The organism is Vibrio sp. 9-16B-A1, from assembly GCF_056726165.1.
This window is the reverse complement of record NZ_JBSDZD010000007.1, coordinates 173,014-276,683: the sequence shown is the minus strand read 5'-3', so window position 1 is coordinate 276,683 and position 103,670 is coordinate 173,014. Positions and strand designations below refer to the sequence as shown.

At 52.0% G+C, this 103,670-nt stretch carries 86 protein-coding genes (1 of these 86 running past the window's edge); 46 read left to right on the top strand and 40 right to left on the bottom strand.

The annotated features are described in order from the left end of the window. Window positions 1-730: 730 nt before the first annotated feature. Entirely contained in the window at window positions 731-1,624 is an 894-nt protein-coding gene (locus tag ACVB80_RS13750) for a hypothetical protein (protein WP_481081852.1), read from the bottom strand. 234 nt (window positions 1,625-1,858) lie between these two features. Here ACVB80_RS13750 and ACVB80_RS13745 point away from each other — a divergent pair, with 234 nt between their 5' ends. Beyond that, window positions 1,859-2,827, top strand: coding sequence for an integron integrase (locus ACVB80_RS13745; RefSeq protein WP_481081851.1), 969 nt, complete (start codon window positions 1,859-1,861; stop codon window positions 2,825-2,827). 194 nt (window positions 2,828-3,021) lie between these two features. On the opposite strand, the gene rplT is transcribed toward ACVB80_RS13745, so the two are convergent. The 6 genes from rplT to ACVB80_RS13715 all read right to left on the bottom strand — a co-directional run bounded on the left by rplT (window position 3,022) and on the right by ACVB80_RS13715 (window position 8,001). Next, the gene (gene rplT, locus ACVB80_RS13740) at window positions 3,022-3,375 is read right to left on the bottom strand and encodes a 50S ribosomal protein L20 (RefSeq protein WP_004401084.1); all 354 of its coding nucleotides are present in this window, start codon (window positions 3,373-3,375) and stop codon (window positions 3,022-3,024) included. A gap of 40 nt (window positions 3,376-3,415) precedes the next feature. Beyond that, window positions 3,416-3,610, bottom strand: a complete 195-nt coding sequence (gene rpmI / locus ACVB80_RS13735; protein ID WP_075650814.1) for a 50S ribosomal protein L35 — start codon at window positions 3,608-3,610, stop codon at window positions 3,416-3,418. A gap of 103 nt (window positions 3,611-3,713) precedes the next feature. Next, the gene (infC, locus tag ACVB80_RS13730) at window positions 3,714-4,265 is read right to left on the bottom strand and encodes a translation initiation factor IF-3 (RefSeq protein ID WP_481081861.1); all 552 of its coding nucleotides are present in this window, start codon (window positions 4,263-4,265) and stop codon (window positions 3,714-3,716) included. 3 nt (window positions 4,266-4,268) lie between these two features. After that, a complete protein-coding gene (thrS, locus tag ACVB80_RS13725) occupies window positions 4,269-6,197 on the bottom strand; it encodes a threonine--tRNA ligase (RefSeq protein ID WP_481081850.1) in 1,929 nt (642 codons plus the stop codon). A gap of 153 nt (window positions 6,198-6,350) precedes the next feature. After that, entirely contained in the window at window positions 6,351-6,647 is a 297-nt protein-coding gene (gene yqfB / locus ACVB80_RS13720) for a N(4)-acetylcytidine aminohydrolase (protein ID WP_481081860.1), read from the bottom strand. A 115-nt stretch (window positions 6,648-6,762) separates the two neighbouring features. Further along, window positions 6,763-8,001: an aromatic amino acid transport family protein gene (locus tag ACVB80_RS13715; protein WP_481081849.1), complete on the bottom strand. Its 1,239-nt coding sequence runs from the start codon at window positions 7,999-8,001 to the stop codon at window positions 6,763-6,765. A gap of 219 nt (window positions 8,002-8,220) precedes the next feature. On the opposite strand from ACVB80_RS13715, the gene hutC reads away from it, so the two are divergent. The 7 genes from hutC to ACVB80_RS13680 all read left to right on the top strand — a co-directional run bounded on the left by hutC (window position 8,221) and on the right by ACVB80_RS13680 (window position 16,633). Beyond that, window positions 8,221-8,928 (top strand): histidine utilization repressor, encoded by a 708-nt coding sequence (gene hutC, locus ACVB80_RS13710; RefSeq protein ID WP_481081848.1) that lies wholly within the window; start codon window positions 8,221-8,223, stop codon window positions 8,926-8,928. Window positions 8,929-9,035: 107 nt separating this feature from the next. Beyond that, window positions 9,036-10,256, top strand: coding sequence for an imidazolonepropionase (gene hutI, locus ACVB80_RS13705; protein WP_481081847.1), 1,221 nt, complete (start codon window positions 9,036-9,038; stop codon window positions 10,254-10,256). Then, on the top strand, window positions 10,249-11,190 hold the full coding sequence (gene hutG, locus ACVB80_RS13700) for a formimidoylglutamase (protein WP_481081846.1): 942 nt from the start codon (window positions 10,249-10,251) through the stop codon (window positions 11,188-11,190). The genes hutI and hutG overlap by 8 nt, the downstream gene beginning before the upstream one ends. A gap of 135 nt (window positions 11,191-11,325) precedes the next feature. Beyond that, window positions 11,326-13,014 carry a urocanate hydratase gene (hutU, locus tag ACVB80_RS13695; RefSeq protein ID WP_481081845.1) on the top strand — a complete coding sequence of 563 codons (1,689 nt, stop codon included), beginning with the start codon at window positions 11,326-11,328 and terminating at the stop codon, window positions 13,012-13,014. A gap of 13 nt (window positions 13,015-13,027) precedes the next feature. Beyond that, the gene (gene hutH / locus ACVB80_RS13690; protein ID WP_481081844.1) at window positions 13,028-14,563 is read left to right on the top strand and encodes a histidine ammonia-lyase; all 1,536 of its coding nucleotides are present in this window, start codon (window positions 13,028-13,030) and stop codon (window positions 14,561-14,563) included. A 142-nt stretch (window positions 14,564-14,705) separates the two neighbouring features. Further along, window positions 14,706-15,434, top strand: coding sequence for a DUF3581 domain-containing protein (locus ACVB80_RS13685; RefSeq protein WP_481081843.1), 729 nt, complete (start codon window positions 14,706-14,708; stop codon window positions 15,432-15,434). Between the two features lie 179 nt (window positions 15,435-15,613). Further along, window positions 15,614-16,633: a GGDEF domain-containing protein gene (locus tag ACVB80_RS13680; RefSeq protein WP_481081842.1), complete on the top strand. Its 1,020-nt coding sequence runs from the start codon at window positions 15,614-15,616 to the stop codon at window positions 16,631-16,633. Window positions 16,634-16,650: 17 nt separating this feature from the next. On the opposite strand, the gene ACVB80_RS13675 is transcribed toward ACVB80_RS13680, so the two are convergent. From ACVB80_RS13675 to ydiJ, 3 genes are all read right to left on the bottom strand, one after another. Beyond that, window positions 16,651-17,112, bottom strand: coding sequence for a methyltransferase family protein (locus ACVB80_RS13675; RefSeq protein ID WP_481081841.1), 462 nt, complete (start codon window positions 17,110-17,112; stop codon window positions 16,651-16,653). After that, window positions 17,094-17,648 carry a GNAT family N-acetyltransferase gene (locus ACVB80_RS13670; protein ID WP_481081840.1) on the bottom strand — a complete coding sequence of 185 codons (555 nt, stop codon included), beginning with the start codon at window positions 17,646-17,648 and terminating at the stop codon, window positions 17,094-17,096. The genes ACVB80_RS13675 and ACVB80_RS13670 overlap by 19 nt, the downstream gene beginning before the upstream one ends. A gap of 258 nt (window positions 17,649-17,906) precedes the next feature. Further along, window positions 17,907-20,945: a D-2-hydroxyglutarate dehydrogenase YdiJ gene (gene ydiJ, locus ACVB80_RS13665; protein WP_481081839.1), complete on the bottom strand. Its 3,039-nt coding sequence runs from the start codon at window positions 20,943-20,945 to the stop codon at window positions 17,907-17,909. 207 nt (window positions 20,946-21,152) lie between these two features. Here ydiJ and ACVB80_RS13660 point away from each other — a divergent pair, with 207 nt between their 5' ends. The 7 genes from ACVB80_RS13660 to ACVB80_RS13630 all read left to right on the top strand — a co-directional run bounded on the left by ACVB80_RS13660 (window position 21,153) and on the right by ACVB80_RS13630 (window position 26,543). Further along, window positions 21,153-21,830, top strand: a complete 678-nt coding sequence (locus tag ACVB80_RS13660) for a DUF3334 family protein (RefSeq protein ID WP_481081838.1) — start codon at window positions 21,153-21,155, stop codon at window positions 21,828-21,830. 130 nt (window positions 21,831-21,960) lie between these two features. Next, window positions 21,961-22,644 carry a DUF2786 domain-containing protein gene (locus ACVB80_RS13655; RefSeq protein WP_481081859.1) on the top strand — a complete coding sequence of 228 codons (684 nt, stop codon included), beginning with the start codon at window positions 21,961-21,963 and terminating at the stop codon, window positions 22,642-22,644. Window positions 22,645-22,728: 84 nt separating this feature from the next. Continuing rightward, window positions 22,729-23,058 carry a DUF2799 domain-containing protein gene (locus ACVB80_RS13650; protein ID WP_481081837.1) on the top strand — a complete coding sequence of 110 codons (330 nt, stop codon included), beginning with the start codon at window positions 22,729-22,731 and terminating at the stop codon, window positions 23,056-23,058. A gap of 23 nt (window positions 23,059-23,081) precedes the next feature. Next, window positions 23,082-24,107, top strand: a complete 1,026-nt coding sequence (locus ACVB80_RS13645; protein ID WP_481081836.1) for a tetratricopeptide repeat protein — start codon at window positions 23,082-23,084, stop codon at window positions 24,105-24,107. Window positions 24,108-24,231: 124 nt separating this feature from the next. Next, on the top strand, window positions 24,232-24,414 hold the full coding sequence (locus ACVB80_RS13640) for a hypothetical protein (protein ID WP_481081835.1): 183 nt from the start codon (window positions 24,232-24,234) through the stop codon (window positions 24,412-24,414). Window positions 24,415-24,691: 277 nt separating this feature from the next. Continuing rightward, window positions 24,692-25,123 carry a SulA-like leucine-rich domain-containing protein gene (locus tag ACVB80_RS13635; RefSeq protein WP_481081834.1) on the top strand — a complete coding sequence of 144 codons (432 nt, stop codon included), beginning with the start codon at window positions 24,692-24,694 and terminating at the stop codon, window positions 25,121-25,123. A 316-nt stretch (window positions 25,124-25,439) separates the two neighbouring features. Beyond that, a complete protein-coding gene (locus ACVB80_RS13630; protein ID WP_481081833.1) occupies window positions 25,440-26,543 on the top strand; it encodes a phosphoribosylaminoimidazolesuccinocarboxamide synthase in 1,104 nt (367 codons plus the stop codon). A 57-nt stretch (window positions 26,544-26,600) separates the two neighbouring features. On the opposite strand, the gene ACVB80_RS13625 is transcribed toward ACVB80_RS13630, so the two are convergent. The 3 genes from ACVB80_RS13625 to ACVB80_RS13615 form a co-directional block, all read right to left on the bottom strand. After that, window positions 26,601-27,008, bottom strand: coding sequence for a transporter (locus tag ACVB80_RS13625; protein WP_481081832.1), 408 nt, complete (start codon window positions 27,006-27,008; stop codon window positions 26,601-26,603). 304 nt (window positions 27,009-27,312) lie between these two features. After that, window positions 27,313-28,047 carry a phospholipase A gene (locus tag ACVB80_RS13620; RefSeq protein WP_481081858.1) on the bottom strand — a complete coding sequence of 245 codons (735 nt, stop codon included), beginning with the start codon at window positions 28,045-28,047 and terminating at the stop codon, window positions 27,313-27,315. A 165-nt stretch (window positions 28,048-28,212) separates the two neighbouring features. Beyond that, the gene (locus ACVB80_RS13615) at window positions 28,213-30,549 is read right to left on the bottom strand and encodes a helicase-related protein (RefSeq protein ID WP_481081831.1); all 2,337 of its coding nucleotides are present in this window, start codon (window positions 30,547-30,549) and stop codon (window positions 28,213-28,215) included. A gap of 142 nt (window positions 30,550-30,691) precedes the next feature. Here ACVB80_RS13615 and ACVB80_RS13610 point away from each other — a divergent pair, with 142 nt between their 5' ends. The 3 genes from ACVB80_RS13610 to ACVB80_RS13600 all read left to right on the top strand — a co-directional run bounded on the left by ACVB80_RS13610 (window position 30,692) and on the right by ACVB80_RS13600 (window position 33,579). After that, complete coding sequence (locus tag ACVB80_RS13610) at window positions 30,692-32,386, top strand: NAD-dependent malic enzyme (RefSeq protein ID WP_481081830.1); 1,695 nt, start codon at window positions 30,692-30,694, stop codon at window positions 32,384-32,386. 150 nt (window positions 32,387-32,536) lie between these two features. Then, window positions 32,537-32,860, top strand: a complete 324-nt coding sequence (locus tag ACVB80_RS13605; protein WP_481081829.1) for a DUF3392 domain-containing protein — start codon at window positions 32,537-32,539, stop codon at window positions 32,858-32,860. Further along, the gene (locus ACVB80_RS13600; RefSeq protein ID WP_481081857.1) at window positions 32,833-33,579 is read left to right on the top strand and encodes a SanA/YdcF family protein; all 747 of its coding nucleotides are present in this window, start codon (window positions 32,833-32,835) and stop codon (window positions 33,577-33,579) included. The genes ACVB80_RS13605 and ACVB80_RS13600 overlap by 28 nt, the downstream gene beginning before the upstream one ends. On the opposite strand, the gene ACVB80_RS13595 is transcribed toward ACVB80_RS13600, so the two are convergent. Further along, on the bottom strand, window positions 33,557-34,879 hold the full coding sequence (locus tag ACVB80_RS13595) for a GGDEF domain-containing protein (RefSeq protein ID WP_481081828.1): 1,323 nt from the start codon (window positions 34,877-34,879) through the stop codon (window positions 33,557-33,559). The two genes, ACVB80_RS13600 and ACVB80_RS13595, sit on opposite strands and share 23 nt — an antisense overlap. Before the next feature lie 223 nt (window positions 34,880-35,102). Here ACVB80_RS13595 and ACVB80_RS13590 point away from each other — a divergent pair, with 223 nt between their 5' ends. The 5 genes from ACVB80_RS13590 to cydC all read left to right on the top strand — a co-directional run bounded on the left by ACVB80_RS13590 (window position 35,103) and on the right by cydC (window position 42,614). Beyond that, complete coding sequence (locus ACVB80_RS13590) at window positions 35,103-35,927, top strand: DUF2797 domain-containing protein (protein ID WP_481081827.1); 825 nt, start codon at window positions 35,103-35,105, stop codon at window positions 35,925-35,927. A gap of 251 nt (window positions 35,928-36,178) precedes the next feature. Next, complete coding sequence (locus ACVB80_RS13585; protein ID WP_481081826.1) at window positions 36,179-37,873, top strand: hypothetical protein; 1,695 nt, start codon at window positions 36,179-36,181, stop codon at window positions 37,871-37,873. 151 nt (window positions 37,874-38,024) lie between these two features. Next, window positions 38,025-38,975 carry a thioredoxin-disulfide reductase gene (trxB, locus tag ACVB80_RS13580; protein WP_481081825.1) on the top strand — a complete coding sequence of 317 codons (951 nt, stop codon included), beginning with the start codon at window positions 38,025-38,027 and terminating at the stop codon, window positions 38,973-38,975. A 146-nt stretch (window positions 38,976-39,121) separates the two neighbouring features. Further along, window positions 39,122-40,900 carry a heme ABC transporter permease/ATP-binding protein CydD gene (cydD, locus tag ACVB80_RS13575; RefSeq protein ID WP_481081824.1) on the top strand — a complete coding sequence of 593 codons (1,779 nt, stop codon included), beginning with the start codon at window positions 39,122-39,124 and terminating at the stop codon, window positions 40,898-40,900. Beyond that, window positions 40,893-42,614 (top strand): heme ABC transporter ATP-binding protein/permease CydC, encoded by a 1,722-nt coding sequence (gene cydC, locus ACVB80_RS13570; RefSeq protein WP_481081823.1) that lies wholly within the window; start codon window positions 40,893-40,895, stop codon window positions 42,612-42,614. Before cydD ends, cydC begins: the two co-directional genes overlap by 8 nt. 115 nt (window positions 42,615-42,729) lie before the next feature. On the opposite strand, the gene serC is transcribed toward cydC, so the two are convergent. After that, a complete protein-coding gene (serC, locus tag ACVB80_RS13565; RefSeq protein WP_481081822.1) occupies window positions 42,730-43,812 on the bottom strand; it encodes a 3-phosphoserine/phosphohydroxythreonine transaminase in 1,083 nt (360 codons plus the stop codon). Window positions 43,813-43,932: 120 nt separating this feature from the next. Continuing rightward, on the bottom strand, window positions 43,933-45,192 hold the full coding sequence (locus tag ACVB80_RS13560) for a DUF945 family protein (protein ID WP_481081821.1): 1,260 nt from the start codon (window positions 45,190-45,192) through the stop codon (window positions 43,933-43,935). A 190-nt stretch (window positions 45,193-45,382) separates the two neighbouring features. On the opposite strand from ACVB80_RS13560, the gene ACVB80_RS13555 reads away from it, so the two are divergent. The 3 genes from ACVB80_RS13555 to ACVB80_RS13545 all read left to right on the top strand — a co-directional run bounded on the left by ACVB80_RS13555 (window position 45,383) and on the right by ACVB80_RS13545 (window position 48,632). Then, window positions 45,383-47,347 carry an ATP-binding protein gene (locus ACVB80_RS13555; protein WP_481081856.1) on the top strand — a complete coding sequence of 655 codons (1,965 nt, stop codon included), beginning with the start codon at window positions 45,383-45,385 and terminating at the stop codon, window positions 47,345-47,347. Window positions 47,348-47,351: 4 nt separating this feature from the next. Continuing rightward, window positions 47,352-47,849 (top strand): response regulator, encoded by a 498-nt coding sequence (locus tag ACVB80_RS13550; RefSeq protein WP_481081820.1) that lies wholly within the window; start codon window positions 47,352-47,354, stop codon window positions 47,847-47,849. Window positions 47,850-48,092: 243 nt separating this feature from the next. Continuing rightward, complete coding sequence (locus ACVB80_RS13545; RefSeq protein WP_481081819.1) at window positions 48,093-48,632, top strand: hypothetical protein; 540 nt, start codon at window positions 48,093-48,095, stop codon at window positions 48,630-48,632. Window positions 48,633-48,689: 57 nt separating this feature from the next. Here ACVB80_RS13545 and ACVB80_RS13540 read toward each other — a convergent pair whose 3' ends face one another. Continuing rightward, window positions 48,690-49,268, bottom strand: a complete 579-nt coding sequence (locus ACVB80_RS13540) for a TfoX/Sxy family DNA transformation protein (protein ID WP_481081818.1) — start codon at window positions 49,266-49,268, stop codon at window positions 48,690-48,692. A gap of 454 nt (window positions 49,269-49,722) precedes the next feature. Between ACVB80_RS13540 and ACVB80_RS13535 the strand changes: the two genes are divergently transcribed. The 5 genes from ACVB80_RS13535 (at window position 49,723) to ACVB80_RS13515 (ending at window position 55,158) form a co-directional block, all read left to right on the top strand. After that, complete coding sequence (locus tag ACVB80_RS13535; protein ID WP_481081817.1) at window positions 49,723-50,646, top strand: HDOD domain-containing protein; 924 nt, start codon at window positions 49,723-49,725, stop codon at window positions 50,644-50,646. Between the two features lie 133 nt (window positions 50,647-50,779). Continuing rightward, entirely contained in the window at window positions 50,780-51,682 is a 903-nt protein-coding gene (locus ACVB80_RS13530; RefSeq protein WP_481081816.1) for a LysO family transporter, read from the top strand. 74 nt (window positions 51,683-51,756) lie between these two features. After that, window positions 51,757-52,269: a hypothetical protein gene (locus ACVB80_RS13525; RefSeq protein ID WP_481081815.1), complete on the top strand. Its 513-nt coding sequence runs from the start codon at window positions 51,757-51,759 to the stop codon at window positions 52,267-52,269. Between the two features lie 95 nt (window positions 52,270-52,364). Then, the gene (panP, locus tag ACVB80_RS13520; RefSeq protein ID WP_481081814.1) at window positions 52,365-54,011 is read left to right on the top strand and encodes a pyridoxal-dependent aspartate 1-decarboxylase PanP; all 1,647 of its coding nucleotides are present in this window, start codon (window positions 52,365-52,367) and stop codon (window positions 54,009-54,011) included. A gap of 292 nt (window positions 54,012-54,303) precedes the next feature. Further along, window positions 54,304-55,158 carry a MurR/RpiR family transcriptional regulator gene (locus ACVB80_RS13515; RefSeq protein ID WP_481081813.1) on the top strand — a complete coding sequence of 285 codons (855 nt, stop codon included), beginning with the start codon at window positions 54,304-54,306 and terminating at the stop codon, window positions 55,156-55,158. Window positions 55,159-55,196: 38 nt separating this feature from the next. Here ACVB80_RS13515 and ACVB80_RS13510 read toward each other — a convergent pair whose 3' ends face one another. Then, window positions 55,197-56,447, bottom strand: coding sequence for an iron-containing alcohol dehydrogenase (locus tag ACVB80_RS13510; RefSeq protein ID WP_481081812.1), 1,251 nt, complete (start codon window positions 56,445-56,447; stop codon window positions 55,197-55,199). Between the two features lie 642 nt (window positions 56,448-57,089). Between ACVB80_RS13510 and ACVB80_RS13505 the strand changes: the two genes are divergently transcribed. From ACVB80_RS13505 to ACVB80_RS13485, 5 genes are all read left to right on the top strand, one after another. Continuing rightward, window positions 57,090-57,725, top strand: coding sequence for a hypothetical protein (locus ACVB80_RS13505; RefSeq protein WP_481081811.1), 636 nt, complete (start codon window positions 57,090-57,092; stop codon window positions 57,723-57,725). Window positions 57,726-57,828: 103 nt separating this feature from the next. Next, window positions 57,829-58,575 (top strand): hypothetical protein, encoded by a 747-nt coding sequence (locus ACVB80_RS13500; RefSeq protein ID WP_481081810.1) that lies wholly within the window; start codon window positions 57,829-57,831, stop codon window positions 58,573-58,575. A gap of 626 nt (window positions 58,576-59,201) precedes the next feature. Continuing rightward, the gene (locus ACVB80_RS13495; protein ID WP_481081809.1) at window positions 59,202-59,567 is read left to right on the top strand and encodes a hypothetical protein; all 366 of its coding nucleotides are present in this window, start codon (window positions 59,202-59,204) and stop codon (window positions 59,565-59,567) included. Between the two features lie 154 nt (window positions 59,568-59,721). After that, window positions 59,722-59,982 carry a GrxA family glutaredoxin gene (locus tag ACVB80_RS13490; protein WP_481081808.1) on the top strand — a complete coding sequence of 87 codons (261 nt, stop codon included), beginning with the start codon at window positions 59,722-59,724 and terminating at the stop codon, window positions 59,980-59,982. A gap of 269 nt (window positions 59,983-60,251) precedes the next feature. Next, window positions 60,252-61,934 carry an aspartate:alanine antiporter gene (locus ACVB80_RS13485; protein WP_481081807.1) on the top strand — a complete coding sequence of 561 codons (1,683 nt, stop codon included), beginning with the start codon at window positions 60,252-60,254 and terminating at the stop codon, window positions 61,932-61,934. Window positions 61,935-62,188: 254 nt separating this feature from the next. Here ACVB80_RS13485 and fabV read toward each other — a convergent pair whose 3' ends face one another. The 8 genes from fabV to ACVB80_RS13445 all read right to left on the bottom strand — a co-directional run bounded on the left by fabV (window position 62,189) and on the right by ACVB80_RS13445 (window position 74,345). Further along, window positions 62,189-63,391 carry an enoyl-ACP reductase FabV gene (gene fabV, locus ACVB80_RS13480; RefSeq protein WP_481081806.1) on the bottom strand — a complete coding sequence of 401 codons (1,203 nt, stop codon included), beginning with the start codon at window positions 63,389-63,391 and terminating at the stop codon, window positions 62,189-62,191. A 149-nt stretch (window positions 63,392-63,540) separates the two neighbouring features. Beyond that, a complete protein-coding gene (locus ACVB80_RS13475) occupies window positions 63,541-65,832 on the bottom strand; it encodes an acyl-CoA dehydrogenase (protein WP_481081805.1) in 2,292 nt (763 codons plus the stop codon). Between the two features lie 46 nt (window positions 65,833-65,878). Next, the gene (psrA, locus tag ACVB80_RS13470; RefSeq protein ID WP_481081804.1) at window positions 65,879-66,505 is read right to left on the bottom strand and encodes a TetR family transcriptional repressor PsrA; all 627 of its coding nucleotides are present in this window, start codon (window positions 66,503-66,505) and stop codon (window positions 65,879-65,881) included. Between the two features lie 578 nt (window positions 66,506-67,083). Next, window positions 67,084-68,247: a Na+/H+ antiporter NhaA gene (gene nhaA / locus ACVB80_RS13465; protein ID WP_481081803.1), complete on the bottom strand. Its 1,164-nt coding sequence runs from the start codon at window positions 68,245-68,247 to the stop codon at window positions 67,084-67,086. Between the two features lie 365 nt (window positions 68,248-68,612). Further along, window positions 68,613-69,731: a lipocalin-like domain-containing protein gene (locus ACVB80_RS13460; RefSeq protein ID WP_481081802.1), complete on the bottom strand. Its 1,119-nt coding sequence runs from the start codon at window positions 69,729-69,731 to the stop codon at window positions 68,613-68,615. Next, window positions 69,732-72,185 (bottom strand): ABC transporter permease, encoded by a 2,454-nt coding sequence (locus ACVB80_RS13455; RefSeq protein ID WP_481081801.1) that lies wholly within the window; start codon window positions 72,183-72,185, stop codon window positions 69,732-69,734. Continuing rightward, complete coding sequence (locus ACVB80_RS13450; RefSeq protein ID WP_481081800.1) at window positions 72,166-72,837, bottom strand: ABC transporter ATP-binding protein; 672 nt, start codon at window positions 72,835-72,837, stop codon at window positions 72,166-72,168. The genes ACVB80_RS13455 and ACVB80_RS13450 overlap by 20 nt, the downstream gene beginning before the upstream one ends. A 128-nt stretch (window positions 72,838-72,965) precedes the next feature. Next, window positions 72,966-74,345 carry an MATE family efflux transporter gene (locus ACVB80_RS13445; RefSeq protein ID WP_481081799.1) on the bottom strand — a complete coding sequence of 460 codons (1,380 nt, stop codon included), beginning with the start codon at window positions 74,343-74,345 and terminating at the stop codon, window positions 72,966-72,968. Window positions 74,346-74,519: 174 nt separating this feature from the next. On the opposite strand from ACVB80_RS13445, the gene ACVB80_RS13440 reads away from it, so the two are divergent. Further along, window positions 74,520-75,977, top strand: coding sequence for a DUF2867 domain-containing protein (locus ACVB80_RS13440; protein WP_481081798.1), 1,458 nt, complete (start codon window positions 74,520-74,522; stop codon window positions 75,975-75,977). Here the strand turns inward: ACVB80_RS13440 and ACVB80_RS13435 are convergent. From ACVB80_RS13435 to rsuA, 3 genes are all read right to left on the bottom strand, one after another. Beyond that, entirely contained in the window at window positions 75,958-76,614 is a 657-nt protein-coding gene (locus ACVB80_RS13435) for a DUF2913 family protein (RefSeq protein WP_481081797.1), read from the bottom strand. The genes ACVB80_RS13440 and ACVB80_RS13435 overlap by 20 nt on opposite strands. Beyond that, complete coding sequence (locus ACVB80_RS13430) at window positions 76,614-77,804, bottom strand: Bcr/CflA family multidrug efflux MFS transporter (protein WP_481081796.1); 1,191 nt, start codon at window positions 77,802-77,804, stop codon at window positions 76,614-76,616. The genes ACVB80_RS13435 and ACVB80_RS13430 overlap by 1 nt, the downstream gene beginning before the upstream one ends. Window positions 77,805-77,977: 173 nt before the next feature. Next, window positions 77,978-78,670 (bottom strand): 16S rRNA pseudouridine(516) synthase RsuA, encoded by a 693-nt coding sequence (gene rsuA, locus ACVB80_RS13425; RefSeq protein ID WP_481081795.1) that lies wholly within the window; start codon window positions 78,668-78,670, stop codon window positions 77,978-77,980. 88 nt (window positions 78,671-78,758) lie between these two features. Here rsuA and radD point away from each other — a divergent pair, with 88 nt between their 5' ends. The 5 genes from radD to rplY all read left to right on the top strand — a co-directional run bounded on the left by radD (window position 78,759) and on the right by rplY (window position 83,608). Next, window positions 78,759-80,492 (top strand): DNA repair helicase RadD, encoded by a 1,734-nt coding sequence (radD, locus tag ACVB80_RS13420; protein WP_481081794.1) that lies wholly within the window; start codon window positions 78,759-78,761, stop codon window positions 80,490-80,492. Between the two features lie 105 nt (window positions 80,493-80,597). Next, window positions 80,598-80,978: a PepSY domain-containing protein gene (locus tag ACVB80_RS13415; protein WP_481081793.1), complete on the top strand. Its 381-nt coding sequence runs from the start codon at window positions 80,598-80,600 to the stop codon at window positions 80,976-80,978. A 1-nt stretch (window position 80,979) separates the two neighbouring features. Beyond that, window positions 80,980-81,639 carry a response regulator transcription factor gene (locus ACVB80_RS13410; RefSeq protein ID WP_481081792.1) on the top strand — a complete coding sequence of 220 codons (660 nt, stop codon included), beginning with the start codon at window positions 80,980-80,982 and terminating at the stop codon, window positions 81,637-81,639. After that, the gene (locus ACVB80_RS13405) at window positions 81,629-82,978 is read left to right on the top strand and encodes an ATP-binding protein (RefSeq protein WP_481081791.1); all 1,350 of its coding nucleotides are present in this window, start codon (window positions 81,629-81,631) and stop codon (window positions 82,976-82,978) included. The genes ACVB80_RS13410 and ACVB80_RS13405 overlap by 11 nt, the downstream gene beginning before the upstream one ends. Before the next feature lie 351 nt (window positions 82,979-83,329). Continuing rightward, a complete protein-coding gene (rplY, locus tag ACVB80_RS13400; RefSeq protein ID WP_481081790.1) occupies window positions 83,330-83,608 on the top strand; it encodes a 50S ribosomal protein L25 in 279 nt (92 codons plus the stop codon). Between the two features lie 168 nt (window positions 83,609-83,776). On the opposite strand, the gene ACVB80_RS13395 is transcribed toward rplY, so the two are convergent. Then, window positions 83,777-85,507 carry a chitinase gene (locus ACVB80_RS13395; RefSeq protein ID WP_481081789.1) on the bottom strand — a complete coding sequence of 577 codons (1,731 nt, stop codon included), beginning with the start codon at window positions 85,505-85,507 and terminating at the stop codon, window positions 83,777-83,779. A gap of 355 nt (window positions 85,508-85,862) precedes the next feature. Continuing rightward, a complete protein-coding gene (locus tag ACVB80_RS13390) occupies window positions 85,863-86,129 on the bottom strand; it encodes a DUF1289 domain-containing protein (RefSeq protein WP_481081788.1) in 267 nt (88 codons plus the stop codon). Window positions 86,130-86,352: 223 nt separating this feature from the next. Here ACVB80_RS13390 and ACVB80_RS13385 point away from each other — a divergent pair, with 223 nt between their 5' ends. Next, complete coding sequence (locus ACVB80_RS13385) at window positions 86,353-86,784, top strand: META domain-containing protein (protein ID WP_481081787.1); 432 nt, start codon at window positions 86,353-86,355, stop codon at window positions 86,782-86,784. Between the two features lie 63 nt (window positions 86,785-86,847). On the opposite strand, the gene metE is transcribed toward ACVB80_RS13385, so the two are convergent. Further along, entirely contained in the window at window positions 86,848-89,133 is a 2,286-nt protein-coding gene (gene metE, locus ACVB80_RS13380) for a 5-methyltetrahydropteroyltriglutamate--homocysteine S-methyltransferase (protein ID WP_481081786.1), read from the bottom strand. Window positions 89,134-89,341: 208 nt separating this feature from the next. Between metE and ACVB80_RS13375 the strand changes: the two genes are divergently transcribed. Continuing rightward, complete coding sequence (locus ACVB80_RS13375; protein WP_481081785.1) at window positions 89,342-90,253, top strand: LysR substrate-binding domain-containing protein; 912 nt, start codon at window positions 89,342-89,344, stop codon at window positions 90,251-90,253. Between the two features lie 11 nt (window positions 90,254-90,264). Here the strand turns inward: ACVB80_RS13375 and ACVB80_RS13370 are convergent, their stop codons facing one another. Further along, the gene (locus tag ACVB80_RS13370) at window positions 90,265-90,465 is read right to left on the bottom strand and encodes a DUF4250 domain-containing protein (protein WP_481081784.1); all 201 of its coding nucleotides are present in this window, start codon (window positions 90,463-90,465) and stop codon (window positions 90,265-90,267) included. 83 nt (window positions 90,466-90,548) lie between these two features. After that, window positions 90,549-91,313, bottom strand: a complete 765-nt coding sequence (locus tag ACVB80_RS13365) for a hypothetical protein (protein WP_481081783.1) — start codon at window positions 91,311-91,313, stop codon at window positions 90,549-90,551. A gap of 302 nt (window positions 91,314-91,615) precedes the next feature. Here ACVB80_RS13365 and dcuC point away from each other — a divergent pair, with 302 nt between their 5' ends. After that, window positions 91,616-92,983, top strand: coding sequence for an anaerobic C4-dicarboxylate transporter DcuC (gene dcuC, locus ACVB80_RS13360; RefSeq protein WP_481081782.1), 1,368 nt, complete (start codon window positions 91,616-91,618; stop codon window positions 92,981-92,983). Between the two features lie 96 nt (window positions 92,984-93,079). On the opposite strand, the gene ACVB80_RS13355 is transcribed toward dcuC, so the two are convergent. Beyond that, complete coding sequence (locus ACVB80_RS13355; protein WP_481081781.1) at window positions 93,080-95,551, bottom strand: EAL domain-containing protein; 2,472 nt, start codon at window positions 95,549-95,551, stop codon at window positions 93,080-93,082. A gap of 244 nt (window positions 95,552-95,795) precedes the next feature. On the opposite strand from ACVB80_RS13355, the gene ACVB80_RS13350 reads away from it, so the two are divergent. Beyond that, on the top strand, window positions 95,796-98,114 hold the full coding sequence (locus tag ACVB80_RS13350; protein WP_481081780.1) for a YgiQ family radical SAM protein: 2,319 nt from the start codon (window positions 95,796-95,798) through the stop codon (window positions 98,112-98,114). Window positions 98,115-98,255: 141 nt separating this feature from the next. On the opposite strand, the gene ACVB80_RS13345 is transcribed toward ACVB80_RS13350, so the two are convergent. The 5 genes from ACVB80_RS13345 to ACVB80_RS13325 form a co-directional block, all read right to left on the bottom strand. Beyond that, window positions 98,256-98,696: a GtrA family protein gene (locus ACVB80_RS13345; protein WP_481081779.1), complete on the bottom strand. Its 441-nt coding sequence runs from the start codon at window positions 98,694-98,696 to the stop codon at window positions 98,256-98,258. 5 nt (window positions 98,697-98,701) lie between these two features. After that, window positions 98,702-100,093, bottom strand: a complete 1,392-nt coding sequence (locus ACVB80_RS13340; RefSeq protein ID WP_481081778.1) for an ArnT family glycosyltransferase — start codon at window positions 100,091-100,093, stop codon at window positions 98,702-98,704. 220 nt (window positions 100,094-100,313) lie between these two features. After that, a complete protein-coding gene (locus ACVB80_RS13335; protein WP_481081777.1) occupies window positions 100,314-101,120 on the bottom strand; it encodes a CheR family methyltransferase in 807 nt (268 codons plus the stop codon). 94 nt (window positions 101,121-101,214) lie between these two features. Then, window positions 101,215-101,814: a hypothetical protein gene (locus ACVB80_RS13330; RefSeq protein WP_481081776.1), complete on the bottom strand. Its 600-nt coding sequence runs from the start codon at window positions 101,812-101,814 to the stop codon at window positions 101,215-101,217. Window positions 101,815-101,915: 101 nt separating this feature from the next. Then, window positions 101,916-103,670: the 3' portion of a bifunctional diguanylate cyclase/phosphodiesterase gene (locus ACVB80_RS13325; protein ID WP_481081775.1), read on the bottom strand. 738 nt of this gene lie beyond the right edge of the window; only the last 1,755 of its 2,493 coding nucleotides appear in the window; the start codon falls outside the window, past its right edge — the gene reads right to left on this strand; the stop codon is at window positions 101,916-101,918.

The following is a 103,670-nucleotide window of genomic DNA, read 5'->3' as shown; positions in this document are numbered from 1 at the left end:
AAATGGCAGTGGGACTTCCAGGCCAATACTATTAAACACCGGCGTGTACTCTCAATTCCCAGACTAGGGCGAGAAGTGCGGAAGCATCGACGCTACCACATTCGAGAGCAACAATACCGGTGGGCAATCATAGAATATCAACGGTTAACGCACTTCTGTGGGATGACAGAATTATGAGGGGATCCGCCAGCGCCTTGTTAAGTTGCAGCTAAGTACCACGACACTCAAACAAAGCCACCGTAATCCCTGAACTCAACCGAACCAAAAATGCCACAGGTTAGCTGTCAACTTGAACAATTTGTTATGGCGCTTCATTCTGCGCACCAGCTTTGAAAAACCGCTGATGCTGACAAACTGGCCGCCAAATACTGAACACCGCAATGGCACCGAGCTGACTTCAAAGACCAAACTCAACTGCGGTGAACCACTGAACCCGACTGGCACTGAGATCGAACACCGGAACCACCAAACTAACCCAGAAAACTTAGCTAAACACCGGTGCCCACCTTTTCTGGCAATTTGCCCGGAAACACGCTTTCCTTCACCAAACCATGTTTCCGCCACATCGGGTAGAAACTTGCCCACAAACACTGAAACTGAAGTGGCAAAAACGGCGGACTACCCACCCATAAATTACCGATGCGCCATAACGCCTGCAATAAGGTGTGCCCCACTGAACTCCATACCAAAACCGCTGAGTGTAACGCATCAACTTGATTGCTTTGTTAAATTATTTTTTCACGGCAACTGCAGAAATGACCTTTTCAAGTAGAGCTATTTCTTTACTATCCAGTTTCTTCGATTCTAAGATCTCAGTTGTCTCTCCAGCAGCTAGATGCTTTTTATCGCTGTAAAATGTAATGCTTGCTAAAAGTTCAGAGAGTTCCATTTTACTTTCAGCTTCTTGATTGAGCTTTATTAGCACTAGATTTTCTTCGCGTTTTCTCTTTATGGATTCATAGTATCTATACTCATCCATAGCTTCTCTGTATTGTCGAAGAAAGAAAAATGCAACCATTTCAATAAAAAATAATATACCGAACTTAGGAGCCATTTCAAGAAGACTTGACTGAGTTGCACCAGATTCCAAGTCGGGTATGACTAGTGGAGAAGATTTAGCTGTTTCAATGTAGAAAAAAGCTAGCCCCGAAAAGGCAATTATTACCCCAATAAATAGATAAACACCTGCTCTTGTATATAACCCTTCAGATATTTCTTTAGAAGATTTGGCTAACTTTTGCATTTGAACAACTGAAGAATCTTCCGCAAGAATATGTTGTTCAATTACCTCACGTTCTTCAATAGTTACTGACGCACTTTTCACAGGCTTAACTGACTCAGAGTCTAATGAGTTAATTGCTCTTCTATACCGTAAATATTCAAAAGGTAGTCTGCCAAATATTTGTGAAAACAGAACTGGAAACAATAAAACAGAAAATGCACCCAATATATCATAATAAAAGAATGTTAGTTCCTTTAAGTAGAAGGTGCCTTCCCAGTTCATTGATATTTGCAGTATCATTCGCCCTGCTACTAATACAGCGAAGATAAGCCATAAATAGACTTCCATCATTCGCTTGTTGGGTCTCATTAATGATGAAACCGCATTGACTTCTATAGACATAACTATCCTAAGTAATTTAACATCTATTCAACGGCATAATCCCGCAGATCCCACCCACGCTACCGCCTTCTATTTATCACAGAATCTCATCATACTATCCTAATACCTTTTGCAAATCAGTGGATTATGGTCACAAAGACTTTGTTGCATATCACAAACTACGGATTTTAACCGCTGATCCTGTCCAGAATTGACTATGATTAGAATACTGTAAATATAACCAGTGCACCTGTTATGGCAAATCGATCACCATTTCTTAGCTATATTGAAGAGTTCATGTACGCCAGCCACTACGCTAAGAGCACGGTGGAAGCGTACTTGTCATGGATTAAGCAGTACATTTTGTTTCATGGTAAGCAGCATCCGGAAAAGCTTGGTCAGGCAGAGGTCGAAGAGTTTCTTACCTGGCTGGCGGTCAAAAAGAATGTGGCGGTCCGGACCCAGAGCCAGGCGTTGAATGCGCTGGTTTTCCTGTATAAACATATCATCCACCAGCCGGTAGAAGTCGACATGCGCTTTCGACGGTCTACTAAACACGCCAAACTTCCTGTTGTATTAACTCAGCGGGAAGTAAGAGAACTTCTTGCTCACCTCAGGCCAAACAGCCTGCTGCCGGCTCAGTTAATGTATGGTTCGGGACTTCGGTTAATGGAATGCCTGAGGCTTCGCTATCAGGATATTGACTATGACTACTGTGCGCTTCGGATCTGGCAGGGTAAAGGCAACAAGAACCGGGTGGTTACCCTTGCGCGGGAACTGATTGAAGGGCTCAGGCATCAGCAGGAGGTAGTAAGGTTACACTGGCAACAAGACATAGCCGATGAGGCCTATAGTGGAGTGTGGCTGCCTGATGCTCTGGCAAAGAAATATCCCGATGCGCCCAAATCACTCAACTGGCACTTTCTGTTTCCATCTGCCCGCCTTTCCGGGGATCCGGCAAGCGGTGAAATTCGCCGTCATCATATCGATGCGACCTCAGTACAGAGAGCAGTTCGCAACGCGGCTAAAAAAGCGGGACTGGAGAAGAAGGTCACCTGCCATACACTCAGGCATTCATTCGCGACTCATCTGCTGGAGAGCGGTGCAGATATCCGGACGGTACAGGAGCAACTGGGGCACTCTGATGTAAAGACAACTCAGATCTATACCCATGTGCTGGATCGTGGAGCCAGCGGGGTGGTCAGCCCGTTTTCAAAACTATAAAGTAAGTTCAGGGTTTCGTTTTTAACGAACGGACTTACGAGTGATTTCGTAATACCCTAAAGACTTTCGAAAACAACAGAAATCTTTCGTTCGTAAGCCGCTACACTTTCGGTTTTCGTTTTCGGTTCTCTGAATTGCAGGCACAAAAAAGGAGAGCATAAATGCTCCCCTTTTCTTAAACCTAAACTGCTAAATTACAGAGCAGCTTTTGCTTTTTCAACAAGTACTGCGAATGCAGCTTTGTCGAATACCGCGATGTCAGCAAGGATCTTACGGTCGATCTCGATAGATGCTTTCTTCAGACCGTTGATGAAACGGCTGTAAGACAGGCCATTCTGACGAGATGCAGCGTTGATACGTGCAATCCACAGTTGACGGAATTGACGCTTCTTGTTGCGACGGTCACGGTAAGCGTATTGACCAGCTTTAGTAACTGCCTGGAAAGCTACGCGGTAAACGCGAGAGCGAGCACCGTAGTAACCTTTAGCTTGTTTTAGAACTTTCTTATGACGTGCACGAGCTTGTACACCACGTTTTACGCGAGGCATTATGTCTCTCCTAAACTAAACGATTGATAACTAAAAAGAATTAAGCGTATGGCATCATACGAGCAACTGCAGCCACTTCACACTTAGGAAGGATTGCATTTGGACGCAGCTGACGCTTGTTCTTAGTAGTACGCTTGGTCAGGATGTGACGTTTTGTAGCGTGCTTGTACTTAATACCACCAGCAGTTTTCTTAAAACGCTTAGCAGCACCTTTGTTGGTTTTCATCTTAGGCATGATGAATAACTCCGCATTGAGTAGTTTAATAAACACGTAATCAGGGCGAATAAAACCCTACCGTCTTAGCAACGGCAGAGTTTAATTACTTGTAAGCCGTTAATTACTTCTTCTTAGGGGCCAGCACCATGATCATCTGACGACCTTCGATCTTCTTAGGGAAAGATTCCACTACTGCTAAATCAACAGTGTCTTCCTTAAGACGATTCAGAACGTCAACACCGATGTCCTGGTGTGCCATTTCTCGGCCACGAAAGCGAATTGTTACCTTCACTTTGTTGCCTTCTTCAAGGAAACGCGTCAGGTTGCGTAGTTTTACCTGATAGTCTCCAATATCAGTTCCAGGACGGAATTTTACTTCCTTAATCTGAATCTGCTTTTGCTTCTTCTTCTGCTCTTTAGCAGCTTTGCTCTTCTCGAAGAGGAACTTACCGTAGTCCATCACTCGACAGACTGGCGGCTCTGCGTTAGGGCTGATTTCAACAAGATCCATGCCCGCTTCTTCAGCAGCAGCAATCGCTTCTTGAATTGATACAACACCAACTGACTCACCATCAGCACCGGTCAGACGAACTTCACGAACGCCACGGATTTCACCGTTCAAACGGTGTTGATTTTGCTTGGCCGGCTGTTGGCCACGTCTTCCGCCTTTAATAGCTTATTCCTCCAGATTGAGCTTACGGCTTTTAACTTCGGTTTGGATGTATTCAATTAGGTCATCCACTTTAAATTTACCGAGGTCTTTACCTTTACGAGTACGTACTGCGATTTCACCGGCTTCCATCTCTTGGTCGCCACAAACCAGCATGTACGGAACACGCTTCAATGTATGTTCGCGGATTTTAAAGCCTATCTTCTCATTTCTCAAGTCCGCTTTGGCTCTAATTCCACTTTTTTGCAGTTTTTGTGCAACTTCCTGAGCATAATCGGCCTGCTTATCAGTGATATTCATAATCACAGCCTGCTCTGGCGACAGCCAGGTCGGGAAGAAGCCGGCGTATTCTTCGATAAGGATACCGATGAATCGCTCAAGTGAACCCAGGATTGCACGGTGAATCATTACCGGCACCAGGCGTTCGTTGTTCTCACCCACGTAGGTCGCGCCCAGGCGGCCTGGCAGGTTGAAGTCCAGCTGAACAGTACCACACTGCCATGCACGGTCCAGACAGTCGTACAGAGTGAACTCAATCTTAGGACCGTAGAACGCACCCTCGCCTTCCTGAATTTCAAATGGAATATCCATTGCTTTCAGAGACTCTTGCAGTGCTTCTTCAGAGCGGTCCCAGATTTCGTCGCTGCCCACACGCTTTTCAGGACGGGTAGACAGTTTCACTACGATGTTATCGAAGCCGAAAGTCTGGTAAGTGTCGTATACCATGCGGATACACTCGGTCACTTCCTGCTGGATCTGCTCTTCTGTACAGAAGATGTGTGCATCATCCTGAGTGAAACCACGTACACGCATAATACCGTGCAGAGCGCCTGATGGCTCGTTACGGTGACACGAACCAAACTCAGCCATACGCAGTGGCAGGTCACGGTATGATTTCAGACCCTGGTTGAAGATCTGAACGTGGCCCGGACAGTTCATTGGTTTGATTGCGTATTCACGGTTCTCAGAAGAAGTGGTGAACATCGCGTCTGCGTACTTGTCCCAGTGACCAGAGCGTTCCCACAGAACGCGGTCCATCATCAGAGGACCTTTCACTTCCTGGTAACCGTATTCGGTCAGTTTTTCACGTACAAACACTTCCAGGTCACGGAATACAGACCAGCCATTGTGGTGCCAGAACACCATACCTGGTGCTTCCTGCTGCATGTGGAACAGGTCCAGTTGCTTACCGATCTTACGGTGGTCACGCTTGGCTGCTTCTTCCAGACGGGTCAGGTGCGCTTTCAGCGCTTTCTTGTCGTGGAATGCAGTACCGTAGATACGCTGCAGCATCTTGTTGTCGCTGTTACCACGCCAGTACGCGCCGGCAACGTTCAGCAGGGTAAAGTGCTGACAGAAGCCCATGTTCGGTACGTGCGGACCACGACACATGTCGATGTATTCTTCATGATGGTACAGGCCAGGACGGTCGTCTTTAGCAACGTTCTCGTCCAGGATTTCCATCTTGTAGGTTTCGCCGCGAGCTTCAAAAGCATCGCGCGCTTCCTGCCAGCTTACTTTTTTCTTGATCACCTGGTATTTGGTTTTCGCAAGCTCTTTCATGCGCTTTTCGATCTTTTCCAGATCTTCTTGCGTCAGAGACTCGTCCAGGTCGATGTCGTAGTAGAAGCCGTTGTCAATGGTCGGGCCGATAGCCATCTTAGCTTGTGGGTAAAGCTGTTTGATAGCGTGACCTAAAAGGTGCGCACAAGAGTGACGTACAATTTCAAGACCATCCACCTCATCTTTGGTGGTGATGATTTCCAGGCTGGCATCGTTTTCGATTGGATCACAGGCATCCACACGAACACCGTCTACACGGCCGGCGATGGTTGCTTTCGCAAGACCAGGACCAATAGACTGAGCCACTTCAAGAGTTGTTACCGGGTTATCAAATTGACGCTGACTGCCGTCAGGAAGAGTAATAATAGGCATGTTTAATCCTTTACAGTGGTGTTGCATACCAGGCAACACATGTTCAAGTTTGAGTAAATTAAGATTCAACGATGGCCTCTCGGTAACACGAATACCGGACCATCATCGAAGCATGGGATTTTATCTGGCTATGCCGGGGAATGCAAAGGAAGTTTAGACCAGCTCAAACTGAATAACGTAGAGTTGCTCAATTCCAGGGTAGATCTCTGAAATCACTTGCTTTAACTGCTCAAGCGTCATGTTTTCCTGTTTGGCGTGAAAGTCTTCAAGCTCTGAAAACAACACCGGGGTTACCGATTCAATTTTGAGTTTGCAGAACCAGCGGTCTTCTTCAAACGTACTGACGTCTACCACACTGCCCGGCAAATAATTGTTTTCGCTCTCATCACGAATGGTGATCACTTTGCGCCCGGCAAGGATATCTTTCTCAAAGCGCTGGAAAAAGGTCATTTTATCGGCGTACTGCATCTCGCTACCTGTATTTATTTATAAAGCCGCCAGTATGCCACGGCCGTTAAAGTAAAAGCTGTGGAGTAGTTCAATTATTTCAAAGCACTACAACGAGCTAACCATCAAACGCCGGCAGAGCGCCAAGTACCGCCAAAGTGTGTACCACCATCACAACCACACCAAACAGTCCCACAAACAGTAAAGTAACCCGTCCGCCGACCACCCTGAACCCACTCCCCTGCTGTTCTTCTGAACCTCTTTTGTATTTTTCACGGACTTTGGCTGCCAGCAATGCAGGTGTAATACAGGTCCAAAGTGCAGCTGCAAATGCTGCGTAACCTATCGCCAGCAGAAACCCGAAAGGAAAGAGCAGAGAACACACCAATGGCGGAACAAATGTCATCGCCCAGGATTTGGTTCGTCCTGCCCGGGTATCGTCGAACTGAAATGCGTCAGCTATGTAATCAAATACGCCGATACCGACACCAATAAAGCTCGACAGTATTGCCGCCATTGAAAAAGCGCTGATTATCCGGGACACCGCCGCCACTTCAATTACACCATCCAGACGCTTAAGCAGCACATCAACGTTACCACCCTGCCTGATGATCTCCGGAAATTGATCACGCGGAAGATTCCCGTACACAGTAATCATCCATACCACATACACCACCAGAGCAATAAGTACGCCGCCCAGAAGTACCCAGCCGGCTTTATGTTCACTGCGGTAGTAATCCCTCATGGTAGACACCGAATGGTGATAGCCAAAAGAGGCCAGCGCGACGGGCAACAGCGGAAGGGTATAAATCAGATAGCGCGATACAGCGCCATCCGCCCGGTTGAGCAGCAGGCCCGGGTCGATATTCACAGCAAGGCCGGAAATGCCCACACCAAAGCTCAAAATCATAATAACGATAAGGACAACCGCAGTCTTGTCGACAAGCCAGGTCGAATGCCAGACGATCAGTGAGAAAAACAGCACAAAAAGGATTGAAGCGAACTGACTGTGAACAGGCAACAGCCCTGAAATAATCAGCCCCGCTGACGTGATATAGGCATAGAGGAGTATTCCGCCCACAAAATAAACGGCAAGGTTGTTCACAAGGTTGAAGCGCTTCCCGAGCAGTTTCTCTGTGACGGAACTGAAGGACACTTTGGCAGGAAAGTACTGATACACCTCCAGCAGCAACCAGCCCGAGAAAAGCATTACTGCCATAGTCAGTACAAGAACCAGTATTGACAACAGGGTCCAGGCACCGGCTCCTGCCGCTGGCAGGCCAAGCATTCCCGCACCAACACAAACACACGCAATAATGCATGCGCCGCCCAATAATGAGGGGGATTTATCCGCCATACACGCCCTGCCTTTACTCCGCGACAACTCCACCATCACGATAACCGCACTGGCTCCTGATATTGAGTATAAGTCACCCACAACAGCGCTGATAAACAGCAGACAGACTATTTTACTCCCGGGCGATTTCAACTTTCTGACATAAATCCTGCCCCGCAAATTGCTTTTTCCCGCCTGAGCCTGCAGTATTTGTCTATACCATTCAGGGAAGAGCCTAATTTGACCACGCCAGTCTATATCCAGATCAAACAGCATATCGAACAAAAGATCCGCTCAGGTGAATGGCCAACCGGACATAAGATTGCCACTGAACTCGAGCTGACAAAACAGTTTGGCGTCAGCAGGATGACGGTAAACAAAGCGATTCGCGATCTGGTCAATGAAGGCAGACTGGAAAGAACACCGCGACGCGGAACTTTTGTCCGCAAGCCCCCGGGAAAAGCTCAGTCACCTCTGCTGACAACCACCAATATCGCCCATGAAGTCACTGAGCGGGGCCAGCAATACAGCTGCCAGGTTATGGAGCAGTCCTCACTTACCGCAGATGAACTGATCGCCACCAAACTGGGGATCATGCTTGGCAGCCTGGTCTTTGTTACCCGAATTGTCCACTTTGCTGACGATGTGCCGCTTCAGCTGGAAGTTCGCTGGGTCAATGCCGCCCTGGCTCCCCACTATCTTGAGCAGGATTTCACCCGGGTTACGCCTCATCAGTATCTGTCCGAGTGCTGCCCTCTTACCGCACTGGAGCATACGGTGGAAGCATTGCTGCCAGACTCAGAAATAAAACAACTCCTTGAAATCAGAGATAATGAAGCCTGCCTGTTACTGAATCGCCGTACCTGGTGCCATCAGGATCTGGTCAGTTTTGCCCGCCTCTGGCACCCGGGTTCAAAATACAAACTCAGTTCAAAAATCGACCTCTGAACGAACAAAAAACAGGCTCACACATCACAAACTGATAACATTGTACTTGTCAGCAAATCTGGTTTTGTCTACTTATTTGTATATACATTTAAATAACAGCCGAAACCATGAACCTGATCCTGACCAATGTAAACCTTGTGACCCTGGCCAATGGCCCGGCCGGATACGAACTGGTAACTGACCAGTTTATCGAAATACGCGCCGGAAAAATCCATTCGGTCCGGCCAATGTGCGAGTGGAAACCAGAGCAGGTAGCGTCAGAGACACCGGTTCATAACGGCGCCGGAAAGCTTCTTACTCCCGGGCTTATCGACTGTCATACCCATCTGATTTACGCCGGAAACCGGGCGCAGGAGTTTGAACTGCGCCTGCAGGGCACGCCTTATGAAGAGATCGCCAAAAAAGGTGGCGGGATCCTCTCTACAGTGCGTGCCACCCGCGCAGCCAGCGAGCAACAGTTAACAGAGAGCGCTCTGCCCCGCCTGGACGGATTAATCGCCAGCGGCGTGACCACGCTGGAGATAAAGTCAGGCTACGGGCTGACTACCAAAGACGAGCTTAAAATGCTGCGCGCCGCCAAAGCGCTTCAGGCCCACCGCAAAATCAATATCAGTACTACCCTGCTTGCCGCACACACCGTGCCACCCGAATTTCAGGGAAACGCGGACGGGTATATCGACCTGGTCTGCGCCGAAACCATTCCACAGGCAGCTGAAGAAGGACTGGCGGACAGCGTAGATGTCTTTTGTGAGAACATCGCCTTTACCCCTGAGCAGTGTGAGCGGGTATTTATCGCCGCCAGTCAGTTCGGGCTGGCAATCAAAGCGCATACCGAGCAGTTATCACTTCAGGGTGGTTCAGAGCTGGCTGCCCGCTACGGCGCGCTGTCAGTTGACCATATCGAATATCTTGGCGGGCAGGGTGTCAAAGCGCTGGCTGAACACGGCACAGTAGCAACCCTGCTTCCCGGCGCATTTTACTTCCTGCGGGAAACTCAAATGCCACCGGTTGAAGCCCTGCGACGTCACAAAGTACCGATGGCACTCTCAACCGATCTGAACCCCGGCACCTCACCATTCGCCGACCTTACCCTGATGATGAACATGGCGTGTACCCTGTTCCGTTTAACACCGGAAGAAGCGCTGCGGGGCGTCACCTGCCACGCAGCAAAAGCGCTGGGGATCTCAGCCACTAAAGGCCGTATCGAACCGGGAATGGATGCCGACCTCGCGCTCTGGAATATCAGCCATCCGGCAGAACTCAGCTACCAATGTGGGATCCCCCGCCTGAGTGCCAGAATCATTAACGGAGAACTCAACTATGTCTGATTTTAACTGGACCGGCCGTGAAGACAGCGAAGAAGGTACGGGTGCCGTCCGGGTACACCATGTCATGGCTGGGCAGCCTGAACAGGTGAAGATCAACCTGGCAGGATTTGCCTGTGATGCAGGTGTGAGCCGCAATCACGGCCGCCCCGGGGCTGCTCTTGGCCCGGATGCCATTCGTCACGCGCTGAAAAATCTCGCATGGCATCAGGACTATTCACTGCGTGATATGGGCAATGTTTACTGTAAAGACGACGGGCTGGAGCAGGCGCAGTCAGAGCTGGCTGCCATGGTCAGCAAAGCAGTAGCACACGGAAAAACTATCGTACTGGGCGGCGGACATGAAGTAGCCTGGGGTTCTTTCCAGGGCCTGGCCAGCCATTTTGGCAAACAGAGCGACAAACCCCTTCGTATCGGCATCATCAACTTTGACGCCCATTTCGATCTCAGAAGCTACGAATCCGTAAAACCCAGCTCCGGCACCCCATTTAACCAAATCGCAGATTTTTGCCATCAAAAAGGCTGGCCGTTCCACTACGCCTGTCTCGGGATCAGCCGCGCCAGTAACACCAAGGCGCTGTTTAAGCGCGCTGACGAACTGGGAGTCTGGTATGTGGAAGATAAGTCCCTCACCCCAACCAAACTCGACATGCACCTGGAGTGCCTGCAGCAGTTTATCGACCAGAGTGACCTGCTCTACCTGAGTATAGATATGGATGTGTTCCCTGCAGCCACTGCCCCCGGCGTCAGCGCCCCCGCCGCAACCGGCGTCTGCCTGGATAACCTGTGGCCACTGATGGAACGCGTAATACAGCACCCCAAACTGGCCCTGGCCGATATCGCCGAATACAACCCGGATTTCGACACCGACGCCAGAACCGCCCGCCTCGCCGCGCGGCTGGTATGGGAAATAGCGTCAACGCCGAACAGAATATAAGAACGGTGCTGGGTACTAGGTAGCTTTCCCCAGAACCCAGGACCTTACAACCCAGGACCGAACAACCCAGAACCGAACATCCCCCGAGTACCGCGAACCACGGACCGCGTACCAATAAAAAACGGAGTACCCAAAATGCCAAACCACCCGTCCCCATCCTCCCGCCTGGATACCAGCCGGACGATAAAAGCCCCTCACGGAACCACGCTGCGGGCCAAATCCTGGATGACAGAAGCGCCGCTTCGTATGCTGATGAACAACCTCGACCCGGATGTGGCCGAGCACCCGCACGCTCTGGTGGTTTACGGCGGCATCGGGCGCGCAGCGCGTAACTGGGAGTGCTATGACAAGATTGTCGAAGTACTGGAGCGTCTGGAAGAAGATCAGACCCTGCTGGTGCAGTCCGGCAAACCGGTCGGTGTTTTTCAGACTCATAAAAACGCCCCGCGGGTACTTATCGCCAACTCAAACCTGGTACCACACTGGGCGAACTGGGAGCATTTTAACGAGCTGGATAAGCAGGGGCTGATGATGTACGGCCAGATGACAGCCGGCTCATGGATCTACATCGGCTCGCAGGGCATTGTTCAGGGCACTTACGAAACCTTTGTATCGGTTGCCAAAAAGCACTTTAACGGCGAAGCGAAAGGCCGATGGATCCTGACCGGTGGTCTTGGCGGTATGGGTGGCGCTCAGCCACTGGCCGCGACCATGGCCGGATTCTCCATGCTGGCGGTCGAGTGTGATGAGACCCGTATCGACTACCGTCTGCGCACCGGTTACGTTGACCGCAAAGCCACCAGCCTGGATGAAGCGCTGGAGATCATTCAAAACGCCGATACACCTGTCTCCGTCGGCCTGCTGGGTAACGCCGCCGATATCTTTGCTGAACTGGTCGAGCGTGGGGTAACCCCGGATTCTGTCACAGACCAAACCTCAGCCCACGACCCGCTCAACGGCTACCTTCCGCAGGGCTGGAGCATGGAAAAAGCCGCTGAAATGCGCCTGAAGGACGAAGCGGCCGTAGTCAGCGCAGCTAAAGCCTCAATGGCCGTTCAGGTACGCGCCATGCTTGCGCTGCAGGAGCGCGGCGCAGCCACTCTCGATTACGGCAACAATATCCGCCAGATGGCATTTGAAGAAGGGGTAGAAAACGCCTTTGACTTCCCGGGATTCGTGCCAGCCTATATCAGGCCTCTGTTCTGTGAAGGTATCGGTCCGTTCCGCTGGGCCGCTCTTTCCGGTGATCCGGAAGATATCTATAAGACCGACCAGAAAGTGAAAGAGCTGATCCCAGACAACCCACACCTGCACAACTGGCTGGATATGGCCAGGGAACGCATTCAGTTCCAGGGGCTTCCGGCTCGTATCTGCTGGGTTGGCCTGAAAGACCGTGTCCGGCTCGGCCTGGCGTTTAACGAAATGGTGAAGAACGGGGAACTGAAAGCGCCAGTCGTGATCGGGCGTGACCACCTGGACTCAGGCTCCGTTGCCAGCCCTAACCGGGAAACAGAAGGCATGATGGACGGCTCAGACGCCGTATCCGACTGGCCACTGCTCAACGCCCTGCTCAATACCTCAGGTGGTGCGACCTGGGTCTCCCTCCATCACGGCGGCGGCGTGGGCATGGGCTTCTCCCAGCACTCAGGCATGGTGATCTGTTGTGATGGCAGTGATGATGCTCGCGAGCGGATCGGCCGGGTATTGTGGAATGACCCGGCGACCGGAGTCATGCGCCACGCCGATGCGGGCTATCAGATCGCCATCGACTGCGCCAGAGAGCAGAAACTGGATCTGCCAATGCTGGACCAGAACGGACAATAAAGGAGAGGTAAGGATGTTAAACCTGTGCTTAAACCCGGGCAAACTGACCCTGGCCCAGCTTCGCCAGATCAGCCGCTCTCCGGTCAATCTGCAACTGGCAGAAAGCGCCTTTGATGCTATCAATGCCAGCACTCAGGTGGTTGAGAAGATCATTGAAGAAGACCGCACCGTCTACGGCATCAATACCGGCTTTGGCCTGCTGGCGAACACCCGTATCGCGCCTGAAGACCTGGAAGTACTGCAAAAAAGTATCGTTCTGTCTCACGCCGCCGGCATCGGCAAGTTTATGGCCGATGAAACCGTTCGCCTGATGATGGTACTGAAAATCAACAGCCTGGCCCGGGGATACTCAGGGATCCGCCTTGAAGTCATTCAGGCGCTGATTGATCTGGTCAACAGCCAGGTCTACCCCTGCGTGCCGGAAAAAGGCTCAGTCGGCGCATCCGGTGACCTGGCGCCATTGGCTCACATGAGCACCGTACTGCTCGGTGAAGGTCAGGCGCGCCATAACGGCAAGCTGATTTCAGGTCAGGAAGCGCTTCAAATTGCCGGTCTTGAACCCGTCATCCTGGCACCAAAAGAAGGACTGGCACTGCTGAACGGAACCCAGGCTTCTACCGCTTTCGCACTGGAAGGCCTGTTTGCAGCAGAAGATCTGTTTTCGTCTGCGACCGTGTGCGGTGCCATCTCTGTTGAAGCTGCCCTTGGCAGCCGCCGCCCGTTCGATGAGCGCATTCATCTGGTTCGCGGGCATCAAAGCCAGATAGACGCAGCCCTCGCCTACCGTCATCTGCTCGACGATAAAAGCGAAATCGGAGACTCACATCACGGCTGTGAGAAAGTTCAGGACCCTTATTCGCTGCGCTGCCAGCCTCAGGTCATGGGTGCCTGTCTTCAGCAGATCCGCAATGCAGCTGAGGTACTACTGACCGAAGCCAACTCGGTCTCCGATAATCCACTGGTATTTGCAGAGCAAAACGACATCATCTCCGGGGGTAACTTCCACGCCGAGCCGGTTGCCATGGCTGCCGACAATCTGGCGCTGGCGCTGGCGGAAATCGGCAGCCTGTCAGAGCGGCGAATGGCGCTGTTAATTGACAGCGCGCTGAGCAAACTGCCTCCGTTTCTGGTCGATAACGGCGGGGTGAACTCCGGCTTTATGATAGCTCAGGTCACCTCCGCTGCCCTCGCGAGCGAAAACAAGACCCTGGCACATCCGGGCTCAGTAGACAGTCTGCCAACGTCAGCGAATCAGGAAGACCACGTTTCAATGGCAACCTTTGCAGCAAGAAGGCTGAGGGATATGGCTGAGAACACCCGGGGGATTCTGGCAGTGGAATACCTGGCCGGTGCTCAGGGGCTGGATTTCCGGGCACCACACAAATCTTCCGTGCGAATCGAGATAGCAAAACAGCTTCTGCGCGAGAAAGTGTCGTTTTACGACAAAGATCGCTACTTTGCTCCGGATATCGAAAAAGCCAACGAGCTTTTGAAACTTGCCATACATAACCCATTGTTACCAAAAGAGATTCTGCCATCACTAAAGTGAGCAACCTGACGTCCCCAGGCCCCGGATTCCGGGGCCTGTATGTGTCTTATCACTTATGCAATCAATTTTTTCTCAATGGTTAGACCATTTGTAACCAATAGTCAGATATAATCCGTTCAGTTTTTATTACTCGCAACCGATTATGTTTCTGAAACCTTACTTTACAACGCAAGACAACAAGTTCCAGTTTACCCGTCAACAGGCGAGTCATTTCGCCAAAAAAGTCGCGGGTGACTACAACCATATCCACGATGAAGACAGCAAACGTTTCTGTGTTCCGGGTGACCTTCTGTTCGCAGTGCTGCTGAACCAGGAAGGGATCAGCCAGAAAATGCGCTTTGACTTCTCTGGAATGGTTACCGAAGGTGTTGCGCTGTCTGTAGAAGAGAAAGGCACAACAGAAAGCGCTCTGATGGACGAATCTGGTAAAGAGTACCTTCACATGCACCACGAAGGTGAAGTGAACAAAGACCCGGCGTTTATCGAGCACGTAGTAAAATCTTACGTTAAGTTCTCAGGCATGAACTTCCCTCACATCATGGTTCCCCTGATGCAGGAGAAACAGATGATGATCAACTGCCAGCGTCCGCTGGTGATCTACGAGAGCATGGAAGTGGAGTTTACCCGCCTTGATCTGTCACACCCTGAAGTAGAGTTCATGGGCGCGGCTTTTGATATCGAAGGCAAACGTGGCGTGGTAACCCTGAACTTTGACTTTATCGAAGATGGTGAAGTAGTAGGTAAGGGCGTGAAGCGTATGGTGGCTTCTGGTCTGAAGCCATACGAGCAGGAAGCGGTCGATGACCTGGTATCCCGCTTCAACGCACGCAAAGAAGCCTTTATTGCTGAACACGAAGCGGTTGCAGCATAATCAGTCAGTTTCTAAGGCCCCGGCAACAGCCGGGGCTTTTTTTATACCAGTACCCCACGTTTAAAACATTAGCTTTTGTGATGTCACTCGCATTTGATATAATTTCACTCAAATACTAAGAAAAATCTCACCTTGTCAGCTGGCCATACAGAACAGGCATTCATTACTACAGGTTCTCTATGGACAAGAAATTCAACATCGGCTGGCTGTCCGGAGACGCTGGTTTTCATACCGCTGAAGAGCAGGAGCGCATCTTAAAGTTTATCGCGCTGATCTCCAGCCTGCTGTTTATCCCGTTTGCTATCAAAAACGCATTGCTCGGAGAATACTTTTTTACCGTTTTGTTGGTCGGTTTTGAAATCTCTCTGCTGCTCGAAGTAATCTGGTTACTGCGCTATCAGCGGCCATGTTTCAGCTATCTGGTCCCGGTTTTCCTTCTGCTGGCCAACGGCATCTGGGCAATCAAGGTGCTGGGGGTTTTTGGTGCATACTGGCTGTTTCCGGTCATGGTTTCGATTGGCTTTGTCATCCCGCTCAGAGCCTCACTGATCAGTAACTGTATTGCATTGGTGATAGCAGGAATATTTGGCTGGTACTACCTTGAAGCCGCCGCGGTGATCCGTCTGGTTGGAGCGCTGTCGATCACTGTGCTGGTCTCTCACTATATGCTTCGTTCAATTCATAAACTCCAGTCGCGGCTTCATGAGGCCTCCATACGTGATGCAATGACTAATCTGCTCAACCGTTCGCAGCTTGAGGAATACATGCTCTGCAGCCTCAACAACGCAGGGCACTCAACCATCGCCATGGTTGATATCGACCGTTTCAAGCAGATTAATGACAGCTATGGCCATGATATGGGAGACAAAGTAATCCGCCTTATTGCAGACGCGATATTGCTCCAGCTCGGACCTGCTGATAAAGCGTTCCGCCTCGGTGGTGATGAATTTTTGATATTGTTTAATCAGGGTTCAGCCGATGTGGTCAGAAGCAAACTCAGCGCTATATCGGATATTTTAAAAAGCCAGCCCCTGTTTGAGCAAGCGCTGACCATCAGCGTCGGAGCGGCAACAAAACAACTCAGCGATACTCCCAAAATCTGGCTGAAACGGGCAGACGAACAACTCTATCAGGCGAAAGATCGCGGCCGGGATCAGATCCGTTTCACCCTTCCACAAATACTCACAGAGCAACCTTAGAGTACAATGAGTGCGCCCTAGATCCAGCGGCGTACTTTTTGACAGTACCCTTGAAAGTCTGAGCCATAGAGTTTACTGAGAGCCCGCTCTTCGGGAATGATCTGAAAGCGGTTCATATAAAGAACAAACAGCACCGGATAAATCAGATTAACGGCATTTTGCAGGTAAACAAAACCACTTATCAGGCCCAGAAGCAATGCGAGATACATAGGATTCCGGCTGATACGGTAGATGCCGGTATCGACCACTTTCGATGCTTTGTGCGGGGTATGTGGATTCACGGTCGTTTTATGACGGCGAAACTCCCACACACCGGCAAAACCAGCCACTCCGCTGAAGCAGAGGATAACAGCCGTCCATAACAGATTCAGGGGAAGCTCAAAATGAAATGAAGGGAATGTGTGAGTGCTGTACCACATTCCCCATAAAACGGCGGCAAACAGTGCCACCGGTGGAATTTTTAGTTCAAGAAACGACATGAAGCAGGGAAACCATCCAGGTCCAGTTGGTACTCATAGCAATCAAGCATAGCACCGTTTACCCTGGCAAACTCACCTACTTTACCAACCAGCTTAAAATTGTTATTCAGCAGTACCCGCTGCGAAGCAACATTTCGCTTCGAGGCATAAGCTTTCAGCCTGCGCAGCCCCGGAAAACTGCGTGCATACTGAATAAGCTGACTGGTCGCTTTGGTCGCCAGCCCCTGTCCTGCCGATTTTTCACCAATACGGTAACCCACCCAGGCTTCACCATTATCAAGGTCGATACTGTGCAGGTTCGCCCGGCCAAGAATTTCACCGCGCCCGTTTTTTATCAGGGTCGGCAGCATAGTCAGTTCATGGTACTGATGCAGGCACTGGCGTATATGGTTGCTGACTCCGGTCATACAATAAAAACCATCCGGTCTCTGACCTACAAAGTCTTCAAACCACATTCGGTTGCGGGATTCAAAACGCAGCAACGCTTCGCAATCACTGTGAGTGAGGAGCGGAAATGAGAATAGATTATCTTGCATAAGCCAACTTCTGTCATTATTCGACTATTTTTTGTGCACAAATGATGGCGCAAATTTGAGAATCGTTCAAATAACAACCGCAAATATTCGTGCATTTATTGATCCTGCGCACAAAATAACCAGAAGCCGCTGACTAAAGCATCAAGAGGGCAAATCAATCACCAGAATAAGCTGCAGCCAAAAATATGAATCAGGCAGCTCCGGGCCTTCATTTTCCGGCCCGGAGAACTGTATTATCAGCGATGATCAGAAGAAGAGTTAAACATAGTTGAGAAGAGCCTGAAGTGGGTGGCGAAGCACGGCGTTTTCAAACCGTTTCACCTGGCTGCGGCAGGAGTACCCTGAGATAAGACAACGGCTCTGGTCAAGCTGCTCCAGCCGCGGTTTCCAGCTGAGATCATACACCTGCTGAGATACTGGCAATTTATCCACTTCATGACCGAACGTGCCAGCCATACCGCAACAGCCAACCGCAACCGGCTCAAGCTGCGCACCAAGATAAGAGAATATCTTCTGCCACTCTTTCTCCGCGTTCGGCAACATGGTTTTTTCGGTACAGTGGGCAAACAGGTGCCACGGCGCGTCCCCTGCGGCCTGTTTAGGTTCAATGTCCGCAAGCTTATCCAGCAGCCATTCATGTACGGTCAGCACATCAAACCGGCCACGTTTATCTGCCAAAATCTCCTGATACTCGTCGCGGTAACAGAGCACCAGTGCCGGATCCACACCAGCCATCGGGATATCCAGCTCTGCCACCATCGACAGGAACTGGGCACTGCTTTTCGCTGTTGCCGCAAACTGCTTCAGGAAGCCTTTGATATGCTGCGCCTTACCGTTCGGTTTAAACGGCAGCAGTACCGGCTGCATTCCCAGCTTCTTCACCAGGGTGACAAAGTCTTCCACTACCTGAGCATCGTAATAGCTGGTAAACGGATCCTGAACAATCAGCACATGGCGGGCCTTTTGCTCTGCAGACTGAGCGCTGAGGCGTTTAAAATCAAAACGAGTGTCTGAATCTGTTGCCAGGCGCGAACTCAGGGTTGGCACACTGAGCAGCGGCGCATCCACATAGCCGACACTGGCGGCAGTCAACTGTTTCACCCAGCCCTGCTTCAGAACGCCGTTGACCAGCCGCGGCGCTTTAGCCATCAGCGGCAGCATGGTTTCGATATTCGCCACCAGGTAATCTTTGGCCGGACGCTGATAGCGGCTGTAATAGAGGTTAAGGAAACGGGCCCGGAAGCTGGGTACATCGACCTTGATCGGACACTGACTGGCACAGGCTTTACACGCCAGACAGCCGTTCATGGCTTCGTACACTTCATGGGAGAAGTCATACTCCCGCTTTTTGTTCAGGCTGTTACGCACCCGCTCAAGAAGAGCGCGTACGCTGGTATTGTCGCTGAGCAACTGCTTTTCAAGATCCAGAATGTCCACGCCCTGGTCAGTCAGCTGACGCAGCCATTCGCGCACCAGACCGGCGCGCCCTTTGGGTGAATGACGACGGTCCGCCATGACCTTCATTGAAGGACACATAGGTGAGTGAACATCGTAGTTAAAACAAAGACCGTTGCCGTTACACTCCATTGCGGCTTTAAAGCTGTCGCGCACCTCAACATCGATCTGGCGGTCATAATAACCACGCTTGGTGTCTGATACTTTGACCAGTTCAGCCTGGCTTTCCAGCGGGGTACACACCTTACCCGGGTTCATCTTGTTATACGGGTCAAACGCCTTTTTCACCCGGCGCAGCTCGGTAAACAGCTCATCACCAAAAAAGGCAGGACCATATTCAGAGCGGAAACCCTTACCGTGCTCACCCCACATCAGGCCGCCGTATTTGGCGACCAGCGCCACCACCTGGTCTGAGATCTTCTGCATCAGGGCTTCCTGGCGTGGGTCACACATATCCAGTGCCGGGCGTACGTGCAGCACGCCGGCATCCACGTGACCAAACATACCGTAATCCAGCTCATGCTCATCAAGCAGTGCACGGAACTCAGCGATAAAATCCGCCAGATTCTCCGGCGGAACGCAGGTATCTTCCGCAAACGCGACCGGTTTTTTGCGGCCTTTGGCTGCGCCAAGCAGCCCCACCGCTTTCTTACGCATGTTGTAAATCCGGCCGATACTGGCAAGATCACTGCATACCTGATAGCCAATAATGCCACCCTGACCATCGGCGAGCATTTCATCCAGACGCTTTGTCAGCGCGCCTACACGTTCATCCACCAGTGCTTTGTCGCCGCCGGCAAACTCGACGATGTTGATCCCGTCCATCTCCCTGCCGGGTACATCGGTCAGCAGGTCCGACACCGTATGCCAGACAATATCCTGCTTCGCCAGATTGAGTACCCGCGAGTCCACAGTCTCAACGGAGAGGGCTTTCGCATCTACCATGAAAGGCGCATTTCGAAGCGCGTCATCAAAAGAAGCGTATTTTACATTCACCAGAGTACGCGCTTTGGGGATCGGCGTCAGATTCAGCCGGGCTTCGGTAATAAAGGCCAGTGAACCTTCAGAACCACACAGCACCCGGGTCAGGTCAAATGCCCCACTCTGCTCATCAATGGCATTTTTAAGGTCATAGCCGGTCAGAAAACGGTTCAGGGGCGGGAACCTGGCCAGGATCTGTTCCCGTTTGTCACGGCAAACCTGCTCAGTGACGGTCAGCGCCTGGTGTGCCAGCTCCCCTTCTGCTGGTGCCCCGTAAGACATATCGGTTTCCAGCATCGAGCCATCGGCAAACACCGCCTGCAGTGAGAGAACATGATCAGAGGTTTTACCATACTGCAACGAGCCCTGACCGGATGCATCGGTATTGATCATTCCACCAAGCGTCGCGCGGTTACTGGTAGACAGCTCAGGGGAGAAAAACAGCCCATACGGGCGAACCGCATCATTGAGCTGATCTTTAATAATACCGGTCTGTACCCGTACCCAACCCTCTTCTTCATTGATCTCAAGCACCTTATTCATATAGCGGGAGAGATCGACCACCACGCCCCGGGTCAGGGACTGGCCATTAGTGCCGGTGCCCCCGCCGCGCGGTGAAAATGTCACGGGTTCGTACTTTTCACAGTCAGACACACGGCCAATCAGCCGCACATCATCGCTGTCTTTGGGAAACAGCACCGCCTGAGGCAGCTGCTGGTATACGCTGTTGTCGGTAGCCACCGCAAGGCGGCTGGCATAACTGAGTTCGATATCCCCTTTAAATCCCTGACTGCGCAGATCATCGAGATACACACGCACAACAGAGTCGATATCGGGCTGATGAGAAATTGCTGGTAACATCTTGCTTCCTGCTCCCTTTGCTGCCGTTCCTTTGGCGGGAGATAGTGGTGATAACTATTTTTTGATTTTCGTCACTTTACAACATTTTACCGCTTGATAAAAACGCTTCATGCGCTTAACACTGCAACACTTGCATACTTTTTTGGATTTATAGTCCACACTTCTAAAAAGCAATGTTTCTTTGAATGCGTATTAAGCGATTGCCTTATGAAAAAAAATAAAATAGTTACTACAGAAGACATTCTTCTCAAGCTGTGCCAGTCGGTTTCCGGCGTCCTGAGCTCAGCAACGGCTACACAAATCAACTACTCTGCCATGGTGCAGAAAATCAATAAAACCTGCCTCAAACCAGACTTCGGCTGCTTCGTGCTGTTCGATGGTGGTTTCTCCGGGCTGGTGGTGATCAACTTTACCGCGGCCGCAGCACTGGAAGTTTACCAAAACTACATGCGCAATATGGGCATGCCGGAAGATGAGCTGGCAATCCTGCACACGTCAGACGAAGTAGGTGATGTACTGGGCGAACTGATGAACCAGTTGGTAGGTGATTTCACCAACAAAGTACGTAAAGAGCTGCAAACCAACATTACCCAGAACCAGCCTAAGATGCTGGCAATCAACAAGCAGGTGCTGCTGTCGGTCGATACCAACCTGGACCGCCCTCAGGCACGCCGTGTGACCTTCTCTACCGCCAACAACAACATCTTCTACCTTGAGCTGGCGATGGATAAAACCGAGTTCATCCAGTTGGAAGAGTTCGAAGTGGAAGACGATACCAATATCGATGATCTGATCGACCAAGCGCAAAACGGCCAGAAAAAAGCCGCCGACACGCCGCCGGAAGATGATATTGCCAATGACCTGCTCGATGAGCTGGGGCTTTGATTCCACAGTCGTTTTTTTAAACAAACAGAATACAAAGGCTGGTTTCGACCAGCCTTTCTTGTTTACACGCTTTTCCTTCGTGCTCCGAAGCGGTAAAATGGCCGACTTTTCCACCAAAACTGCAGCACTGATGGATAAACAGAAAGCGTTAAAGAAAATTGCCAAATGTCTGGAACTGGGTAACTCAGCCAATGTAAACGAAGCGGCCAACGCCATTAAAATGGCACACAGGCTGATGCTGAAGTACGGCCTGGACAAAGATGACATCGAGTTCATCAAAATGGGCAAAACGCAGTCTACCCATCTTCTGCCTGCCAGCATCAGCTCTACCCTGCTGCGTATAATTCGCGGCATCAACACCAGGTTCGGTGTTGAGGCAGTCCTGCTCAATCACAAAGGCCTTAAGCGGCTGGAGTTCATCGGTGAAGCAGACCGGGCCATTTTTGCGGCATTCGCCTTTGACATCATCTACCGTGAAATGAACGAACAAACCGGTCAGTTCCGTAACAGCTTTGCCGGCAGTGGTACCAGCAGCCTGGAAGTAAACCGCCGGGTATCTTCATTCCTGTCCGGCTGGATTGAGGGTGCACTGGAGAAACTGCCACTGATCGCCCCGGACGATGAGTCCAACAACAAGATCAACAACTACATCGACAAAGAGTTTAAAAACATTGACCGGGAAACGTTCAAGCAGCAGCTGAAAGAAGCGATGAAGAACATCACCGCAGACTACGAAGTGGGCCTTAAAAAGGGTCGCCGCGTATCGGTAAACCGCCCGGTTGAAGGAGCTCAGGCACCCAAGCTGCTTAAGTGATGTAAGTTGCTAAAGTAATGTACAATCATCAGCCTCTGCGCATACTATACTGATACCATGTTACCCGCGCCTGAGGAGTTGATAATGAGACATCTGTACACACTGCCCCTGCTGCTCACCCTTGCAGCCTGCTCCACCGTTGATACCAGCCAGCTTCAGTCCGATCAGGACTGGTATGATCATGGCTATACACTGGCACAACAAGGCCACCCAATAGCGGAGCTGAACCTGACAGATGCTCAGTCCGGGCAGTACGCCAAATACCAGCAAGGTTATGAGGCTGGTCAAAGCGAATACTGCTCACAGAATCCTGTAATGCTGGGAATTAAAGGCAAACCTTATATGGGAATCTGCGACTGGACCTTCGAACGAGACTATTTGCGCGGTCGCCAGCGTCTTTCTGAAAGACTTTGACAACCCATTTGGTGTGAGCCTGAATGAAGCACATTTCTGCCCTGACAACCCTGCTGCTGAGTCTTTCCTTCTTCGCAAACAGTGCATCCATAGAAGAGCTGGAAAGGCAGGCCAATAATCAGGATCCTATCGCTCAGTACTCCCTGTCTCAGGCCCTGTTTGCCGGACAGCAGGTCGCACGGGATCCCCAGAAAGGCATTGAGTGGCTGAAGATCTCTGCCACCAATGGCTACCCGCTGGCACAACTGAAGCTGGCAGACGCCTACAGCAGCGGCATTGCAATTGAGCATAACCTGGAGCGTGCGGTGTACTGGTACACCAAAGCCTCAGTCCAGGGGCTGGCCCGTGCCCAGCTAAAACTCGGAGCGGTGTATGAACAGGAGTATGATGAGAGCGGTCAGCGTCACTATCTGGGGCTGGCCGAAGTCTGGTATAAAGTCGCACTGGAAAACAACAGCAAGCAGGCCGAAGAAGGCCTCTACCGGGTCCAGGAAGCCCTGTTTAACGCCCGTCGTCAGGCACAGCTGACCGAGTTTCAGCAACTCGATACTGAGTTCGAACAGCAAAATCCCCCGGCCCCAGTTCCCCCGCTACCCGATACCAGGCCGGAAAATCCTCTGCAGCAATACCTTGAACATCCACAGTTTCCGCTGGCGGCAGGCAGTGTTGCTGGTGTACTGCTTCTGCTGCCACTGCTCGTCTGGCTTCGCCGGCGTAATCAGGCCCGCTCAGCTGAATTACAACAGCAGGAAGAACGTCATCATCAGCACGAATCCTCAAAACTGAGAAAGGAGCTGGAACGCGCCCACCGCAAGCTGCTCACGCAAAACGCTCAGCTTGGCCAGTACCAGAATGCCCTTCAGGAGCACAACTTCGCGCTTGCCTGCGCTTTTCTTGGCTTTAATCCGAAAAAGATCCCGGCCCAGGAAGAGATTAAGGTTCGGTATAAAAAACTCTGCCGGATTTATCACCCGGACGCCAATGGCTCAGAGGAAGATATGAAGAAACTCAACGCTGCCCTGAAAACAATTCTGAAGCACGTCAAATAATTGGTAACACACGCTTAACACGTTCTCCGTCACTGTGTCATAATTCTCACGTCAAATAATAAAGGTTCAAACGCCCTTTCCGGTTTCCGGTCTGAGGCATGAAAACCACCAATGAGGAGAATCTATGTTCACTACAGAGGGCACCTGCGACTGGTGCAAACAACCCAGCCTGCTCGCCCGCCACGACTATATCGACGGAAAATCCCACCATTCATGTAAACAGTGTCACGACCTCGCCACCCTGGATGTCAGATTATTCAACCAGGAAGTACGCTCCGAACGCGAACTTCACGCAAACGCTGCCTGATACTTATACCCCCTATCCCCCTAAAACACCTGTATGACTACTGTATAAACTCACCTTATATACAGTAGTTATACTGTAAGCCCCATAGCTGCTCAATTTACACCCGGCTCTGAACTGCACATTCGCCACTTCCCGGACACAAGTTAACTTCATAACAATCAATAACTTATGACACCTCAGTCTGGAATTGTGATCTGTTCCGGGATCTTTATGCTTGCAATTTAGTCAATTCGGCAGTACTGTTTACATATACAGTATGTATAAAAGGACAGTGGATATGTACTCAAATACCCGTACTCAGCAACAGCAATCAACACCGGCTCATCAGCCTCTGAATCAGGCAACCCGTACTGCGCACTCTACAGACCTGCGCAACAGCGAACCTGTAATGAACCGTCTGGCCCGGTTATCCCGACGCTCCAAATGGGTGCTGTTTACAGCCAACTGTCCAAAACCGAACGCAACCTGGCTGCAGCAGGCCCGTTTTACCACTTCGCACCTGGTTCAGATGCAGCCCTCACGTCAGCTGACCGAGAAAGAGCTGGTACTTAAAGCAATGCAGTCCGGCAACGCCAGCGCAGTGATCGCCAGTGACGCAATCAGTGAAATTGACAGACGTCACCTTAAGCAACGCGCTCAGCAGCTGGGTTGTGAGGTCTATTTCGTCAGCGAGCTGGCCGCAAAGCCTCAGGCCATCCGTTACCACTGATCCTTCGGGGCTCTGCCTATACTGCCAGGCAGAGCCTCTTCTCTGTATTTCTTTGTATACCCGGGACTCTTTCCACCCTGTAGTCGTTCCCGTATTTCTTCCGGTTTTCTCTGTTAGCTTTGATCTATTGGTTCTTCCTGCCCTGTTTCTGCTGTTATTACCTCTTCTGTCGCTAACGATTTGAAGCGCAAAAGGCAAACGTTTGCTTTTTCTCTGGCAGTGTTTGTCAGTTCTGGTATCATGCCCAGCATTCCTGGTGCATTACATCTTGTGCACCTGACTGATTTGACGTTAATCTTCTTATAGGAATGTCGCAATGAGCCTTGCTGATCAAGTACTTGCAGTCAACGATGACCTCCCAATCCGCACTGATAAACCCGTTCACAGTGGTAAAGTCCGCTCTGTCTACTGGCTGACAGAAGCAGACAGCCGCCGCCTGATCAAAGAGAAAGGCTACGATGTCGCTGAAGACGCGCCACTGGCGATCATGGTGATCAGTGACCGAATTTCTGCCTTCGATTGTATCTGGCACGGCGAGAACAGCCTGAAAGGCGTGCCGGGTAAAGGGGCGGCGCTGAATGCTATCTCTAACCACTGGTTTAAGCTGTTTAAACAAAATGGCCTGGCAGACAGCCATATCCTGGATATTCCCCACCCGTTCGTATGGATTGTTCAAAAAGCCAAACCGGTTAAAATCGAAGCCATCTGCCGTAAGTACATCACAGGTTCTATGTGGCGTGCCTACGAAAAAGGTGAGCGTCAGTTCTGTGGCATTGAGCTACCGGAAGGCCTGGAAAAAGACAAGGCCCTGCCTGAGCTGCTGATCACCCCATCGACCAAAGGTATCCTGAAAGGCATCCCGGGTGTTCCGGAAGCAGACGATGTCAACATCAGCCGCCGAAACATCGAAGACAACTTTGAAGCGTTTAACTTCAGCTCTCAGGATGACATTGCCAAATACGAGCAGCTGCTGAAAGAAGGCTTTAACGTAATAAGCGATGCGCTGGATAAAGCGGGCCAGATCTTTGTCGACACCAAGTTTGAATTTGGCTACGTTGAAGACGCCGCCGGTAATGAAAAACTGATCTACATGGATGAAGTTGGTACCCCGGATTCATCCCGCATGTGGGACAAAGCGGCATACGCGACAGGCGACATCGTGGAAAACTCCAAAGAAGGTTTCCGCCAGTTCCTGCTCAGCCACTTCCCGGATGCAGACATCATGCTCAACAAAGAGCGCATGGACGAGCGTGAAGCACTGGCCCGTAACAACGAGCTGCCGGAAGAGGCGCTGATGCAGGTATCAAAAACCTACACTGACATCGCAGAGAGAATCACAGGTCAGAAAATCGTGCTGAGCGCGAACCCGAAAGCAGAAATCATCGATGTTCTGTCACGTGATTACGGCCTGATCGACTGATCACCACATCACACGACATGAAAAAAGGAGACCAGTCTGGTCTCCTTTTTTATTATCTCAATAACTTGCGGCTTTGGCTGTCTCCGGCTCAAGTTCGATGAAGAAATCCTCTTCACCGATATCTGTGATGCGGCAACCGCATTTATCGCGGATCTCACTCTTCTGATCGCTGTCGAGATCATAGGGCATCTTCACCGTAAACTCGGCAATACCCTCTGAGCGCGCCAGTTCAACCAGACGGACGAGGTTGGACTCATCACTGCTTTGAGCTGAAAGCGCATTGAGTGCCCGCTCCCAGAGTTTATCCTCCGGTGTTTTCAGCTCTTCCATACTGTGGCTCCAGGCACTGCCAAACACAGGTGCTATTGACTGCAGCGCCTCCAGAAAGGTCCACTTCTTCTTACAGCTCGCGCCCAGAAAATTGGTGTAATCAAAAACGATTCCATTTGAATGCTGGTGTTCCATACTGCCCCCCGACTTTGTGGAAACTGTCGCTCTTATAGTCTTTTTATTGATGAGCGATATTGCGTATGTATGATAAAAAGCCCCGTCTGAGTACCTAAGTTACTGACTTAAATGTTGATAAATCAGCGACGTTCACTTTCAACATACCCACTATTGACCAGGAATCGCTATATAGCAATATGATATAAAACAATAGTCTTTTATACCCGCTTTGGGGAGGGAAAAGAAATAACCAGAGCAAAGAATTAACACAGCAAGTACATGTTCGAAAAACATATATTTAAATTCACTAATAAAAAGAATTCTACTGCCAGTTAACCAGCTTCAGCCCAAGCCCGAAGCGGGTGTGCTTAAAGTCATGTTCGATAAGGGTTTCACCATAACCGTGGTAAATCTGTGCGTAGATTCCAATAAGTTCGTTGAAGTAAAAGGTATAGCCTGCTTCCATTCCCCAGTTGTTGGTATCAAAGTTGTAATACCCTTTGGCGTCAAAAACACCCACCGATGAATGCAGTTTGGTCCAGGCTTCCCAGGGGGCGTAATAGTCCTCGATATCCGGATTCTCCCCTTTGCGGCCAAATACGCTCCACATGTGCAGGCCGTACTCCAGCGGGCCTTCAATCAGCTCCAGCGCAAGATAAGCCCGGTCCCAGCTGCGGGACATGGTGGCAGTCTGGCCGTTCGATTCGTGCTTAATCCCCAGTTCAATGTTGTTGACAACAAACAGGTCTGGCCGGTACATCAAAAACAACTGCGGCCGGTAATTGGTTTCGCGAAACGGAGATGAGATTTGATTGTTGGACACCTGCCACAACGACTTCTGGGTATAAGCCGCCACCAGCGAGCTGTTTGAGGTTATCTGATACAGGGGGACGGAAAATGAGAACTGAAACTTGGCTTCAAAAGAAGAAAGCTCTTCCGCCCCTTCAAAACCACCAGCAGTATAGACGTCTTTGTTAATATCTGAAGTGTAACTGGCAAGAAGGTAAGTATCTTCATAGGCTGAAATGGTCGACAAACTCTTTGCTGCCAGCGGCATTGCAGTGGCAAAAGCAGCGGCAAAAAGTGTAGCACCCGGCGTAAATCTGACGTTGTTAGTGAACTGCATACGGCAAAAAGCGTCCTTTGGTCATTATTTACCAAAATCAGTGCAATAATTACGCCATTTATAAAGATACCGTATGCATATTTGCCGGCAGCAGGATCAGCGGATATCGATCACCCGGCTGGCTTTACGGTACTGCACCCGCCAGCCATTAAATCTTGGCAGCTCAATTCGCTTCGGGTCTTTTTTGCGAATGCCGGAATGATAAACAACATGCACCAGCTTCCGCTTCGGGAAATACTCCACATCCAGCACCAGCTCCCCAAGCCACAGCCGGGTTGGATAACGCTCATCAAACTCGCCGCGCTGCCAGTCCGGAATTCCGTCAAAGCCCATATCTTCGGGTGAAAACAGCTCCAGATCGTCAACTGACTCCACGCCCAGCGCTTCAAGTTGCGTGCCAAACCAGGACTCAAAGCTGAGCCCGGATTCCGGCTGCGTGCCATCTGCCATATCCAGCTCACAAAACAGCTTCCAGGCCGCAATATCCTGTTCCCGTTGCTCTGCAAATCCCGGCCAGACCTGGTTGCTTTTCACAGCCTGAACAAGAGCTGCGGTTCCGGTCACTTCGGCTTCACGGCTGGCAATCACCCGCCCGGCATAGACCAACTCCTCACGTGTTTTCAGGCCCTCATCATCACAGGCGGTGTCACTCAGCGTCCATTCTCCCAGCCCCAGGGACTCTATATCCGACAGCTTAAGCGGCACCATCACGCTCGCCAGGTTCAGGGTCTGCTTTACGCCACGTCCGGGCAAACTGTGCTGATCAAGCACCACTGCTGCTTCGGCTTTGTCAGTGAAACGGCTGTCCCGGCCCACATTCACCTCACTGATACCGTTCCCCAGTGCATCACGCCGCTTTGCCCTGCGCACGAACACCAGTTCCGGATGCAACCGGGCAATCTCCAGCGCCAGCTTTGACCGGTCAAACCGCGATGCCACGCTAAGCTGAGGCAAAGAGAGGGCTTCCCGCATTTGCGCGGCCAGTGCCCTGGCTTCCTGCAATACACCTGACTCCACCGTAAGCGCATCCGGCGCGTCTCCCCGGACCAGACGAACAAGCGTGACGGCATCACACCCTACAGATTCCCACTCATTGAGCTGCTCCCGTGCTTCTTCCCCTGACGGAAGACGATACATACGCGCCGGAACACAAAGCGCGGCGCTGAGATCCACCATGGCTTCCTGAAGTGCTTTACCCGGCAGACGGGTAAGAAGGTCGGCGTAAAGGGCATCAATCGGCAGCGGATAGAGCAGTTTTCCATGAGCGGTAATGCAGCCCTGCCCGTCAATGGCCTGCATGGTCTCAAGGGTTTTTCGCGCCGACAGCAGGGATTTCTCCGGCAAAGGATCCAGAAAACTGAGCGAGGCCAGCTCACTGCCACAGCTGGCTGAGGCGAGCATGGCTTCACACAGCTCCTCACGCTGAAGCTCTGGTGGGGTAACCGTTTCAAGCGCGGCGTGCTCGCCATACAGGCGAATACAGCTGCCGTCCTGCAGGCGTCCGGCCCGCCCGCTGCGCTGTCTGGCACTGGCTTTGGAGACAGAACGCAGCGCCAGCACAGTACGGCCATTTCGCTGCTGGGTACGCCGCTCCAGACCGCTGTCGATCACGACGCTGATGTTGGGAATGGTCAGGGATGTTTCGGCTACATTGGTCGCCAGCACAACTTTTTGCTGCGGCTGCTGATTCAGGGCCAAATCCCGTTCCCGGTCACTGACCGATGCATGCAGCGGGACGACAAGTACGCCGGCAGATTTGAGCGCAGACTGGCACTGCTGGATCTCTTTTTTACCCGGCAAAAACACCAGAATATCGCCACCGGTGCTTTCCAGCTGCTGCGATACTTCTGCCGCAATGCTCTGCTCAAGCCCGCGGGCATCCGGAAGATGGCGGCTGTCACGTGCCCGGTACGATACCGTCACATCAAAAAGCCGTCCTTCTGCGCGCAGCAGTTTAGCCCCGGTATAGTCACACAGGCGCTGCGCTTCCATCGTTGCGGAAGTCACAATCAGTCTGTGCTGGTCGTGTTTCAGAAGCAGCGCCAGCAACAGGTCGGTATCCCAGCGGCGTTCGTGGAACTCATCCACCATCACCACATCAAAGCTTTTGAGTTTGTCTTCCGCAAACCAGCGCAGCGCTACCCCCGGGGTGACAAACACCACCTGAGTGTTCTCATCATAGTGACTTTCAAGCTTAATCGCATAACCCACCTTCCCTCCCAGCGGGCTTTGGTCCTGCTCTGCAAGAAACCCGGCAAGCGATGTACAGGCAATCCGCCTTGGCTCAACCACCAGCACCCTGCCACAGGTACGTGCCCATAAAGGCAGGCAGGTGGATTTACCGCTGCCGGTGTCTGCTTCAATCACCAGATGAGAGTCAGGAAGCAACGCTGAAAAGCGGGCATGTATTTGTTCAATGGGCAAAGATGGCATGGCAGATGTTACGGAAGTTAACGGATAGTCAGGCCGGTATCATATCAACGCTGACCGCCGAAAGTGAATGATTCTGTTTCAAATTCCAATATGTTAATCTTAGCGACCAACCTTCTGTACTCCATACCGAACAGAGTTAACAATGAATAACGATAAACGCCCTTTATATATTCCCTACGCGGGCCCAGCCCTGCTCAGTACTCCCCTGCTTAACAAAGGCAGCGCTTTTTCAACCAAAGAACGTGTTTCCTTTAACCTTGAAGGACTGCTCCCTGAAACCACAGAAACCATTCAGGAGCAGGTAGAGCGCGCCTACCAGCAGTACTGTGGCTTTGACACCGATATGGACAAGCATATCTATCTGCGTAACATCCAGGACACCAACGAGACCCTGTTCTACCGCCTGGTGCAGAACCACATCAGCGAGATGATGCCGATCATCTACACCCCGACGGTGGGCGCTGCGTGTGAAAACTTCTCCAATATCTACCGCCGTGGACGCGGGCTGTTTATCTCTTACCCTAACCGTAACCGTATCGACGACCTGCTGAACAACGCCGCGACCCACAATGTGAAAGTTATCGTAGTTACCGACGGTGAGCGTATTCTTGGCCTGGGCGACCAGGGTATCGGCGGTATGGGCATTCCTATCGGTAAGCTGTCACTGTACACCGCCTGTGGCGGGATCAGCCCGGCTTATACTCTGCCAATCGTACTGGATGTGGGCACCAACAACCCGCAGCGTCTGGCTGACCCTATGTACATGGGCTGGCGCCATCCGCGTATATCCGGTGCAGAATACGACGCATTTGTGGAAGAGTTTATTCAGGCGGTTCAGCGCCGCTGGCCGGAAGCCCTGATCCAGTTTGAAGATTTTGCCCAGAAGAACGCCATGCCACTGCTTGAGCGTTACAAAGACCGTATCTGCTGCTTTAACGATGATATTCAGGGCACCGCTGCAGTAACCGTTGGCTCCCTGATGGCTGCCTGTCATGCGGCGGGCAGTAAACTGTCTGAGCAGCGCATAACCTTCCTTGGCGCAGGCTCTGCCGGTTGTGGTATCGCCGAAGCGATTATTGCCCAGATGGTGTCTGAAGGGATCAGCGATGCGCAGGCCCGCTCTCAGGTCTTCATGGTTGACCGTTGGGGACTGCTTGAAGAAGGCATGCAAAACCTGCTCGACTTCCAGAAACGTCTGGTACAGAAGAAATCAGTGACTGCAAAATGGACAGACGAAAGTGAAGAAGCGGGCTTCTCTCTGCTGGATGTGGTGAAAAACGCCAAACCAACCGTACTGATTGGGGTATCCGGTGCTCCTGGTCTGTTCAGCAAGGAAGTTATCCAGAGTATGCATCAGGGCTGTGAGCGCCCTATCATCTTCCCGCTTTCGAACCCAACCAGCCGGGTAGAAGCGACGCCGAATGACATCATCCGCTGGACCGACGGCAAAGCACTGGTCGCGACCGGCAGCCCGTTTGAACCAGTCGTTCATAACAGCGAGCGCTACCCGATTGCCCAGTGTAACAACAGTTATATCTTCCCGGGTATCGGTCTTGGCGTTCTGGCTGTTGGCGCTTCACGTGTTACCGATGAGATGCTGATGGAGTCAAGCCGTACCCTGGCACTGTGCTCACCACTGGCGAAAAACGGCAGTGGCGCGCTGCTTCCTCCACTGGAAGAGATCCACACCGTATCGAAGAAGATTGCTTTTGCCGTGGGCAAGAAAGCCATCGAACAGGGTGTGGCGCTGGAGATCACCGACGAAGCGCTGGAAACGGCTATCGAGCAGCACTTCTGGCAGCCGGTTTACCGTCGCTACAAACGCACTGCGTTCTAATCTCAGCCCTGAAAAACGTTCATATAATCGGCAACCAAACCCTGGTTGCCGTTTTTTTGCCTCTGGTTTGCAAAACTATGACTCAAAGCCCCGCCGGAGCTTTATTTTTACGTATGATACTGTTTTCCGAACTACTCTGGCTTTCTGTTTATGTTGTCGTTATTACAAGCTGCCGGTCATCAGCTTCATCCTTATCTGAGTGAAATCTCCACCGCGGTGATCGCCTGTGGCCTGGTGGTCTTTGGCGCCGATATCAACCGGATACTGAGACGTAACCTCAGTCAGTATCACTTTTTAATCCGCACCCTGGCATTCATTTTACTCAATGCCTTTGGCTACGGACTGCTGATTGTGAAGCTCAGTCCCTTTCTTGCTTCCGAGCTGCGTCAGGTTCCGCCACACTGGCTATCGACAGGCCTCCTGACCTGGTTTATCGTGACCGGGATCTGGGCACAAAAAAATCGTCAGGTATAACGAAGTTGAACGCATGTATGCAGGCATTTAAGTTTTTCCCTCTGCCACTGTTACGGCGGCTTGGTCTCTGGACCCTGGCCGGACTTCTGGCAGGCATCATGCTGCTGGCCGCTGCCGATCGCTGGATAAGCTGGCAGACCCGGGATCAAATCTACCACTCACAGGCAGCCCTGCCACCACACGATATTGCACTGGTCCCCGGAACCAGCAAGTACATCGGCAGAATTCTCAACACTTATTATGTGCAGCGGATCAAAGCCGCTATTGAGCTGTACCAAAATGGACAGGTGCGCTACTTCCTGCTCAGCGGAGACAATGCCCACCGCTCATACAATGAGCCCTGGACCATGAAGCGGGATTTGCTGAAAGAAGGCATTCCGGAAGAAGCGATTCACCTGGACTACGCAGGATTTCGCACCCTGGACTCGGTGATCCGGGCGCGGGAGATTTTTGATGCCAATGACTTTTTGATTATCACTCAGGAATTTCATTGTGAGCGGGCGCTGTATATCGCCAACCACAATGACATCAACGCCGTTTGCCTTGCAGTACCTGGCCCAACGGGCAGCGCCGGTCTTTATGTCCGGCTGAGGGAAGTGCTGGCAAGAGCCAAAGCCCTGCTCGATGTGCATGTGATAGATAAAGGCCCGAGATTCCTTGGACCCAAAGAACCAATTGCGGCAGAAACGCCGGAACCTATGCCTGCCGGCCAGGACTGATTTCTACCCGGTCACGCCCGTTTTGCTTGGCGGCATACAGGGCTTCATCGGCGCGGGCGATGGTCTCGGTAGTCCGCTCATTGCCCATCTCAGCCACGCCGGCGCTGCAGGTCAGGGTTTCCCCGTGCATCCAGATATGGCGGCGAACCTGCAATACGATCCGCTGGGCTTTCTCACTCGCCTCTTCCAGGTCAGTTCCCGGACAGAACACAATGAACTCTTCCCCGCCCCAGCGAACCAGGTGATCCGACTCCTCAATTGCCGATGATACGATCAGCACAAACTCTTTGAGAATGTCATCCCCGACGGTGTGGCCAAAGGTATCATTCACGTGTTTGAAGAAATCAATATCGAGATAAATCACTGACAGCGGCATCTGCCTGCCACGGCACAGCCGGGTTTGCTCTGCCAGCCAGTCACGGACATTATGACGGTTTCGGGCTCCGGTCAGGGCGTCCCGCTCCGCCATCTGGGCAAACTGGGTATTCTCCAGCCGAAGTTTCTTATTGACGCTCTGCAGATGCTGATGACGAAGTTGTGCCTGACGGGCCTGCTCCCTCACCCTGTGATTCTCTGCTATCACATAGCTGACACCAAGCAACAGCCAGAAAAACAGCAGACCGAGTAACAGCTTTTCACCATCCACATAACTGCCTTCCAGGCGGATGCTTTTAATGATGATGTCATGCTTGCCGGGTTTGGCTCCCGAACCGGTCGCCAGCTCAAATGCAATTACGTTACTGCGCTCAGGGCCGGCATGCTGGATAGGAATATTCAGGTCTGCCAGCCACCAGGTCATCACCTGGAAATTATCCAGCGGGATGGCGACTTCACCCTGGTCTGTACCCGGCGTGTATTCCAGCCCGTTGTATTTCACCGTATACGCGTTCTCTTCACTGGAATAGGCCGGATTGAAGTTACGCATATAAAGGCGCAAACGGGCTGCCGGGTCTTCGTTATGATAATCCAGGTCAAGATAAACGGTATGGTACTGAGAGAGATCCAGCCCTTTGGTACGGTCACTGCTGAGAAACAGCGAAAGCGAACAATAAGGCCAGGGGTAATCACTTTCTTTCAGTTCACAGGAAACGCGGGCCCCCTCGCCTTCGGCAATAAACTCTGACGTACTGTTGCCTTTATGGTAGCGATCATCCACCACTTCATAATCATATAAGCCGGGATCCAGGTAGAGACTTTTCTCGGCACCAAACAGATAGTACACCGCGACGATCACCATCGTCAGCGTGACAAGGGTGGTCACCACCTTTTGAATTGGGCTCAGTATTAACTCGTTTTTCATCCGGACCTGTGACGACTTATAAAACACTCAGTTAGTTAAATTATATACGTCGGCTCACCGCCCGCCCGCGATTTTTCATTGCTTTATGACGCACTACGCGATTTGCGATGCCAAGTGGTTATTTTTTGTAATCCGGCACCCCTTCGCCGCCATAGCCAAACCCTGGCGGGGGCAGTACACTGTCGCCATTATATAAAATCAAAACAACACAGTGAGTAAAGTTATGTCACATTCAGTCAACGGGACCCTTCGCAAGCTCATCGGAGGTCCGGGTGAACAGGTAGACTACAGTCTGCCTGTTGGGGAAGAAAAGGTTTCGCTGTCACCGCTTATTGGCAAACCAATCAAACTGACCTTCAGTGGCAACATCTACTGCTGCTCATGCGGAAAGAAAACCAAAAAGAGTTATTCCCAGGGCCACTGCTTCGTCTGCATGAAAAAACTCGCCAGCTGCGATATGTGCATCATGAAACCGGAAACCTGTCACTATGATGAGGGAACCTGCCGCGAGCCGGAATGGGGCGAGCAGAACTGTATGACTGATCACTATGTCTACCTGTCCAACACCTCCGGGCTGAAAGTGGGCATCACCCGCCACAGCCAGATCCCGACCCGCTGGATTGATCAGGGTGCGACTCAGGCATTGCCGATCATCCGCGTCAGTACCCGTCAGCTGTCCGGCCTTATCGAAGTTGAACTGGCCAAACACATCGCCGACAAAACAAACTGGCGCGCCCTGCTGAAAGGCGACAACGAGCCGATGGATCTGGCCGCTCAGTATCAGGCCCTTAAACCGGTTATCGAACCGGTGGTTGCACGGCTGCAACAACAGTACCCGGCAGAGTCCATCGAGCTGCTGGATGAAAGTACGGTGAGCCTGTCTTATCCGGTCACCCGCCATCCGGTTAAAATCGTGTCACACAACTTTGATAAAGAGCCGGTGGTCAGCGGGATCCTCGAGGGAATTAAGGGCCAGTACCTGCTGCTCGACACCGGTGTTATCAACATCCGTAAGTTCACCTCCTACGAAGTAACCTGCGAATACTGACCGGAAGGCGACAGAAGTTTGTTTTATAAAAGAGCCAGTTAGCCCTTACTGCGCGTCATTAAAGCGAGTCTTCTCAGTATAAAGTACTGCATCATGAATGCTGCCCAGCCTCCGGGCAGCATTTTCACCGGTTTCATCAAATGTGAGCCAGTTCCTGCCCACATAAATTCATTATATTTATCACTCGCAACATCTCCTCAGGCAGGTATACTCACCTGGTAACATACCAATAAGTTTCAAGGAGTTGGCAAGTGAATAAAATGCTTGTAGCTGCAGGTGCTGTAGCGATCGGTGCGGGTGGATACCTTTTTGTCCAGAATCAGGCAAAACAGGACGACATAAATATACTCAGCCAGATCCCGGCTGACAGTGTGGCAGTTTCAGTTCAGTTTGAGCCTCTGGGGCTGGATTACTACACAGCAACGTCTGCGCAGGCACCGACGAAGGAAGAGCTGCTGATGATGCTCGAGTCCGACCCTGCCACACATACCGCAAGGGAAGCATTTTTCTTTGGCCTGTATCAGGCCTGGTTTGAGAGTGTGAATGATAAAGCCCTGCTGCAGCAAAACTTTGGCCTGGGCGAGAAATCCCTGTCTGCATTTTATACCGTCGGTGCCGTGCCGGTGTTTAAACTGGAACTGGCCAATCCTGCGGCCTTTATGGCAACCCTGGATAAACTGGAAGCCGAGCATCAGTTCGCGCACAGGGCTGGCACCGAAGGGCAGATCAGCTACCGAGCATACCCGCTTGCTGAGTCTGAAAATGGCGTTGAAGCCGAGCTGGTGATCGCTGCCAAAGATAACTGGCTGACCGTGACATTCAACGTCACTCAGTTTGCTGAGAACAACGGTCTGGAAGTTGCGCTGGGCGCCAAAGCGCCACAGGCTCCGCTCTCAGCCACCACTACCATGGCTGATCTGCAGAAGAAATACCCTGGCGTAACCAGTTCAACCGCCGGCTACTTTGACTTTGAGCAACTGGCAAAAGGCCTGACAACCGCAGACGGCAATCTGCTGGCACGTCAGTTAAGCTCTGTGATGACCATTGAACTTGACACGATGAGACACGGTACCTGTCCGTCTGAAATCCAGGGCATCGCGGCCAACTGGCCCCGCCTGATCTGGGGCGGAAAGTTTGGCACCAATGGTTCCATTGAAGCCAAGATGGTGATGGAGAGTAATAACACTGCCATCCTGACCGCGCTTCAGGCCATGCGTGGCTTCCTGGCCGGTGGTGAAGCCCTGTCAGACGCCGCCCTGTCATTTGGTCTGGGGCTGGACATTAATAACCTTGCCCCGTCCATGGCACAAATCGTGTCAGACCTTGGCAGCGTACGTTACCAGTGTCCGTTGCTGGCAGGCACCCAGGCCGAAATGCTGCAAAATAACCCGGCAGCGATGGCCGGTATGGCCGCCGGATTTGTCAACGGATTTAAAGGCCTGAGCTTCAGCCTGTTTGACTACCAGCTGGACCAGACCGAGTACAGCGAAGAGCTGACCAAACTCGATGGCGCCGTTATCCTGAGTGCAGACAACCCGCAAATGCTGGTGCAAAGCGCTGCCATGATGGTGCCGGAGCTGAGCCAGATCCAGATCCCAACAGACGGCACGCCTGTTGCCCTGCCCCAGCAACTGAGTGACTCTGTGGGCGATACAGGCCCGTTCTACGCTTCGATGAAAGGTAACCATCTGGCCGTCTACGTGGGCGAGAAAAGCCAGAAGTTTGCTGCTGGCATGCTGGACAAGCCACTGGAAACCAATGGCCTGGTCAGCATGACCATGGACTACCAGAAGCTGTTTACCCCTGTCATTAACGCCATGCAACGCCAGGGCGAGCCGGTACCACCACAGATGCAGGGCCTGCTTGATCTGCCATACAGCCTGGACTTCAGCTACGACATCGACAAGAACGGGGTGGTTGTCGATTACACCCTCAACGTCAAATAACTTTCCGGAGCGGCCTTTGTGCCGCTCTTTCTTTATTCCTTCCCGCAATTATATTTAATAACCATTTGATCACTCACTAACACTTTTTTTTCACTGCAAAAGTCGTACAATCGCCTGACGATATATAAAAAGAATCCTCAATGGAGCCCTCATGAGTGAAGTTAAGCATTGTAACCTTTTAATCCTGGGTTCCGGCCCGGCCGGATACACCGCAGCGGTCTACGCCGCACGCGCGAACCTGAATCCGGTACTGGTCACCGGAATGCAGCAGGGTGGTCAGCTCACCACCACCACCGAAGTAGAAAACTGGCCTGGTGACGCCCATGGTCTGACCGGTCCTGCGCTGATGGAGCGTATGAAAGAACACGCTGAGCGTTTTGAAACCGAGATCGTGTTTGACCACATCAACGAAGTCGACTTCAGCGAACGCCCGTTTAAGCTTAAAGGTGACAGCCAGCAGTACACCTGTGACGCACTGATCATCTCAACCGGCGCATCAGCCAAATACCTGGGTCTGGAATCAGAAGAAGCATTTAAGGGCCGCGGCGTATCCGCCTGCGCTACCTGTGACGGTTTCTTCTACCGCAACCAGAAAGTGGCAGTGATTGGTGGTGGTAACACCGCAGTTGAAGAAGCACTGTACCTGTCTAACATCGCGTCTGAAGTTCATCTGGTACACCGCCGCACCGGTTTCCGCGCAGAAAAAATCCTTCTGAAACGTCTGATGGATAAAGTGGAAAACGGCAATATTATCCTGCACACCGACCGAACCCTGGACGAAGTGCTGGGTGATGACATGGGTGTAACCGGTGTACGCCTGAAAGACACCAACTCAGACGCGACCGAGCAGCTGGACGTAATGGGTGTATTTGTTGCAATCGGTCACCAGCCAAATACCGGTCTGTTTGAAGGCCAGCTGGAGATGAACAACGGCTACATTCTGGTGAAGTCGGGCCTGGAAGGCAACGCGACCCAGACCAGCATCGAAGGTATCTTCGCAGCCGGTGACGTAATGGACCACAACTACCGCCAGGCGATCACCTCAGCCGGTACCGGTTGTATGGCGGCGCTGGATGCAGAGCGTTACCTGGACAACCTGTAAGCAGCTGCACTGCTGATAATCATTACGGCAGATAAAACCTTAGAGACCGGCGGTATTCCCGCCGGTTTTTTTTAGGTAGAATCAGGCTTCTAAATAGAAATAAATACCGCTATCAGCGGTAAATAATTACGATTAAGCCTTCATTCATGGATAAGAAAAAACAACGCACCCTGAACAAGTGGTTGCGGCAACAGAGTAAGCTGGCCTCGCGCTGGCTGATCATCGCCGTCAGCCTTGGCGTCTTGTCGGGTGTTTTTCTGCTGGCACAAGCCGCTCTCCTCGCCTCCATACTGCATCAGCTTATTATCGAGCAGGCAGACAAATACGAACTGCTGCCCCACTTTGGCGGGCTGGCCCTCTCGGTCGCCGGCCGCGCCGTGTGTAACTGGGGTCGTGAAGTCGCCGGCTACCGCTGTGGGGAACAGATCCGGGTATATATCCGCCAGCTGATCCTCGACAAGCTGGCCGAACTGGGACCGGCGCACATCAAAGGCAAACCCGCCGGCGCATGGGCGACCCTGCTGCTTGAACAGGTTGAGGATATGCAGGACTTTTTTGCCCGCTATATGCCTCAGATGTCGCTGGCGGTACTTATCCCGTTTATCATTCTGGTGGTGGTGTTTCCCACCAACTGGGCTGCGGGTCTTATCTTTCTGCTGACCGCGCCACTGGTGCCGCTGTTTATGGCCCTGGTGGGGATGAAAGCGTCTGATGCTAACCGACGCAACTTTAAAGCACTGCAGCGCCTGTCCGGCCATTTCTATGACCGTCTTCAGTCAATGACGACCATTCGCCTGTTTGACCGTACTGATGCCGAGCTGGAAACTATGCGCGGTGCCTCTGAAGTGTTCCGCTCGCGTACCATGGAAGTACTGCGGGTAGCGTTTCTCTCTTCCGCGGTACTGGAGTTTTTTACTTCCCTCTCCATTGCGATTACCGCGGTTTACTTCGGTTTCAGCTATATCGGGGAGCTCAATTTTGGTTACTACGGCACCGGAATTACCCTGTTTGCCGGCCTGATGATCCTGATCCTGGCGCCGGAGTTCTACCAGCCACTGCGCGATCTGGGCACCTTTTACCACGCCAAGGCGCAGGCTGTGGGCGCTGCTGAAAGCATCGTGCATTTTCTGGAAACCCCGTCTGAACAGGCACACAAAGGGGATAAGCCGCTGCCAGGCAAGACCGTTTACATTGAGGCCCATGAGCTGGAGATTTTCAGCACCCAGGGCACCCTGCTGGCAGGCCCGCTGAGCTTTACTATCGAAAACGGTCAGGCATGTGCACTGGTTGGCCCGAGCGGCGCGGGTAAAACCACCCTGGTCAACGCCCTTCTCGGCTTTTTACCCTATCAGGGCTCGCTCAAAATCAATGGCGTTGAACTCAAAGAGCTCAGCCTTTCAGACTGGCGCTCCCACATCAGCTGGGTAGGTCAGAATCCGCTGCTGTTGCACGGCTCCATCCGCGACAACCTGACGCTGGGCAAACAGCAAGTCAGTGATCAGGCGTTGCGCCCTGTGCTTGAAGCCTCATTTGCTGCAGAGTTTGTCGACCAGCACGGCCTGGACTACCAGGTCAGCGACCGTTCCAAAGGCCTGTCTGTTGGTCAGGCCCAGCGTATCGCCCTCGCCCGTGCCATGATCCAAAACGGCGATTTCTGGGTGCTTGACGAACCAACCGCCAGCCTGGATGCACGCAGTGAAAAACTGGTGATGCAGGGGCTGAAATCCGCAACAGAGGGCTCAACAACCCTGATGATCACCCACCAGCTCGACAGCCTGCGTGAAGCCACGCAAATCCTGGTACTGGCGGACGGAAAACTTCTCCAGAGCGGAGACTATCACTCGCTGGCCTCACAGCCTGGCATGTTTGCCGATATGCTGGCCGCAAGACAGGCAGAGCAACCGGAGGGCGATCTTGATGCGTGATTTACTGCCATTTCTGAAACTGTATAAAAAGCACTGGTTTGGTCTGAGCCTGGGTATGTTTCTGGCCTTTGCTACCCTGTTTGCTTCCATCGGCCTGCTGACCCTGTCCGGCTGGTTTATTGCTGCCTCTTCGGTGGCAGGGCTGACCATCGCACGTGAAACCTTTAACTACATGCTGCCGGGCGCGTTTGTGCGCGGCTTTGCCATGGGCCGTACCGCTGGTCGCTGGGGTGAGCGCGTGGTCAGCCACGATGCAACATTCCGCCTGCTGACCGAGCTGCGGGTATTCTTCTTCAAAAAGCTGACGCCCCTCATCCCGGGCCGGGTCGCCAATCTTCGTGATGCCGATATCCTCAACCGGCTGGTGGCGGATGTGGATGCCATGGACCACGTGTACCTGCGCCTTATCAGCCCGGTTGTGGTCGCCCTGCTGGGTATCGCATCCCTGACGGCGTTTTTATGCTGGTTTGATACCACCCTTGGCCTGACCCTTGGCGGGATACTGCTTACCCTTGCGCTGCTGTGGCCGGTACTGTTCTACAAACTGGGGAAAAACAACGGCCAGGCACTGACACAGCACAAAGCCAGCCTGCGCATTACCGCAATGGACTGGCTGCAGGGCCACGCCGAGCTGGTGCTGTTTGGTGTTGAGCCGCAATACCGTGACCAGATCGAACACAACCAGACCCGCCTCAACCGTAACCAGTACGTCCATGCCCACATTACCGGCCTGGCCAACGCCCTGCTGATGCTGGCGAGTGGCTGGGCACTGGTGCTGATGCTCTGGCTGGCTGCCGACGGCGTCGGTGGTAATCAGCCCGACCCGCTGATTGCCCTGATTGCTTTTGCCACCATGGCGAGCTTTGAAATGCTGATGCCGGTAGCGGGTGCATTCCAGTATCTGGGACAAACCCTGACTTCCGCACGCAGACTGAACCAGATTGTTCAGGCAGAACCGGACGTGCGCTTCCCTGAGCAAAACAGTAGCGAATGCCAGCACTTTGGCCTTGGCATTCAGAACGTGAACTTCACCTACCCCGATGGCGGTGAACAGGTTCTCAGCGACATCAGCCTGGAAGTGAAACCAGGTGAGAAACTGGCGATACTGGGCCAGACCGGCTCAGGTAAATCTACCCTGCTGCAACTGCTGACCCGAAGCTGGGACCCGGACCAGGGCAGCATACAGATCGGCGGACGTACACTGACTGACTGGTGTGAGCGCGACCTGCGCCGCAGTATCTCGGTGATCAGCCAGAGGGTTGACGTGCTCAACGGCTCGCTGCGTGAAAACCTGCTGCTGGCCGCGCCAAAAGCGGAAGACGATTTCCTGATTGACGTCCTGTGCAAAGTCGGACTGGAAAAACTGCTGGAGGCACCCGGGCTGGATACCTGGCTTGGCGAAGGCGGCCGACAGCTTTCCGGTGGTGAGCGCCGCCGTATCGGCATCGCCCGCGCCCTGCTGCACGATGCACCGATCGTTTTGATGGATGAGCCAACCGAAGGACTGGATAAAGCCACCGAGCGTCAGATCATCGCCCTGCTGGAAGAGCACAACGAGGGTAAAACCGTGGTTTATATTACCCACCGTCTGGTCGGGCTGGAGTCCATGGATCAAATCTGCCTGCTCGACCAGGGCCGGATTGATGAGCTGGGCTCTCACAACGGGCTGATGGCTAAACAGGGACGCTACCACCAGCTGTGGCAAACACTCTGACTTGTGGAAAACACTCTCGTTTAACAGTCGTTTCGTACAAAACAAAGGGCCCCTCATCGTGAGGGGCCCTTCTTCTTTGTTCTCGTTATCCCGCTTCGCGTGATCTGTTGATCTCTTACGCGTATTCCTGCTCAAAGCGGCGCATAAAGTCTGTCAGCGCCTGCACGCCTTCCAGCGGCATCGCGTTATAGATAGAGGCACGCATACCACCCACAGCACGGTGGCCTTTCAGAGCCTTGAGACCCGCTTTATCAGCCAGCTCCAGGAATGTCGCGTCCAGTTCCGGCTTAGCCAGCTGGAACGGCACGTTCATGCGTGAACGGTTATCCGGGTGAACGTTGTTGCGGTAGAAGTCTGACTGATCGATATAACCGTACAGCAGATCCGCCTTTTGCTTGTTCACGGCCTCAACCGCTTCAACGCCGCCCTGCTGCTTAAGCCATTTAAACACCAGACCAGACAGGTACCAGGCAAATGTCGGCGGCGTGTTAAACATCGACTCTTTCTCCGCCAGCACTTTGTAGCTCAGTACGCTAGGCAGCGCTTCTGCGGCAAGGTCTAACAGGTCGTCACGTACGATAGCAATTGCAATACCGGCCGGGCCGATATTTTTTTGTGCGCCTGCGTAAATCACCCCGTAGCGGGAAACGTCAATACGGCGGGACAGAATCGTTGAAGACATGTCCGCAACGATCGGTTTATCCGTTTCAGGCAGTTCGCTGATCTCAATGCCATCAATAGTTTCATTCGGGCAGAAATGCACATAAGCGGCATTTTCACTGAGTTTCCACTCAGATGCAGGCATAACTGCGATTTTTCCATCTTTTTCACATTTGGCGTCCACCACGTTCGGCTGACAGTATTTGCGTGCTTCTTTGATGGCGCTCTCCGCCCAGTAACCGGCATCGACGTAGTCTGCGCTTTGAGCTGAACCCAGCAGGTTCATTGGCACTGCAGCAAACTGTGCACGGGCACCGCCCTGGCAAAACAGCACTTTATAATTGTCCGGAATTTCGAGCAAATCTCGCAGATCCTGCTCTGCTTCTTCCGCAACCTGGATGAATTCTTTACTGCGGTGGCTGATCTCCATCACGGACGTTCCCAGGCCGTTCCAGTTGATTAGTTCAGCCTGTGCCTTTTCCATGACAGCTTTAGGCAGTGCGGCGGGTCCGGCACTGAAATTAAAGATCGGTTCCATGATGAGTTCTGCTCCTGCTATAAACAACAAAGATAACTTAATAGCATGTTTTGCAAAGCGACAAAAGCGAAAAAAGAGGTCTTACGACCTCTTTATCTGACTAAACGCTGTTTTTAAACATTACCTTCCGCCAAGCAGCAGGGGCATTAACAGAACCCATACCGGCAGCTGCTTTCCGGTTTCAAACGTGATAATGCCATTGTTCACCTCACCGGCCAGCACATAGTTATCACCCTCCACTTTTACCAGTTCCTGGATGATAAGCTCGTCTACCTGCTGGCGAAGCGCCGGATTGGCATCAAGCAGCGACTGCTGAGTGGACATACTCAGATGGCCCTGAATATTATTCACCGCCGCGGTAGGGTTGGTAGCAAACGCTTCGGTGCCAGGCGTCAGCTCCAGGCGGATTTCCCCTTTCAGGCTGCCTTCTGGCGAGTCCAGGCTGACATCGTCCAGACTGAACTTCAGGCCATCTTTGATGAGAGTTTCCAGCAGCGGAACCGCTTTATCCGCTTCTTCCTTACTCAGTTCGCTTCCCTTACGGTAAGCCTCCATCACGCCGGAAAGGGCATCAAAGTTCACGTCATTAAGCGAAAGCGCAACAGCCAGACGGTCAAACTGCTGCCCGCCAATGACACTGTTACCCGTGTTAAATACCTGGCTGGCGCTGATCTTCAGCTGGTCATCACTTTTGTGTGCTGCGATGCGGTAGCTCAAATCATTCATGGCAAAGACTTCATCGCCGCCAGCGTCATTAAGGGCAATCTTTTCCATCGACAGCTTTTGCTCGCCGAGCCAGAAGCTGCCGGCCTGCTCACCCTCACCACTCAGGGTAAAGTTTTTCATCACGAAGTTATCACCACTGGCAAACTCAATCGTGACTGAAGGCAGGGAGAAGTCCAGTGCAGAGCTGCCGCTCAGGGCAATATTACCGCTGGCACTGTAATCACTGAAGGTCACGCTGCCGCCACTGGTATCGGTCAGGGATACCGGCATGCCGCCCAGCTCAAAACGGGTATCGCCATTAAGCGATGTGGTGGTAGTCACCAGCAGTTTTATTTTCTGGTCATCGAGGCGGGTCAGCCCTTTCACTGAAAACAGGCCGTGCTCAATCTGATGCTCAAACAAATACTCTGTCGCGACTCCATCGGCTTCCAGTTGCGCCTTAATTTCCGGGTCTGTCACCTGGATTCGGGTTACCGCACTGGCAGACAGGTAACTGCGATTATACTCAAGGACTTCGGCTTTAAACTGGTCACCGGACAGATTCTCCACTCCGTCAGTCAGTACATTTTGCGCGATCTGGCCAACAGCCAGTGGCCAGCATGCAGCCAGCGCGACCAGTCCGCCTCCGGCAGCCCATTTTTTAAGTTGATGCATCGTATGCTCTTAACGTCTTATCACAAAGCGTTCAGTCTACCCCAAGTTGTCCGGGCTGAAAACTTTGAGATAAATCAGTATTTTTGAACCTGGCCCCGTCAAAATCACATAACTTTACTTATCTCTCATCATGGTTAACGGTTTGTTGCTAAAGTGGTTTCATTCCGATGTAAAAGTGGTAAATCCCAACGTGAATCAGTACGCCATATTATTTATCGACAATGACCTGAAAAGTGTCGAACAACTGCGAAGTGAGCTTGCGGGCCTGGCTTCGCGTTTTGATATATACGGCGCAGACTCCATAGAAGAAGCCGACCAGAATCTGCAATTTATCGAAGATGAACAGCAGACCGTCGCGCTGGTCATCGCCTGTGACAGCCCGGTTATTCAGGGTGCTGAGTACCTGGTTGAACTCGACAAACGCGCACATACCCGCAATGCACGTAAAATCCTGCTCAGTAATGGCCACGATATCGATTCTATTCTGGCCGCGGTCAACGAAGGCCGCCTCGACCACTGTATTACCAAACCCTTTAAGGATGGAACCGTCCATAAATCAGCCGTTAAAGAGCTGACAAATTATGTAATAGACCAGGAGAGCGAAGATCTGCTCACCTACAGCCACGTACTGGATCAGAACCGAATCCTGCGCGCCCACATCGACAGCCGGATGCGCTCCTACCGGGCCGGCTTTATCAATGATACCCACGATCTGAGCGACGCCGAACTGGCCGAACAGGTGATCGGCTCGCTGCATAAGTTTTTTGAAACCAAAGACGAAACCCGTGCGATTCGCTGTTACTCCCCGGATCACCTGCTGACCCGCGAAGGCGAGCCTAACGAGTTTTTATGGTTTATCACCAAGGGCCAGGTCGCGCTGTACAAAAAAGATGATCTTGGCATTCAGCGTGAAGTGGTCCGCCACTCCAAAGGTAACATTGTCGGCGGCATGTCGTTTGTCAGTGGCGAGCACTCGTTCTCGACCGCCCTGACCCTGACCAAAACCGAAGTAATCAAGCTTGACCGTAAAGTCTTCTCCCAGGTGATGCACTCCAACACGGAGTTGTTGCCGCTGTTTACTAACCTGCTGCTGCGTCACTTTAACCGCCGCCTTCAGCGTTCTATCAATACCAAGCTCGAGCTGCAAAAAACCCTGGAGTCACTGGAAATCGCGCATCAGCAGCTTATCGAAAGAGAAAAAATGGCTATTCTGGGCCAGCTGGTTGCCGGTGTGGCACATGAACTGAACAACCCTATCGCTGCGATATTACGTGGGGCAGAAACCCTGACCAACAAAATCAGTGCCCTGACCAGCGGGCGCGAAGACAACCTGGTGGCTCAAATCGGCAAAAACATACTGACTGAATCACTCGAATCCCGGCCGATGTCTACCGCCGAAATCCGTGCCCAGTCCAAACAGCTGGCTGAACAGGTTGGCGATCGCAATGTGGCCAAAAAGCTGGTGCAGTTCAACCTGCACCAGGATCCGGCCTCCATGCAGAAACTGCTCAGCAGCAGCAGCGATATTCAGGCCGATATCCGTCAGCTCGATGATTATCACCTGGCCGGTACCACACTGCGTTCTATTCAGGTTTGCGCCAAACGGATCGCCGATATGGTGAAAGGCCTGAAAGGCTATGCCCGTCAGGACGATGAAACCTGGCACGAAGCCGATATTCACGAGGGTCTGGAAGACACCCTGGTGATTTTTGAGAACAAACTCAAGCGTCATACCGTCACTAAACACTATGAAGAACTGCCACCGCTGCGCTGCCTGCCTATCGCACTGCAGCAGGTCTGGACCAACCTGATCTCCAACGCCATTGATGCCTTCCCGGAAAAAGGTGAACTGGAAGTCAGCACCGCCCTGACCGAAAAAGACGACCGAAAAGTGATCAAAGTCGCGGTGAAAGACAACGGCCACGGCGTCCCCAAAGAGATTCAGCACAACATCTTTGAGCTCAACTACACCACCAAGCGCGAAGGAAACTTTGGCCTGGGTATCGGCCTTTCGGTCTGTCTGCAAATTGTCCATCAGCACAACGGCTGGATAGACGTTGACTCTGATGGTGAGAGCTTTACTGAAATGTGCGTTTATCTGCCACTGGAACACACACCCTCACAGGGTGCTGCCTTAACGGAAAATAAGGAATAACACCATGAAAAAATACCTGATTTTATGTGTCGATGACGAGCGCGAAGTGCTCGACAGCGTAACCCACGACCTGGAGTCCTTCGAAGAGTATTTCGTGGTGGAAGCCGCCGAATCGGTCAGCGAAGCACGGGAAGTGATCGCAGAAATGGCCGATGAAGACATTCCGCTGGCCCTGATCCTGTGCGACCACATCATGCCCGAGCAAACCGGGATCAGCTACCTGATTGAACTGAGCCTGGATCCGCAAACCCTGCCCGCCCGCAAACTGCTGCTGACCGGCCAGGCCGGACTGGAAGACACCGTCGAAGCGGTCAACCACGCCTGCCTGAACTTCTTTATGTCCAAACCGTGGAAAGGTGATGAACTGGTCAGGGTGGTCACCGATCAACTGACCACCTATATGATTGATAATGAGAAAGATCTCATGCCATGGGGACGCATTCTGGATACGGAACGCATCTTCTGCGCCCTGGCAGACCGTCGCGGCCAGTTTGGAGAATAGTGAAAACGAGAATCGGGAACCAACTCCCCCAGGACCTAGGACCTAGGACCTGGGACCTGGGACCTGGGACCTGGGACCTGGGACGCCCGATTCTCCCCGTAATTTGCTAAAAATCTTATTTTTTACATCTTTTTTAATGATTCCTGGATTCAATGCTTTATTATGTGGGCTGTTAAATTAAGGACCCCGGTGTCCAGTGCCTGCGGCCTGGCCAACGAAAATTACTATAGGTTTGTTTTTACTATGCGCAAAACTCTTTTAACTATCGGTTTGATTGCGGCTTCATCTGCTGCGGTAGCAAATGACAAAGAAGACGTGGTAATGAGTAACTTCAGCTACGATTACGCTGAAGCTCGTATCGGTGCAAGCCCGATGACTTTTGGTGGCGGTTTCAGCAAATCTATCCACCCTAATGCTCACATGATCGCAACTCTGGACTCCAAGTTTAAGAGCGATTTTGACCTGGCTGCCGGTTTTGGCTTCCACGCCCCTGTAAACAACTGGGCAGACGTAACCGGTGAAATGCTGTTCCGTGCGGTAGACGACTCAAACCAGAGCACTCAGACCGGTATGCAGATCAACCTGGGTGTGCGCCAGTGGCTTGGTCCACAGCTGGAAGTTGGTGGTAAAGCCGGTTACATCTCTATCAAGCACAAAGAAGAGTTCACTGGCTCTGTGTACGCCCGTTTCCACTCTACCGAGCTGTTCTCTCTGGGTATCGAAGGTATCCTGAACGACTTCTACGGCGATCACATGATGATGACGGCACGTTTCAAATTCTGATAACGTCCGGGCAATAAAAAAGGTTCACCGCGGTGAACCTTTTTTTATAACCAACAATTACAATGACTCAAGCAGTTCCTGCTGCTGATGCTCCTGGATCAGTTTCCAGTGACACCCTCTTGCCGCACCGGCAAACTTCCACAACAGACGGATATCTACTTCACTTCCGTAGGTATCACGCACACGCTTGAATACATCGACCGGGCCAAGACGCAGGAATGTGCTTACGTCATCGATACCGGATTTCTTAACCATACGCTCCAGCGTCAGCTGCATATTAGGCAGGTCACGCAGGCGGCGATTTTCTTTTGACTGCTGGAACGCACGCTGCTGCTTGGAAAAGTTAATCGACTGCTGGATCATGCTGGCCAGATCCGGGTGCTCTGCATCAAACAACTCAGTTACATCGTAGTAATTAACTGTTGCTGTTGTCTGCTTCTTAACGTGCTTGTACTTTTCACACTCAAGCTCATTGAACTTTTTATCCAGATTTCCGCCACCACGAACGAAAATAATCTGATCGGTGAGAAGTGCAAACATAGCGCCATCCTTGAACAGCCCTACCCCGCCAAACATTGAACGTTTCTGATATTTACCAAACTGCTTAACGTAATCGAAGAACAATTGCTCCCTCATGTTCCATCTCCTTAAACTTATGTGTTAACCCCCCGATCAATACACAAGCGCCATAGCGGCATAGAGAATGCCGGTACGTTTACCGGACTTAATTTTGCCCCGACCCCTGACCGTTTTCCTTCTTACTGAGGAGTATGGCATCAGGTTAACCAGGCTATGTCGTGTTGATAATTCAGATAAAATCCCTTTCAATCGACATGGGTTAATCATACTTAATTCCTCAAATTAAGTGGCGACTTTGGTCACAACTCATTGCTTTTACCGCACGCAAAATGATGCCCTGGTTCACATCCCGAATGAAAAGATATGAAACTGATATAAAGACTGCTAACACACTCGAAAAATCAAAGTTCATTATCATAAATGTCAGTTACTTTTTTTACGTCGCATTTTGTTGCTAAATACTGAAAATTACAGTTAAACTCATATCAGTACTTGCTGATAGTGAAAGCTAATGAATCACCTGTCTTTTTATTGGTTACCTGATAATAACCAACTGCTGTTAAAGGGTCTGGAAAGTGAGTTTGCCCAACTGGTCGAACAGTCGGTCAGTACCGGCAAAATCAACCTTCCACCTATACCCGACGTCGTTCTCAGGATTCAGAAGCTTTGTGGTGAAGAATCTACCGGCGTGACAGACATCGCTGAATGCCTGCTCGAAGATCCGGGGCTGGCCGCTGTGGTGATCCGCGTGGCTAACTCTGTGGTGTTTAACCGACGCAATATTACCTGCACCGACATTAATACTGCCGTTTCGCGGCTTGGGATCCTGCGCGTGCGGGACATTGTAACGGCCCAGGCGGTTGAGCAGCTCAAACATACCGTCAACCTAAAACGGGAATGCAATCAAATCCTTATCAACAGCGCAGCGACTTCACGTAAGCTGGGCGCGGCAATGGTCATGGTTACCAACCGCTACCGTGCTTATGGGGAAGATCAGCGCTTTGACTACCTCGAACCCGATAAAGCACTGCTGACCGGCCTGCTGGCTGACATTGGCCTGTTTTGCCTGGTCAATGAGTATCACCTCTATCTGGATAACGGCAACTACCTGGACTACGACCTGGCATTGCAGATCTTCCAGTCGCGCTGCCCGGTCACCAGCCAGCTGGTACTGCAGCAGTGGGGATTTGATCAGGATTTTGTTGAAGTTGCTACCAACCAGGCCACGGGCCCGAACCATCATCTGGTCTCCTACCTGGAAATCGCCCGTATGGCCAATCATCTGCTGCTGTTTCGCAATGAGGATGACGCCATCGACGAACACGATGTTGAGTTCGACGTGATTGGCGCTGAAGTGCTCTACGAACTCAGCACCATGAGTGACCATGAGTTTGAATCTGAGCTGAACAATATTCTCAACGCGACCGCGTTTTAAAGCAGACCGTAATCCCGGAGCCGGCATTATCTGCCGGCTTCTTTTTATCCCCTCTTCTCCCCTGACCCTCTTGAATTTCTGTTTATAAAAACAGAGTATTAGTGGCTGGATAAGTCGTTATCAGGGAACCGATATGTACACAGGGATGCTTTATATTTTTTTGCCGCTGGTCGTGGGCTATTTACTGCCTTTTTCGTCTGAGCGCTACCTCCATATCGTTTCACGTGCGACCCACTACCTTATCTATGCGATCCTGTTTCTGATGGGCCTGAGCCTGGCCTCGCTCGATAACCTTGGCAGCAACCTCAAAGACCTGACCAGCTATACCATGACGTTCTTTATTGCTATAGGGGTTGCAAATCTCGCCGTCCTGCCACTCATCGACCGCGCAATGCCGCTTGAAACCCGCAGCCAGGGTAAACAACTGCCGCTGAGCGCGATGATGATGGAGTCGCTCAAACTGATCCTGGTGGTTGGCGGCGGGCTGGTATTCGGTCTGCTCATTCCCCTCGATTACTCCAATACCGACACCTGGAGCGAATACATTCTTCTGATACTTCTGCTGCTGATTGGCATTTCACTGCGCAACAGCGGCCTGACCCTGAAACAGATCCTGGTCAATAAGCACGGCATGCTGATCGCTGTTGCAATTATTACGACTTCCTGGCTTGGCGGTCTTTTGGCTGCCTGGCTGCTGGACCTGCCGTTTTCCCAGGGACTGGCCATGGCATCCGGCTTTGGCTGGTATTCACTGGCAGGCATTTTGATTGGAGATGCATACGGGCCAGTATTTGGTGGCGCATCGTTTCTGCTGGAGCTGGCCCGCGAACTGGTGGCACTTGCCTTTATTCCCATGCTGATCGCCCGTATGCCATGTACGGCCATCGGCTATGCCGGTGCCACTGCAATGGACTTCACTCTGCCGGTGATCCAGTCCAGCGGCGGCGTACGCTGTGTGCCGATAGCCATTGTCAGTGGCTTTATTCTCAGCCTGCTGGTACCGGTTTTTATCCTGTTTTTCGTTTCTCTCTCATAAGTTGCGGCAAAAGTCGTTGATAAGTGATAACAAGTTATTAAAATAAACACAAAATAACGACAAAAGGAATTAACATGAAGCGTGTCATGTCAGCCCTTCTTCTGGCCGGTTTCTGCTCTTCCGCTTTCGCCGCAGACAAACAGTGTCAGCAGGGTAAATACGATGCTTATATTGATGCTTCGCTAAACTGGTACGGCGAACTGGTTACTATTACCACCGAAAAGAATCCGGAGCTTAAAGAGGTCGGAGAATGGTTTCTTACCGGACGGAAAAACCATTTTGAGCTTAACCGGGAAGCGGTTCACTATTACCTTGAACACGAACCGGCCCGGGTCAACACCAGTAACCCGGTAGAAAGCTGGCTTCAGCTAGAACAGCACGATATTAAAGCTTTAACCGGGCGTGAAGATAAACTTGGTGAGCTGGCAAGAGCGTCGTTCTCTGACCGCCAGGCAAAACGTCATCCTAAAAACTACGACCTTCGCACCGCGTTTGCTGATCTACTCAGCCATCCAAAGCAGATTAATGCAGCCCTGAGCCGGTATAACGACGCCGTGACAAAAATAGCCGAAACCCAATGCCCCTGATACGGCCTGAAAAGTGGGTTTGCATAATTAAAACGGGACTTTGCTCCCGTTTTCGTTTAGATTGACGCGCCTGTGTTACCAAAGAAGTACTGAGTATGGTTACTGATAACAAAATCGCGGATGTGAGCTTTGAAAGTCTGCTGAAGATTTTTACCGTACCCGAAGCGCCACACTCGACTCTTGCCCAAATTGAACAAGAGCTCTCCCAAAATCTGAATCAGTTTCTGCGCGAACATATCGTGGCAGAAGAGAAACCACTGTGGGAAATCGAGAAGAATTTCTCCAATCCTTATATCCCTGAGCAGCCGGAGTTTGTTTCCGAACATACCCAGCATCTGCTCGACAATCTGGTTTCTCACTCAGTACACACTTCTGCACCCAGCTTTATCGGTCACATGACCTCGGCACTGCCCTATTTCCTGATGCCGCTGTCCAAGATCATGATCGCACTCAACCAAAACCTGGTGAAAATCGAGACCTCCAAAGCCTTTACCCCGCTTGAGCGTCAGGTACTTGGCATGCTGCACGGTCTTATCTACCAGCGTGAGCCTGAATTTTACGACACCTGGATGCACAGTGCTGAGCACTCGCTGGGGGCATTTTGCTCTGGCGGCACCATTGCCAACATTACCGCCCTTTGGGTAGCACGCAACAACGCCCTGAAAGCCGACGGTGACTTTGCCGGTATCGGCAAGGAAGGCCTGTTCCGTGCGATGCAGCATTACGGCTACCAGGGACTGGCGGTACTGGTCTCAGAACGCGGGCACTACTCGCTGAAAAAAGCCGCTGATGTGCTCGGTATCGGCCGTGACAGCCTGATAGCGATCAAAACCGACGACAACAACCGCATTTGCCCACAGGCGCTGCAGGCAAAAATTGACGAGCTGAAAGCACAAAACATTAAGCCATTTGCCATTATCGGCGTGGCAGGCACCACAGAAACCGGCACCATTGACCCGCTGGAAGCCATTGCTGACATCGCGCAAAAAGAAGATTGCCACTTCCACGTTGACGCAGCCTGGGGTGGTGCCACCCTGATGTCTGAACGTTTCCGTCCGCTGCTGAAAGGCATCGAACTGGCGGACTCGGTTACCATTGACGCCCATAAGCAACTCTATATTCCTATGGGTGCGGGTATGGTGCTGTTTAAAGATCCGGGCGCCATGTCTGTGATTGAACATCACGCCGAATACATCCTGCGTAAAGGCTCAAAAGATCTCGGCAGCCACACCCTGGAAGGCTCCCGCTCCGGTATGGCGATGCTGGTTTATGCTGCTATGCACATTATCAGCCGTCCGGGTTACGAGCTGCTTATCAACCAGAGTATCGATAAAGCCACCTACTTTGCCCGCCTTATTAAAGAGCAGGATGACTTCGAACTGGTATCAGAGCCTGAACTGTGTCTGCTGACCTACCGCTACGTACCGGCAGTGACCAAAAAAGCGCTGAAGAAAGCCAGCCCTGAGCAGCGCGATGCCCTGTATGCCAAACTCAATGAACTGACCGCACAGATCCAGAAAACTCAGCGCGAAAACGGCAAGACTTTCGTCTCCCGTACCCGTCTGACACCGGCCCATTACCATCACCAGGCGACTGTCGTTTTCCGTGTGGTTCTGGCCAACCCGCTGACCACTCCGGAGATCCTGCAGGCCGTACTGAAAGAGCAGCGTGAAATCGCCTGTGGTTGTCAGCCACTTCTGCAGGAAATCATCACTCTCAGTGAGCAAATCTGCGCTGGTTAAAGTTTCAGGAATGTAAATTTATTCCGCCGCTGTAACTGAAATTTCAGTTGCAGCGCCAGTGTATGTAACCGATTGCGGCTTTTTTGCTCAATTCCTTACAGATTATGTAACTTTGTTTGAGGCCTGTCATATTCTCGACATTTTATTTCAGGATTTCATGGCTTTTACTAAATCTATTGAAGCGCTTGGTTTATACTCGGCTGAAAGCGACCAGTCTTTTTGGGTTTCGCCTTTTGCGATTCCGTGAGTTGTGCTGGTCTTAACAGATGTTCTGAACGCCCTCGTGAACACTATGAATACATTAGAAAAAATACAGAAGAACCTGGAAAACTTCAGTAAGTCAGAGCGTAAGGTTGCTGAGGTCATCATGGCTTCTCCGCAAACCGCGATCCACTCCAGTATCGCGACTCTGGCAAAAATGGCCGACGTAAGTGAGCCTACTGTTAACCGTTTCTGTCGTCGCCTTGACACCAAAGGCTTCCCGGACTTTAAACTGCACCTGGCACAAAGCCTGGCGAATGGCACCCCTTACGTTAACCGTAACGTTGAGGAAGATGACTCGCCGGAGGCCTACACCCATAAGATTTTCGAATCGACCATGGCGTGTCTGGACGTAGCCAAAAACAGCCTCGACTCCATGCAGGTGAACCGTGCGGTTGATCTGCTGACACAGGCAAAACGCATCTCATTCTTTGGCCTTGGCGCCTCCTCCGCCGTGGCAAAAGATGCACAAAACAAGTTCATCCGCTTTAACATCCCTATCGCCTGTTTTGACGATATTGTGATGCAGCGCATGAGCTGTATTAACTGTACCGACAACGATGTGATCGTACTGATCTCACACACCGGCCGCACCAAGAGCCTGGTCGAGATCGCAAACCTGGCGCGTGAAAACGGCGCAACGGTTATCGCGATTACCGCCAAAGATTCTCCGCTGGACCGTGCGTCCTCGTTGTCTATCTCTCTGGACGTACCGGAAGACACCGACGTGTACATGCCAATGGCAAGCCGCGTGGTGCAAATGACGGTTATCGACGTACTTGCTACAGGCTTTACCCTGCGCCGCGGTACCGGTTTCCGCGAGAACCTTAAGCGGGTGAAAGAAGCGCTGAAAGACTCGCGCTACGATAAAATCACACACTTCTGATTGAAAACGGGGCTTCCGCCCCGTTTTTTTATCTGCTGCTATTTATGCTCTGCGGGCGCTCCGTCCTCACTTCCCAGTATCTTAGCTGTCGCCTCTTCACCGCCCTCTGTATGCGGCTCACTGCAACTTCCCCCTTCCTGGCACGGACACACCTGACTGAGAATATGATGCAGCCTTTCTTCCGTCAGCGGGATCGGGTTTCCCCGTATGGCCACAGACAGCAGCGCATCTTTCACTACCAGATCAAAGTCCGTATGACACACCCCATAACGCGACAGAGACGGTAATTGCAGGGTATCGAGCATGTTCTCCACCCAGTCAAAACCATCTTCTATTTCCGCATCCGGGTTGTCTGTCAGGAGCTGGGCAATTTTCCGGTAACGGCTCAGAATATCGGTACGGTGAAACTGGCGGGCTGCATCTACGTTCTCGCGCATTACATACGGCGCCAACTGTGCAGTGATCACCGAATGGGGAGCATTTATTTTCCCGCCCAGCGCTGAAGCCAGGCCGTGGGCAGCTCCGAGCTTGGCGTTGGCGATCGCCATCCCGCCCAGCATGGCTGCAAAAGAGAGGTCGGAGCGGGCATGGTAGTCGTTATACAGACAACCCGGGACTATCGCTTTTTGCAGCCGCCGCAGCCCCTCTTCACAGATCATATCGGTAATAGGATTGGGCTCACCGCAAACATACACTTCCATCAGATGGACAAACGCATCCATCGCGCCGCGCCCGGAAGTCTGCGGGTCTGTGCCATACGTCAGGGTCGGGTCGATAATGGCCACGTCAGCCAGCATATCCGGGCTGCGCAGGCTCACTTTCACCTTATCCTGGCCGGACTTAAGTACAGCTTTGCGCGTGACTTCAGCGCCTGTGCTGGCGGTGGTAGGAATCGCGATAAAGTGCAAAGGATTGGATTTCAGCGGTACATCCCGCCCTACGACTTCGACATAGTCATACAGGTCACCCTGATTCGGGATCACCGCAGCAAGCGCTTTACCTGTATCGATCACGCTGCCGCCACCAATCGCTACTACCAGATCCGGTTTAAATTTACGGGCCTGAGCGGCGATCTCTTCGATCATGGCGATATAGGGCTCACCGGACACCGCCACCTGCTGATACGCCAATCCCTGAGCAACGAGATAATCGACAATCACTTTGGCTCGGGTCGTCTCTTTACCACTGACCAGCAACACCCGGTAACCGTGCTGGTTTATCACGGACAACGATGAGTTCAGTGCCCCTTCGCCAAAGATGATTCTGGCGGAAGTCATAAACTGAAACATAATGACACCTCTGAGCTTGTATGAGGCAACAGTAAAGCCCTGCTCTTCTTTACCACATCAACAAAACTGCATGACGACAGGACATTGCCTTCCCAATTTTAAACTTACCCTAACTCATCACACTAAGAAGCGGTTTTACTTGCTCTATATCATCAATCCGGCAGTTTAAATCCGTTGCGATCCAAAAGTTTGATTAACCGCTTGATTTGTATGGCCTCAATGATAGTTTAGTATTCACAATATCTGCTCTGCCAAATATCAAGACCTGCCCTTGGCTCCGTTACGTACCTGATTGGCATTGATGATGTGTTTGCTATCGAGCGGGTGAAGAAACTCCCTAAGAACATACTCCAGGTTGGGATTGGTGATGATGCTTATGAAGCTGATGTGAGGATCTGGGGGAAAGTTGTTGCTGTGATGCAGAAGGTTTAGGCAACTGGATCAATACTCAGTTCATGGTATAGCGCTGCGTTTGATAGCATACCAAGTTATCAAAAATACCTCTAAGGGAATGAATATGAAAACGTTCGCTTCACCGTATCTCGTAAGCGGTTCGCTAACCTTGTGACAATGCCAGATTAGGTTCCATTTGACTTAGTGTTTTCCTGATTCCAACGCAAAAATAAGATTAACCACTATATTATGAATATCAATAAACCACCGTCCTTAATAAAAACCACCCTATCTAACTGGGGAGCGATCACAATGACGGGGTTTGTTGCGTCACAAATCCTAGCGGTCTATATGGAATCCAAAAAGCTTTCGCTGTTTGGTATTGCATTTCTCAGCATTGCTGACTTGGCGGATTTACCTCTGATGCTCCTTCGATACCCCGAAATGATTCAATTTGTTGTTTATGCGGGGCTATCCCTCCATGCTTTCTCTTCGTTTGTAGATATGATAAATGAACACGGCTGGCATAAATACGTGTTCTTATCTAGGCTGTTTCGATATCAAATCGTCGTATTTTCGGCTGGGATAATTTTCATATTCCTGTTCCAGAATGGCTCCAGTCCTGGACAGGAAAACCAGCGTTTACAACAAGGTATTTTTCCCAGCTTGCTTATTTTCCCTGACAACGAAGAGTTTAAAAATAGATATTTTGGTTACATATCTTCGACTTCGTCTTACTTGGTTCTGTTCGATTTTACAGCGCAAGAAGCATTGACCGTTAAAAAGTCTGAAATTAGCAATATTCGATGGCCATATAAAAAAGACATCAAGCTTCTGGATGGAAAATGTACTGTTCGCCGAGATATGACTGACTCCACCCAATGAAAGAATATATGTAATCCTAAATGACAATACGAAATCTTAAAGACGGCAACAAAAAAAGCCTGGCTCTGCAAGAGCTATCCACAGGGCCGAAAGGTAAATAGTAATGAATGGAATTAATCCAATAGACAAAATAACAGAATCAAGTTTCTCAAGCAGTCCTAAAGGCTTGCTCGTTCTTTTTTGCATTGGTCTAGTTCATGCTTCACTTGGCGTTGAACTGAGCAACGTCCAAATCGCTGTACCTTGGTTTCCAAAAATCAATTTCACTACGCCTGAGAATGTCATTTACCTTTACTGGGGGGCTGTAGCTTACTGTATTTATCGCTATGCTCTACATCAACGTGAGCAGGGAAACACCATACTCAAACATGCTTTCTGTATAGGCTTAAAATCTTTGGTTTTTGGCAAGTGGTTCATCAATAGATATATTTCATCCACGTCTAAGCTTTGGTCTATCACTTCAGATGACTCGCAATCTATCACCATAAGCGAATACTACGACAACGATGGTATAGGTGCTTTCTTTACGATAAGACTAGAAGACGACGGACGCGACATCGAAAGCATTGAAAGCGGATATGACCACGTAGTCACAGAGCCCATGAATGCCCAAGCTAATTACAAACGTGAATGGGGGTTATCCGCTTACAAAGACCCGCTCCAAAGTCAGGACGAGACGACGGTAACTTACAGCTCACTTGGAGTTAAGAGCCTAAGACTGGCTGTAATCCTAAGAACGTTAAGACTCTATGGTTTCATTAAGCTACTAGTTGGTGACAAGATAGTCTTCGACACCTACTGGCCAGTCCTGCTTAACATTAGTTTTGCCACGATTTGCCTAATGCAGTGAACCTGAGATATGTCTGTAAGAAACCTTGCTCTACGAATGCTACCCGCGAGGCTGGAAAGAAAGGGAAACAGGTTCACAGAACAAGCAATTAAGTAACGCGTAGCATTGTGGTTAGTGTTGGATTTAGTTATTGCGGAACAATGGATTAAATTCTACTCACACTCTGATGCAGCATTATACTTCTGAAGCCATCTCGGTGCTCACTTCTGCAGATGGGTAAGTGTTATCCGAAAAAGTGCCTGAAGGAGCCGCTTGGAAGTTTCAGGGTCAAGTCTTGCCTTTTGCCCTGAGCGATCCCCCATCCGTGCGTACTGCCTTTTAAGAAAGAGCGCTAGAACATTTCGCGCAGATCGAATTGTTGGGCTTTGCGATGTGGAGACTGGTGAAGCATTTATCTAATCTGGCTATAAGATTTCGTTATGTTCGTACAATCTAATTTGAGAGTAAGTGTTCGGAAGGGTTTACCGAAGTTGAACTACTTTTTCTTGGAAAATATCTACACTGATGAAAGAAACACTGGCTAGTGTCTGTATTTAGGAAGCTAATTAACATAGTCCCATTCAGATACTCCCTTACGGCAGTTAAGCGCTGTTTTGTATCAACCAATACACGAAGAGGCCTCAGCAATGATCGTAGTCCCTGATCTCGTTACCAAACCAGATTGTGCAGAAGAAATAACCCGCTTGCTCAACTCTCTTGAAATCAGACACAACAAACTGCCGCGGGATTCCTTCAGCGGTACTCCGGATGTGGTTTTACTTCTCAATGAAATTCACTGGGATCAGCTTGCTAAATTGATTTTGCTCTATCTAAGTCAAAATGGAACAGAAACGGCTTCTCAAGTCCGCAGAAGAGCAATGATCCGCTACCCTGATAGGGTTGTTGTTCAACTGACTGACATGCAGCCAGAACAGTTGAAAAACATGACTCACCCGCACTTTAAGTTCTGCCTGGGAATGCTGGAAGAGCACACTGAAAAAGCTTCTGGTTAAAAATTGATTAATAGGTTTCTCCTATCAGAACAAAAGCTTTGCTCTGCTTTATTTCCCGCGCGGGATCAGGCATAGTTGCAGCATAACAAACGCCATACAATGCAAGGCGCCCGAAAGCATCAGACCTTGCAGGGAAATATCAGGAGAAAGGTAAATGTTCGTAGTTATTTTTGGTCGTCCGGCTTGCCCATACTGTGTTCGTGCTAAAGAGATCGCAGAAAAACTGAAAGAAGACCGTGACGATTTCAACTTCCGCTACGTGGACATCCACGCAGAGGGCATCAGCAAAGCTGACCTTGAGAAGACCGTAGGCAAGCCGGTAGAAACTGTGCCTCAAATCTTCGTAGACCAGGAGCACGTTGGCGGCTGCACTGAGTTTGAAGCATACGCAAAAGAGAACCTGGGCCTGTACTGATAACTGGCAGATTCTTTTTGAAAACCGGGCCTGATGGACCCGGTTTTTTTATGCGTCAGCCTGATAGCTTAATAGCAAAAGCCATTGTCAGTTAAGTGGCGGCGTCATGATTACGCCATTTTATAACCCGGATGAATCATTACTTTTTCTTGTGCCCATAATGGACAAAAAATAATTAATATTTCATTTCGTAACAGCCCCTGTTTCAGTTACACTTTAGCGGTCAATTTCCTGTTCCTGACCACTGCCAGACCTGTCGAGTTTTTGAAGTGAATATAGACATCATTGCTCTGCTCCAGCAAAACCCTATCCTTTTGATTTTCGTAGTATTAGCCCTGGGCCTTGGGATCGGTAAGATCCAGTTTGCCAACCTGCAGCTCGGCAGCGCCATCGGCGTGCTGATCAGTGCAATTATTATGGGTAATCTTGGCTTCAGTTTTAACGCCGAAGCCCTGACCATCGGCTTTATGCTGTTTATTTATTGTGTCGGAATTGAAGCCGGACCGAACTTCTTTGGTATCTTTTTCCGCGACGGTAAACACTACTTTATTCTCAGTCTGACCCTGCTGGTCAGTGCGCTGGGATTAACCGTGTTCGCTAACCAGTATCTTGGGCTGGAGTACGGTTTTTCTGCTGGTATGATGGCGGGCTCTTTGACCTCGACCCCGATTCTGGTAGGTGCCCAGGATGCCCTGCGTACCGGGCTGGCTCACCTGCCGGAAGGCATGAGCATGGACAAAGTCCGCGAGAACATCTCGGTTGGCTATGCCATGGCTTATCTGGTGGGGCTTATCAGTATGATCGTACTGGTCAAACTGCTGCCTAAACTGCAAAAGCAGAACCTGCAGGACTCGGCGACTCAGATTGCTCAGGAGCGCGGACTGGACAGCAGTGCCCAGCGTAAAGTCTATCTGCCGATTATCCGGGCTTACCGCGTAGGCACCGAACTTATTGACTGGACCGGTGGCAAAAACCTGCGTGAGCTGGGTATCTACCGCCAGACCGGCTGTTATATCGAGCGTATCCGCCGTAACGGCATCCTCGCCCACCCCGATGGTGATGCGATTTTGCAGGAAGGCGATGAGATTGCACTGGTAGGTTTTCCGGACAGCCACGCCCGTCTGGACCCAAGTTTCCGTAACGGTAAAGAGGTATTTGACCGTAACCTGCTCGACCTTCGCGTTGTCGAAGAAGAGATCGTGGTAAAAAGCGACAGTATCGCGGGCAAAAAACTGGCAGACCTGAACCTGGCAGAGTATGGCTGTTTCCTTAACCGGGTAGTCCGGGCACAGATCGAAATGCCGATGGATACCAACATCGTACTGGCCAAAGGGGATATCCTTCAGGTCAGTGGCGAGAAAAGCCGGGTGATGGGCCTGGCTGAGCGCATTGGTTTCATCTCCATCCACAGTCAGATGGCCGATCTGCTGGCTTTCTGCAGCTTCTTTATTCTGGGAATTTTATTTGGTCTGATCACTATGACCTTTGGCCAGGTGACTTTCGGACTGGGTAACGCGGTTGGCCTGCTGCTCTCCGGTATCACCCTTGGCTTCCTTCGGGCCAACCACCCGACCTTTGGTTACGTGCCTCAGGGAGCGCTGAACATGGTCAAAGACCTGGGCCTGATGTTCTTTATGGCCGGGATTGGCCTGAGTGCCGGTGAGAGCCTGTTCCGCTACCTGGCGGAAGTGGGCCCGCAGATCATCGCTATCTCGTTTATTGTGAGTGTGCTGCCGGTGATCATCGCTTACCTGGTCGGCGCCTATGCGCTGAAAATGAACCGCGCCCTGCTGATTGGTGCCATTGTCGGTGCCCGAACCTGTGGTCCGGCGATGGATGTGGTGAACGAGCAGGCCAAGTCGACCATTCCGGCACTGGGTTATGCCGGTACCTATGCTATCGCCAATATCCTGATGACGCTGGCCGGTACCGTACTGGTTATTCTGACCTGATAGATAACAGACACAGTAGAGCTCAAGCAAACGACTTAGGCGAATACTAAGTAGGATTGCCTTCATTAAGCTGCTGTTAACGCTGTGGAACCCCTCCTAACCTCCCCTTGCCAAGGGGAGGAACCACACCTGAGCACTCTGGCTGTTCCTGCCCCCAGAAACAACATCGTACCAGTTGCAAGTTCTCTCCCTTTGTAACGGGAACAAAAAAGGCGCTGAAAAATCAGCGCCTTTTTCATATCTTACCGGACCAATCAGATGTCCTGTACGTCGAACTCAACAGCCGGATTTACGTCAGCGTCGTAATCCACGCCTTCACAGCCAAAGCCGAACAGTTTCAGGAACTCTTCTTTGTACTCAACGTAGTCAGTCAGCTCTTTCAGGTTCTCTGAAGTGATCTGAGGCCACAGGTCACGACAGTGCTGCTGAACGTCTTCACGCAGTTCCCAGTCATCCAGGCGCAGACGGTTGCTCTCGTCCACTTCTGCCGCGCTGCCGTCTTCTTTGTACATGCGCTCAGCGAACATGCGGTAGATCTGCTCCATACAACCTTCGTGCAGGCCTTCTTCACGCATCTTCTTGAACACCATTGCGATGTACAGAGGCATTACCGGAATTGCAGAACTTGCCTGAGTGACAACAGACTTCAGTACCGCTACATTTGCGCTGCCGCCGGTTGCAGAAAGCTGACCGTTAAGAGCGGTCGCTGCACGGTCCAGGTCCATTTTCGCTTTACCCAGCGCGCCATCCCAGTAGATAGGCCAGGTCAGCTCGGTACCGATGTAGCTGTAGGCAACGGTCTTACAGCCGTCAGCCAGAACGCCTGCTTCAGACAGCGCGTTGATCCACAGTTCCCAGTCTTCGCCGCCCATTACGGTTACGGTGTCCTGGATTTCCTGCTCGGTTGCCGGCTCAACGCTGGCTTCGATGATCACGTCTTTGTTAGTGTCTACCGCAGTTGAAGTGTAAGTCTCACCGATAGGCTTCAGAGACGAACGGATCACTTCACCGGTTTGTGGCATTTTACGTACTGGTGATGCCAGTGAGTAAACCACCATGTCCACCTGACCCAGATCTTCTTTGATAAGGTCGATGGTCTTTTGTTTGGCTTCGTCAGAGAAAGCATCGCCGTTCAGGCTCTTAGAGTACAAACCTTCTTCTTTGGCAAACTTGTCAAACGCCGCAGAGTTGTACCAGCCAGCTGTGCCAGGCTTTTTCTCGGTACCTGCTTTTTCAAAGAAAACGCCGATAGTTGATGCGCCGCCACCGAAAGCCGCTGCAATACGTGAAGACAGGCCGTAACCGCTTGATGCGCCAACAACCAGAACGCGCTTAGGTGCGTTTTTGATTTGGCCTTTTGCTTTGGTGTATTCGATTTGCTCTTTTACGTTAGCTTCACAGCCAACCGGGTGGGTAGTGGTGCAAATAAAACCACGAATTCTTGGTTTGATGATCATATTCATATCCCTTACAAAAGTGGACACAGGATAAAAGGTTACAAGCGAAACCGCACCCTATTTTTTATGCTTTTTGCCAGTGGTTGGAGCTGTTTAACAACACAAAAAAGCGCCCGGCATACGGACGCTTGTTATTAAGAGCGGGGAAGTCAGGCAACGCTGGTCAGTGGCGGCTTGCCCGGTTTACCGGTCATACACTCTGAAAAATCATGGCTGAAGTGGTCCACCTGAATCGCTTTGTAGCGAAGCGCTTCGGCCTGAGTGACTCTGGCGCACTCTTCTTCTGACAGAATACCATGCTCCATCGCCTGGGCCAGACGGGTATCCAGAGGGACTTTCTTATCGATTTTACCGTCGCGGATCCCCTGCACCATTTTCTTCTCCAGATCGCGTATCTGATACAGCGCAATAAAGGCGTTCTCGATAAGCCCAACCGGGTCGCTGTCATTTTTGCCGACATAACAGAGGTGGGTCAGTCTGTCCCGCTCTGCGCCCGGCACCATCAGACGTTTGGCGATTTCCACTGCTTTGGCATCATCCGGCTTACGGAAATGGTTACCCAATGGGAAGACCAGCCCTTTGAGCAGCATGCCTGCCGCCCTGCCCGGGAAGTTGTGATACGCCGCCTGCAGTGACTGAGCCGCACTGTAAAGACAGTGACTGATGGCATAATCGACGTAAACCAGGTCCCCCTGATGACGGCCATCGTCTTCGTATTTCTTGAGTACCGCAGAGCCAAGATAGAGGAAGCTAAGCGCGTCGCCAAGACGGGCAGAGATCATCTCTTTCCGTTTCAGATCGCCGCCCAACGTCAGCATGGCGACATCAGCACTGATGGCCAGCGCTTTACTGATACGACCCAACTGCCTGTAATAGCCTTTAGTCGGACCGCTCATCGGCGCAGAGAGCATGGCAGAGCCGGTCAGGGCTGCGCCAAATGCGCCCAGTGCGTTTTTCGTCGCATGGCCGACATGTTTGAACAGTAACTTATCAAACTCTTTAGCGCCCTGCTCCGGATCCGGATTGGCTGCGGCTTCCATCTCTTTTAACACATAAGGGTGACAACGGGTCGCCCCCTGGCCAAAGATCATCAGGTTACGGGTCAGGATGTTGGCCCCCTCAACCGTGATAGCAACCGGAATACCCAGATAGGCGTGCGCAAGATAGTTCATCGGACCGTCCTGGATTGCGCGTCCGGCGTGAATATCCATGCTGTCATTGAGTATGGTCCGGCCGATCTCTGTCATGTGATATTTGGCAATCGCGGTCACTATCCCCGGCTTCTCATGCAAATCAAGCGATGTAGTCGTCAGGGTACGGGCAGCTTCAAGCAGGTAGGTCATGCCGCCAATGCGGCCCATTGCCTCGGCAACCCCCTCAAACTTACCGATAGACAGACCAAACTGCTTACGCACATAAGCATAAGCACCGGTGGTCCGGGCAGTGAGATGGCCGATAGAGGTACCAAGAGCAGGCAGTGAGATACCGCGCCCGGCCGAAAGGCATTCAACCAGCATCCGCCAGCCTTTGCCCGCGTACTCCTCGCCGCCGATAATCCACTCCAGCGGAATAAAAACATCTTTACCCCAGGTCGGGCCGTTCATAAATGCCAGTCCTAACGGGTCGTGCCTCTCACCAAGTTGAACGCCGGGATGGCTCGCCGGGATAAGCGCACAGGTAATACCTGCATCCGGCTTATCACTAATAAGCCCTTCAGGATCTTTTAGCTTAAACGCCAGACCAAGTACGGTCGCAACCGGCGCAAGGGTAATGTAGCGCTTGTTCCAGCTTACGCGGATGCCAAGCACGTTTTCACCTTCGTGTTCGCCATAACAGACCACACCCTCATCCGGGATACCGCCTGCATCCGAGCCTGCTTCCGGCCCGGTCAGGGCAAAACAGGGAATCTCACTGCCGTTAGCCAGACGCGGCAACCAGTAATCTTTTTGCTCCTGGGTACCGTAATGCGACAGCAGCTCGCCTGGGCCTAATGAGTTCGGCACCATCACGCTCACCGCGGCGCTGATACTTTTGGTCGCAATGCGCGAAACGATAGTCGAGTTGGCCAGCGCCGAGAACTCGCGGCCACCGTACGCTTTGGAGATGATCAGTGAGAAGAAACGCTCCTGACGCAGATACTCCCACACCGCCGCAGGCAGGTCGCGGTCATGGCGAACGATCTCATCGTCATCGAGCATCTCAAGCAGGGTTTCGAGCTGGTTATCCATGAACGCCTGCTCTTCATCACTCAGCTTTGGTTTGGGATAGTGGTGCAACTTCTGCCAGTCAGGCGAGCCACCAAACAGCTCTCCGTCCCACCATACACTGCCTGCTTCCATCGCCTCTTTTTCGGTACTTGACAGCGGAGGCAGCACTTTCTTGAACATCTTAAACGCAGGGTCGCTTAACCATTTTCTGCGCATTGATTTTGGAGAGCTCATAGTTACAGTCCTTTTGTTTCATTTCGGCTTTTATTGTTCATTCCGGCTACTTCGCGGCGACGCCCGCTGCCAGGTAAGGTATCAGTTGATTGATGATGGCTTCTGAGTCCACCTTATGGTCAAAGTCGTTGTAGGCTATCTCTGCCAGAGCCTGGCTTGAAGCAGTGGTAAACACACAGGTTCCCAGAGTAAAGTGCAGACGCCAGAACAGGGTTTCCGGCGTCAGATCCGGGTTGGCCTTTGATACTGACCGGGTGAAGAGATCCAGTACATGCCCGTAGCGGGTTGAGATAAACCAGCGCAGGTGGCCCTGTACATCGGTATAACCCCTGCCGAGCAGGGACATAAACCTGCTGGCACCGTGAGGGCGAACCTGGTTGAGGTTTAACAGCGGCTGCTTCAGCGTGCCAAACACCTGCTCCATGGAGTAGTCCTGCTCCAGATTCAGGGTCTCCAGCTCATCATGCAGCACAGGCATGAAGCTTTCGAGGTAGCGGTCTATCACCGCGCGTATCAGAGTCTTCTTATCACCAAAGTGATAGTTCACCGAAGCCAGGTTCACGCCCGCTTTACTGGTAATAGTCCGCAGAGAGGTATCATTGAAACCATGCTCGGCAAACAGTGCTTCTGCGACATCCAGGATTTTGTCTTTGGTCTTTACACGCCCGGTCATTTTAATCATCCGTATCAAACAACTGTTTGAAAATATACACCCGCAACAGGCCATTAACAAGCGAGCAACATCACAACTTGCCGTTTGTCAGCACCAGAGGGGCGCAAGTCACTGTTTAAGCAGGCCAGAAAAAATGTGGAAGAAAAGTGAAAAAAATTGGAACTGACCGGAAAGAGCGGGGTCATAAAGAATGTAGCCAAGAGAGATTTATACGTCGTACGGCCGTCCGACTGCATTGAGACTCGAAAGCTGCGAGACGCTGCTTTTTCTTGTTTAACTCCTTTTATTTGTATCCGCCCGGGTTTTTTACCCGGGCTTTTTTTATGTGCGGTACTGGGTACTGGGTACTGGGTACTGGGTACTGGGTACTGGGTACTGGGTACTGGGTACTGGGTACTGGGTACTGCAAGCAGGCTTCGCCATTCAACTATTTCCGTCAAGCCTGTGCTTTCAGTTTTTCAGGATTTTCTCCGTGAGCTCGCCCAGAACCTGAAAGCGAAGCGCCCCCAGGACCGGTCACCACTATCTTCCACCCACAAAAAAACCGCCTTTCGGCGGTTTTCTCATAACACTTTCGCTTACGCTTCCTGTCTCGCCGGCACTGTCTGTGGCAATGACTGGCGAAGCATCACATAACCGACAACCGCAGAGATGGTTGAACCCATCAGGATACCCAGTCGTGCCAGGGTGTCGTACGCTGCTGCATCTCCGGTGAAGGCCAGTGACGAGATGAAGATCGACATGGTAAAGCCGATACCACACAGTACTGCCACCGCAAAGATATGGCGGAAGTTGATGCCTTCCGGCAGCTTGGCTACACCCATTTTTACTGCAACCCAGCTGAAGGTAAAGATACCCAGCGGCTTACCAATCATCAGACCCATAGCCACACCCAGAGGCAGCATACTGGTCAGGCTCGACAGCGTGATCCCTTCCAGAGAGATACCTGCGTTTGCAAATGCAAAGATCGGCAGGATAAGGAACGCCACGTATGGGTGGAGTACGTGCTCCATATGTTTCAGCGGAGAGTGCTCACCTTTATTACCTTTAAGCGGAATAGCAAAACCAATCACCACACCCGCCAGGGTTGCATGCACGCCGGATTTCAGTACGGCTACCCAGAGGATAGTACCCACCAGCATATACCAGCGCAGACTCGTTACATGGCGCATATTGGAGACAAACAACACCGCTGTTGCCGCAAAGCCTACCGCCAGAGCCGTCGTTGACAGATCGCCGCTGTAAAACAGCGCGATAATAACAACAACACCAAGGTCATCAATGATCGCCAGAGCCAGCAGGAAGACTTTCAGGCTGATTGGCACACGCTTACCCAGCAGCGCCATAATACCCAGTGCAAACGCAATGTCGGTCGCCGCCGGAATTGCCCAGCCCTGAAGCGCCTGAGGGTCACCGCTGTTAAACAGCACGTAAACCAGCGCAGGAGCCAGCATGCCACCAACCGCAGCAATCGCCGGGAAGATCGCAGTCTCTTTTGACTTCAGTGCACCTTCCAGCAGTTCCCGCTTAACTTCCAGACCGATCAGCAGGAAGAATACCGCCATCAGACCATCGTTAATCCAGTGAGAAACAGACATGCCTGCCACGTAGGTATGCAGTACTGAATCGTAAATCTCGTTCAAAGGCGAGTTGGCAACCAACATGGCAATTGCGGCAGCAATGACAAGAATAATGCCACCCGCAGATTCCAGTTTAAAAAATTCTTTAATGACATCACTCATGATATCGCCCTTATACTTACTATTGTTATGAAAATGCTAACAAACGATAGGTAAAAGTCTATATGCTGAGTGAAGAGAGGAAAAATCGCTTGTTTAGATGCTACTTGTAGGAAATACCGAAATGTATTGCCATATAGAAAGGATATTCCTTATGGTTTCAGAAAAGCCATATTTGTGAGTTCGGCATTTTCGAAACAACCAGCAATATCCGGTGAAAATACCGACATATTTCGCGATAAAAAGTTTCAGCTTCGTTGCCTGTCAGGAGAAATTAATATATCGAGCCGGTTGCGTTATAACCACGAGATATAAAAAACCGGAGCCTGATGCTCCGGTTTCTTCTCTTTTCAGCTCTGGGGAATGACCTAGTATCCCGTCAGCTGCATCAGACCCGTTGCCTGATGACTTCCCAGGCCGGTCACCGGCCCTTCCCAGTATGGGATGACAAAAGGCAGCCACTGCTCTTTTCTGACCGGGGATACGGTGAGGTCAATATCGTACTCCGGTACCTGAACGCGCCATTTCAGAGGTACCACTCTGCCGTTCAGCAACTTATGAGTGTCAATAACTGTCACTTTGATCTGGTCCCGGGTCAGCGTCACTGTGTCACCTTTACGGTTAGCCAGAGTGCCAAAGGTATAAGGGGACTGACTGTTGTGCCGGTAATGGTTCACCATCAGGGTTTGCTGCTTGTCCAGACGCAGTGCAAACAGGTCCCAGCCCTTCTGCCCTTCCGCCAGCAGACCGCTTCCCCACTCTTTACTCAGCCATGCCTGACCTTCAACTGTGAGCTTTTTCGTTCCCAGCGTCAGATAGCCTTTGGTACGGATAAAAGGCGCACTCACACTGAACGAAGCCAGTTGCAACTCATCATGTTTGGCCTGATAGCCGTTATCGCCATTCAGTACAAACGGCCCGGATGCGTAGTTTGCCAGATGCACAGAGAACTCATCCGTTTCAACATCCAGCCGGCCCGGGAAAGGTGTACGCCCGAGCGACTTCCAGTGCCAGTTATCAATCCAGATTTTAAATGGGGATGGCGTCATCCCTGCCTGGCCTATCCCGCCGCGTGCAATGCGCTGCTCTTTCCAGAGCTGTTTTTCAGATGTCACTACCAGGTGTGAAATATACAACTGCGGGTTTTGCCAGCCCGGGGCCTGACGGTCACCGGTTGCAACGCGGAAAAAGCTCCACTGGATCCCGTAACGCTGACCCTCCTCGTCTTTTACATTGGCAAAGAAGTGCCACCACTCGTGCTGGTAACCCGGGTGGAACTGAAAATCTTCAGGCAGTTTTACACCTTTATCCGCCATCACAGACTCAAACTTCTTCTGCTGGCTGCCCAGCAGTACCACATTGACCTCATTGCGGTCCTGAGTTTCCGGTGCTGTGAAGAAAGAGTCATAGAACACCCAGCCAATCCCGCTGATGATAAGCACAATCAGCAGTATCTGGATCAGTTTTGAGTTCAACAGAGAAGTCATTTACAGTGCATCCCTCAGCGATTTCATCGGCGTCTTGCGCACCATACTAAATACCGGCCATGCACCTGCAATCAGCAGGGTGGTAAATGACCAGCCAAAGGTTTCGGCGTACTCCCATGGGATCACCTCAAGCTGCATGGTCCAGCCAAACGACTGTTTCAGTACCACGTCGATCATCAGGTCTGCAAGGAACAGACCGAGCGGAATCGCCATCATTGCAGAGAAGATCCCAAGCACCAGCAGTTGTGCACCGCCCAGCAATACCAGCTCTTTGGCGGTCATACCAAAACAGCGCAGCAGGGCGATATGGCGCTGACGCGACACCTCTCCGGCCAGCGTGGAGAAAAACAGCCCGATAACGGCGATCACCAGGGTAATGTTGCCAAGCGTACCGGCAATGCTGAAGGTCCGGTCAAACACCCGCATCGCCTGTTTATGGATACTGTGGTTGTCGTAGACACGCTCATCCGACAGACGGAATACCTGGTCAAAGCGACGCAACAGGCCCCGTGAGGCAGCGTTCTCTTTCAGAATAACCCCAAGGCCTACCTCACCCTGCCCGGCAAAGCCGTACAGCCAGTTCCGGTGTGACATCAGGATCTGGTTGTAAGGGTTACCATAGTCATAGTAAATCCCCACCACCTGCCAGTTCCCCGACAATGGCGCAGGCAGCACCATGTAATCACCGGCCCGGATCCCGAGTTTCAGCGCCATGGACTCGCTCACCATCACCCCTTTGGAATGATGAAGATGGAACCAGTAATCCGGCACCGCGACTTTCACCGTCAGTGAATCGAGTTCGCCTTCTGAGTCCCCGACACTGACCACCTGAAGAGTACCGGTATTGCTTGGGATCTCTTTCTCCCAGCGCCACCAGACGTCTTCAACTTCCGGCTGATTCTTAAGCCAGCTGCCAATACGCGAGGAAATATGGTTTGGCGGAGTCACGTAAACATCCGCTGCCAGACGCTGGGTCAGCCATTTATCCGTAGTGGCACGGAAACTGCCGACCATGGTTTCAACGCCAATATTGGTTGCCAGGGCCAGCATAAAGGCCATAGAGGCGACACCGCGATAGCTGAGGCTGGCAGCACAGTCAGCAAAGAACCAGCGGGCTTTTACCCATGGCAGGGTAAACGAGAGGCTGTTAAACAGCTTCCAGACCAGAAATGGCATCAAAAGACCGGCGCTGATAAGAATAAATGCCACCAACGCATAGCCGGTATCCTGGGTCTGTTCTGTCTGTGTAAGTGCAACAGCGCCAACGATAAACACACAGGCCAAAGCGGCCTGCCAGGAAAACTCACGGCCGGCAAAACGCACCAGCGACAGGCGCGCACTAAGACGAATAGGCTGGGTACGAAGCAGGCGGATCAGCGGGAAGCTGCAGGCCAGCATGGTACCGAGGATCGCGACCAGCAGGCTCTGCTGGCTCCACTCCCAGTCCCAGCTCAGTGACAGACCAACCCGGGCATCATAGAGGTCGGCCAGGCTTGCCGATACAGCAGGAAGCAGCTCGTTTGCCAGCATCACACCAAATACGTTGCCACACAGCCAGGACACCAGGATCCAGCCAATCAGCTCGGCGAGCAGTGCCAGCACCAGCTGACCGGTACTCACGCCGGTCTGCCGCAGTATTCCCACCAGCGGCTGGCGCTGAACAAAAGAGAGCGACATCGCCTGATAGAAAATGAACAGGCCAACAAAGAAGGCCAGCATGCCCATCGCGGTCAGGTTGGTGTGAAAAGCCAGAGTGAGCGAATCAAGCTCTGCATGAGTATTCTGAGCCAGCTTCATCCCGGCAGGCAGCAGGGTTTTAAGCTTCTCCAGTTTGTGCTCAGGCATCTCGCCACAGGCCAGCACATCAAAGCCCGGACGCTTGTCCAGCATGCGCAACAGCGCAATATCAGCGACGACCCGGGTTCCGGTCAGCAGGTTGTTGTTATCCACCAGCAGCGGACCGAGGCGACGCTGATTCTGGAGTGTCAGATAATCGCCGTTTTTCAGCCCCATGTGCGCCGCCAGATCGCGCCCAATCATGATCGGGTACGGCGGTTCGCGCAGCTTGAGCGTCTGAATGTCGTTCAGGTTGGTACCAGGCTGGATCGCCAGCATCGCGACCGGATCAATACCTGTGATAGTCAGTTCAAAGCCATCAAAAGTACGGATGCGGTAGCTGTCAAAAGGCATACACTGGGAAAAGCCTTCCCGGCGCAGCTGAATATAGAAACCCTGCGGGATTTTGCTGGTGCTCTCTACCGGACGGATACGGTATGGCAGAGGATTGGAAAACAGCTTCTCACCAGCGGCATAGCTGAGCTTGGCATGATGGTTAATGGCCAGTACGCCCACCAGCAGGGAAACACCCAGGGTAAGCCCCAGCCACACCAGAACAATTTGAAGCGGGTGACGCCGATAATGACCAAGTAGTGCTTTAACTACGGGCCATAACATGCAGCTGTCCTCCCTGAAGGCGAATACAGCCCTGCATGTGACGGGCCACTTTCTCACTGTGAGTCACCAGCAGCAGGGTACAGTTGAGCTGGCTGCTGAGAGTGGTCAGCAGGCGCATAACGGCTTCCGCGTTACGCTCGTCCAGACTTCCGGTCGGTTCATCTGCCAGCAGAAGTTTTGGCTCCATATACAGGGCTCTGGCAATGGCAGCACGCTGCTGCTGACCACCGGAGATCTCTTCCGGATAGCGGCCAAGAAGTGGCATCAGGTCAAGAGCAGACAGGATCTGACGCCACAGGCCACGGTCTTCCGGCAGGCCTTTAAGCTGGCGACAAAAACGAATGTTATCGGCGATATTCAGGGTAGGCAGCAGATTAAACTGCTGAAAGATATGACCAATGTTTTTACGACGGTATGCGGTACGCTGGGATTCGGATGCATTATGCATATCAAATCCGGCAAACGCGATTTCACCGGAATCCACACTGTCGATGCCGGCTATTAAATTGAGCAGGGTACTTTTACCCGAGCCGCTCTCCCCCATCAGCGCCAGTTGCTGGCCCTGTTCAAGGTCAAGCCCGGCTCCCTGAAGTACTGGGTGGAACTCACCACCATCGATATATCCCTTACACAGGTCAGTCAGGCGTAACATGCTGCAACTCTTACCCACATCACAAAATCTGGTAAGGCAATCTACACTAAAACCTTGTTTGTAGGAAGCGTTTTGAAATACAGATCACATTATATGCATGATGTTTCACCAACTCCACCGATCAACTTCTAAGTTTCAATCAAATTATTCATCCAGCGCTTGCTTTTTGTCCGCGAGACAGAGCCAAACCACTTAATTACTTCTTCAAGCAAAAACAGCATGTAAACGTGCTCCGGAGAAAAACCAAAATAGATCGCACAGACGGCTGCAACCGGGATACCTACCAGCCACTGGGCAACCAGATCCTGATACAGGCAAAAATTCACGTCACCACCAGCACGCAGCACGCCCACAACAAGCGTCATCGGAACTGAGCGGATCACAACGCCCGCACACAGCACCAGGATGAACTGGTTGGCCAGCGCGCGGGTTTCATCGGTCAGAGCCGTAAAAGCCTCCAGAATCCAGAACTGACTCAGATAAAGAATAAAAGAGACCACTATGCCGATAAGCAGGTTGATCACCACCAGGCCCAGCGCCTGATAGTACACAGCATCAAACTTATTCGCGCCGAGCTGATTACCCACAAGCACCGCAGAGGCGTTCGACACCCCAATCAGAAATGCCAGTGAAATTGATTCTACCGGTGTCATCACCGACAGCGCCGCCAGTCCGGCAACGCCGGTTTGCCCCATGATGGCATGATAGACAAACAGGCCACCGGCCCAGGCGAGAAAGTTGAGCGTGGTAGGCAACGAAAGACGGATAAAACGCACAAACTGCTGCCAGTCACAGGCAGCCCTGAGATCGGTCAGACCAAACGCCAGCAGGTGATTTCTCAGATACAGAAAACCAAACAGACACCCTACTTCAATCCAGCCACTGATAAGCGTTGCCCAGGCCGCCCCTTTAATGCCCATCTCAGGAAAGCCCCAGTGACCAAAAATAAGCACCCAGTTAAGCACGACGTTAGAAGCAATGCCGATAGCGCTGAACAATGTACTCAGCCCGGGCTGATGCATGGCGCGCAACCCCACGGCCATACCGGCGACACAGGCAACGTTAAACATCCCGGCGGCAGTGATCACGATATAGTCGCTGCCAAGTTGATTAATCAGGGTCGAGTCGGTAGTCAGGGCCATGATCTGCGACGGAAACAGCCAGAAACCAACCGCGGTCATGCCCGCAACAGCCATGGAAACCAGCCAGGTCAGCGCCGTGCTCTGCCGGACGCCCTGCTTATCTCCCGCCCCCCAGTACTGAGCCGTAAGAAGCGCCCCGCCGGTAGTAATGCCCACTATCATAATAGTGGTGACAAACATCGCCCGGCTGGCCACGCCCACCGCCGCGATATCCGCCTCCCCCAGCTGACCCAGCATCAGCACATCCACCAGGCCACGGCTGGAGAACAAAATGCTTTGCAGAGTGATGGGCAAAGCAATAGCAAACAGCTTACGAATAAAAGCGCCGTTCGTGTGGTGATATATCTGTGATAAAGCGCTGGTCATGGTTCCCTCATACGACTGGATCTGGCTCCCGGATGGGTATCGCCGTCCTGAAATCACTGCAATAAGGGAACGCAGGCCGGGGAAGAGTCAGAATAAAAAATCCCTGAAATGAATCTGGAATCATATCAACCGCTGGATTAATCTTCTATAACCAGTTGATTAAAAAATGACTCAATGGCGATAAAGACGATAAACGAAGTACTGGTGCTTGGCGCGTCAGGATATATCGGCTCTCAGCTGATCCCTAAGCTGCTTGAGGCCGGACTGAAGGTAAAAGCGGTCTCCCGGCATATCGAACATCTCAGAATGCGGGTGTCCCCTCACCCAAACCTGACCATCAGCTATCTCGACCTCGAAGACAGGGCCGCAACCCTGGCTGCGGTACAAGGCTGTGACTGCGCATTTTTCCTGGTGCACGGTATGGCCCATGGCCATGACTTTATCGACTACGAACTGACACTGGCGCAGAACTTTTGTGACAGTGTAACCGGCTCTCAACTCCAACATATTATCTATGTCAGCGCCCTGCAGCCTCAGTCTGCTCACTCTTCCCACCTGGAAGCCCGGCGCAAAACCGGCGAGCTGCTGCGTCTGAACCCGGTTCCGGTCACTGAGATCCGGGCCGGAGTGGTGATCGGGCCGGGTTCTGCGGCGTTTGAGATCATGCGTGACTTCGTTTATAACCTGCCGCTGATCATCGCTCCGGTCTCTGTTGATTCCAGAGCTAACCCTGTGGCACTGGAGAATCTTAATCACTATCTGCTCCAAATGGTCAGGGAAACACCTTCTCAGCACCGGTTATTTGAAGCGGGTGGGCCGGATATTCTCAGCTATCGCGAGCAGCTGAAGGTCATCGCCCATCAGGCCGGAACAAGGCGCAAAGTGCTGACGACTCCCCTGCTGACCCCGCGCATCGCTTCTGCCTGGCTTGGGCTGGTGACATCGGTCCCCTCGTCCATAGGCCGGGCGCTGCTGGCCGGGCTGGAACATGATTTCATCGCAGATAACACCGACATCTGCCGGCACTATCCACAGTCCCTTATCAGTTATCAAAAAGCGATTGAAGACTCGGTTACCCATGAGGGAGACTTTGTCCGCAGTCAGGTGTGGGGTTTTGAGCCCAGGGCGCTTAAACGCTGGCAGCCGGGTTATGGTTACTACCCAAAGCAGACCGGGGCCACAATCAAAACATCCGCCACCCGGGACCAGCTATGGCAGGTTATCCGCCAGCTTGGCAGTAAAAAAGAGGGCTACTTTTTTGCCAATGGGCTGTGGCGGCTGAGAGAGTGGCTGGATGTACTCTTTGGTGGCACAAAACCGGTAAGACGGCGTCCGGAAAGCGATGAGCTGAAAAAAGGCGACTATATCGATTCTTGGAAGGTGATAGTGTGCCAGCCAGGAAGGTTTGTCTCACTGCTGTTCGGAATGAAAGGGCCTGGGCTGGGACGGCTGGAGTTCACCGTTCGTGATGACGGCCACCAGCGTGAACTGGAAGTTAACGCCTGGTGGCACCCGCAGGGCTTTCGTGGCCTGCTCTACTGGTTTGCCATGATGCCCGCCCACCTGTTTATCTTTAAAGGAATGGTGCGGGCGATCAAACGCAAAGCACAGCTTATGCCTGATAACCGATAGGGATCTCAGCCAGAACCGGGCCGTGATTTTTCGGATAGATCAGGTACTCACCGTGGTATTTCACCCGCGATTTGTAGTCTGTAACCTTATGCAGCATGAAGCCCGCTTCGGTTGCCAGACGGATAAACTCAGCGTGATTGCCGCGCACGAACCAGCTCATTGGCTTCACCAGTTCCTCGCCGCCGTCAAAACAGGCGTCACACTGCACCGCGCACAGTGCAAGTGAGTTATCGCCTTCGGTAAACAGCTGAGTTTTCTCACTCAGGTCATGTTCGGTAGAAACCGCCCAGCCCGACTCTTCCATTTGGTCCAGAAAGCGCTCGATATCACTGTCGAGAATCGCTTTGTGCTCCTGCTCCAGTGGCAACAGCTTTCCGTACATTGCAGAAATATCGCGGAAAGTCCGCTCAATACCGGCCTGGTTACCTTTACTGCGGCCCTGCTTCTGCCAGCGGGTCAGATCATCACCAACGCAACGGTTAAAACGCTGGGTTTTCAGCGCACGGGTTACCCAGCGCACCAGATAGTGGTTATTACTGATCGGCGCATTCGCCAGTTTGCCCGACTGATGCTCGGCATCCATCTCACTCAGGGCTTCATTCACCAGATTTTGAATTTCTGTATGGTAAACAGACATTATGCTTTCTTTCCTAACAATAAATAAAACAGCGCAGAGAGCACTGCGCAACTGGCCATAACCAGCACCATTGGCGCCTGTGTGCCACCAGGCAGAGCAGCAACAATCGCACCGATAACCGAACCGGTACCAAAACGCAGTGTACCCGCTAACGATGAAGCCGTGCCCGCCATGCGCGGATAACCCGACAGCAGCAGTGCCATACTGTTACTGCCGATGGTTGAAATTGTGCCGACAAACAGCATCACAAACGGCACGATGCCCCACAGGCCAAGATCCAGCGCCCAGCCAATCAGCAAACCAACACCAGCGATAAACTGAATGGTGAGGCCAAATTTGAGCATCCAGTGAGAGCCCATTTTTTTGACGATCTTACCATTGAGGCTGGTCATCAGAATAAGGCACACCACGTTCAGACCAAACAGATAGCCGAACTGGTCCGGACCCACACCGTAAATATCAATATAGACAAATGCACCTGCGGTCAAAAAGGCAAACATACCGGCAAAAGAGAACGCGCCGGACAGGATCAGCCCCATCGCCACCGGATTTTTCATCAGGCTGATGTAGTTCTTCAGTGTAGAACGAAAATGCAGCGGCTGACGGTCTTCAGCCTTCAGCGTCTCAGGGATTTTCCACATTACCGCTGCAATCACCAGCGCAGCAAAAATCGCCAGCACCCAGAAAATCGAACGCCAGCCAAACCAGACCGCCAGGTGACCGCCAATCATAGGGGCAACCAGCGGAGCCAGCGTCATCACCAGGGTAATAAATGACATGGTGCGGGCAAAATCTTCCCGGTCAAACATATCCCGGACCACCGCCTGAATAACCACCGCAGCGGCGGCACCGGCAAAACCCTGCGCGCAGCGAACCCAGGTCAGGGCATCAATCCCACTGGTGGTAGCGCTGACCACCGCCGCCAGGGCAAACAGGGCGACACCAATAATCAGCACCGGACGGCGGCCATAACTGTCCGACAGCGGGCCATGCAGCAGCTGACCGATAGCAAAGCCTGCGGTATAAGCGGTGAGTGTGATCTGAACTTCACCCGGGGTAACGCCCAGGTCACGGGCGATAGAAGGCATGGCAGGCAGGTACATATCGATAGCCAGTGGCGTCAGCGCACCGATGGCACCGAGTACCAGAAACATGATCCAGCTAAGTTGTGTATTGTGTTGCGGGGACATAAAACTCCTAAACTTGTTCTGATTGCAACCAGGGGCCTCCGCAGCCATAAAACCGGGTGTACAAAAAGCCCTGCAGCCACAAATGGTTACAGGACAGTTCAGCACTTACACAAGTTATTGGCGGATCACAAACCAACAAATGTTTACAGGTATTCAGACAACGGAAGCAGGGCTTACCAGACCGACGCCACTTCCTCCGGGGTCAGGTAACGGTATTCGCCTGGTTCCAGCGATTCATCAAGAATGATGTCGCCGATTCGTTCACGGTGCAGCGCATCAACTTTGTTGCCCAGAGCGGCAAACATACGCTTCACCTGGTGGTATTTTCCTTCATGGATGGTCAGCAGGACCTGATGTGAGTCGATCACCTCTAACTCAGCGGGAAGTGTCGCTTCCTTTTCATTACGGAGCTCAATGCCCTGCCGGAACTGCTCAACATACTCCGGTTGTACCGGATCAGCAAGCCATACGCGGTAAGTTTTTTCACATTTATGCTTGGGTGAAGTGATGCGGTGCGACCATTTGCCGTCATCAGTGATAAGAACCAGTCCGGTAGTGTCCACATCCAGGCGGCCGGCAAAATGCAGGTTCTCCATCTTCACTTCATCAAGCAAAACAAACGCAGTGTGGTTAAAGCCATCTTCATGCGAGCAGACAAAGCCCTCTGGCTTATACAGCATGATGTATCTCGGCCCCTGGTGGCGGATCTCACGCCCCTGCCACTCAACTTCGGACTCTTCAGAGACTTTAAATGCTCCGCTTTTCTGCATGACACCATCTACGGTCACTTCACCACTTTTAATGATTTTGGTGGCTTCTTTACGCGTTGCGCCAAGCGCATCGCACAGAAATTTGTCTAACCGCATGTAAACCTCAATGATTGCGAAAGGAATGAAGGAATGATTTAAGTCGGGTATTATAGGCCGCCCGTTCTAAATTGAAACTTTTCCTGCTATGTATACTCTCCGTCCTTATCAGGCAGACTCAGTAAAAGCCGTTATCCACTACTTTCGCAGGCACAGCACACCTGCTGTTATTGTACTGCCAACCGGTGCGGGGAAAAGCCTGGTGATCGCTGAACTGGCGCGTCTGGCCAAAGGACGGGTGCTGGTACTGGCCCACGTAAAAGAACTGGTGGAGCAAAACCACGCCAAGTACGAAGGCTACGGCCTGAAAGGATCCGTCTTCTCTGCTGGCCTTGGCCGCAAAGAGACTGACCAGCAGGTGGTGTTTGCTTCGGTGCAGTCGGTGGTGCGCAATCTGGACAGCTTCGCTAATCAGTTCTCCCTGCTGGTGATCGATGAATGCCACCGGGTACCGGATAACGAAAGCAGCAGCTACCGCAAAGTCATCAGCCACCTTCAGTCGATTAATCCGGGGATCAAAGTACTGGGACTGACCGCCACCCCTTACCGGCTGGGCATGGGCTGGCTTTATCAGTACCACACCCGCGGCATGGTGCGCAGCGAAGAGCCGCGTTTTTTCCGCGACTGCATTTTTGAGCTGCCCATTCACTACCTGCTCGATGAAGGCTTCCTGACTCCGGCAAGGCTGATTGATGCTCCGGTGCTGAGCTATGATTTCTCACAGCTCACACCCGCTAATACCGGCCGTTATAAAGAGTCCGAGCTGGATATGGTCATTGAGCAGTCCAGCCGGGCTACGCCACAGATCGTTAACCAGATAATCCAGCACGCTGAAAAGCGTCAGGGCGTAATAGTATTTGCAGCAACGGTGCGCCACGCTCAGGAGATCCTCTCCCTGCTGCCCGAAAAGGAATCTGCGATGGTGATCGGTGATACCGACGCCAAAGAACGTGACCGTATCATCAACGATTTTAAAGAGCGTCAGATTAAGTACCTGGTCAATGTCTCGGTACTGACTACCGGCTTCGATGCCCCACACGTAGACCTCATCGCTATTCTGCGTCCGACCGAGTCGGTCAGCCTGTATCAGCAGATAGTTGGTCGTGGCCTGCGTCTCTCACCGGGGAAAGAAGAGTGTCTGGTACTCGACTATGCCGGTAACAGCTATGACCTCTATCAGCCGGAAGTGGGCAACGCCAGACCAGACTCAGACAGCGAGCAGATCACCATTCCCTGCCCGGCCTGTGGGTTTAACAACACCTTCTGGGGCAAACTCGACGCCAACGGCTTTCTGATTGAGCACTTTGGCCGCAAATGCCAGGGCTACTTTGAAGAAGAAGACGGGGAACGCGAACACTGTAACTACCGCTTCCGGGCCAAATACTGCGGCGAATGCGGCGCGGATAACGACATTGCTGCCCGTATCTGCCATGAGTGTGATGCTACCCTGGTCGACCCGGATAAAAAGCTCAAAGAAGCGCTGGCCCTGAAAGACGCACTGGTATTTGAGTGCCGCGATATGGCGCTCAGTGTACTCAAAGATGACAAAGGCAAAAGCCTGCTCAAAGTCGCTTATATCGGAGACAACCAGGCCCAGGTCAGCGAGCTTTGGTCACTCAACACCAAAAAACAGAAGCAGCGCTTTCTCGACCAGTTTGTCCGTCCTCACCTGGCGGATAAGCACCGGCCATTTACTGATGCCAGTCCAGCCAAAGTGGTTAATAACCAGCATCGCTTCCGCCTGCCGGCCGTTGTGATTGCCCGCAAATCCGGCCGGTTCTGGAAACTGAGGGACCGGATTTTTGCAGACGAACTGAGCTGAAAACAGGCTCAGCCTGAGCAAAGCTCACATTTCCCCATAATTCACTTTCTATTCATAAACGCGCTTTTATACTAATGCTCATAGTTAAAGCTAACAGGTAAGCGTATGTTTCCTAAACTGATCACTCTCAGCCTGCTCGCCATGTTTCCCTTTGGAGCCATGGCGGACAGCCAGCCTTCCGAGGTGCCGGAACTGGTGGATATCCAGCCCCATACCAGCACCAAAATTGATATCGATGAAGACCAGGACGAAGTCTATGAGGCGGTCAAACTCGGCAAGGTAAAACCTTTCTCTGCCCTGTATGAAACCGTGGAAGCCCAGCTTAATGGCCGGGTGATCAAGGTTGAGCTGGAAGAAGACGACGACGAGTGGGTCTACGAACTGAAACTGATGCATAATAATAAAGTGATTAAGGCCGAATACGACGCCAGCACTCTCGAACTGCTGGAACTTCAGGGCCGCGACCTGATTAAGGTGATCAAATAAGATGAAAGTACTGGTTGTAGAAGACGAGCCAAAACTGGGCGAACAAATCATTACCAGCCTTGAAGAAGCAGGCTGGGTACCTGAGCTCTCTGCCGATGGCATCGATGCCCTTTACCGCGCCACTTCAGAAGAGTGGGACGTGATTGTTTTGGATCTTGGGCTGCCGAAACTGGACGGAATTACGGTACTCAAAGGGATCCGTGATGAGAACATCAATACCCCGGTAATTATTCTCAGTGCCCGTGACGGATTGTCACAGCGGGTGGAAGGACTGAACGCCGGCGCCGATGACTACCTGACCAAGCCATTTGAAATGGTTGAGCTTATCGCCCGTATCCGCGCTCAGTTGCGCCGTGCATCGGGGAATGCTTCTCCGGTCATGCAAATCGGAGACCTCAGCCTGGATACCCGCACATCCAAAGTGCTGTGGCAGGGTCAGCCGGTCAGCCTGACTGCACTGGAGTACAAAGTCGTAGCCTATTTTGTTCACAACGCAGATAAAGTGATTTCCCGTACCGAGCTGGTCGAGCACATCTACAAACAGGACTTTGATCGCGACTCCAACACCATCGAAGTGTTCATCGGCCGGATCCGAAAGAAAATCTCGCCGAAAGTTATTAAAACGGTGCGCGGCCTGGGGTATCAGCTCAATGCTGGCTAAACCTGAATTTTTCCGACACCTCAGCCTGCGAAACCGCCTCCTGCTGGCCGCCACTATGTGGATCGGCCTGCTGGTGCTGATTGCCGGCCTGGCGATCCCGAACCTGGTCTGGCACTACATGGAAGACGAGGCTAAAACTCAGTTAACCCTCTCCCTTGATGAACTGACCGCCAATATTGATGTTAATACGCACGGCCAGCTGGTGATGAACTACCGGTTGTCTGATCCCCGTTTTAACCAGCCATACAGCGGCCTCTACTGGATGGCCTCGACAGACGATCAAATGCTGCGTTCACGCTCACTGTGGGACAGTCTGATCGAACGCCATGGCAAACGCGGCGCAAAAGGCGCAAACGGTGAACGGCTTATTGTCGTTGAGCGGGAGATATTCCTGCCTGGTTTCCGTCAGCCGGTGTCACTGATTGTCGGTATTGACGACGACCCGATAGAAAAAACCCTGCACGCATTAACCGGGCAGCTGTGGCTGATCCTGGCACTGTTGTTTGGCGGTGTGCTGACGCTGATCAGCCTCCAGGTCAGCTGGTCACTGAGGCCCCTGGGTAAAATGCAAAAAGAACTGAATCAGCTCAGACACGCAGAGCAGGACCAGCTCACCGGCAGCTACCCCAAAGAGATCCAGCCACTGGTTTCTGACCTCAACGCTCTGCTGTTCCACTACCAGGAACTGCTGACCAGGGCGCGTCACCACGCGGGTAACCTTTCCCACGCCCTTAAAACTCCAATTTCAGTGCTGAAAAATGAAGTCAGCAAACTGCCACCAGATGAGCAGAATAAGCTAAGGCCTTCACTGGACGATCTGCAAAAGCATATCGATTACCATCTGGGCCGGGCGCGCATGGCCGGTTCACTGCATATTCTCTCCGCCAGCAGTTGTCCGTCTGAGCGGGTGGATGCACTTTCGATGGCTTTTGACAAAGTCTACGCAGAGCGGGAGATCCTGCTTATCAATGAACTCGACAGTGAACTGCAGGTGGGCGTAGAAAAAACCGATCTGGATGAAATGCTGGGTAACCTGATTGAAAACGCCTACAAGTGGGCAAACAGCCAAATCCGGGTCTGGCAGCGTGACGAACTGGATGGCAGTGTCAGTCTGGTGATCGAAGACGATGGGCCGGGCATCGCCAAAGAACAGCGCGAACAGGCACTGCAGCGTGGCGCACGGCTGGATCAGACCACACCGGGTTCCGGCCTCGGACTGAACATCGTGTGTGAAATGGCCCACAGTTACCGGGGCAGCCTGACTCTTGAGGACAGCCAGCGCAGCGGCCTGCGGGCAGTGGTTAACCTCCCCCGTTGTCAGGCAGCTAACGGCAGATAAGCAAACTGGTCAGGGCTGGATCATCTTCCAGCCCTTCACCCGGTGGTTGAAAAAGCCCGATTCCTCATAGGCGCGTGTGAATCTTCCACCGGCACTTCCAGTGCAGTGCCAAATAGCAGCAGCAGGGTCAGAGTAATTAAAGAAGATCATCGCATGCTGTTTCCTCTCCCGGTAGGGTTGCATGAAAGCTGACCTGACAGTGTTCTAATCTCCTGAAAAGACTTGCTGTACCTGCTTCAGAGTGTTAGTATCCGCGCTCGCTGTTCGGGTTATCCGTTTAGCTTTACCGTCCACGGCAAGGTCGCTATGCCGGGACGACGTTTATTTTTTTACTATTTGAGAGTAAATACTATGAAATTTGAAGCAGTAGTACGTACTGAGCTAGGTAAAGGTGCGAGCCGCCGCCTGCGTCACGCTGGTCAGTTCCCAGCTATCGTTTACGGTGGTGAAGCAGCACCAGTATCTCTGGCACTGAACCACGACGACGTAATGAACCAAATGGACAAGCCTGAGTTCTACGAAGGCATCGTTCTTGTGATCAACGGCGAAGAAGTAAAAGTTAAGCCTCAGGACGTTCAGCGTCACGCTTACAAGCCAAAAGTTGAGCACATGGACTTCATCCGCATCTAATTCCCCCTACCAGGGAATTATCCGGATAAAATCCAGCCTTTTGCATATATAAAGATAACCGGCCTTACCAACCGCAAGTCTTAAAAAATTCGAAACCCCAGTGCCTTACCAACACTGGGGTTTTCTCTTATCAGCACTGTGCTGATTTCTTATCTGCGCTTTGTCCGGTTACGGGCAGGTCACTTCATCCCAGAACCAGTTCGAAGCCGTTGGCGTTTCCCATACACCCGGGCTGTTCTTCGCTACAAAACACTTACCCGCGTTCGTCACAGTATCACCATTGGCAACCTGAGTTACCCCTGCTTCCCATACTGTTACGCCTGGCGCAGGAGTCGGCTCTGGCTCAGGTGTTGGTTCCGGAGCAGGTTCAGGTGCTGGCTCCGGCGTTGGTTCAGGGGTTGGCTGTGGGGCAGGTCCGGAGCCCGGACAAGCCACTTCATCCCAGAACCAGTTTGATGCGGTTGGCGTATCCCAGCTTCCCGGATTATTTTTCGCCACAAAGCACTTACCGCTGTAGGTCACTGTATCGCCGTTAGCCACCTGAGTTACGCCTGGCTCCCACACGATTACACCTGGGTTTGGATCCGGATCAGGGCCTGGATTTGGATCCGGGTCCGGCGTTGGCTCAATCGTATCCACAACGCGCACTTCCGGCCAGTTTTGATGAGACAGGTAGTAGTTCACCACACATTTCTCATAATCACCCGGTACCAGCGCAGAGTATGCAGTCTGGTAACCCACCAGCTTACACTCAAATGATGCACCTTCAGGACGGTCAGCGTAGTAACCAAAGTCAACTTCCCAATTGGTATAGAGCACATCCGTCGCACCATTAAGATTCAGGCTGCCATATGGCGTCTGCTGCCAGCAGGTGTTTTTCTCATCGGCTTCAATCGGGATATTAAAGTGCGCGGCCAGACCTTCCCAGTAACGGATACGGTTAACCGGCTGCCCTTTGTTCTTGTTGTGCTCACCACACTCGATACCACCGTTAATGATGTTGATCGTAGTACCAAAGCCATAGCCGATTCCCGCATCCAGTTCACGCTGTGATGGCGTCCAGGTACGGTCGATAACGTGCAGCATGGCTGGTTTTGGTGCCTGTGGTGTCAGGAAGAACCAGATGGCAGACGCAAGGTTCAGCCAGGAATCGGCAACACGGGCCGGATCGTTCAGCAGAACAGTAGCATCGCCGCCAAACATGGCTTCCGAGAACGCGCCGTAGTTGAAGTGATAGGACAGCTGTTTCGCCCCGCGTCCAAAGTAACCCTGGTTTGGCGCACATGGCCAGCGGCGGTTTTGCCAGTCGTTCTGACCACAGCCAGTGGTGTAACCAGTCTGCCCTTCAGACCAGCCCATCTCACGAACATGCACCAGCGCCTGCTGCCACTCTTCCAGAGCCAGCGGGTTATCCCAGGTATTATCGATGGCAATGTGTCCGCCCGTCTCCTGAGCAAAATGCGCAAATGCGGTAATAATGGATTTTTTACAAATAGCATCCGCATCACGTCCGTCGGTATAGTCACCACAGAATGCCGGGAATTTACCTATCGCACGCAGGAAACGGGTATAAGTATATTCCGGTGCGGCCATTTGAGTCAGAAAATCCCAGTCAGCCTGAGGAAAGACGCGCTCAACCCGTTTTACGTTATCCGGGTTAGTGGCAAGACCAGGCTCAATCGCTTCGACTGCGCTGTTAGGAAGAGTTCTCAGGGCATCCGCCCATACTGCGTACATCGGGTTGGTGATTTTCGCCGCCTCTGCTGCCTGCACTTCTGCACGGGATACGATGTATCCGGTCGGATTTTGTGGATCAGGCTGTGGATTCATTGTGGCCAGCGCGGGGGCACTGATACCCAGACTCAAGAGAGCCAGATAGATTTTAGTATGCTTACACATCGAGTTATTCCTTTGTTTCGCCTAAAAAAGGGCACAAGTTCGTCCAGCCAGAATATTAATCTGGACAAGTAATTTCCCCGGGGTGAAAGCGCACATACTTTAGTACCAGCAGGTACAGGATTCCGGAATGATATGGGCGTCTTTGATTTGCAATATAGCGGATGATGTAAGCTTTGCCATGAGGGATGGCACGTTATGCTGCCGATAACCGAACTTTATTCGGTTAGTGTGAAATGCGCCGAATAACATACTGATAAATAAGAAAGGAAGCTCCGGAGTTCTGGCAGAAAGCACACTCTTTAATGCTTTTCCCGGTCTGCATTCCGTGACGGGAACAACGAAGAGCCCTGAGCGGTCAGTCGTCAGAGCCAAAAAGGTCCGGCTGAAGCGGCTGTCCGCCGGAAGGTGTATTCTTCTCAGGCGTGGCTTTACCTGCAGCCAGCTTACGCCGGTAGCGCTGGCGGCACAGTTTTATCACATGGCGCTGCTGAGCAGGGGTCATTTTCAGCCAGTTAAACCGTTCATCCCGGTTACGCATACAACCTTTGCAGTATCCCCGCTCATCCGCATCACATACCCCCACACAGGGACTCGGGACTGGGAAAAACTCAAGCTGCTCCATCCGGCCTCCTTTACAGGTTCATGTAACAGACTTATAACAATGATGACAGTAAATCCCCCTTCCTTCAATTGTGAGTTTATCCAGTCACTTACCTGGCTTACTTAGTGGACGGTCACAGATAAACCAGATTATTTTCAACCATTTTTTATGACTTTTTACTGACACCGACACAGACAGCTCGTCTATACTGCCCATAAATAATCCCCTTTCCCGGAGAAATATAATGAAAAAGTTGTTAGCCGTACTTGCTCTTCCTGCCCTGCTGGCAGCCTGTGCCTCTTCAAATAACGCTGAGCCGGTGACTACCGCCGACCTGCAGCATCACCACTGGCTGTTAGAATCGATTGACGGCAAAGCCTTTGAAGCACCAATAACCGGCAAAGTGCCGAGCATTGAAATTGGCGAGAAAATGATGGCCAACGGCTATGCCGGCTGTAACAACTACTTCGGCCAGGCAGAGCTGAAAGATGGCAAGCTGCGTATCGAGCAGATGGGCATGACCATGATGATGTGCCCGGATGAAATGATGGAAACCGAGCGCGCGGTTGCCGGTACCCTGAGTGAGTGGAGCGAAGTGACCCTGACCAAAGAAGGCATGACCCTGAAAGGCGCTCAGCACGAGCTGACGTTCAAACTGCGTGACTGGGTAAACTAAGCCTTCCTGAACGCCCAAATCAAAACAGCCCCGCTATTGCGGGGCTGTTTGTTTTTGCGGGAGTTATGACTGCCACTGCTGACGCAATGCTTTGGCCGCACTGACCATGTTTCGCAGTGACGCTTCAGTCTCCTGCCAGTTACGGGTTTTCAGGCCGCAGTCCGGATTCACCCACAGACGTTGTGGCGGGATCTTATCGGCAGCTTTGGAAAGCAGCGCGGTGATCCACTCTTCATCCGGAATGTTTGGCGAGTGAATGTCATACACACCCGGACCAATCTCATTCGGATAATTGAAGTCTTCAAACGCATTAAGCAGTTCCATGTTCGAACGGCTGGTCTCAATAGTAATCACATCAGCATCCAGCGCGGCTACCGATTCAATGATTTCATTAAACTCGCTGTAACACATGTGGGTATGGATCTGCGTCTCTGGCGCTGCACTGCCCGCGGAAATCTTAAACGCTTCCACAGCCCAGTCCAGGTACGCTTTATGGTCACGCCCTTTCAAAGGCAGCCCCTCACGGATCGCCGGCTCATCAATCTGGATGATCTTAATCCCTGCCTGCTCGAGGTCGCTCACTTCATCACGCAGCGCCAGCGCCAGTTGCTGCGCTATCTGTTTGCGGCTGATATCTTCACGGGGGAAAGTCCAGCACAAAATGGTCACCGGCCCGGTCAGCATGCCTTTCATGTGCTTACTGGTCAGGGACTGGGCATATTGGGTCCAGCCAACAGTGATCGGCGCGTTGCGCTCAATATCGGCCACCACCACAGCTGGTTTCACGCAACGCGAACCATAACTCTGAACCCAGCCAAACCTGGTGGTCTGAAAGCCATCAAGATGCTCAGCAAAATACTCCACCATATCATTACGTTCCGCCTCACCGTGTACCAGCACGTCAAGGTCCAGAGCCTGCTGACGTTCTACAGCATCACGGATATGGCCCTTAATCGCCTGCTCGTATTCGTTCTGTGCCAGACGCCCGGCTTTAAACGCATTACGCACGCTGCGAATGTCTCCTGTCTGCGGGAACGAGCCAATGGTAGTGGTCGGCAGCAAAGGCAGTTTCAGGCTCTGTGCCTGACTTTGTGCACGTTCAGGATAACCGGCGCTGCGCTGAGCCAGACAGGAATCCAGCGCAGTAAGTTTTGCCTGAACACTGGCTTTGTTCACCACCTCTGACTCACGTCTTGCCCGGATTGGTGCACTATACTCCACGCACTTCCCGGCAGCCCCCTGGTCACCATCGAGTGCAGCAGCCAACAGACTCACTTCAGACAATTTTTGTTTGGCAAACGCAAACCAGCTTCGCGCTTCATCGGACAGTCCACTTTCCAGCTCCAGGTTAATTGGGCTGTGCAGCAGTGAACAGGAGCTTGCCAGCCACAGGCGCTCTCCAAGCTGTTGCTTATAAGGCTTTAACTCTGCCAGCCACTGCTCAAGATCAGCGCGCCATACGTTACGCCCGTTTACCACGCCGACAGAGAGCACCCAGTGCCCGGGAATGTTACTAACTACTGCATCGAGCTGCTGCGGAGCAGCGGACAGGTCGACATGCAGGCCATCGACTTCCAGCTCTTTGATCACATCGAGCTGGTCATCCACCGCATCAAAGTAAGTGGTCAGCAACAGTTTCAGATCAGATTTAAGGATTTGATAGGCGAGCTTAAAACTGTCACGCCACTTCGGCTCCAGCTCCAGTGCCAGGATGGGTTCATCAATCTGAACCCACTGTACGCCAAGCCGTGCCAGCTTACCCAGGATAGCCTGATAAGCACTGAGCAACCTTGGCAGCAGGGTCAGACGGTCAAAGCCTTCTTCCACCTCTTTACCCAGATACAGATAGCTGAGCGGCCCGAGCAGGACAGGCTTTACGTTGTGGCCGGCCTGGTGCGCCTCAGCCACCTCTTCAAACAGTTGCGGCCAGCTCACTTCGAACTTATCGTCTGCGCTGAACTCAGGAACGATATAGTGATAATTGGTATTGAACCACTTGGTCATGTCTGATGCAGCGGCAGCACATCCGCAATCGTTGTGCGACTGACCGCGGCCAATCCGGAACAGGGTATCCAGATCCGGATTTCCCTGACGGTGACGGGCCGGTACATGGCCAAGCAGCAGACTGGTGGTCAGTACATGGTCATACCAGGCAAAATCACCGGCCGTGACATAACTCAGGCCACTTTGCTCCTGATCCTGCCAGTGCCGGTTGCGCAACTCTGCGCCCACTGCTTTCAGTTCTTTTTGATCGATTTCACCACGCCAGTATTTTTCCTGGGCAAACTTAAGTTCACGTTTTTCACCGACCCGTGGGTAGCCCAGAATATGTGTTGTTGTCTTCGCCATGTTTACTTCCTTGATTCGCATAAGATGTCTGGATGGCTAAACTATCCCGCACACCAATAACCTGAACAAGGTCGAATTATTCAACTTATTTATTAAAAAAATTCATAAAGACCAGCCACTTTAGCCATCTGGACGTATAAAACTACTGGCATTTGTCGCTGGCTTATGACATATATTGATAAACAATATTGCTGAATGAAGGGATTTCATGATCGAGCTAAAACATCTTCGCACCCTGGTGGCCCTGCGCGAAACGGGGTCGCTCACCGCGACCGCCACGTCGCTGCACCTTACCCAGTCTGCGCTCTCTCATCAGCTGAAAGAGCTGGAATCACGCATTGGCAGCCAGCTTTTTCTGCGCAAAACCCGCCCGGTAAAGTTCACCGATGAAGGACATATCCTGCTTAAGCTGGCTGATGAGGTGCTGCCAAAACTGGCAATTGCTGAGCGTGAGCTGGCCGGGCTGAAACAGGATATGAACGGCAGGCTGCACATGGCGATTGAATGTCACTCCTGCTTTCAGTGGCTGATGCCGGCAATCAAGGCCTATCAGCTCAACTGGCCGGACGTTTCACTCGACTTTTCAGCCGGTTTCGGCTTCGAGCCAATACCCGCCCTGCTGGCCGGAGAGCTGGACCTGGTGATCACCTCGGATATCCTGCCGCGCTCTGAAGTGCACTATGAGCCGCTGTTTGATTTTGAAATGCGCCTCATCACCTCGCCGATGCACCCGCTGGCTGACACAGAGCAAATCGAGCCTCATCACCTGGCCGATCAGACCATGATCAGCTACCCGGTGCAGAAACAGCGTCTGGATGTGGTGAAGCACTTTCTCAACCCGGCTGGGGTTGAGCCGCAGAAATGGAAACAGTCAGATAATACCCTGATGCTGGTGCAGATGGTTTCAGCAGGACTGGGTGTGGCGGCGCTGCCAAACTGGGCGATCAGTGAGTTTGCAAGCCAGGGGCTGATTTGCAGCAAGCCCCTGGGCAAAGGGCTGTGGCGGCGGTTATTTGCAGCGACCAGAAGCAGTGACGCTGACCGCCACTACTTACAGGCCTTTTTCAGCACCGCGCGGACGCAGTGTCAGAGCCACCTGGATGGAATAAAGCTTGCGTAGCAGGTGCTGATTCAGCGCTGATACGCCTTGAACTGATTAGTGAGCGGATCGTACTGATAACCCAGCACATCCAGCTTGCTGATCAATCCTTCAACGTCTACCTCGTAAGCAGAAACAAAGTCTTCAAAACTGTCACACTCCAGACGAAGCTTTTCATTGACGATCCCCAGCAAAATACCCGCGTCAAGATTGGTCACATTACTCAGGTCCATAGCGATACTCCTTTTCGGCGATACTATGGTTAATCCTAGTCTGCCCTGAGAAAAATGAAGTGATCAGACGCGGAAATTTCTTATCAAAATGTAAAAGCGTACAGTGGCAACAACACCCGGTTAGCTGCCAGCATCACAACCAGTGCAGTCGCAAGCTGTACTTTTTCCGGATCCTGATGACGAAACAGATGCCAGCACCAGATAGCGCAGGCTACCAGACAGGCTAAAAAGCCCGCGCCAAGATCCAGTCCCATTTCACCGATCCCGCTTTCACCAAGCCGATATGCCTGCCAGCCAAACATCGCCACCAGGCCCATCAGTCCCACAATACCAGCCAGCGGAAGCACCCGGTGAAACGCTTTCAACCGGCTTTTCGCCTGCAGCAGCATCAGGTGGGCCAGCAGGCTGCCTGCCACCACACTCCACATCAGTTGCTGAAACAACAGCACTGTGCCGCCCAGCTGCCAGCTGTTCACCAGCAGGGAGAACCAGGCCAGACCGTTCACACCATACAGCAGCCACAGCGGCCCCTGTTCACGGGTTTTGCCTGTGTTTACTTTCGACCAGAAATAAACAATCCCTGAAGCAATAGCCAGTGACTCAATCGCAAACAATGCACACGGCAACCACAATCCGGCCAGCACCGGCAGAATTTTGTGGATCCGGCCACGCTGTCCGGGGCATATCTCCCCTTTCACCAGGACCAGGGTCAGAATTGTCAGGGCGCCCGCGAGAAGCCCGGGCAACAGCAACAGGTAAGATTGCATAAACAGGCCGTTATCAAACAGAGAAATTAATGAGGGGCGATAATAGCAAAGCCACGGATAAACCCAAAGTACCAAAGCCATGAATCACCATCCGGATCAGCACCTCCATAAACCATTCACCCACCCAATAAACCAGGCGCAACACAACCAGACAACAACGATACACAAACCAGAATTGCACAGCAGCTTCATATACTGAAAACACATTGATAACCAGAATGTATAACAATCAAAACTGCACGCAGGCAGTATTAATTGCCGCTGATTATATTCAGCGCAATAGTTTGTCTCAGATCATAAATATGTCAGGTAAACCTCGTGCCAGAATGAAATCTTTTGTACAGTTCCTGTCACATTTTGTAATAATTTGAACAGGGAATCAGATGTTAGAGTTACTTATTGGCCTGATCGTCACTATTGCCGTCGGCTACTTTATCGTCAAAGGTTATCGCGCTGCTGGTGTACTCCTCACTGCAGGTATCGCACTTCTTCTTATCACCGGTCTTCTTGGCCACACTATCCTGCCAGCCAAAGTGGCTTCGACCGGAAACATGGTTTCTGACTCGATGGAGTACGTGAAGTACATGCTGCAATACCGTGGCGGCGGCCTGGGTATGCAGATCATGCTGCTGTGTGGCTTTGCGTCTTACATGACTCACATGGGCGCTAACAACGTCGTGGTAAAACAGTTTTCACGCCCACTGGCTTTCATCAAGTCACCTTACGTTCTGCTGGTTGCGGCCTACATTGTTGCCTGCCTGATGTCTCTGGCGGTGAGCTCCGCAACCGGTCTGGGCGTGCTGCTGATGGCAACCCTGTTCCCGATGATGACCGCAATGGGTATCTCCCGCCCTGCCGCAGTAGCTGTGTGTGCCTCTCCTGCTGCAATCATCCTGTCTCCGACTTCTGGTGACGTGGTTATCGCTGCAGAAAAATCCGGTATGTCTCTGGACGTATTTGCAGTGCAAACCGTACTTCCGGTTTCTATTTGTGCAATCGTAGTGATGGCAGCCGCTGCTTACTTCTGGAACAAATACCTGGATAAAAAAGAAAACACCCCAATGGAGAAAATGGACATCTCAGAGATTTCTGCAGATGCGCCTGCTTTCTACGCAGTACTGCCATTCCTGCCAATCATCGGCGTGTTCCTGTTTAACGGTAAAACCATTGAAGGTCTTTACCTGGACATCTACACCATCGTAGTTGGCTCGATCTTCGTCGCAGCGCTGGTTGACTTCATCCACAATAAATTCAGCGGTAAGAAGACCCTTGAAGACCTGGACGCATGCTGGGCCGGTATGGGTGACGCATTTAAAGGCGTTGTCATGCTGCTGGTTGCCGCGGGCGTGTTCGCACAGGGCCTGATGTCTATCGGTGCTATCGACAACCTGATCGGCCTGGCAGAAAAAGCCGGTGCAGGCGGTATCGCACTGATGCTGCTGCTGACTGGTCTGACTGTTGCGGCCGCGATTGCAACCGGTTCAGGTAACGCACCTTTCTACGCATTCGTTGAGCTGGCACCAAGCCTGGCAGCGAAAATGGGTCTGAGCCCTGCGTTCCTGATCATCCCTATGCTGCAGGCATCCAACCTGGGCCGTACCATATCTCCTGTTTCGGGCGTAGTGGTAGCGACTTCCGGTATGGCGAAAATCAGTCCGTTTGAAGTGGTAAAACGTACTTCTGTACCGGTACTGGCGGGGCTTATTACGGTGATCATCGGCACTATGGTGCTGGTACCTATGCATCCGTAAAATATTCGGTTCAGATAAAAGGGAGCTTATTAGCTCCCTTTTTTGGTTGCGTGGTTCGTGGAACGTGGTTCGCGGGTTCAGCCCTGGGAAACTGACCTATTTGGCGTAGTAGTCGAGCAACTGCCGTACTGAAACGATCCCGATATAACGCCCGGCCTGATCATTGATCACCCAGGGCAGTTTGGCCTTGCGCCTTACCAGTCCGGAAACCTGGCTGATTTCTGCGCTGTCACTCAACTGGGTGTAATCTACCCGCTGAACCTGGGCTACTTTGCGCTTAAGAATACTCAGGTCAGCCTGAGTTTCACGTTTGGTCCCCAGTGTTGGAGAAAGGTGGAGCATGTAGGTTTCCCGGTCCACATACCCCACACATTTGCCGTCATCGAGTACCGGAAGGGCATCAAAGTCTGTGTTGGTGAAGATCTTTTTAACCTCATCCAGCGAGGTGGAAGGCTCCAGAGACGGCACGGAAAAATCACACAGGGTCAGGATCCCCGCTCCCCGGGGCGGCACCGCCAGTGGACGCAACTCTTTCATTTTCCGGGTGTAATAACGCGCTTTTTCAATATCCTCAATACTGACCGGATGGGAGAAGTAATAGCCCTGAATACAATCCACTCCAAGGCTTGTCAGCACTTCCACTTCTTTGATGCTCTCAGCCCCTTCCGCTACCACAGTTACACCAAGGGTATGAGAGAGCGCCACCAGGTTCTTAACGATAAAGTAACGGTTACTGCCCACGACAATATCTTTAACAAATTCCCGGTCTATCTTGAGGTAATCAAAATGACCGTCACACAGGTATGAGAACGAAGAGTAACCCGAGCCAAAATCGTCGATAGCGATCTGAACCCCCCGCTGACGCATGGTCTGCAGCGCTTCGATATGGCTCTCTTCACTGGCAAAATAGGCGCTCTCGGTCAGTTCAATAGTGATACTGGAAGGGTCCACATCGGAGTTTTCTATCATGTGCAGCGCATTGGTCAGCACCTGCTGGGCACTGATTTTGGTATTCAGTGAACGGTTGATCGTCAATCCGGTCCCGGCACCAAAGTGTTTTTGAATAACCGGTAACTCTTTGAGTGCCTTTGTACCTATACAGCGGTCGATGCTGGTAATCAGGTTAAGGTCTTCAGCAAGGCTGATAAGATCCTGCACCGGGTATGCTTCACCATTGAGTTCAGGAAAACGGCACAGGGCCTCAAACTTGACCACCTGCCAGTCCACCGTCGAAACGATCGGCTGATAAAACACACGCAGGGTATCATTGCGAATCGCCAGCACCAGCGCCTCTTCCAGCTTCTTCCGTTTTACCGCCTCTTTATGAATATTACGGTCAAAAAAGCTGATGTTATACCCTTTGGAAGAGTGCTGCTCCAGCATGGCCTGAGTCGCGTGAGTCACCAGTGATTTCGGGTTGGCGGTATCATAACCCAGGACGGATACCCCTATCCGGCCGTTGATCACCCGGGTGTAAATATCATCACCTCCGTGACGCTTCACAGACTGGAAGAAGGACTTTATTTCATTGTGAATGAGCCGGACGTTCCCCGGACCCTTTTCACAATGAAGCGCAGCGACAAACAGGTTGTCCCGAAGGTACCCGCACAGATAGCGCGATTCGGTCTCGACAATCGCGCCAGACAGGGACTGACGCAGCTCCAGCTCATCCGCCCCTTCAGGATCTGCGGTAAAACACATCACGATAACATTACTGAGCGGGTGCTTCTCTTTAACCAGATCCTGCAGCCTGGCAACAAACTGAGACTGATTAGGAAGCTGGGTGAGCATCTCAATGCCCCCACGCTCTTTATCCGCCACCCGGTAGAGGTGATGGGTAAGGTCTACGGTAAAACCGATGTAATAGCACTCTCCGCTTTCCAGCTCGACTTTCTGAATAGTCAGCTCCTGAGGTTCAATTTTACCGGAAGCCCTCAGGGACAGAATTGTCCCGCTCCAGAAGCCTTCACGATGGACATGACTCCACATTTCATCAAAAAAGCCTTTGGCATGCTTTCCGGCATTGAGCAGGCTGGTCTTCTGTCCGAGAAGCTGCTCTACGCTGTATCCGGTTTTTCGACTGAAATAGCTGTTACAGGCCAGGATGCGGGTATTGCTGTCTGTCACCACCACCCCGTGATGTGGGTTGTCAAACAGGTGCTGAAACAGCTCAGCTGCCACGCCTGTATCAGAAACTGCAAATACGGGCCTGACATAGCCCTCCAGACGATTGTCAGACACCCGGCTGAAATGCCAGTAACAATAAATCAGAGTTTGTGTCTGGGGCGTCACCAGCGCAGTCTGCAGCCCCTCTTCACTGCCCGACTCCAGGGAACGTTTAAGCCGCTCCAGCATCTTCTGGCGATCCGGCGCAGTCAGCAGGGGCAGAAAATCTGCAAAGCCATTCATGTCCTCAACCGCCAGCAGGCTGCTCAGTTTTCCGGGTTCAAACTCCAGTTTGTCCCCGTCAGACTCCCAGCTCCAGTGCACAGCATCATACCCGGACTCACCTCTCTGGCTCCGGGCATCAGACATGGCCTGCAATACATTTTGGACAGTTTGGTTCACTGCTGTTTATCCCCATACCGGCAGAGAATGCAATTACATACTCTTCACTTACTCTCATAGTTATAATTCAAGCAGATTTTGACGATTAATCGAGTGATGAAAGGCCAGTTTTGCGAATAAAATCTTATTGTTATCTTTATTTTACAAACGACTCAACAAGATAAGGGAAGCCCTGCCACCTAATTGCTGGCTTGTGGCCCCGCATGCCGCTATAATTCCCGCCTTGCTTTACAGAGGTCAAAAAATGCACAGCGATATTACCCCCATTCATCAATATCCAAAATACTGGGCTGAGTGCTACGGAACAGCACCGTTTTTACCCACCAGCCGCAAAGAGATGGATGCATTGGGTTGGGACAGCTGTGACATCATCATAGTGACCGGCGACGCGTATGTAGACCACCCAAGCTTTGGTATGGCGATTATCGGCCGCCTTCTGGAAGCACAGGGTTTTCGCGTCGGGATCATCGCCCAGCCGGACTGGCAAAACAAAGACGACTTTATGGCGCTGGGTAAACCTAACCTGTTCTTTGGTATCACCGCGGGTAACATGGACTCGATGATCAACCGCTACACCGCAGACCGCAAACTGCGTCATGACGATGCCTATACCCCAAACAACGAAGGCGGAAAACGTCCGGACCGCGCGACGCTGGTTTACTCGCAACGCTGCCGGGAAGCCTACAAAGAGACCCCGATCATCCTTGGCGGCATTGAAGCAAGCCTGCGCCGTATCGGGCACTACGATTACTGGTCAGACAAAGTTCGCCGCTCTGTACTGCTTGATGCCAAAGCCGACCTGTTGCTGTTTGGTAACGCAGAGCGTGCCCTGATTGAAGTGGCCCACCGTCTGGCCGATGGCGAGCCCATTGAGTCACTGCGCTTTATCCGCGGTACGGCAGTAAACCTTGCTGAGGTCCCGGCACAGTACAAAGTCATCGACTCTTCACGCATTGAAAAGCCAGGCAAAGCCTTTGTGGCACCCAATCCGTATGAAATCAAAGAAGAGTGCGCCGTCAGCAAAGAAAGCCCGGAGGCCGAAGCCAAACCGGTTCAGGTTCAGCCGTCACGCCACGATGCCGGCAGCACTGTCGTGCGCCTTCCGCCATACGAAAAACTCAACAATGACCGCATTCTGTATGCTCACGCCACCCGCGTGATGCACCTTGAAACCAATCCTCACTCAGGACGTGCGCTGGTACAGCGCCACGGTAACCGCGAGCTGTGGGTAAACCAGGCCCCGATCCCGCTGAGCACTGAAGAGATGGACTACGTGTTCGGCCTGCCTTTCGCCCGGGTACCGCACCCGAAATACGGCAAAGCCAAAATTCCGGCTTATGACATGATCAAGACCTCAGTCAACATCATGCGTGGCTGTTTTGGTGGCTGTACTTTCTGTTCTATCACCGAGCATGAAGGGCGTATCATCCAGAACCGCTCTCAGGAGTCCATTCTGAGTGAGCTTGAAGAGATCCGTGATAAGGTTCCGGGCTTTACCGGCACCATTTCTGACCTTGGCGGCCCGAGTGCCAACATGTACTTCCTCGGCTGCTCGGATCCTAAAGCCGAGGCGAACTGCCGTCGTCCGTCATGCCTGTTTCCGGGGATCTGTAATAAACTCAATACCGATCACCAGCCGACCATCGACCTGTACCGTGCCGCACGCCGGGTGAAAGGGGTGAAGAAAATCATGATCGCCTCCGGGGTGCGTTATGACCTTGCGATTCGCTCGCCAGAGTACGTCAGAGAGCTGGTTACCCATCACGTGGGCGGCTACCTGAAAATCGCCCCGGAACACACCGAAAAAGGCCCGCTGGACCTGATGCTCAAGCCGGGTATGGGTACCTATGACGAGTTCAAACGAATGTTTGAAAAGTACAGCCGTGAAGCGGGCAAAAAACAGTACCTTATCCCTTACTTTATCTCTGCCCACCCGGGTACTGAAGATGAAGATATGCTCAACCTGGCGCTGTGGCTCAAATCCAACAACTTTGAGTGTGACCAGGTGCAGAACTTCTACCCGTCTCCGATGTGTAATGCCACCACCATGTATTACTCAGAGACCAACCCGCTCAAACGGGTGAAGTACAAACAGCGTGAAGTGGTTCCGGTTGCCAAAGGCGAACGTCAGCGCCGCCTGCATAAAGCCCTGCTGCGCTACCATGACCCGCTGAACTGGCCACTGATCCGCGAAGCCCTGATCAATATGGGCAAAAAACACCTGATCGGCGACAAACCTGGCTGCCTGGTGCCGGCAGAAGACAAGCAGGCCCAGACCCCGGCTCAACGACGTAAGTCCGGCCGACACGGCTCTAACCGCTTCGCCACCAAACACCCAAATCAGCCGGATATCCGCCGCGACGGTAACCAGAATGGTAAACCAAAAGGTAAGGGACCAGGAACAGGCGGGAAGCCAGGCTCACGCAGCCCGGCCGGAAACAGTTCTTCAGGAAATCGTCCGGGCAAAGGCCCGCGTCCGGCAGGAAAGCCAGGCGGTAATAAAGGCGGCTCCGGCAACAAAGGTGGATTTAACGGCGGAAGCCAGAAGCGGAAGGCGAGATAGCGGTTCGCAGGGTAAAACCCGGAAAACCAGGACCCAGGACCCAGGACCCAGGACCCAGGACCCAGGACCGAAAATAAAGAAAGGCCAGCAAAACGCTGGCCTTTCTTTTATCACTAAACGTTAGTTATGAGTTAGCGTTCGTTATGAGTTCGCTTTATCCGCAAACACCCACTTCGAGCTCAGGAAGTAGTTGCTGACCATGCCGACCAGGATACCCACCACCAGAGCGATATAAGGCACCAGGTCCAGGCCGCCAAATGCGATCGTCTGACCGCTCAACATCATCAGTGTCAGCTTGAACACCCCTAGGTTAGGCAGGGCTGAGAAACTTGACGCCACCAGCGATTTTTTCCACTGACTGCGTTTGCTGACCTTTTGACGGTCACTGAAGGTCAGGGTGCGGTTACCAAACCAGGTTGCGGTTGCCGCGCAGATAAACGCAATGACCCGCGCAACAAAGGTTTCCACGCCCAGCACTTCCAGCAACAGGCTGAAAACGGCCAGGTCGACCAGAAAGCCGACCCCGCCTACAAACGCGAACCGCACCAGACGATGCTGGAACAATCGCTGCTTACTGATCATTTTGATCATTGACAGCGATACAGAGTACGGCGTTCAATCTCTGCCTCTTTGGTGCATCGCTCATTCAGACCTTTAGCTTCAACCCAGCCCGGCAAACGATCAGGATCACCAGCCAGATAGAAGCCCTTCTCGTGACCTTCCAGATCCTGTGCACCTTTGTAATACAGAGCGTTGCCCTGAGTGTAGTACTGGCCAGAAAATGGACGGCTGCCCACATAATAAACCGGCACACCGACTTCATAGTCCGCGTAAACGCCTTTATCACTACGCTCGTTGCCCGATACAAAATTAATAAACAGCACCGCAAAGATCAGCAACGCCGGTACAATCATGGCAACTTTACTGAACCACTTTTCATCACCGCGGATAAAACAGGCCATCAGCAGGCCAACCGCAGGGATGCCTGGCAGCACGTACGCAGGAAGAATGTTGCCCGCAAACGAGAACAGAATCATTGGCGCAATCATCCAGCACACAAGGAAGCTCAGCAGCGCAGGGTGAGTGGCATTGAACTCTTTGATCTGTGCGCGGCGGGTCCAGGCCATAATGATCAGGGAAAACGACCACGGTGCAGCAGAGTACAGCCAGAACCACCAGATAATGCCGCGTGGCTCATCGTGGGCGTTACCGTACAGGTCACCGTCCCAGCCTGGTACCATAAAGCGTTTGTAGTGCTCGCCAACGATAAAGTAGTCCAGGAAGCCCGGGGTCGCGCGCTCAGCCATCACATACCATGGCACGGCAACGATACACATCAGGATCAGACCTTTGACAATAGGGAAGCGCTGCCACAGCTCACGGAAAGCACCGATAAAGCCATGCTGGATCACCATAAACGGGAACACGCCAAGGCCGAAGATCACAACTGTTACCGGACCTTTGGTCAGCAGCGCCAGGCCCAGACCAAGGAAACCAAAGTAAGCCCACTTCTCTTCCCCCTGCCAGCAGAGCCAGAAGCCCAGCATCGCCATTGCCAGATACAGGGTCATCGCCATATCAGTCATAACCGCACCGGCAGAGATAGCAAACAGAGCAGTCGTTGACATCACTACTGCCGACACCAGCGGGTTGATACCCACACGCTTACAGAAGTATGCACCTACAGCAATAGTCGCTACACCAGCCAGCCAGTGTGGCATACGCACAGCAAACTCAGACAGGCCCATCAGCTCAATGCCTACCGCACTCAGCCAGGTAAACATCGGAGGCTTGCCCCAAAAAGGTACGCCGTAATCGGTAAATGGTGTCAGCCAGTTACCGGTTTCCACCATGATCCGCGCCATTTCGCCGTAGCGGGCTTCGGTGGTATCCATCAGCGGATACAGACCCAGCGTGATAAGACGCAGCAGGATAGCGATGGCAAATAAGCCCCACAAATGTTTCGAAGTTAACTTCACTTCAATCCCCTTGATTAAAATAAATATCTTGTCGCCCGGTTGGTTTCCCCGCCAGGCTGTCGCATTTCAGCAGCAAAATAGTATGACCCTGTTTTCTTTGATTAGTGCCATTTTTTCCAGCAGATGCATGACAGAGCCAGCATTATATTGCGCCCTGAATTTTTATCGACACTTTAGACACAATTTTTAAAAAAAACGCGCAGAAAAATCCCCCATCATGTCACGCCATTTTCCTGTATACGCCAGGCTGCAACATTTTAAGGGTGGAAGAGTGATAACAAAGAGTTTCGGCATCATCGGCAAAAAGCAGGCCGGAGCAGCGTAATCTTTGGATAACATTGTCCAAAACCTGCTGCTGTCTCTTATCACTGAAATAGTTCAGAACATTACACAGAAAGACCACATCAAACTGATGACCACCAGAACAGGAGCAAAACAGGTTATCAACCATAAAAGTGAGATTTTTCTTAAACTGAGGCCTGAAAATAAACCGGCTTTCTTCCTCCCCACCCGCTCTCAGGCAATAACGGTTTCGCCATTCCGGTGGGATACATTCAGAAGCAGAGGTCGGGAAACAAGCCTGCTGAGCTGACGCAACGGAAACTGGCGATACATCTGTCCCCAATACATGCCAGTTTTGATCTCCGGCAATATCGTCAAGCACCATGCCTATGCTGTAGGCTTCTTCACCACTGGCACAGGCTGCACTCCACGCCGACAGCTTCCGGGAAGGCGGATTTCGTTTCATCCAGTATCTATGGAGAAACTCAAAGTGCTCAGGCTCACGGAAAAAACGGGTCACATGGGTGGTCATTTTGTCTATAAAGATGCCAAGTTCCTCTTGCCCACACTCAGTACCAATGAACTCCAGGTACTGACCAAAATGAGTCATATCGTACGCCCGCAGACGACCTATCAGGCGACTGAAAACAATGTTCCTGTTTTCCAGGGAAAGGTTGATTCCCGTGTGCTCATCGCACAGACAGCAAACCCGTTCAAACTCAGGCTGCGTCATAGAGTTACGCATGGCAGTACCCTGTACAGCCAGAAATACACTCCTTCGGATGCAGAGAACCGGAACAAGCCACATTTGTTACTGTCTTCATCAAAACACTCCGTATTCAGAAAAATGTCGGCTCATCACTGTCGTTGCGGGAATGTGACCGGCGGTGACAACCGGTCAGCACAGGTTGCTGCAGTTCATGCAAAACCGCTTTGAGATCCGGAGGCTGGTCATCATTGCCACTCAGGTAGTGGCTCAGCAGCACTTCCGCTTCACCGCTGGCACGGACGCTGGCGCTGAGGATCTGGCTGACCCTGTCCTGATACTGCAGCTCAGTAATAATTTCGCTGATCAACTCGCGTACCCGCCCCTCCGGCTCACCACCTTTGCTGGTTTCAGGCTCATTCAGCAGCTGACTTAACCGGGTAAAGAGTTTGATAAGGTGCTCTGTTGCATGCTCACTTTGCCAGCTGGCATCCTTAAGATTGTGCTGAAGCAAAGGCAGGTACTGCTCACACAGCAGGAGCAGGTATTCGCGGTCATAACGGCAGTTTTCCCGGACTTTACTTTCACAGGCTTCAGAAACCGTGCGATAAAACCAGGCCAACAGCACCAGGGTACAGGCCAGGGTTATCACCGCAGCGCTCAGCGGTGCGCCAGCCCAGAAGTTTACCGTGGCAACCACACAGGTTATCAGTAGCAGCTTGCTCCAAATCACGAGGGCTCCGGTCAGTCAGTTTCACTATTAATAGCCTAGTCAATATTTTGCACTGAACTAACTTTTTGCCTTCTTTTTAATCAGAAGCCCACCCTTGTGCACTACTGGCTAAGACTGCCGTCCGGTGTATATCGGCTTTTCAGCTGGGAGAGGGTTAATGGCCGGTCAAAGAAATAGCCCTGTACAATGTCACAACCGTAGTTGCGTAATACATCGTACTGCGCCTGGGTTTCCACCCCTTCTGCGACGACCTTCATCTCGGCAGCGCGTCCAATCGCGACGATCGCTTTCACCAGTGAGTCACTCTGGGCAGAGCTCAGCATCTGGTCGATGAAGCTGCGGTCTATCTTGATTTCATTGATAGGCAGGTTACTGAGATAACTCAGCGAGGAGTACCCGGTACCAAAATCATCCAGCGAAATACTGAAGCCCAGCTCACGAATGGCTTCAATGACCGGAGTGACAGTAGCAAGGTCATTAATGAACACGTTCTCGGTGATCTCCAGAATAAGGCGCTCACAACTGATTGTGTTTTGCTGAGCAATCTCCTGAAGTCGGGGTAAAAAACTGCGCCCCAGCATCTGAGCCGGTGAGAGATTAACCGAAAGCGTAATGTGGGATTCGCCACAGGGGAAGAGCTGATTGATGTCCTTACACGCCCGGTCCAGCACAAACATACCCAGCTCATCAATAAGCCCGGTATCTTCCGCTACCGGGATAAACTCGGCCGGAGAAACATGCCCGAGCTGCTGATTATGCCAGCGCAACAATGCCTCTACACCACACAGTTTTCCGGTTTGGCTGTCAATTTGTGGCTGATAAAGTACAGACAACTCTTCTCTTTCCACCGCATGACTGAGTTCGCGCTCCAGCAGAAAGTCATACTGGACCTGGCGGTTGATCTCGTTGTTGAAAAACAGCACATCCCCTTTCTGACGGGCCTTGGATTTGTACAGAACGATATCCGCACGACTGATCAGCTCTTCAGGCTCATCGCCATCTGAAGGGAACATGGAGACGCCGATAGTACAGGTCACCAGCATCACTTTACCCTGAATAACAAACTGCTGGCTGAACACCTGCTGGATCATTTCCACTTTCTTTTCTGCCTCTGTCAGGCTGTCCAGACAGGGGAAGCAGAAGATAAACTCATCCCCGCCAAACCGGGCAATCATATCGCCATCTTCCAGCCGGGATTCAAACTGGGTACTGATTTCCGCCAGCAGCTCATCACCGGCTGTGTGACCGTACAGGTCATTGACCTTTTTGAAGTCATCCAGATCGACAAACATCACCGCCAGCTGACGGTAGTTCTTTCTCGAAATTTCTATCCCCTGACGTATGTGATCGTTAAGCAGTACCCGGTTTGGCAGGCCCGTCAGGGCATCGTGCAGCGCCATATGCTCCAGCTGCTCTTTGGCATCCTGAAGATGGCTGAAGTCCTGGTTTATCCTGTGCTGAAAACGCTCAAAACGCCTGGCAATGATCCGGCTCAGCCCCAGTGACAACAGGGCAATCATCACCGTAGTGACGCCTCCGATAACACCCATCCTGACAAGCGCCGCCCGGTAACCTTCCTCTGCCCGTTGTGACAGTTCAAGCAGATAAGCTTCTGTTTCCTGATCGTAAACACCACTGCCTATCACCCAGTCCCAGGCCGGAAAACGGATGACATAACTGGTTTTGTCCGGCAATGTCACACCCGGGGGAAGGTAATCGGCTTTATAGCGGACAAACTCACCATCAGCACTGAGCAACTGCTGCACATCCTGCCGGATTTGAGGATTTCCCCGTTCCAGCGCATTTATCCCAACCCGTGAGCCATCAATATGGGCCAGGATCTCCCCGCCCGGGCC

Bases quoted from the DNA above. Each gene is read 5' to 3' on its own strand.
- ACVB80_RS13750 (WP_481081852.1), bottom strand. From the start codon at position 1,624: ATGTCTATAGAAGTCAATGCGGTTTCATCATTAATGAGACCCAACAAG.
- ACVB80_RS13745 (WP_481081851.1), top strand. From the start codon at position 1,859: ATGGCAAATCGATCACCATTTCTTAGCTATATTGAAGAGTTCATGTAC.
- rplT (WP_004401084.1), bottom strand. From the start codon at position 3,375: ATGCCTCGCGTAAAACGTGGTGTACAAGCTCGTGCACGTCATAAGAAA.
- rpmI (WP_075650814.1), bottom strand. From the start codon at position 3,610: ATGCCTAAGATGAAAACCAACAAAGGTGCTGCTAAGCGTTTTAAGAAA.
- thrS (WP_481081850.1), bottom strand. From the start codon at position 6,197: ATGCCTATTATTACTCTTCCTGACGGCAGTCAGCGTCAATTTGATAAC.
- yqfB (WP_481081860.1), bottom strand. From the start codon at position 6,647: ATGACCTTTTTCCAGCGCTTTGAGAAAGATATCCTTGCCGGGCGCAAA.
- ACVB80_RS13715 (WP_481081849.1), bottom strand. From the start codon at position 8,001: ATGGCGGATAAATCCCCCTCATTATTGGGCGGCGCATGCATTATTGCG.
- hutI (WP_481081847.1), top strand. From the start codon at position 9,036: ATGAACCTGATCCTGACCAATGTAAACCTTGTGACCCTGGCCAATGGC.
- hutG (WP_481081846.1), top strand. From the start codon at position 10,249: ATGTCTGATTTTAACTGGACCGGCCGTGAAGACAGCGAAGAAGGTACG.
- hutU (WP_481081845.1), top strand. From the start codon at position 11,326: ATGCCAAACCACCCGTCCCCATCCTCCCGCCTGGATACCAGCCGGACG.
- hutH (WP_481081844.1), top strand. From the start codon at position 13,028: ATGTTAAACCTGTGCTTAAACCCGGGCAAACTGACCCTGGCCCAGCTT.
- ACVB80_RS13685 (WP_481081843.1), top strand. From the start codon at position 14,706: ATGTTTCTGAAACCTTACTTTACAACGCAAGACAACAAGTTCCAGTTT.
- ACVB80_RS13680 (WP_481081842.1), top strand. From the start codon at position 15,614: ATGGACAAGAAATTCAACATCGGCTGGCTGTCCGGAGACGCTGGTTTT.
- ACVB80_RS13675 (WP_481081841.1), bottom strand. From the start codon at position 17,112: ATGTCGTTTCTTGAACTAAAAATTCCACCGGTGGCACTGTTTGCCGCC.
- ACVB80_RS13670 (WP_481081840.1), bottom strand. From the start codon at position 17,648: ATGCAAGATAATCTATTCTCATTTCCGCTCCTCACTCACAGTGATTGC.
- ydiJ (WP_481081839.1), bottom strand. From the start codon at position 20,945: ATGTTACCAGCAATTTCTCATCAGCCCGATATCGACTCTGTTGTGCGT.
- ACVB80_RS13660 (WP_481081838.1), top strand. From the start codon at position 21,153: ATGAAAAAAAATAAAATAGTTACTACAGAAGACATTCTTCTCAAGCTG.
- ACVB80_RS13655 (WP_481081859.1), top strand. From the start codon at position 21,961: ATGGATAAACAGAAAGCGTTAAAGAAAATTGCCAAATGTCTGGAACTG.
- ACVB80_RS13650 (WP_481081837.1), top strand. From the start codon at position 22,729: ATGAGACATCTGTACACACTGCCCCTGCTGCTCACCCTTGCAGCCTGC.
- ACVB80_RS13645 (WP_481081836.1), top strand. From the start codon at position 23,082: ATGAAGCACATTTCTGCCCTGACAACCCTGCTGCTGAGTCTTTCCTTC.
- ACVB80_RS13640 (WP_481081835.1), top strand. From the start codon at position 24,232: ATGTTCACTACAGAGGGCACCTGCGACTGGTGCAAACAACCCAGCCTG.
- ACVB80_RS13635 (WP_481081834.1), top strand. From the start codon at position 24,692: ATGTACTCAAATACCCGTACTCAGCAACAGCAATCAACACCGGCTCAT.
- ACVB80_RS13630 (WP_481081833.1), top strand. From the start codon at position 25,440: ATGAGCCTTGCTGATCAAGTACTTGCAGTCAACGATGACCTCCCAATC.
- ACVB80_RS13625 (WP_481081832.1), bottom strand. From the start codon at position 27,008: ATGGAACACCAGCATTCAAATGGAATCGTTTTTGATTACACCAATTTT.
- ACVB80_RS13620 (WP_481081858.1), bottom strand. From the start codon at position 28,047: ATGCCGCTGGCAGCAAAGAGTTTGTCGACCATTTCAGCCTATGAAGAT.
- ACVB80_RS13615 (WP_481081831.1), bottom strand. From the start codon at position 30,549: ATGCCATCTTTGCCCATTGAACAAATACATGCCCGCTTTTCAGCGTTG.
- ACVB80_RS13610 (WP_481081830.1), top strand. From the start codon at position 30,692: ATGAATAACGATAAACGCCCTTTATATATTCCCTACGCGGGCCCAGCC.
- ACVB80_RS13605 (WP_481081829.1), top strand. From the start codon at position 32,537: ATGTTGTCGTTATTACAAGCTGCCGGTCATCAGCTTCATCCTTATCTG.
- ACVB80_RS13595 (WP_481081828.1), bottom strand. From the start codon at position 34,879: ATGAAAAACGAGTTAATACTGAGCCCAATTCAAAAGGTGGTGACCACC.
- ACVB80_RS13590 (WP_481081827.1), top strand. From the start codon at position 35,103: ATGTCACATTCAGTCAACGGGACCCTTCGCAAGCTCATCGGAGGTCCG.
- trxB (WP_481081825.1), top strand. From the start codon at position 38,025: ATGAGTGAAGTTAAGCATTGTAACCTTTTAATCCTGGGTTCCGGCCCG.
- cydD (WP_481081824.1), top strand. From the start codon at position 39,122: ATGGATAAGAAAAAACAACGCACCCTGAACAAGTGGTTGCGGCAACAG.
- cydC (WP_481081823.1), top strand. From the start codon at position 40,893: ATGCGTGATTTACTGCCATTTCTGAAACTGTATAAAAAGCACTGGTTT.
- serC (WP_481081822.1), bottom strand. From the start codon at position 43,812: ATGGAACCGATCTTTAATTTCAGTGCCGGACCCGCCGCACTGCCTAAA.
- ACVB80_RS13560 (WP_481081821.1), bottom strand. From the start codon at position 45,192: ATGCATCAACTTAAAAAATGGGCTGCCGGAGGCGGACTGGTCGCGCTG.
- ACVB80_RS13550 (WP_481081820.1), top strand. From the start codon at position 47,352: ATGAAAAAATACCTGATTTTATGTGTCGATGACGAGCGCGAAGTGCTC.
- ACVB80_RS13545 (WP_481081819.1), top strand. From the start codon at position 48,093: ATGCGCAAAACTCTTTTAACTATCGGTTTGATTGCGGCTTCATCTGCT.
- ACVB80_RS13540 (WP_481081818.1), bottom strand. From the start codon at position 49,268: ATGAGGGAGCAATTGTTCTTCGATTACGTTAAGCAGTTTGGTAAATAT.
- ACVB80_RS13535 (WP_481081817.1), top strand. From the start codon at position 49,723: ATGAATCACCTGTCTTTTTATTGGTTACCTGATAATAACCAACTGCTG.
- ACVB80_RS13530 (WP_481081816.1), top strand. From the start codon at position 50,780: ATGTACACAGGGATGCTTTATATTTTTTTGCCGCTGGTCGTGGGCTAT.
- ACVB80_RS13525 (WP_481081815.1), top strand. From the start codon at position 51,757: ATGAAGCGTGTCATGTCAGCCCTTCTTCTGGCCGGTTTCTGCTCTTCC.
- panP (WP_481081814.1), top strand. From the start codon at position 52,365: ATGGTTACTGATAACAAAATCGCGGATGTGAGCTTTGAAAGTCTGCTG.
- ACVB80_RS13515 (WP_481081813.1), top strand. From the start codon at position 54,304: ATGAATACATTAGAAAAAATACAGAAGAACCTGGAAAACTTCAGTAAG.
- ACVB80_RS13510 (WP_481081812.1), bottom strand. From the start codon at position 56,447: ATGTTTCAGTTTATGACTTCCGCCAGAATCATCTTTGGCGAAGGGGCA.
- ACVB80_RS13505 (WP_481081811.1), top strand. From the start codon at position 57,090: ATGAATATCAATAAACCACCGTCCTTAATAAAAACCACCCTATCTAAC.
- ACVB80_RS13500 (WP_481081810.1), top strand. From the start codon at position 57,829: ATGAATGGAATTAATCCAATAGACAAAATAACAGAATCAAGTTTCTCA.
- ACVB80_RS13495 (WP_481081809.1), top strand. From the start codon at position 59,202: ATGATCGTAGTCCCTGATCTCGTTACCAAACCAGATTGTGCAGAAGAA.
- ACVB80_RS13490 (WP_481081808.1), top strand. From the start codon at position 59,722: ATGTTCGTAGTTATTTTTGGTCGTCCGGCTTGCCCATACTGTGTTCGT.
- fabV (WP_481081806.1), bottom strand. From the start codon at position 63,391: ATGATCATCAAACCAAGAATTCGTGGTTTTATTTGCACCACTACCCAC.
- ACVB80_RS13475 (WP_481081805.1), bottom strand. From the start codon at position 65,832: ATGAGCTCTCCAAAATCAATGCGCAGAAAATGGTTAAGCGACCCTGCG.
- psrA (WP_481081804.1), bottom strand. From the start codon at position 66,505: ATGACCGGGCGTGTAAAGACCAAAGACAAAATCCTGGATGTCGCAGAA.
- nhaA (WP_481081803.1), bottom strand. From the start codon at position 68,247: ATGAGTGATGTCATTAAAGAATTTTTTAAACTGGAATCTGCGGGTGGC.
- ACVB80_RS13460 (WP_481081802.1), bottom strand. From the start codon at position 69,731: ATGACTTCTCTGTTGAACTCAAAACTGATCCAGATACTGCTGATTGTG.
- ACVB80_RS13455 (WP_481081801.1), bottom strand. From the start codon at position 72,185: ATGTTATGGCCCGTAGTTAAAGCACTACTTGGTCATTATCGGCGTCAC.
- ACVB80_RS13450 (WP_481081800.1), bottom strand. From the start codon at position 72,837: ATGTTACGCCTGACTGACCTGTGTAAGGGATATATCGATGGTGGTGAG.
- ACVB80_RS13445 (WP_481081799.1), bottom strand. From the start codon at position 74,345: ATGACCAGCGCTTTATCACAGATATATCACCACACGAACGGCGCTTTT.
- ACVB80_RS13440 (WP_481081798.1), top strand. From the start codon at position 74,520: ATGGCGATAAAGACGATAAACGAAGTACTGGTGCTTGGCGCGTCAGGA.
- ACVB80_RS13435 (WP_481081797.1), bottom strand. From the start codon at position 76,614: ATGTCTGTTTACCATACAGAAATTCAAAATCTGGTGAATGAAGCCCTG.
- ACVB80_RS13430 (WP_481081796.1), bottom strand. From the start codon at position 77,804: ATGTCCCCGCAACACAATACACAACTTAGCTGGATCATGTTTCTGGTA.
- rsuA (WP_481081795.1), bottom strand. From the start codon at position 78,670: ATGCGGTTAGACAAATTTCTGTGCGATGCGCTTGGCGCAACGCGTAAA.
- radD (WP_481081794.1), top strand. From the start codon at position 78,759: ATGTATACTCTCCGTCCTTATCAGGCAGACTCAGTAAAAGCCGTTATC.
- ACVB80_RS13415 (WP_481081793.1), top strand. From the start codon at position 80,598: ATGTTTCCTAAACTGATCACTCTCAGCCTGCTCGCCATGTTTCCCTTT.
- ACVB80_RS13410 (WP_481081792.1), top strand. From the start codon at position 80,980: ATGAAAGTACTGGTTGTAGAAGACGAGCCAAAACTGGGCGAACAAATC.
- ACVB80_RS13405 (WP_481081791.1), top strand. From the start codon at position 81,629: ATGCTGGCTAAACCTGAATTTTTCCGACACCTCAGCCTGCGAAACCGC.
- rplY (WP_481081790.1), top strand. From the start codon at position 83,330: ATGAAATTTGAAGCAGTAGTACGTACTGAGCTAGGTAAAGGTGCGAGC.
- ACVB80_RS13395 (WP_481081789.1), bottom strand. From the start codon at position 85,507: ATGTGTAAGCATACTAAAATCTATCTGGCTCTCTTGAGTCTGGGTATC.
- ACVB80_RS13390 (WP_481081788.1), bottom strand. From the start codon at position 86,129: ATGGAGCAGCTTGAGTTTTTCCCAGTCCCGAGTCCCTGTGTGGGGGTA.
- ACVB80_RS13385 (WP_481081787.1), top strand. From the start codon at position 86,353: ATGAAAAAGTTGTTAGCCGTACTTGCTCTTCCTGCCCTGCTGGCAGCC.
- metE (WP_481081786.1), bottom strand. From the start codon at position 89,133: ATGGCGAAGACAACAACACATATTCTGGGCTACCCACGGGTCGGTGAA.
- ACVB80_RS13375 (WP_481081785.1), top strand. From the start codon at position 89,342: ATGATCGAGCTAAAACATCTTCGCACCCTGGTGGCCCTGCGCGAAACG.
- ACVB80_RS13370 (WP_481081784.1), bottom strand. From the start codon at position 90,465: ATGGACCTGAGTAATGTGACCAATCTTGACGCGGGTATTTTGCTGGGG.
- ACVB80_RS13365 (WP_481081783.1), bottom strand. From the start codon at position 91,313: ATGGCTTTGGTACTTTGGGTTTATCCGTGGCTTTGCTATTATCGCCCC.
- dcuC (WP_481081782.1), top strand. From the start codon at position 91,616: ATGTTAGAGTTACTTATTGGCCTGATCGTCACTATTGCCGTCGGCTAC.
- ACVB80_RS13350 (WP_481081780.1), top strand. From the start codon at position 95,796: ATGCACAGCGATATTACCCCCATTCATCAATATCCAAAATACTGGGCT.
- ACVB80_RS13345 (WP_481081779.1), bottom strand. From the start codon at position 98,696: ATGATCAGTAAGCAGCGATTGTTCCAGCATCGTCTGGTGCGGTTCGCG.
- ACVB80_RS13335 (WP_481081777.1), bottom strand. From the start codon at position 101,120: ATGCGTAACTCTATGACGCAGCCTGAGTTTGAACGGGTTTGCTGTCTG.